This window comes from Enterobacter sp. CP102 (assembly GCF_025152625.1).
Taxonomy (GTDB): domain Bacteria; phylum Pseudomonadota; class Gammaproteobacteria; order Enterobacterales; family Enterobacteriaceae; genus Enterobacter; species Enterobacter soli.
In genome coordinates, this window is sequence record NZ_CP104014.1 from 1,552,052 (window position 1) to 1,667,394 (window position 115,343).

Annotated in this window: 90 protein-coding genes, 2 tRNA genes and 1 pseudogene (1 of these 93 cut by a window edge); 54 read left to right on the plus strand and 39 right to left on the minus strand. The window is 53.8% G+C overall.

The features are described 5' to 3' along the window. Positions 1-128, plus strand: partial view of a macrolide transporter subunit MacA gene (gene macA, locus N1249_RS07265; RefSeq protein ID WP_259836151.1) — the 3' end only. Its footprint begins 988 nt before the window's first position; only the last 128 of its 1,116 coding nucleotides appear in the window; its start codon lies beyond the left edge, outside the window; the stop codon is at positions 126-128. Continuing rightward, entirely contained in the window at positions 125-2,065 is a 1,941-nt protein-coding gene (gene macB, locus N1249_RS07270; RefSeq protein ID WP_259836154.1) for a macrolide ABC transporter ATP-binding protein/permease MacB, read from the plus strand. Before macA ends, macB begins: the two co-directional genes overlap by 4 nt. A 70-nt stretch (positions 2,066-2,135) precedes the next feature. On the opposite strand, the gene cspD is transcribed toward macB, so the two are convergent. Continuing rightward, on the minus strand, positions 2,136-2,357 hold the full coding sequence (gene cspD / locus N1249_RS07275) for a cold shock-like protein CspD (RefSeq protein WP_014069558.1): 222 nt from the start codon (positions 2,355-2,357) through the stop codon (positions 2,136-2,138). A gap of 267 nt (positions 2,358-2,624) precedes the next feature. Here cspD and clpS point away from each other — a divergent pair, with 267 nt between their 5' ends. The 3 genes from clpS (at position 2,625) to N1249_RS07290 (ending at position 6,116) form a co-directional block, all read left to right on the plus strand. Then, positions 2,625-2,945, plus strand: a complete 321-nt coding sequence (gene clpS, locus N1249_RS07280; protein WP_006174393.1) for an ATP-dependent Clp protease adapter ClpS — start codon at positions 2,625-2,627, stop codon at positions 2,943-2,945. Between the two features lie 27 nt (positions 2,946-2,972). Beyond that, positions 2,973-5,252, plus strand: a complete 2,280-nt coding sequence (gene clpA / locus N1249_RS07285; protein WP_014069560.1) for an ATP-dependent Clp protease ATP-binding subunit ClpA — start codon at positions 2,973-2,975, stop codon at positions 5,250-5,252. Between the two features lie 417 nt (positions 5,253-5,669). After that, entirely contained in the window at positions 5,670-6,116 is a 447-nt protein-coding gene (locus N1249_RS07290) for a hypothetical protein (RefSeq protein WP_259836158.1), read from the plus strand. A gap of 581 nt (positions 6,117-6,697) precedes the next feature. Here the strand turns inward: N1249_RS07290 and infA are convergent. From infA to trxB, 6 genes and pseudogenes are all read right to left on the minus strand, one after another. Beyond that, positions 6,698-6,916, minus strand: a complete 219-nt coding sequence (gene infA, locus N1249_RS07295; RefSeq protein WP_002211347.1) for a translation initiation factor IF-1 — start codon at positions 6,914-6,916, stop codon at positions 6,698-6,700. After that, positions 6,844-7,017, minus strand: a pseudogene (locus tag N1249_RS23245) (hypothetical protein); the annotation flags it as partial. The gene infA and the pseudogene N1249_RS23245, both read right to left, overlap by 73 nt. 183 nt (positions 7,018-7,200) lie before the next feature. Next, positions 7,201-7,905 (minus strand): leucyl/phenylalanyl-tRNA--protein transferase, encoded by a 705-nt coding sequence (gene aat / locus N1249_RS07300; protein WP_259836161.1) that lies wholly within the window; start codon positions 7,903-7,905, stop codon positions 7,201-7,203. A gap of 46 nt (positions 7,906-7,951) precedes the next feature. After that, on the minus strand, positions 7,952-9,673 hold the full coding sequence (cydC, locus tag N1249_RS07305; protein ID WP_259836164.1) for a heme ABC transporter ATP-binding protein/permease CydC: 1,722 nt from the start codon (positions 9,671-9,673) through the stop codon (positions 7,952-7,954). Further along, a complete protein-coding gene (gene cydD, locus N1249_RS07310; protein ID WP_259836167.1) occupies positions 9,673-11,439 on the minus strand; it encodes a heme ABC transporter permease/ATP-binding protein CydD in 1,767 nt (588 codons plus the stop codon). Before cydD ends, cydC begins: the two co-directional genes overlap by 1 nt. A 114-nt stretch (positions 11,440-11,553) precedes the next feature. Beyond that, positions 11,554-12,522 carry a thioredoxin-disulfide reductase gene (trxB, locus tag N1249_RS07315; RefSeq protein ID WP_257272515.1) on the minus strand — a complete coding sequence of 323 codons (969 nt, stop codon included), beginning with the start codon at positions 12,520-12,522 and terminating at the stop codon, positions 11,554-11,556. Between the two features lie 544 nt (positions 12,523-13,066). Between trxB and lrp the strand changes: the two genes are divergently transcribed. From lrp to N1249_RS07365, 10 genes are all read left to right on the plus strand, one after another. Then, on the plus strand, positions 13,067-13,561 hold the full coding sequence (gene lrp, locus N1249_RS07320; RefSeq protein ID WP_000228469.1) for a leucine-responsive transcriptional regulator Lrp: 495 nt from the start codon (positions 13,067-13,069) through the stop codon (positions 13,559-13,561). Positions 13,562-13,696: 135 nt separating this feature from the next. Then, entirely contained in the window at positions 13,697-17,398 is a 3,702-nt protein-coding gene (locus N1249_RS07325; RefSeq protein ID WP_259836174.1) for a DNA translocase FtsK 4TM domain-containing protein, read from the plus strand. Positions 17,399-17,526: 128 nt separating this feature from the next. After that, positions 17,527-18,141: an outer membrane lipoprotein chaperone LolA gene (gene lolA, locus N1249_RS07330; RefSeq protein ID WP_014069567.1), complete on the plus strand. Its 615-nt coding sequence runs from the start codon at positions 17,527-17,529 to the stop codon at positions 18,139-18,141. A gap of 9 nt (positions 18,142-18,150) precedes the next feature. Beyond that, positions 18,151-19,494 carry a replication-associated recombination protein RarA gene (rarA, locus tag N1249_RS07335; RefSeq protein ID WP_257272512.1) on the plus strand — a complete coding sequence of 448 codons (1,344 nt, stop codon included), beginning with the start codon at positions 18,151-18,153 and terminating at the stop codon, positions 19,492-19,494. A 92-nt stretch (positions 19,495-19,586) separates the two neighbouring features. Further along, a complete protein-coding gene (serS, locus tag N1249_RS07340; protein WP_259836181.1) occupies positions 19,587-20,879 on the plus strand; it encodes a serine--tRNA ligase in 1,293 nt (430 codons plus the stop codon). Positions 20,880-21,087: 208 nt separating this feature from the next. After that, complete coding sequence (gene dmsA, locus N1249_RS07345) at positions 21,088-23,532, plus strand: dimethylsulfoxide reductase subunit A (protein WP_259836183.1); 2,445 nt, start codon at positions 21,088-21,090, stop codon at positions 23,530-23,532. A 10-nt stretch (positions 23,533-23,542) separates the two neighbouring features. Next, positions 23,543-24,160 (plus strand): DMSO/selenate family reductase complex B subunit, encoded by a 618-nt coding sequence (locus tag N1249_RS07350; RefSeq protein ID WP_259836186.1) that lies wholly within the window; start codon positions 23,543-23,545, stop codon positions 24,158-24,160. A gap of 1 nt (position 24,161) precedes the next feature. Further along, positions 24,162-25,025, plus strand: a complete 864-nt coding sequence (locus N1249_RS07355) for a dimethyl sulfoxide reductase anchor subunit family protein (RefSeq protein WP_259836187.1) — start codon at positions 24,162-24,164, stop codon at positions 25,023-25,025. A gap of 274 nt (positions 25,026-25,299) precedes the next feature. Next, on the plus strand, positions 25,300-26,448 hold the full coding sequence (locus N1249_RS07360; protein ID WP_259836191.1) for an MFS transporter: 1,149 nt from the start codon (positions 25,300-25,302) through the stop codon (positions 26,446-26,448). Positions 26,449-26,571: 123 nt separating this feature from the next. Then, positions 26,572-27,075 carry an anti-virulence regulator CigR family protein gene (locus N1249_RS07365; RefSeq protein ID WP_259838023.1) on the plus strand — a complete coding sequence of 168 codons (504 nt, stop codon included), beginning with the start codon at positions 26,572-26,574 and terminating at the stop codon, positions 27,073-27,075. Between the two features lie 33 nt (positions 27,076-27,108). Here the strand turns inward: N1249_RS07365 and pflA are convergent, their stop codons facing one another. The 4 genes from pflA to ycaO all read right to left on the minus strand — a co-directional run bounded on the left by pflA (position 27,109) and on the right by ycaO (position 33,412). Beyond that, the gene (gene pflA / locus N1249_RS07370; protein ID WP_014069574.1) at positions 27,109-27,849 is read right to left on the minus strand and encodes a pyruvate formate lyase 1-activating protein; all 741 of its coding nucleotides are present in this window, start codon (positions 27,847-27,849) and stop codon (positions 27,109-27,111) included. Positions 27,850-28,053: 204 nt separating this feature from the next. Further along, entirely contained in the window at positions 28,054-30,336 is a 2,283-nt protein-coding gene (gene pflB / locus N1249_RS07375; protein ID WP_259836196.1) for a formate C-acetyltransferase, read from the minus strand. A gap of 51 nt (positions 30,337-30,387) precedes the next feature. Then, a complete protein-coding gene (gene focA / locus N1249_RS07380; protein WP_259836199.1) occupies positions 30,388-31,245 on the minus strand; it encodes a formate transporter FocA in 858 nt (285 codons plus the stop codon). Between the two features lie 406 nt (positions 31,246-31,651). Next, the gene (gene ycaO, locus N1249_RS07385) at positions 31,652-33,412 is read right to left on the minus strand and encodes a 30S ribosomal protein S12 methylthiotransferase accessory factor YcaO (protein ID WP_259836202.1); all 1,761 of its coding nucleotides are present in this window, start codon (positions 33,410-33,412) and stop codon (positions 31,652-31,654) included. Between the two features lie 127 nt (positions 33,413-33,539). Between ycaO and N1249_RS07390 the strand changes: the two genes are divergently transcribed. The 13 genes from N1249_RS07390 (at position 33,540) to N1249_RS07450 (ending at position 48,467) form a co-directional block, all read left to right on the plus strand. After that, a complete protein-coding gene (locus N1249_RS07390; protein ID WP_259836227.1) occupies positions 33,540-34,232 on the plus strand; it encodes a DUF421 domain-containing protein in 693 nt (230 codons plus the stop codon). Between the two features lie 161 nt (positions 34,233-34,393). Further along, complete coding sequence (gene serC, locus N1249_RS07395) at positions 34,394-35,482, plus strand: 3-phosphoserine/phosphohydroxythreonine transaminase (protein ID WP_259836229.1); 1,089 nt, start codon at positions 34,394-34,396, stop codon at positions 35,480-35,482. A gap of 69 nt (positions 35,483-35,551) precedes the next feature. Next, positions 35,552-36,835, plus strand: a complete 1,284-nt coding sequence (gene aroA / locus N1249_RS07400) for a 3-phosphoshikimate 1-carboxyvinyltransferase (RefSeq protein WP_259836232.1) — start codon at positions 35,552-35,554, stop codon at positions 36,833-36,835. Between the two features lie 185 nt (positions 36,836-37,020). After that, entirely contained in the window at positions 37,021-37,704 is a 684-nt protein-coding gene (gene cmk / locus N1249_RS07405) for a (d)CMP kinase (RefSeq protein ID WP_259836235.1), read from the plus strand. Between the two features lie 111 nt (positions 37,705-37,815). Beyond that, a complete protein-coding gene (gene rpsA / locus N1249_RS07410; protein WP_010429251.1) occupies positions 37,816-39,489 on the plus strand; it encodes a 30S ribosomal protein S1 in 1,674 nt (557 codons plus the stop codon). A gap of 170 nt (positions 39,490-39,659) precedes the next feature. Continuing rightward, complete coding sequence (gene ihfB, locus N1249_RS07415) at positions 39,660-39,947, plus strand: integration host factor subunit beta (RefSeq protein WP_014069584.1); 288 nt, start codon at positions 39,660-39,662, stop codon at positions 39,945-39,947. 213 nt (positions 39,948-40,160) lie between these two features. After that, on the plus strand, positions 40,161-42,425 hold the full coding sequence (locus tag N1249_RS07420; protein WP_259836240.1) for a ComEC family protein: 2,265 nt from the start codon (positions 40,161-40,163) through the stop codon (positions 42,423-42,425). 36 nt (positions 42,426-42,461) lie between these two features. Next, entirely contained in the window at positions 42,462-44,210 is a 1,749-nt protein-coding gene (gene msbA / locus N1249_RS07425; protein WP_259836243.1) for a lipid A ABC transporter ATP-binding protein/permease MsbA, read from the plus strand. Next, positions 44,207-45,184 (plus strand): tetraacyldisaccharide 4'-kinase, encoded by a 978-nt coding sequence (lpxK, locus tag N1249_RS07430; protein ID WP_259836247.1) that lies wholly within the window; start codon positions 44,207-44,209, stop codon positions 45,182-45,184. Before msbA ends, lpxK begins: the two co-directional genes overlap by 4 nt. Before the next feature lie 44 nt (positions 45,185-45,228). Next, positions 45,229-46,458 (plus strand): winged helix-turn-helix domain-containing protein, encoded by a 1,230-nt coding sequence (locus N1249_RS07435; RefSeq protein ID WP_259836250.1) that lies wholly within the window; start codon positions 45,229-45,231, stop codon positions 46,456-46,458. A gap of 45 nt (positions 46,459-46,503) precedes the next feature. Further along, the gene (ycaR, locus tag N1249_RS07440) at positions 46,504-46,686 is read left to right on the plus strand and encodes a protein YcaR (RefSeq protein ID WP_006174474.1); all 183 of its coding nucleotides are present in this window, start codon (positions 46,504-46,506) and stop codon (positions 46,684-46,686) included. Beyond that, positions 46,683-47,429, plus strand: a complete 747-nt coding sequence (gene kdsB / locus N1249_RS07445) for a 3-deoxy-manno-octulosonate cytidylyltransferase (RefSeq protein ID WP_259836255.1) — start codon at positions 46,683-46,685, stop codon at positions 47,427-47,429. The genes ycaR and kdsB overlap by 4 nt, the downstream gene beginning before the upstream one ends. Before the next feature lie 144 nt (positions 47,430-47,573). Further along, positions 47,574-48,467 (plus strand): YcbJ family phosphotransferase, encoded by an 894-nt coding sequence (locus tag N1249_RS07450; RefSeq protein ID WP_259836258.1) that lies wholly within the window; start codon positions 47,574-47,576, stop codon positions 48,465-48,467. Here the strand turns inward: N1249_RS07450 and elyC are convergent. Beyond that, the gene (gene elyC, locus N1249_RS07455) at positions 48,444-49,223 is read right to left on the minus strand and encodes an envelope biogenesis factor ElyC (RefSeq protein WP_259836260.1); all 780 of its coding nucleotides are present in this window, start codon (positions 49,221-49,223) and stop codon (positions 48,444-48,446) included. The two genes, N1249_RS07450 and elyC, sit on opposite strands and share 24 nt — an antisense overlap. A 124-nt stretch (positions 49,224-49,347) precedes the next feature. Here elyC and cmoM point away from each other — a divergent pair, with 124 nt between their 5' ends. The 8 genes from cmoM (at position 49,348) to N1249_RS07495 (ending at position 65,745) form a co-directional block, all read left to right on the plus strand. After that, on the plus strand, positions 49,348-50,133 hold the full coding sequence (gene cmoM, locus N1249_RS07460; RefSeq protein ID WP_259836279.1) for a tRNA uridine 5-oxyacetic acid(34) methyltransferase CmoM: 786 nt from the start codon (positions 49,348-49,350) through the stop codon (positions 50,131-50,133). Then, positions 50,130-51,452 carry a chromosome partition protein MukF gene (gene mukF, locus N1249_RS07465; RefSeq protein WP_014069594.1) on the plus strand — a complete coding sequence of 441 codons (1,323 nt, stop codon included), beginning with the start codon at positions 50,130-50,132 and terminating at the stop codon, positions 51,450-51,452. Before cmoM ends, mukF begins: the two co-directional genes overlap by 4 nt. Beyond that, positions 51,433-52,137, plus strand: coding sequence for a chromosome partition protein MukE (mukE, locus tag N1249_RS07470; RefSeq protein ID WP_259836283.1), 705 nt, complete (start codon positions 51,433-51,435; stop codon positions 52,135-52,137). Before mukF ends, mukE begins: the two co-directional genes overlap by 20 nt. After that, on the plus strand, positions 52,137-56,585 hold the full coding sequence (gene mukB / locus N1249_RS07475; protein WP_259836286.1) for a chromosome partition protein MukB: 4,449 nt from the start codon (positions 52,137-52,139) through the stop codon (positions 56,583-56,585). The genes mukE and mukB overlap by 1 nt, the downstream gene beginning before the upstream one ends. 320 nt (positions 56,586-56,905) lie before the next feature. Next, entirely contained in the window at positions 56,906-62,347 is a 5,442-nt protein-coding gene (locus N1249_RS07480) for an Ig-like domain-containing protein (protein WP_259836288.1), read from the plus strand. Between the two features lie 178 nt (positions 62,348-62,525). After that, positions 62,526-64,349 (plus strand): L,D-transpeptidase, encoded by a 1,824-nt coding sequence (gene ldtD, locus N1249_RS07485; RefSeq protein ID WP_259836291.1) that lies wholly within the window; start codon positions 62,526-62,528, stop codon positions 64,347-64,349. Positions 64,350-64,525: 176 nt separating this feature from the next. Next, positions 64,526-65,077 carry a YcbK family protein gene (locus N1249_RS07490; protein ID WP_014069598.1) on the plus strand — a complete coding sequence of 184 codons (552 nt, stop codon included), beginning with the start codon at positions 64,526-64,528 and terminating at the stop codon, positions 65,075-65,077. A 20-nt stretch (positions 65,078-65,097) separates the two neighbouring features. Continuing rightward, on the plus strand, positions 65,098-65,745 hold the full coding sequence (locus tag N1249_RS07495; protein ID WP_259836294.1) for an MBL fold metallo-hydrolase: 648 nt from the start codon (positions 65,098-65,100) through the stop codon (positions 65,743-65,745). Between the two features lie 76 nt (positions 65,746-65,821). Here the strand turns inward: N1249_RS07495 and N1249_RS07500 are convergent, their stop codons facing one another. The 4 genes from N1249_RS07500 to pncB all read right to left on the minus strand — a co-directional run bounded on the left by N1249_RS07500 (position 65,822) and on the right by pncB (position 71,662). Next, entirely contained in the window at positions 65,822-67,012 is a 1,191-nt protein-coding gene (locus N1249_RS07500; RefSeq protein WP_166717070.1) for an amino acid aminotransferase, read from the minus strand. Between the two features lie 184 nt (positions 67,013-67,196). Next, positions 67,197-68,285 carry a porin gene (locus N1249_RS07505; protein WP_311202543.1) on the minus strand — a complete coding sequence of 363 codons (1,089 nt, stop codon included), beginning with the start codon at positions 68,283-68,285 and terminating at the stop codon, positions 67,197-67,199. A 607-nt stretch (positions 68,286-68,892) separates the two neighbouring features. Continuing rightward, positions 68,893-70,293, minus strand: a complete 1,401-nt coding sequence (asnS, locus tag N1249_RS07510; protein WP_182060251.1) for an asparagine--tRNA ligase — start codon at positions 70,291-70,293, stop codon at positions 68,893-68,895. Positions 70,294-70,459: 166 nt separating this feature from the next. Then, positions 70,460-71,662 carry a nicotinate phosphoribosyltransferase gene (pncB, locus tag N1249_RS07515; protein ID WP_259836301.1) on the minus strand — a complete coding sequence of 401 codons (1,203 nt, stop codon included), beginning with the start codon at positions 71,660-71,662 and terminating at the stop codon, positions 70,460-70,462. Between the two features lie 264 nt (positions 71,663-71,926). On the opposite strand from pncB, the gene pepN reads away from it, so the two are divergent. Then, a complete protein-coding gene (gene pepN / locus N1249_RS07520) occupies positions 71,927-74,539 on the plus strand; it encodes an aminopeptidase N (RefSeq protein ID WP_259836304.1) in 2,613 nt (870 codons plus the stop codon). Positions 74,540-74,590: 51 nt separating this feature from the next. Here the strand turns inward: pepN and ssuB are convergent, their stop codons facing one another. The 5 genes from ssuB to ssuE are packed head-to-tail and all read right to left on the minus strand — an operon-like array spanning position 74,591 to position 78,828. Beyond that, the gene (gene ssuB, locus N1249_RS07525) at positions 74,591-75,361 is read right to left on the minus strand and encodes an aliphatic sulfonates ABC transporter ATP-binding protein (protein ID WP_259836307.1); all 771 of its coding nucleotides are present in this window, start codon (positions 75,359-75,361) and stop codon (positions 74,591-74,593) included. After that, positions 75,358-76,149, minus strand: coding sequence for an aliphatic sulfonate ABC transporter permease SsuC (gene ssuC, locus N1249_RS07530; RefSeq protein WP_259836310.1), 792 nt, complete (start codon positions 76,147-76,149; stop codon positions 75,358-75,360). Before ssuC ends, ssuB begins: the two co-directional genes overlap by 4 nt. 9 nt (positions 76,150-76,158) lie before the next feature. Next, the gene (gene ssuD, locus N1249_RS07535; protein WP_259836314.1) at positions 76,159-77,304 is read right to left on the minus strand and encodes an FMNH2-dependent alkanesulfonate monooxygenase; all 1,146 of its coding nucleotides are present in this window, start codon (positions 77,302-77,304) and stop codon (positions 76,159-76,161) included. Next, positions 77,301-78,260: a sulfonate ABC transporter substrate-binding protein gene (locus N1249_RS07540; protein WP_409193163.1), complete on the minus strand. Its 960-nt coding sequence runs from the start codon at positions 78,258-78,260 to the stop codon at positions 77,301-77,303. The genes ssuD and N1249_RS07540 overlap by 4 nt, the downstream gene beginning before the upstream one ends. Continuing rightward, positions 78,253-78,828 carry an NADPH-dependent FMN reductase gene (ssuE, locus tag N1249_RS07545; protein WP_014069614.1) on the minus strand — a complete coding sequence of 192 codons (576 nt, stop codon included), beginning with the start codon at positions 78,826-78,828 and terminating at the stop codon, positions 78,253-78,255. Before ssuE ends, N1249_RS07540 begins: the two co-directional genes overlap by 8 nt. 248 nt (positions 78,829-79,076) lie before the next feature. Here ssuE and pyrD point away from each other — a divergent pair, with 248 nt between their 5' ends. Next, on the plus strand, positions 79,077-80,087 hold the full coding sequence (pyrD, locus tag N1249_RS07550) for a quinone-dependent dihydroorotate dehydrogenase (RefSeq protein ID WP_014069615.1): 1,011 nt from the start codon (positions 79,077-79,079) through the stop codon (positions 80,085-80,087). Positions 80,088-80,253: 166 nt separating this feature from the next. After that, the gene (zapC, locus tag N1249_RS07555) at positions 80,254-80,796 is read left to right on the plus strand and encodes a cell division protein ZapC (protein WP_259836318.1); all 543 of its coding nucleotides are present in this window, start codon (positions 80,254-80,256) and stop codon (positions 80,794-80,796) included. Here zapC and N1249_RS07560 read toward each other — a convergent pair. Further along, on the minus strand, positions 80,793-81,902 hold the full coding sequence (locus tag N1249_RS07560; RefSeq protein ID WP_259836321.1) for a YcbX family protein: 1,110 nt from the start codon (positions 81,900-81,902) through the stop codon (positions 80,793-80,795). The genes zapC and N1249_RS07560 overlap by 4 nt on opposite strands. Before the next feature lie 98 nt (positions 81,903-82,000). Here N1249_RS07560 and rlmKL point away from each other — a divergent pair, with 98 nt between their 5' ends. The 6 genes from rlmKL (at position 82,001) to rmf (ending at position 89,925) form a co-directional block, all read left to right on the plus strand. Continuing rightward, on the plus strand, positions 82,001-84,109 hold the full coding sequence (gene rlmKL, locus N1249_RS07565; RefSeq protein ID WP_259838027.1) for a bifunctional 23S rRNA (guanine(2069)-N(7))-methyltransferase RlmK/23S rRNA (guanine(2445)-N(2))-methyltransferase RlmL: 2,109 nt from the start codon (positions 82,001-82,003) through the stop codon (positions 84,107-84,109). 11 nt (positions 84,110-84,120) lie between these two features. Continuing rightward, the gene (locus tag N1249_RS07570; RefSeq protein ID WP_259836324.1) at positions 84,121-86,028 is read left to right on the plus strand and encodes an ABC transporter ATP-binding protein; all 1,908 of its coding nucleotides are present in this window, start codon (positions 84,121-84,123) and stop codon (positions 86,026-86,028) included. Between the two features lie 13 nt (positions 86,029-86,041). After that, positions 86,042-87,295, plus strand: a complete 1,254-nt coding sequence (gene pqiA, locus N1249_RS07575; protein ID WP_259836327.1) for a membrane integrity-associated transporter subunit PqiA — start codon at positions 86,042-86,044, stop codon at positions 87,293-87,295. Positions 87,296-87,299: 4 nt separating this feature from the next. Further along, positions 87,300-88,940: an intermembrane transport protein PqiB gene (pqiB, locus tag N1249_RS07580; RefSeq protein WP_259836329.1), complete on the plus strand. Its 1,641-nt coding sequence runs from the start codon at positions 87,300-87,302 to the stop codon at positions 88,938-88,940. Further along, positions 88,937-89,503 (plus strand): membrane integrity-associated transporter subunit PqiC, encoded by a 567-nt coding sequence (gene pqiC, locus N1249_RS07585; RefSeq protein ID WP_259836331.1) that lies wholly within the window; start codon positions 88,937-88,939, stop codon positions 89,501-89,503. The genes pqiB and pqiC overlap by 4 nt, the downstream gene beginning before the upstream one ends. Before the next feature lie 254 nt (positions 89,504-89,757). Continuing rightward, entirely contained in the window at positions 89,758-89,925 is a 168-nt protein-coding gene (gene rmf / locus N1249_RS07590) for a ribosome modulation factor (protein WP_014069623.1), read from the plus strand. Between the two features lie 72 nt (positions 89,926-89,997). Here the strand turns inward: rmf and fabA are convergent, their stop codons facing one another. Both fabA and N1249_RS07600 read right to left on the minus strand, forming a co-directional pair. Next, positions 89,998-90,516, minus strand: a complete 519-nt coding sequence (gene fabA / locus N1249_RS07595) for a bifunctional 3-hydroxydecanoyl-ACP dehydratase/trans-2-decenoyl-ACP isomerase (RefSeq protein WP_013097260.1) — start codon at positions 90,514-90,516, stop codon at positions 89,998-90,000. 68 nt (positions 90,517-90,584) lie between these two features. After that, the gene (locus tag N1249_RS07600; protein WP_259836333.1) at positions 90,585-92,345 is read right to left on the minus strand and encodes a Lon protease family protein; all 1,761 of its coding nucleotides are present in this window, start codon (positions 92,343-92,345) and stop codon (positions 90,585-90,587) included. A 186-nt stretch (positions 92,346-92,531) separates the two neighbouring features. Here N1249_RS07600 and matP point away from each other — a divergent pair, with 186 nt between their 5' ends. Next, positions 92,532-92,984 (plus strand): macrodomain Ter protein MatP, encoded by a 453-nt coding sequence (gene matP, locus N1249_RS07605; protein WP_259836336.1) that lies wholly within the window; start codon positions 92,532-92,534, stop codon positions 92,982-92,984. Between the two features lie 65 nt (positions 92,985-93,049). On the opposite strand, the gene ompA is transcribed toward matP, so the two are convergent. Both ompA and sulA read right to left on the minus strand, forming a co-directional pair. After that, positions 93,050-94,105 (minus strand): porin OmpA, encoded by a 1,056-nt coding sequence (gene ompA, locus N1249_RS07610; RefSeq protein ID WP_259836338.1) that lies wholly within the window; start codon positions 94,103-94,105, stop codon positions 93,050-93,052. A 355-nt stretch (positions 94,106-94,460) separates the two neighbouring features. Then, a complete protein-coding gene (gene sulA, locus N1249_RS07615) occupies positions 94,461-94,970 on the minus strand; it encodes an SOS-induced cell division inhibitor SulA (protein WP_259836340.1) in 510 nt (169 codons plus the stop codon). Positions 94,971-95,187: 217 nt separating this feature from the next. On the opposite strand from sulA, the gene N1249_RS07620 reads away from it, so the two are divergent. After that, positions 95,188-95,814, plus strand: coding sequence for a TfoX/Sxy family DNA transformation protein (locus N1249_RS07620; RefSeq protein ID WP_259836342.1), 627 nt, complete (start codon positions 95,188-95,190; stop codon positions 95,812-95,814). Here the strand turns inward: N1249_RS07620 and yccS are convergent. Beyond that, positions 95,771-97,933: a YccS family putative transporter gene (gene yccS / locus N1249_RS07625; RefSeq protein ID WP_259836344.1), complete on the minus strand. Its 2,163-nt coding sequence runs from the start codon at positions 97,931-97,933 to the stop codon at positions 95,771-95,773. The two genes, N1249_RS07620 and yccS, sit on opposite strands and share 44 nt — an antisense overlap. Before the next feature lie 19 nt (positions 97,934-97,952). Next, on the minus strand, positions 97,953-98,399 hold the full coding sequence (locus N1249_RS07630) for a YccF domain-containing protein (protein ID WP_259836347.1): 447 nt from the start codon (positions 98,397-98,399) through the stop codon (positions 97,953-97,955). Between the two features lie 123 nt (positions 98,400-98,522). Between N1249_RS07630 and helD the strand changes: the two genes are divergently transcribed. After that, positions 98,523-100,577, plus strand: coding sequence for a DNA helicase IV (helD, locus tag N1249_RS07635; protein WP_259836350.1), 2,055 nt, complete (start codon positions 98,523-98,525; stop codon positions 100,575-100,577). Between the two features lie 53 nt (positions 100,578-100,630). On the opposite strand, the gene mgsA is transcribed toward helD, so the two are convergent. Beyond that, positions 100,631-101,089, minus strand: coding sequence for a methylglyoxal synthase (mgsA, locus tag N1249_RS07640; protein ID WP_259836362.1), 459 nt, complete (start codon positions 101,087-101,089; stop codon positions 100,631-100,633). A gap of 81 nt (positions 101,090-101,170) precedes the next feature. Beyond that, complete coding sequence (gene csgI, locus N1249_RS07645) at positions 101,171-101,833, minus strand: curli synthesis inhibitor (RefSeq protein WP_259836365.1); 663 nt, start codon at positions 101,831-101,833, stop codon at positions 101,171-101,173. A 172-nt stretch (positions 101,834-102,005) separates the two neighbouring features. On the opposite strand from csgI, the gene N1249_RS07650 reads away from it, so the two are divergent. After that, a complete protein-coding gene (locus N1249_RS07650) occupies positions 102,006-102,419 on the plus strand; it encodes a CoA-binding protein (RefSeq protein ID WP_014069634.1) in 414 nt (137 codons plus the stop codon). Between the two features lie 34 nt (positions 102,420-102,453). Here the strand turns inward: N1249_RS07650 and hspQ are convergent, their stop codons facing one another. Beyond that, a complete protein-coding gene (gene hspQ / locus N1249_RS07655; RefSeq protein WP_259836369.1) occupies positions 102,454-102,771 on the minus strand; it encodes a heat shock protein HspQ in 318 nt (105 codons plus the stop codon). 60 nt (positions 102,772-102,831) lie between these two features. Further along, a complete protein-coding gene (rlmI, locus tag N1249_RS07660) occupies positions 102,832-104,022 on the minus strand; it encodes a 23S rRNA (cytosine(1962)-C(5))-methyltransferase RlmI (protein WP_259836372.1) in 1,191 nt (396 codons plus the stop codon). Positions 104,023-104,115: 93 nt separating this feature from the next. Between rlmI and yccX the strand changes: the two genes are divergently transcribed. Beyond that, a complete protein-coding gene (gene yccX / locus N1249_RS07665; protein ID WP_259836375.1) occupies positions 104,116-104,397 on the plus strand; it encodes an acylphosphatase in 282 nt (93 codons plus the stop codon). On the opposite strand, the gene tusE is transcribed toward yccX, so the two are convergent. Further along, complete coding sequence (tusE, locus tag N1249_RS07670) at positions 104,394-104,723, minus strand: sulfurtransferase TusE (RefSeq protein ID WP_041162029.1); 330 nt, start codon at positions 104,721-104,723, stop codon at positions 104,394-104,396. The genes yccX and tusE overlap by 4 nt on opposite strands. Positions 104,724-104,811: 88 nt before the next feature. After that, on the minus strand, positions 104,812-105,471 hold the full coding sequence (yccA, locus tag N1249_RS07675; RefSeq protein ID WP_182060349.1) for an FtsH protease modulator YccA: 660 nt from the start codon (positions 105,469-105,471) through the stop codon (positions 104,812-104,814). Positions 105,472-105,740: 269 nt separating this feature from the next. Here yccA and N1249_RS07680 point away from each other — a divergent pair, with 269 nt between their 5' ends. Both N1249_RS07680 and N1249_RS07685 read left to right on the plus strand, forming a co-directional pair. Then, the gene (locus tag N1249_RS07680) at positions 105,741-107,369 is read left to right on the plus strand and encodes an ABC transporter substrate-binding protein (protein ID WP_259836381.1); all 1,629 of its coding nucleotides are present in this window, start codon (positions 105,741-105,743) and stop codon (positions 107,367-107,369) included. A 143-nt stretch (positions 107,370-107,512) separates the two neighbouring features. Then, positions 107,513-107,600: transfer RNA gene (locus N1249_RS07685), tRNA-Ser, on the plus strand. An 82-nt stretch (positions 107,601-107,682) separates the two neighbouring features. On the opposite strand, the gene N1249_RS07690 is transcribed toward N1249_RS07685, so the two are convergent. The 5 genes from N1249_RS07690 to N1249_RS07710 are packed head-to-tail and all read right to left on the minus strand — an operon-like array spanning position 107,683 to position 114,197. Further along, positions 107,683-108,705 carry a substrate-binding domain-containing protein gene (locus tag N1249_RS07690; RefSeq protein ID WP_259836384.1) on the minus strand — a complete coding sequence of 341 codons (1,023 nt, stop codon included), beginning with the start codon at positions 108,703-108,705 and terminating at the stop codon, positions 107,683-107,685. Further along, positions 108,695-110,119 carry an inositol monophosphatase family protein gene (locus N1249_RS07695; protein ID WP_259836387.1) on the minus strand — a complete coding sequence of 475 codons (1,425 nt, stop codon included), beginning with the start codon at positions 110,117-110,119 and terminating at the stop codon, positions 108,695-108,697. The genes N1249_RS07690 and N1249_RS07695 overlap by 11 nt, the downstream gene beginning before the upstream one ends. Before the next feature lie 43 nt (positions 110,120-110,162). Next, positions 110,163-111,266 carry an ABC transporter substrate-binding protein gene (locus tag N1249_RS07700; protein ID WP_259836390.1) on the minus strand — a complete coding sequence of 368 codons (1,104 nt, stop codon included), beginning with the start codon at positions 111,264-111,266 and terminating at the stop codon, positions 110,163-110,165. A gap of 26 nt (positions 111,267-111,292) precedes the next feature. Then, on the minus strand, positions 111,293-112,372 hold the full coding sequence (locus N1249_RS07705) for an ABC transporter ATP-binding protein (protein ID WP_259836392.1): 1,080 nt from the start codon (positions 112,370-112,372) through the stop codon (positions 111,293-111,295). Position 112,373: 1 nt separating this feature from the next. Then, complete coding sequence (locus tag N1249_RS07710; protein ID WP_259836395.1) at positions 112,374-114,197, minus strand: iron ABC transporter permease; 1,824 nt, start codon at positions 114,195-114,197, stop codon at positions 112,374-112,376. Positions 114,198-114,374: 177 nt separating this feature from the next. Here N1249_RS07710 and N1249_RS07715 point away from each other — a divergent pair. Beyond that, positions 114,375-114,462: transfer RNA gene (locus tag N1249_RS07715), tRNA-Ser, on the plus strand. 242 nt (positions 114,463-114,704) lie between these two features. After that, complete coding sequence (locus N1249_RS07720) at positions 114,705-115,148, plus strand: hypothetical protein (protein WP_259836398.1); 444 nt, start codon at positions 114,705-114,707, stop codon at positions 115,146-115,148. Positions 115,149-115,343 lie beyond the last annotated feature (195 nt).

Here is a 115,343-nt window from a genome sequence, read left to right on the forward strand (position 1 = left end):
CCGGTGAAACCCGTGAACGTGAAGTCACGATTGGTGCACGCAATGACACCGATGTGGTGGTTGTTAAGGGGCTGGAAGAGGGCGAAGAAGTGGTTATCAGCGAAAGCCATCCCGGAGCCGCTAAATGACGGCATTGCTGGAGCTGAATAACATTCACCGTAGCTATCCATCAGGTGACGGGGCGGTTGACGTGTTAAAGGGGATCTCCCTGCGCGTGGAAGCGGGTGAAATGGTGGCGATTGTCGGGGCGTCTGGCTCCGGTAAATCCACGCTTATGAACATCCTCGGCTGTCTGGATAAACCTACCCGCGGCACCTATCGCGTGGCGGGGACGGATGTCTCCACGCTGGATGGCGATGCGCTGGCGAAACTTCGCCGCGAACATTTTGGGTTTATCTTCCAGCGCTATCATCTGCTTTCTCACCTGAGTGCAGCGCAGAACGTTGAAGTGCCTGCGGTGTATGCCGGCGTTGAGCGGAAAAAACGGCTGGAACGCGCGCAGGCGTTGCTGACGCGTCTTGGGCTGGCAGAACGTGTGGATTATCAGCCGTCGCAGCTTTCAGGCGGCCAGCAGCAGCGTGTGAGTATTGCACGCGCGCTGATGAACGGCGGGCAGGTGATTCTTGCGGATGAACCGACCGGTGCGCTCGACAGCCATTCCGGCGAAGAGGTGATGGTTATCCTCCATCAGCTGCGTGACCAGGGACATACGGTGATTATCGTCACCCACGATCCGCTGGTGGCGGCACAGGCAGAACGGATCATTGAGATCCACGATGGCGAGCTGGTCAGCAACCCGCCTCCGCACCCGTCAAAGGCGGCAGCACCGAAAGAGGTCTTGCCTGCGTCAGGCGGCTGGGGGCAGTTCGCCAGCGGTTTTCGCGAAGCCCTGACGATGGCCTGGCTGGCGATGGCGGCCAACAAGATGCGCACCTTGCTCACTATGCTCGGCATCATCATCGGGATCGCCTCGGTGGTGTCGATTGTGGTGGTGGGCGATGCGGCAAAACAGATGGTGCTGGCGGATATCCGGGCGATAGGCACCAATACCATTGATGTCTATCCCGGCAAAGATTTTGGCGATGACGAGCCTCAGTATCAGCAGGCGCTGAAATACGATGACTTAATGGCTATCCAAAAACAGCCGTGGGTTAACTCCGCTACGCCTGCGGTATCGCAAAATTTACGCCTGCGCTACGGCAATATCGATGTGGCGGCCAGTGCTAACGGCGTTAACGGTGACTATTTTAACGTGTACGGGATGACCTTCAGCGAAGGGGCAACCTTTAACGCGGAACAGCTGGCCGGCCGGGCGCAGGTGGTTGTGCTGGACGCCAACTCGCGCAGGCAACTCTTCCCGGATAAAACGAATGTGGTGGGCGAAGTTATCCTGGTGGGAAACATGCCTGCTACTGTCATCGGTGTGGCGGAAGAGAAACAGTCGATGTTTGGCAGCAGCAAGATTTTGCGCGTCTGGCTGCCTTATACCACGATTTCCGGGCGGATCATGGGGCAGTCATGGCTGAACTCGATCACCGTGCGCGTGAAAGAGGGCTACGACAGCGCGCTTGCCGAACAGCAGCTTGAGCGTCTGCTGACGTTGCGCCATGGGAAGAAGGATTTCTTTACCTGGAACATGGACGGCCTGTTGAAAACGGCTGAAAAGACCACACATACTCTTCAGCTGTTCCTGACGCTGGTCGCGGTGATTTCGCTTGTTGTGGGTGGCATCGGGGTGATGAATATCATGCTGGTGTCGGTGACAGAGCGCACCCGCGAGATTGGTATTCGCATGGCGGTTGGGGCCAGGGCAAGCGATGTACTGCAACAGTTTTTGATTGAAGCGGTGCTGGTGTGCCTGGTAGGAGGCGCGATGGGGATTGCCTTATCGATGATTATCGCCTTCACCTTAAAGCTCTTTTTACCCGGCTGGGAGATCGGCTTCTCGCCTGTGGCGATCCTCACTGCATTTTTGTGTTCGACCTTCACCGGTATTCTGTTTGGCTGGCTGCCGGCACGCAATGCCGCGCGTTTAGACCCGGTGGATGCGCTGGCTCGGGAATAGCCCGAAAATAAAAATGCCAGCCGATCGGGCTGGCATTTTGCCTGCGGGATGTACACAATGAAACAGAGGGCTAAGCAACAACTTCTGCTTCGATGGGCACGATGACGCTGGCATGATTGCCCTTCGGCCCCTGGTGTACATCGAACCGAACCGATTGTCCGGCTTTGAGCGTTCTGTAACCATCCATCTGAATGGTGGAATAGTGAGCGAAGATATCCTCGCCGCCGCCTTCGGGGCAGATAAACCCAAACCCTTTGGCGTTGTTGAACCACTTAACAGTACCCATTTCCATGCTTCGACATCCTTCGTAAATCTTATAAATTAAGATGGAATGAACCGGTGGTGGAGTGGGGGCTGTTCAAAACCTCGCCATCTCACGCCTGTACAATTTAGATAAACGAAACAGGGCGTCAAGAGTTTGGCGCTGGAGTTGGGACAATAATCAACCAAAATTTGAAGCAGTTAACGCTATTGCAACAGTTTGTGACAGACATCGCGGATGACAGTAATAGATGATTGTTATCTAACATCTGAGGTAGATTCAAAGTGATTATGCAAAATGGGTAAGACGAACGACTGGCTGGATTTTGACCAGCTGGCGGAAGACAAAGTGCGTGACGCGCTAAAACCGCCATCCATGTATAAAGTAATGTTAATGAACGATGATTACACGCCGATGGAATTTGTTATTGACGTGCTACAAAAGTTCTTTTCTTATGATGTAGAACGTGCAACGCAACTGATGCTTACCGTTCATTATCGTGGCAAAGCTATCTGCGGCATCTTTACTGCCGAAGTGGCGGAAACCAAAGTGGCGATGGTGAACGACTACGCAAGGGAGAACGAGCATCCGTTGCTGTGTACGCTGGAAAAGGCCTGATAAGGCATAAAATTGGGGGAGGTGCCTATGCTCAATCAAGAACTGGAACTCAGTTTAAACATGGCTTTCGCCAGAGCGCGTGAGCACCGACATGAGTTTATGACCGTCGAGCATTTACTGCTCGCACTGCTTAGCAACCCATCCGCCCGCGAAGCGCTGGAAGCCTGCTCCGTGGATCTGGTGGCGCTACGTCAGGAACTCGAAGCCTTCATCGAACAAACCACACCGGTGCTGCCAGCCAGTGAAGAAGAGCGCGACACGCAGCCGACGCTCAGCTTCCAGCGGGTATTGCAGCGCGCGGTCTTTCACGTCCAGTCTTCCGGACGTAGCGAAGTGACTGGCGCAAATGTGCTGGTTGCCATCTTTAGCGAGCAGGAGTCACAGGCGGCCTATCTGCTGCGCAAACACGAAGTCAGCCGACTCGACGTGGTTAACTTTATCTCTCACGGAACGCGAAAAGACGAGCCTAACCAGGCATCGGATTCCAGCAATCAGGTCAATAACAATGAAGAGCAAGCAGGCGGGGAGGATCGTATGGAAAACTTCACCACCAACCTTAACCAGCTTGCTCGCGTTGGCGGTATCGACCCGCTGATTGGCCGCGATAAAGAGCTGGAGCGCGCGATTCAGGTGCTGTGCCGTCGCCGCAAGAACAACCCGCTGCTGGTGGGTGAGTCAGGCGTGGGTAAAACCGCGATTGCCGAAGGGCTGGCCTGGCGTATTGTGCAGGGCGACGTGCCGGAAGTGATTGCCGATTGCACGATCTATTCGCTGGATATCGGTTCGCTGCTGGCGGGTACCAAATACCGTGGCGATTTCGAAAAACGCTTCAAGGCGCTGTTAAAACAGCTGGAACAAGACACCAACAGCATTCTGTTTATCGATGAAATTCATACCATCATCGGTGCAGGTGCGGCTTCTGGTGGCCAGGTGGATGCCGCTAACCTGATCAAACCGCTGCTCTCCAGCGGCAAGATCCGCGTGATTGGCTCCACGACCTACCAGGAGTTCAGCAACATCTTTGAGAAAGACCGTGCGCTGGCGCGTCGCTTCCAGAAAATCGACGTGACTGAACCGTCCGTCGAGGAAACGGTACAGATCATCAACGGCCTGAAACCGAAGTACGAAGCGCACCACGACGTGCGTTATACCGCGAAAGCGGTGCGTGCGGCGGTAGAGCTGGCGGTGAAATACATCAACGACCGTCATCTGCCTGATAAGGCAATTGACGTGATTGATGAGGCGGGGGCGCGTGCGCGCCTGATGCCAGCCAGCAAGCGTAAGAAAACCGTTAACGTGGCGGATATTGAGTCTGTCGTCGCCCGTATCGCGCGCATCCCTGAGAAGAGTGTTTCTCAGAGCGACCGCGACACGCTGCGTACGCTTGGCAATCGCCTGAAAATGCTGGTCTTTGGTCAGGATAAAGCCATTGAGGCTTTAACCGAGGCGATCAAGATGGCCCGTGCCGGACTGGGGCATGACCACAAGCCTGTCGGTTCCTTCCTGTTCGCCGGCCCGACCGGTGTGGGGAAAACCGAGGTCACGGTTCAGCTCTCTAAAGCGCTGGGTATTGAGCTGCTGCGTTTTGACATGTCCGAGTACATGGAGCGCCACACCGTCAGTCGTCTGATTGGTGCGCCTCCGGGATATGTGGGCTTTGACCAGGGCGGCCTGCTGACCGACGCGGTCATTAAGCATCCGCACGCGGTACTGCTGCTTGATGAAATCGAGAAAGCGCACCCGGACGTGTTCAACATCCTGTTGCAGGTGATGGACAACGGGACGCTGACCGACAACAACGGGCGCAAGGCGGACTTCCGCAACGTGGTGCTGGTGATGACCACCAACGCCGGGGTACGTGAAACCGAGCGTAAATCCATTGGGCTTATCCACCAGGATAACAGCACCGATGCGATGGAAGAGATCAAAAAGATCTTTACGCCGGAATTCCGTAACCGTCTGGACAACATTATCTGGTTCGATCACCTGTCGACTGAGGTTATCCATCAGGTCGTGGATAAGTTTATTGTCGAGTTGCAGGTTCAGCTGGATCAGAAAGGCGTGTCGCTGGAAGTGAGCCAGGAGGCCCGCAACTGGCTGGCTGAGAAAGGCTACGACCGTGCGATGGGTGCCCGTCCGATGGCGCGCGTGATTCAGGACAACCTGAAGAAACCGCTGGCGAACGAGCTGCTGTTTGGCTCGCTGGTGGACGGCGGCCAGGTGACGGTGGCGCTGGATCAGGCGAAGAATGAGCTGACGTACGATTTTCAGAGTGCGCAGAAGCATAAGCCTGAAGCGGCTCACTGAGTTAAACGTTGAGCTTAAAAACCGGGCATTTGCCCGGTTTTTTTATGCCTGTTTTTCTCCCTCTCCCTGTGGGAGAGGGGCGGGGTGAGGGCATCAGGACGCAGAGGAATTTTGCGAGGCGCTTTCCAGTTTCTCCCGAAGATGATTGCTGGATAAATTCACAGTAATAAAATGGCGACGCACCTGCAAAATCAGGTGTCAGGATTGGCGTCCTGAAAGTGTGTGAGCAGTATTATTGCTGCGGGCTTCGTTCGCCCAATGGAAAAGGGTATCATTCTGCATCTGGCGGGCGAATCGGAAGCTTCTTTTGAAGCGCCAGTAGCACACACACTGGTACGCCAATTCCTTTTCGTCCGCCGCCAGCGAATCTGGCGTTTCCTGCGGTGGTAAATTCAATGTGTGTGAAGGAATTACCCAATGAATACAGAAAATAATTTCTCCCAGCTCTACACCGAACTCTCCCTCAATCCCGATCTCCCAACGCTTGCTGAGCGATGCAAACTGCTCACTGAAATCCTTCTGGACTGCAAATCACTTCCGCAGACTCAGCCTGTTTGTCGTTGTCTGGGGGCGTACCTCGAAGAAGTAAAAATCGGGCTCGCAGAATCAATGCGTGATTTTCAGGTAGTGGAATTTGAGGTGGAAGAAGAACTGCCGGGCAAAAAAGAGTGGCTACTGGAAGATACGGAAACGAAGTGCGATTACTGCCGGGCTCTGAACCATGTGCTGCTGATTTCGCATTTTGACCGCGATATGCTGCCGCACCTCTCAGGATTGCTTCATGACATAACGCATTCAATGGCGATAGATTTGGTGGCATCTGGTGGTGAAAACAAAAACACCGTGATTCATATTATTTCCTGAGTGCGGATTTGAGCGTCGGGGAACAACCCGGCGCTTTGTGGATGAACCCTTTTTTTGGGTTGCTTTATAACTCATTGATTTATAAAGTCGCGATAAGCTCACTTGAAAAAAGGGTTTACTGTCTAAAAGTTGATTATTTTCTTTACGAACAATAAGATGGCGGTGATTCGTTTCAGTTCACTGCCGTACAGGCAGCTTAGAAAAAAACCAGCAATGCTCTTGCCAGTGTCGATGGGTTCACTGCCGTACAGGCAGCTTAGAAATTTGCAAATTTATTAAAGGGGATGTCAACGGAGTTCACTGCCGTACAGGCAGCTTAGAAATAACGCGCCAACATTACAGGCGGGTATTGCCCGTTCACTGCCGTACAGGCAGCTTAGAAAAGGAAAGAGTCAGTCTCAGGGGTCTCATTCACGTTCACTGCCGTACAGGCCGCCCCCAAACATCTGATTAAATCATCCACTGCGTTCTTATAGCCTGGTAAACGCAACTCCAGCGGAAGAACAAACGACACAAAAAAATAAGGCCGGGAATATCCCGGCCTTAATTTAATATTCATCTGCCATTACAGGCGAAAACAATTAGCGACTACGGAAGACAATGCGGCCTTTGCTCAGGTCGTACGGGGTCAGTTCAACAGTCACTTTGTCGCCCGTTAAAATGCGGATGTAGTTTTTGCGCATTTTACCGGAGATGTGCGCAGTTACCACGTGACCGTTTTCCAGCTCTACGCGAAACATGGTATTAGGCAACGTATCAAGTACGGTACCCTGCATTTCAATATTGTCTTCTTTGGCCATCTAATCCTCTGGGGTATCACTACCAAGTTTTGAACCGGCAAGATAATGCCGAAATTCATCAATTAAGTAAAGAATTGCGCGTTTAAAACGCAGCAAAACAGTTTCGGCGCATTGCCCAAGCGTCACGGTACAACCGAACGAGAAACGCATTCGTAAAGGGGAGACAACAGGATAAACGTCAGGACGTTATCTGAAGCGAGGGTCCCAAACGGCGGCGGGGCAACAGGCAGAAGCTACTCTGCGGCGTAATTATAACACCCTCATAAAAAATGTGCGGAAAACATTTAGGCATTGGGTAGAAAGAGCGTTCTTGGTACCCAGAAGTCGCGCGGGAGCTTCTCCTGACGGCAAATATCCAGATGCTCAATGTAGTCGCGACGGGCGATTTCAACGGCGCCAAGTGAGGCTGTGTGCTCATTAAGCACCTGGCAGTCCATTAACTGTCCACCGCGGTTTGCAAACTCCTGGCAGAAAACCAGCAGCGCGGTTTTCGAGGCATTTACCGCCCGGGAGAACATCGACTCCCCACAGAACAGCGTTCCTTGCGCCACACCGTACATACCGCCTACCAGTTCACTTTTATCCCAGACTTCAATGGAATGCGCATAACCCAGCTCATGCAAACGGTGGTAAGCGGTAATGATATCCTGGGTGATCCATGTCCCTTCGTGACGATCGCTGGCGCATCCTTCAATGACCTGGCCAAAAGCGTGGTTGAGGGTCACGCGGTAAGGTGATTTTGCGTGAAACCGCTTCATACTGCGGCTAAGGTGAAAATGCGCGGGCCAGAGCACGGCACGCGGATCGGGCGACCACCACAAAATGGGGTCGCCTGGGGAAAACCAGGGGAAGATCCCGCGCTGGTATGCCATCAACAGTCGGGCAGGGCTGAGATCGCCGCCTAGTGCCAGCAACCCGTTGGGCTCACGTAATGCGCCCTCCGGGGAAGGGAACGCGATATTATGACGAGAAAGCTGGACCAGGCGCATGACAGCAGAACTCCAATACGCGAGTTAGGATCGGTTCAAATATAGTCTACAGACGCTGTTTAAACTGGTAGTAGCGACCCTGTTTCGCTAACAGTTCTGTGTGACTACCTTGCTCAATAATGTGCCCGTTGTCCATCACAATTATCTGATCAAAACTCGCCAGTCCACGCAGACGGTGTGTCACCATAATCACCGTTTTACCGGCCATAGCATTAGCCAGTAAATCAAGGATTTGGCTCTCGGTCGTGGCATCCAGCCCTTCAGTTGGTTCATCCAGCAGCATCAGCGGCGCATCGTGCAGTAACGCACGTGCAATTGCCAGTCGGCGTAACTCGCCACCAGAGAGCTGGCGACCACCTTCACCCAGCCAGCTGTTCAGGCCGTCATCTTCGAGCAGCTTGTGCAGCCCAACGCGTTCAAGCATTGCACTCAGCACGTCGTCGCTGGCTTCGGGGGCTGCCAGACGCAAGTTCTCGCGCAACGTGGCACTGAACAGGTGCACGCGCTGTGGTACAACGCTGACGGTCTTACGCAGGGCGTGCTCGCTAAATTCGCGTAGCGGTACATCGTTAAACAGAACGTTCCCGTGCTGCGGATCCCATGCGCGGGTTAACAGCTGTAAGAGTGTTGATTTACCACAGCCTGTCCGCCCGAGCAGTGCGATACGTGCACCTGCAGAGACCGACAGATTAACGCCTTCCAGCGCGTTCTGCGTTTGCCCGGCATAGGCGAAGGTGATGTCCTGGAGCTGAAGCGCAACCTGAGCCGGAACCGCCGTTTGTTGTGCCTGGAACTGCACTTCGGGCTCTTGCTCGGTGATTTGCGTGATACGTACCGCGGACGCAATAACTTGCCCAAGATGCTGGAAGGCACCCGTGACAGGGGCCAGTGCTTCAAATGCTGCCAGCGCGCAGAAGACAAACAGTGCGATGAGCGCGCCAGGCTGCGTATTGCCGCCCACACCGCCGGATGCCATCCACAGCATCGCCACGACGGCAAAACCACCAATGAGCATCATCAGGGCCTGCGAAAAGGCCGTCAGTTCAGATTGCCTGCGCTGGGCTTCATGCCAGTTCAGCTCTGTGCTCTCCATCCGGGCGCGGTAGCGCTGGCTGGCGCCAAAGATAGTAAGTTCAGCTTGTCCCTGTAACCATGATGTCAGCTGCTGACGGTATTCGCCGCGCAGACGCGTCAGGTTTTCTCCGGTTGGCTTGCCTGCACGATAAAACAGAGGCGGCAGGAGGAACAGCGTCAGCAGCATAATGCCTCCCAGCGTCAGAGCAATAGGGACATCGAGCGTACAAAGCCCAAGAGTGACCACCACAATCACCACAAACGCCCCCACCAGCGGGGAAATCACGCGCAGGTAGAGGTGATCCAGGGTATCGACGTCTGCGACTACGCGGTTGAGCAATTCACCCTGGCGGAAACGCGCCAGCCCGGCAGGGGAGAGGGGCAGTAATTTGCTGAAGGTGTAAATACGCAGATGCTGGAGCACACGGAATGTCGCATCGTGGCTGACCAGACGCTCAAAATAACGTCCGGCGGTACGGGTAATCGCCGCACCGCGAACGCCCGCAGCGGGCAGCATATAGTTAAAGCTGTACAGCCCGGCAACACCCACTACAGCAGAGGCCGACAGGAACCAGCCAGAAAGCGTGAGCAGCCCGATGCTGGCAAGCAGAGTCACAATCGCCAGAACAATGCCGAGCGTCAGCATCCATTTGTGACGTTTATACAGGGCAAGATAGGGGAGCAGGGCGCGCATCAGATATCCTCCTGACGGTTAGCCAGCAGGGTGGCAAATGGCCCCTGCGCAGCAACGAGAGAGGCGTAATCGCCTTGCTCGACAATATGACCATTCTCCATGACCCAAATCTGATCCCAGTCGGTGATACCTTCCAGCTGGTGCGTGACCATGAGTGTGGTTTGTTGCAATGATGCCGCGTTCAGGGCGTGCATCACCCGTTGTTCGCTGTGCGCATCCAGGCTGGCTGCGGGTTCATCCAGCAGCATTAACTGACATGGATTAAGCAATGCGCGGGCAAGGGCAACACGCTGCGCCTGACCGACGGATAAACCTGCCGCCTGGTCACCCACCACAGTATCCACACCTTGCGGAAGCAAAGGCAGAAACTCACTGACCCAGGCACGGTCAAGAACCGATTGCAGCTCATCTTCACGCGCGTCAGGGCGTGCAAGCAGCACGTTCTCACGCAGCGTGGCGGCAGGTAATTGCGGATTCTGCCCCACCCAGCTGAGTTGTTTGCGCCATGCGTCAGGATCAAGCTCGCGCAGTTCGGCATGATTAATACGCAGCGAACCGGTATAGGCCATAAAACCTGATAACGCATTGAGCAGTGAGCTTTTACCTGAACCGCTGGTTCCAACCAGAACAACGCGTTGACCCGCCGAAAGCGTAAAGTTCAGCGGTCCGGCCAGCACTTTGCCTTCCGGCGAGAGAACCGAGAAATCAACAGCTTCAACGGTAACCGGCTCTTTGCTGTTCAGCATAATTTCACCGCGCTCCGGATGAGCAAGCGGTGTTTCAAGGAAGGTTTTCAGGCTGTCAGCGGCACCCACGGCCTGTGCTTTGGCATGGTAAAAGGTACCAAGATCGCGAAGCGGCTGGAAAAACTCAGGCGCCAGGATCAGGGCAAGAAAACCGGCTGAAAGCGTAACGCCGGTGCCGTAATGGCCAAAATCGAGTTCGCCAAGATAAGAGAAACCAAAGTACACCGCCACCACCGCAATCGACAGGGAGGTGAAGAATTCCAGTACGCCAGATGACAGAAACGCCAGACGCAATACTTCCATTGTCCGCTGACGGAAATCCTGTGACGCCACGCGGATATTTTCGGTTTCGGCTTCACCGCGGCCAAAAATTCGTAAGGTTTCCATCCCGCGCAGGCGGTCCAGGAAATGGCCGCTTAAACGGCCAAGCGCCAGGAAGTTACGGCGGTTGGCATCTGCCGCGCCCATCCCCACCATCGCCATAAACAGCGGAATCAGCGGAGCGGTACAGAGCAGAATAAGGGCGGCTACCCAGTTAGATGGGAAAATGGTGGCCACAATCAGCAGCGGCACGCATACGGCCAGCGCCATCTGTGGAATATAGCGCGCGTAATAGTCGTGCATATCGTCAATCTGCTCAAGGATAAGCGTCGCCCAGCTTCCGGCAGGCTTGCCCTGTATCCAGGCGGGACCCGCTTGCTGGAGCCTGTCGAGTACCTTGCGGCGAATTTCGAAGCGTATATGCTGTCCGGCATGGAACCCGACACGTTCACGCAACCAGACCACCCAGGTGCGCAGAACAAAGATCAGGACTAATACGATAAAGGGCATCAGAAGCGCTTCGCGCGGGATGTTCTCCATGATCATATGATTGAGAATGCGGGCCAGCAGCCATGCCTGGGCAACAATCAACAGACCGCTGATAAGTCCCAGCAGACGGGAAATATTCAGCCAGCGGCGGGAAATAACGCTTTGCTTTTTAAGCCAGCGAGTTAACTCTTGTTGACGGGTTTTTTCCATTGCGTACTTTGCAGGTGACGTTATTAGAAATTGGGCACGGCAATGTTACAACGGAGAGACAATAAAGGCGACTTATCGCCGCCTTTATTTACGTTTGTTACTGACTTGTAAAGATTATTTACCTGTTTCAGCCAGCCCATCAAGGTAACGTTCAGCGTCCAGCGCGGCCATACAGCCGGTGCCGGCAGAGGTGATCGCCTGACGGTAAATATGGTCCATCACGTCACCCGCAGCGAAGACTCCCGGGATACTGGTCTGGGTCGCGTTGCCGTGAATACCGGACTGCACTTTAATGTAGCCGTTTTCCAGCTCAAGCTGACCGTCAAAGATAGCGGTATTCGGGCTATGGCCGATAGCCACAAACAGACCTGCCACTTCCAGTGATTCCTCGTGGTCGGTGTTCTGCGTATCGCGGATGCGCAGGCCAGCAACGCCCATCTGATCGCCTGTCACTTCTTCCAGAGTACGGTTGGTGTGCAGCACGATATTGCCGCTCGCCACTTTATCCATCAGACGTTTGATCAGGATCTTCTCTGCGCGGAAGGTGTCGCGGCGATGGATCAGATGCACTTCAGAGGCGATGTTCGCCAGATACAGCGCTTCTTCTACTGCGGTGTTACCGCCACCGATAACCGCGACTTTCTGGTTACGGTAGAAGAAACCGTCACAGGTTGCACAGGCAGAAACGCCACGGCCTTTGAACGCTTCTTCAGACGGCAGTCCGAGGTAACGCGCAGAAGCACCCGTCGCGATAATCAGCGCATCACAGGTGTACTCACCGCTGTCGCCTGTCAGGCGGAAAGGTCGGTTTTGCAGGTCGACCTTGTTGATGTGATCGAACAGAATTTCGGTTTCGAATTTGGTCGCATGTTCGTGCATACGCTCCATCAGCAGCGGCCCGGTCAGGTCGTTCGGGTCGCCTGGCCAGTTTTCTACTTCAGTCGTGGTGGTCAACTGACCGCCTTTTTCCATACCGGTAATCAAAACCGGTTGCAGGTTAGCGCGTGCAGCATAGACCGCCGCGGTATATCCCGCAGGTCCAGAACCAAGAATTAGCAGCTTACTGTGTTTGGCCGTGCCCATGAGATCCCCATTGTTGTTGGCAGACATTTGGCAGGATTGTAGGGAATTTGTTGCCGTAAAAAAAGAGCACAGCAATTTTGATATCGATATGTGCAATAGACACTGGCGATGGATTGAGCGCTATAACATAACGCTTTCTACTGAAAACCGGTCGATTATAAGGCAATAAAATGAGGATTAATGGCCAGTCGTTATGAATATCCGGCATGTTGTACTAAAAATCGATGTTTTGCTTTGACAATCCCCTGCGCTTTTGCGAAAACATTGAAGGAAGAAAAAAACCGCGTTAACAGTGTGTCGCATAGACATGCACGTAAATGCCATTTTTACCGGGTCAGTGAAATCTACGCATGGTGTGGACAGACGCCATACGTGATGTCGGTGGCGGCCATTTCAGGCACCGGTCTTCTTACCGTAGAACCCGAATCCGCATCGCGCATATTACATAATCAGGCGATGTGATGAATAACGGGTACAGGCTCTGAACAGTGATGTGCACAGGGTCCAGGCAGGAGTAGGGAAGGAATACAGAGAGACAATAATAATGGTAGATAGCAAGAAGCGCCCTGGCAAAGATCTCGACCGTATCGATCGTAACATTCTTAATGAATTGCAAAAGGATGGGCGTATTTCCAACGTCGAGCTTTCAAAACGTGTGGGACTTTCCCCGACGCCGTGCCTTGAGCGTGTGCGCCGACTGGAAAGACAGGGTTTTATTCAGGGCTATACGGCTCTGCTGAACCCGCATTATCTGGATGCCTCACTTCTGGTATTTGTTGAGATTACTCTGAATCGTGGTGCGCCGGATGTGTTTGAGCAATTTAACGCCGCTGTACAAAAACTTGAAGAAATTCAAGAGTGTCATCTGGTTTCCGGTGATTTCGACTACCTGTTGAAAACCCGTGTGCCTGATATGTCCGCCTACCGTAAGCTGCTGGGTGAAACCCTGCTGCGTCTGCCAGGCGTGAACGACACCCGTACTTATGTGGTGATGGAAGAGGTCAAACAGAGCAATCGTCTGGTTATTAAGACGCGCTAACACGGAACAGGTGCAAAATCAGCGTAGTTTGATTACACTCCTGTTAATCCATACAGCAACAGTGCCGGGGATACCCGGCGCTGTTGTCCGTTTTAGCAAACAGGCAGGACATGCCTGATACCTGGAGAGCCTTTCTTGAGCCAGGAATATACTGAAGACAAAGAAGTCACACTATCGAAGCTAAGCAGCGGACGTCGACTCCTTGAGGCGTTGCTGATTGTTATTGCCCTTTTTGCCGTCTGGCTGATGGCAGCCTTACTCAGTTTTAATCCCTCAGATCCGAGCTGGTCGCAAACCGCATGGCATGAGCCTATCCATAATTTAGGTGGCACGCCCGGCGCCTGGCTTGCGGACACCCTGTTTTTCATCTTCGGTGTCATGGCCTATACCATCCCGGTGATCATCATCGGTGGCTGCTGGTTTGCCTGGCGTCATCGTCAGAATGATGAATACATCGATTATTTCGCGGTTTCGCTGCGCCTGATTGGCGCCCTGGCGCTGATCCTGACCTCCTGCGGGTTGGCGGCAATTAACGCCGACGATATCTGGTATTTCGCGTCCGGTGGGGTGATTGGCAGCCTGCTGAGCACCGCGCTGCAACCGATGCTGCACAGCAGCGGCGGCACCATTACGCTGCTCTGTATCTGGGCAGCGGGACTAACGCTGTTTACCGGCTGGTCATGGGTGAGCATTGCCGAAAAACTCGGCAGTCTGATCCTGAATATTCTGACGTTTGCCAGCAACCGTACCCGTCGTGATGATACCTGGGTAGATGAAGACGAATATGAAGATGAGGACGAAGAAGATACCGCTTCAGCTCCGCATCGAGAATCTCGCCGCGCGCGTATTCTGCGTGGCGCACTGGCGCGCCGTAAACGCGTGGCCGAAAAATTTGCTAATCCGTTAGGACGTAAAACCGATGCCGCGCTCTTCTCCGGCAAACGCATGGATGATGACGAACAGGTTGAATACCGTGCTGCGGGGACTCCTGTTGACCCTGATGATGTGCTCTTCTCTGGCAGTCGTGCCATGCCGGGTGATTACGACGAATATGACCCGTTATTAAATGGTCATTCGGTTACCGAACCTGTCGCAGCTGCTGCTGCGGCAACCACAGCCGCTCAGGCTTATGCTGCGCCTGTTGAGGCAGTCATGCCTTCCGCGCCGGTGTATGAGCCAGAGCCTGTTGTCCAGCAACCTGCGGTTGAGTGGCAAGAAGCGCCAGTCATTCCTGCGCATCAGCCGGTTATTGCCCCTGAACCGCAAAGCTATGCGCCAGCACAGCCGCAGGAACAGGAACAGTGGCAGCAGCCGTACCAGCCAGAACCGCAATACGCGCCGCAGCCATACGCAGAGTATGAAGCGCCGGTGTCTCAGCCTTATCAGGAATATGCGCCAGTTGAGCCTGCTCAGCCGTACGTTGAGCCGCAAGCTGAACCACAGGTTGAAGTGGAAGAGGTCAAACCGACTCGCCCACCAATGTACTATTTTGAAGAAGTTGAAGAACGCCGCGCGCGTGAGCGCGAACAGCTGGCCGCCTGGTATCAGCCCGTACCGGAACCGGTACAAGAACCCGCCACCAGGGCTCCTTCCGTTTCGGTACCGCCAGTCGATCCTACACCGGTTGTGGCGCCGGTTGCGGAAAGCGTGAAGCACGCGACCGCGGCAGCAGCAGTGGCTGCGCCTGTCTTTAGCCTGGCATCCGGTGGCGCGCCGCGTCCACAGGTGAAAGAGGGTATTGGCCCGCAGCTTCCTCGTCCTAATCGCGTGCGTGTTCCTACCCGCCGTGAGCTGGCGTCCTATGGCATCAAATTACCTTCTCAGCGTATGGCTGAGGAGAAAGCGCGTGAATCTGAGTACGAAGATGACGCCGATGAGATGCAGCAGGATGAGCTGGCACGTCAGTTTGCTGCACAACAGCAGCAGCGTTATGGCGAAGAGTATCAACACGAAGCCCGGCCGACTCATGTTCATGAAGACGATGAAGACGACGCGGCCGAAGCTGAGTTAGCGCGCCAGTTTGCTGCCACTCAGCAGCAACGCTATTCCGGTGAGCAGCCTGCGGGAGCAAATCCGTTCTCGTTATCTGATTTCGAATTCTCGCCAATGAAAGATTTGGTTGATGATGGCCCGAGCGAACCGTTATTCACCCCAGGCGTGATGCCTGAAACGCAAACTGCGTACCAGCAGCCTGCACCTGCGCCGCATGTGCAGCAGCCAGCGCCACAGGCTTATGCGCAGCCGCAACAGCCTCAGCACGCGCCGCAGTTCCAGCAGCCACCGGCACAGCCGAAGGAAAGCCTGATTCACCCGCTTCTGATGCGTAACGGGGACAGCCGTCCGCTGCAACGCCCAAGCACGCCGCTGCCGTCGCTGGATCTGTTAACGCCGCCTCCGTCAGAAGTTGAACCGGTAGATACCTTTGCGTTGGAACAGATGGCGCGTCTTGTGGAAGCGCGTCTGGCTGATTTCCGCATTAAAGCGGACGTAGTGAACTATTCCCCTGGTCCGGTTATCACCCGTTTCGAACTGAATCTGGCACCTGGAGTTAAAGCCGCGCGAATTTCTAACCTCTCCCGTGACCTGGCGCGCTCGTTGTCGACCGTTGCGGTGCGTGTGGTGGAAGTTATCCCGGGCAAACCTTATGTCGGCCTGGAGCTGCCAAATAAGAAACGCCAGACCGTTTATCTGCGTGAAGTGCTGGATAACGCCAAATTCCGTGAGAATCCATCGCCGTTGAGCGTGGTGTTGGGCAAAGATATCGCAGGCGAGCCTGTGGTAGCCGACCTCGCGAAAATGCCGCACCTGCTGGTGGCGGGTACGACGGGCTCGGGTAAGTCAGTCGGTGTGAACGCCATGATCCTGAGTATGCTCTACAAAGCGCAGCCGGAAGATGTGCGTTTCATCATGATCGACCCGAAAATGCTGGAACTCTCTGTTTATGAAGGTATCCCGCATCTGCTGACGGAAGTGGTCACCGACATGAAGGACGCTGCTAACGCCCTGCGCTGGAGCGTTAATGAGATGGAGCGTCGCTATAAGTTAATGTCGGCTCTCGGCGTACGTAACCTGGCCGGTTATAACGAGAAGATCGCTGAAGCAGTACGTATGGGGCGCCCGATTCCGGATCCTTACTGGAAGCCGGGTGACAGCATGGATGCCCAGCATCCGGTGCTGGAAAAACTGCCTTATATCGTCGTGCTGGTAGACGAATTCGCTGACCTGATGATGACTGTCGGTAAGAAAGTCGAAGAGTTGATTGCCCGTCTGGCGCAGAAAGCGCGTGCTGCCGGTATTCACCTTGTACTGGCGACGCAGCGTCCATCCGTGGACGTCATCACGGGTCTGATTAAAGCGAACATCCCAACGCGTATCGCGTTTACCGTTTCGAGTAAAATTGACTCGCGTACCATCCTCGACCAGGGCGGCGCAGAGTCGCTGTTGGGTATGGGTGATATGCTTTACTCCGGCCCGAACTCCACCTCGCCAGTGCGTGTCCACGGTGCATTCGTCCGCGATGAGGAAGTTCACGCGGTGGTGCAGGACTGGAAAGCGCGTGGTCGTCCGCAGTACGTGGATGGCATTACCTCTGACACTGAAAGTGAAGGCGGTGGCGGTGGCTTTGACGGTGGTGAAGAGCTGGATCCGTTATTCGATCAGGCGGTTAACTTCGTGACTGAAAAACGTAAAGCATCTATTTCCGGGGTGCAGCGTCAGTTCCGTATCGGCTACAACCGCGCGGCCCGCATCATCGAGCAGATGGAAGCGCAGGGCATCGTGAGCGAGCAGGGGCATAATGGTAACCGTGAGGTGCTGGCTCCGCCGCCGTTTGATTGACCCTTCAGCGATTGCAAAGAAGGGTAAATCAGCCAAAATTAAGCATTTTCTTCTGTCGCCTGCCTGCGGGCAGGTTCACAATAGACGACAGAACCCCATATCGGGATGACGTATTTTAAGGAATAACAATGAAAAAATTCGCAATCGCCTGTGCATTACTGACCAGTTTTGTTGCCAGCAGCGTCTGGGCTGATGCAGCCAGCGACCTTAAAAGCCGACTGGATAAAGTAAGTAGCTTCCACGCCAGCTTCACCCAAAAAGTGACTGACGGCAGCGGTAACGCGGTGCAGGAAGGTCAGGGGGACTTGTGGGTAAAACGCCCGAATCTGTTTAACTGGCACATGACACAGCCGGATGAAAGTATTCTGGTGTCAGATGGTAAAACCTTGTGGTTCTTCAACCCGTTTGTTGAGCAGGCAACTGCCACCTGGCTGAAAGATGCCACCAGTAATACCCCGTTTATGCTGATTGCCCGTAACCAGTCCAGCGACTGGCAGCAGTACAACATCAAACAAAATGGTGATGAGTTTGTTCTGACGCCGAAAGGCAGCAACGGTAACCTGAAACAGTTCACCATTAACGTGAGCACCAACGGAACCATTAATCAGTTTGGTGCGGTTGAGCAGGACGATCAGCGTAGCAGTTACCAGCTCAAATCCCAGCAAAACGGCGCTGTCGATGCATCAAAATTCACCTTTACCCCGCCGCAGGGCGTAACGGTGGACGACCAACGCAATAAGTAAGAGGCGTGAGTGAGCAACCTGTCGCTCGATTTTTCAGATAATGCGTTTCAACCTCTGGCCGCTCGTATGCGGCCAGAAAATTTAGCGCAGTACATTGGTCAGCAGCATCTGCTGGCTGCGGGTAAGCCGTTGCCGCGTGCTATCGAAGCCGGGCATCTGCACTCCATGATTTTGTGGGGCCCACCGGGCACGGGAAAAACGACGCTCGCAGAAGTGATCGCCCGCTATGCGAACGCCGATGTTGAACGCATTTCCGCAGTGACCTCCGGTGTGAAGGAGATCCGCGAAGCTATCGAGCGAGCAAGGCAGAACCGCAATGCCGGACGCCGTACTATCCTCTTCGTCGATGAAGTCCACCGTTTCAATAAGAGCCAGCAGGATGCATTCCTGCCGCACATTGAAGATGGCACCATTTTCTTTATTGGCGCGACGACCGAAAATCCCTCCTTTGAACTGAACTCGGCACTGCTTTCCCGTGCACGTGTTTATCTGCTCAAATCGCTGACAACCGACGATATCGAAAAGGTTCTCACTCAGGCGATGGAAGACAAGGCCCGGGGTTATGGCGGGCAGGATATCGTTCTGCCGGACGAAACGCGGCTTGCGATTGCGGAGCTGGTCAATGGGGATGCGCGCCGTGCGTTAAACACGCTGGAAATGATGGCTGATATGGCCGAAGTGGATGATTCCGGTAAGCGTGTACTGAAACCTGAACTGCTTACTGAAATTGCCGGTGAACGCAGCGCGCGTTTCGATAACAAAGGCGATCGTTTTTACGATCTGATCTCGGCCCTGCACAAGTCGGTGCGAGGCAGTGCACCTGATGCAGCACTGTACTGGTATGCACGGATCATTAGTGCCGGTGGCGATCCGCTGTACGTCGCTCGCCGCTGTCTGGCCATTGCATCGGAAGATGTCGGTAATGCCGATCCCCGCGCGATGCAGGTTGCGATTTCAGCCTGGGATTGCTTTACCCGCGTGGGGCCAGCAGAAGGGGAGCGGGCAATCGCGCAGGCGATAGTTTATCTGGCCTGTGCGCCGAAAAGTAATGCTGTCTATACCGCGTTTAAAGCGGCGATGGCGGATGCGCGTGAACGCCCGGACTATGACGTGCCGGTTCATCTGCGTAATGCACCGACCAAACTGATGAAAGAGATGGGTTACGGGCAGGAGTACCGATACGCCCACGACGAACCCAATGCCTACGCCGCCGGAGAGGAATATTTTCCGCAGGAGATGGCACAAACCCGCTATTATCACCCCACAAACAGAGGTCTTGAAGGCAAGATTGGCGAAAAGCTCGCCTGGCTCGCCGGACAGGATCAAAATAGCCCTATAAAACGCTACCGTTAGCGCGATCGTTGCGGTAATGTTGGCAATGTATCCTTGTGACCGCAGGCTGTGGTCACATTTTCCTATTTTAATTCGATAAGCACAGGATAAGCATGCTCGATCCCAATCTGCTGCGTAATGAGCCAGACGCAGTCGCTGAAAAACTGGCACGCCGGGGCTTTAAGCTGGATGTAGATAAGCTGCGCGCTCTTGAAGAGCGTCGTAAAGTTCTGCAGGTACAAACTGAAAATCTGCAGGCAGAGCGTAACTCTCGATCGAAATCCATCGGCCAGGCGAAAGCACGCGGGGAAGACATTGAGCCATTACGCCTGGAAGTGAACAAACTGGGTGAAGAGCTGGATCAGGCGAAAGCTGAGCTGGACGTTCTTCAGACCGAGATCCGTGATATCGCGCTGGCGATCCCGAACATTCCTGACGACAGCGTTCCTGTCGGCAAAGACGAAAACGACAACGTTGAAGTGAAACGCTGGGGCACGCCTCGCGAGTTCGACTTCGAGGTTCGCGATCACGTAACGCTGGGCGAAATGCACGCGGGCCTGGACTTTGCAGCCGCAGTTAAGCTGACCGGTTCTCGCTTTGTGGTGATGAAAGGGCAGATTGCTCACCTGCACCGTGCGCTGGCGCAGTTCATGCTGGATCTGCACACTGAGCAGCACGGCTACAGCGAAACCTACGTACCGTATCTGGTTAACCACGATACGTTGTACGGTACTGGCCAGCTGCCGAAATTTGCCGGCGATCTGTTCCACACGCGTCCTCTGGACGAAGAAGCAGACAGCAGCAACTACGCGCTGATCCCAACCGCTGAAGTGCCGCTGACCAACCTCGTGCGTGATGAGATCATCGACGAAGACGACCTGCCAATTAAACTGACTGCACATTCTCCGTGCTTCCGTTCTGAAGCAGGTTCCTACGGTCGTGATACCCGTGGTCTGATCCGTATGCACCAGTTCGACAAAGTTGAGATGGTGCAGATCGTCCGTCCTGAAGAGTCCATGGACGCGCTGGAAGAGATGACCGGCCACGCTGAGAAAGTGCTGGAGCTGCTGGGTCTGCCGTACCGCCGTATGGCACTGTGTACGGGTGACATGGGCTTTGGTGCCTGCAAAACCTTCGACCTGGAAGTCTGGGTTCCTGCACAGAACACCTACCGTGAGATCTCTTCCTGCTCTAACGTCTGGGATTTCCAGGCTCGCCGGATGCAGGCGCGCTGCCGCAGCAAATCAGACAAGAAAACCCGTCTGGTTCATACCCTGAACGGCTCTGGGCTGGCTGTGGGTCGTACACTGGTTGCTGTGCTGGAAAACTACCAGCAGGCTGATGGTCGTATTGAGATCCCGGAAGTGCTGCGTCCGTACATGAAAGGCCTGCAGTACATCGGCTAATTTGTCTTAAATTAAAAAAGCGCCTCAGGGCGCTTTTTTTATGCCCCTGCTTTGACACGAAACAATAACGTCTCCCTCTAAAGTAGTAATACTCCTCCGAATGAAAGCCAGCATAAAAAACTAATAACGGAGAAATTCGTTATATATAAATCTATATAGCGGTTTCTGCCGTATCTCTTTTATTTGTGAGCAACCAAAGTGAGTCTTTATGAAAATCAAAGCGCCTGATGCTTTACTGGCTGCCGAGGTCACTCGCCGTGGGTTGATGAAAACCACGGCAATAGGCGGTCTGGCTGTTGCCAGCAGTGCGTTAACTCTGCCTTTTTCTCGTATGGTGTCGGCGGCGGATGCGCTGTCCCCGGCGTCAGCCCCGGAAAAAGTGGTGTGGAGCGCCTGTACCGTTAACTGCGGTAGCCGTTGTCCGCTGCGGATGCACGTGGTGGATGGCGAAATCAAATATGTCGAAACGGATAACACCGGCGACGATAACTATGACGGGTTACATCAGGTTCGCGCCTGTTTGCGCGGCCGCTCAATGCGCCGCCGTGTCTATAACCCGGATCGCCTCAAGTACCCGATGAAACGCGTTGGAAAACGCGGGGAAGGAAAGTTCGAGCGCATTAGCTGGGACGAAGCTTACGACATCATCGCGACCAATATGCAGCGTTTGATTAAAGAGTTCGGCAACGAATCCATCTACCTGAATTACGGTACAGGTACGCTTGGCGGCACCATGACCCGCTCCTGGCCACCAGGAAAAACGCTGGTAGCACGCCTGATGAACTGCTGCGGCGGTTATCTCAATCACTATGGCGACTACTCTTCCGCGCAGATTGCGGCAGGGCTGAATTACACTTACGGCGGCTGGGCAGATGGCAACAGCCCGTCTGATATCGAAAACAGTAAACTGGTGGTGCTGTTCGGTAACAACCCGGGTGAAACCCGCATGAGCGGCGGCGGGGTGACATACTATCTCGAACAGGCTCGTGCTAAATCTAATGCTCGCATGATCATCGTCGATCCGCGTTACACCGATACCGGTGCCGGGCGTGAAGATGAGTGGATCCCTATCCGTCCGGGTACCGATGCCGCGCTGGTCAGTGCGCTGGCGTGGGTGATGATCACTGAAAATCTCGTTGATCAGCCTTTCCTTGATAAATACTGCGTTGGTTACGACGAGAAAACTCTGCCAGCCAGTGCGCCTGCTAACGGGCATTACAAAGCATACATTCTTGGCCAGGGCAGTGACGGTGTAGCAAAAACGCCTCAGTGGGCATCCACGATCACCGGTATTCCGGTAGAACGCATTGTTCAGCTGGCACGTGAAATTGGTTCGGCGAAACCGGCCTATATCAGCCAGGGCTGGGGGCCGCAGCGTCATGCGAACGGTGAAATCGCCACCCGTGCCATTTCAATGCTCTCTATTCTGACGGGCAACGTGGGTATCAATGGGGGCAATACGGGCGCGCGCGAAGGCTCTTATGAAGTGCCATTTGAACGTATGCCGACCCTGGACAACCCGGTGCAAACCAGTATTTCCATGTTTATGTGGACCGACGCGATTGAACGCGGCCCGGAAATGACGGCATTGCGCGATGGTGTTCGCGGCAAAGATAAACTGGATGTTCCGATTAAGATGATCTGGAACTATGCTGGTAACTGCCTGATTAACCAGCATTCCGAGATCAACCGTACTCATGAAATCCTTCAGGATGATAAGAAGTGCGAGATGATTGTGGTCATCGACTGCCACATGACCTCGTCGGCGAAATATGCCGATATCATTCTGCCGGATTGCACCGCATCAGAGCAGATGGACTTCGCGCTGGATGCCTCCTGCGGCAACATGTCTTATGTGATCTTCACCGATCAGGCGATTAAACCGCGTTTTGAATGCAAAACCATCTATCAGATGACGTCTGAGCTGGCGAAGCGTCTTGGCGTTGAGCAGCAGTTCACCGAAGGGCGTACTCAGGAAGGATGGATGCGTCATCTGCATGAGCTTTCTCGTAAAGCGATCCCTGACCTGCCTGATTTCGATACCTTCCGTCAGCAGGGCATGTACAAGCAGCGCGACCCGGAAGGTCACCATGTTGCTTATAAGGCATTCCGCGACGATCCTCATGCCAATCCGCTGACCACCCCGTCGGGCAAAATCGAAATCTACTCTGAAGAACTGGCAAAAATTGCATCCAGCTGGGAGCTGCCGGAAGGGGATGTGATTGATCCGCTGCCAATTTATACGCCTGGTTTCGAAAACTACAACGATCCGCTGACCGCGAAATTCCCGTTGCAGCTGACGGGCTTCCATTACAAAGCGCGGGTTCACTCAACTTACGGCAACGTTGATGTACTGAAAGCGTCCTGCCGTCAGGAAATGTGGATCAACCCGATGGATGCGAAGGCGCGCGGCATTTCAAATGGCGATCGCGTGCGTATCTTTAACGGTCGTGGCGAAGTGCATATCGAAGCCAAAGTTACACCGCGTATGATGCCTGGCGTTGTCGCGTTGGGGGAAGGGGCCTGGTACAACCCGGATGCAAATCGCATCGACCAGGCTGGCAGTATTAACGTACTGACCACGCAGCGCCCATCGCCGCTGGCGAAGGGGAATCCATCCCACACAAACCTTGTTCAGGTTGAAAAGGTGTAAGGAGTAACCGATGACAACCCAGTATGGATTTTTTATTGATTCCAGCCGCTGCACCGGTTGCAAAACCTGCGAACTGGCCTGTAAGGACTACAAAGACTTAACTCCGGATGTCAGCTTCCGCCGTATTTACGAATACGCCGGCGGCGACTGGCAGGAGGATAACGGCGTCTGGCACCAGAACGTGTTTGCCTACTACCTGTCGATTGCCTGCAACCACTGCGAAGATCCGGCCTGCACTAAAGTGTGCCCGAGCGGGGCGATGCACAAGCGTGACGACGGTTTTGTGGTGGTGGATGAAGATGTCTGCATCGGCTGCCGCTACTGCCACATGGCTTGTCCGTATGGTGCGCCTCAGTACAACGCCGCCAAAGGCCATATGACCAAGTGCGACGGCTGCCACACCCGCGTGGCGGACGGCAAAAAGCCGATTTGCGTGGAGTCCTGCCCGCTGCGTGCGCTGGACTTTGGCCCAATTGCAGAGCTGCGCCAAAAGCACGGCCAGCTTGCGGCAGTGGCGCCTCTGCCGTCTGCGCACTTCACGAAGCCGAGCATTGTGATTAAACCTAACGCCAACAGCCGTCCGACGGGTGACACCACCGGCTACCTGGCAAATCCGAAGGAGGTGTGAGATGGGAAGTGGATGGCATGAATGGCCGCTGATGATCTTCACGGTCTTCGGGCAGTGCGTTGCGGGTGGTTTTATCGTCCTCGCCCTGGCGCTGCTCAAGGGAAATCTCAATGCGGAACAGCAGCAACGTCTGGTTCTGAGTATGTTTGGCCTGTGGGTGTTGATGGGCATTGGCTTTATCGCCTCAACCCTGCACCTCGGTTCACCGATGCGGGCGTTTAATTCCCTGAACCGCGTGGGTGCATCATCACTCAGTAACGAAATTGCCAGCGGTGCTATTTTCTTTGCTGTGGGGGGGCTGGGCTGGCTGCTGGCTGCACTGAAAAAACTACCTTCAGGATTACGTAGCCTGTGGCTAATCGTCACTATGGTTCTGGGTGTGGTATTCGTGTGGATGATGGTGCGGGTTTATAACACGATCGACACCGTGCCAACATGGTACAGCGTCTGGACGCCAATGAGCTTCTTCCTGACGATGTTCATCGGCGGGCCGTTGTTGGGCTTCCTGTTGTTGCGCGTGGCAGGTGTAGACGGCTGGGCGATGCGTTTGCTGCCGGCGGTTTCACTCCTGGCACTGGTGGTGAGTGCCATCGTAGCCCTGATGCAGGGGGCAGAGCTTGCAACGATCCACAGCTCTGTTCAGCAGGCGTCTGCGCTGGTGCCTGATTACGGCTCGCTGATGGCCTGGCGCGTGGTGTTGCTGGTAGCGGCGCTGGTGTGCTGGATTGTGCCTCAGCTTAAGGGTTATCAGCCTGCGGTACCGCTGTTGTCCCTGTCCTTTGTGCTGGTGCTGGCGGGTGAGTTGATTGGCCGTGGTGTGTTCTATGGCCTGCATATGACGGTTGGTATGGCCATCGCCAGTTAACGTTGTTTTTTGTTATATAACGCCGGGACATAGCGCCCGGCTTTTCTGTTTTCAATCATGAAATTTTTCGACTGTCGTTTGGTTTTAATTCTGATTATTGGCAAAGAAAAACAATCAGATAGTTTATATCGATAGCAAGCGTTGCATTAGCAGGATTAGTTTTTTAAATCGACAGAGAGCATATCGTGCGTGCGCCCTGAATTGGTGGATTGACTTTGTTTTTGCCAGTGGCATGATGCGCACGAAATCTGAACTTCCTCACGGTTTTTAATCCATGTCCACCTATACCCGCCCAGTGCTCCTGTTGCTCTGTGGCCTGCTTTTGCTGACGCTGGCGATTGCGGTGTTAAACACCCTCGTCCCGCTTTGGCTCGCCCATGAAAAGTTACCGACCTGGCAGGTGGGTATGGTTAGCTCGTCCTTTTTTACAGGTAACCTTCTGGGAACGCTGGTCACGGGGAGCCTGATTAAGCGCGTCGGTTTTAACCGTAGTTATTATCTGGCCTCGCTGATTTTTGCCGCCGGGTGTGCCGGATTAGGCCTGATGGTGGGATTCTGGAGCTGGATGGTCTGGCGTTTTATCGCGGGTGTGGGCTGCGCGATGATCTGGGTGGTGGTTGAAAGCGCCCTGATGTGTAGCGGCACGTCGCGCAACCGCGGTCGCCTGCTGGCGGCATATATGATGGTTTACTACGTTGGAACCGTGCTTGGGCAACTGATGGTCAGTAAACTGCCAACCGACCTGATGAGCGTTCTGCCGTGGGTGACGGGCATGATCCTGGCCGCTATTCTGCCGTTGCTCTTTACCCGCATTGTTAACCAGCAAAGCGAACACCAGGAAGTGACCCATGTCTGGCCGATGCTGAGGCTGCGTCAGGCGCGTCTGGGGGTTAATGGCTGTATCATTTCCGGGATAGTGCTGGGTTCGCTTTACGGCCTGATGCCGCTGTATTTGAACCATCAGGGCGTTAGTGATTCAGGGATCGGTTTCTGGATGGCGGTTATGGTCAGCGCGGGGATTGTCGGGCAATGGCCGATTGGTCGTCTTGCCGATCGCTTTGGCCGCCTGTTAGTGCTGCGCGTTCAGGTGTTTGTGGTGATCATGGGTTGCCTCGCGATGCTCAGCAGCGCTGCAATGGCTCCGGCGCTGTTTATTCTGGGGGCGGCGGGCTTCACTCTCTATCCGGTAGCCATGGCCTGGGCCTGTGAGAAAGTTGAACATCATCAGCTGGTGGCAATGAACCAGGCGCTGCTCCTGAGTTATACCATTGGCAGCTTACTGGGGCCGACGCTGACGGCCATGCTGATGCAGAACTATTCTGACAATCTGCTGTTTATCATGATTGCCAGCGTGTCGTTTATTTATCTCCTGATGCTGCTGCGCAAAGTGGGCGAGCATCCAACTCCCGTGGCCCATGCCTGATTAAATAAAAGCCTGTCGATGACAGGCTTTTTTGACCCCATCACAACTAAGACTTTTACTTATTGTTTGTTAATTGCGCCAGGCGATAATTCAATTGAGTTCTATCACCACAAGGCAGCAATCATGTCTATACGTCGTTTTTCCACGACTGCGCTGGCAGTCGTGTTGTCTTTAACGTTCGCAACCGCGCCAGCCCTGGCAAATCCAGGAAATGGAAATGGTCATGGCAATGGAAACGGTGGTGGGCAAGGCAACAGCGGCAACCATGGGAACGGGAATTCCACTAATCATGGCAATAAACAAAATAATGGTAATCAGAGTCCCGGCAAATCAAATAAAAGCGTCGGTGATGATGTTGATGCGCGCGTGAGTTTCGATCACGCCCGTCATCTGGCATTGAATTACGGTTTAACCGGTTATGATTCATTGCCGCCGGGCATTGCGAAAAATCTCGCGCGCGGAAAACCACTGCCTCCGGGTATTGCGAAAAAGACCGTACCGGCGTCTATGCTGGGCCAGCTTCCTTCCTATCCTGGGTATGAATGGCGGGTAGTGGGTGATGACCTGGTCTTAATTGCGCTGAGTACGGCCATTGTGACCACGATCATTAACGGCGTGTTCAGATAGCATAAAAAAAGCCCGGTTAAACCGGGCTTTTTCTTAATACATAACTTTGTGTCCGTACTGCTCAAGAATGCCTTTCACGCGTTCCATGGTTTCTTTTTTCGGTGGTTTAACGCCATCGAGCTTATATTCTTCACCCATCGCCACCCATTTATGTTTACCCAGTTCGTGATAGGGCAGCAGCTCAATTTTTTCTACGTTGCCCATGTCGCGGGTAAATTCACCCAGTCGATGTGCAGAGTCATCATCATCTGACCAGCCAGGTACAACCACATAGCGGATCCAGGTGTTGATACCCTTACCTGAAATGTATTTGGCGAACTCCAGGGTACGGTGGTTGGAAACACCAACCAGATTCTGGTGGATCTCATCGTTCATCTGTTTGAGATCGAGCATCACCAGATCGGTCACTTCGAGCAGTTCATCGATGACCGGATCGTAACGACGCACAAAACCGTTAGTATCAAGGCAGGTGTGAATACCTTCTTTACGGCAGGCGCGGAACCAGTCGCGCACAAACTCTGCCTGGAGAATGGCTTCACCACCAGAAGCGGTAACACCACCACCCGATGCGTTCATAAAGTGGCGATAGGTCACAACCTCTTTCATTAAATCATCAACGGTGACTTCTTTGCCGCCGTGCGTATCCCATGTATCACGGTTATGGCAGTAAAGGCAGCGCATAAGGCAGCCCTGGAAGAAGGTAATAAAGCGGATCCCTGGGCCATCGACAGTGCCACAGGATTCGAAGGAGTGAATGCGACCAATAGTTGACATTGCGGTGATATCTCCAGCATCGACCCGTCCGGGGCCTGAGTATGCACAGCTCAAAACCGGCTGTGTTTAAATCTGTTTTGGCTGATATCCATAAAGTATAGATAGCGGACAAAAGAGACTGGGGTGGAGAAGGTGTTAAAAAGGCCCCACTTGCGTGGAGCCTTTATTGTACGCTTTTTAACGCGTGATTTCAGTCAATTCCAGTTAGATGGACTGAGTGAAAGTACGGGTGATAACGTCCTGCTGCTGTTCTTTAGTCAGGGAGTTAAAACGTACTGCGTAGCCAGATACACGGATGGTCAGCTGAGGATATTTCTCAGGATTTTCCATCGCGTCGAGCAGCATTTCACGGTTCATCACGTTCACGTTCAGGTGCTGACCACCTTCGATGGACGCTTCGTGGTGGAAGTAACCATCCATCAGACCCGCGAGGTTAGTTTTACGTACTTCGTCGTCTTTACCCAGTGCGTTTGGAACGATAGAGAAGGTATAAGAGATACCATCTTTAGCGTAAGCAAACGGCAGTTTAGCAACGGAGGTCAGAGAGGCAACAGCACCTTTCTGGTCACGACCGTGCATTGGGTTAGCACCTGGGCCGAATGGCGCGCCAGCACGACGACCGTCTGGGGTGTTACCGGTTTTCTTACCATACACAACGTTAGAAGTGATGGTCAGAACAGACTGAGTCGGGATAGCGTTACGGTAAGTAGTCAGTTTCTGAATTTTCTTCATGAAACGTTCTACCAGGTCAACCGCCATGTCATCAACGCGAGAATCGTTGTTACCAAACTGCGGGTATTCACCTTCGATTTCGAAGTCAACAGCCAGGCCGTCTTCGTCACGAATTGGTTTAACTTTCGCATACTTGATTGCAGACAGGGAGTCAGCAGCAACGGACAGGCCTGCGATACCACATGCCATGGTGCGAACAACGTCACGGTCGTGCAGCGCCATCAGAGAGGCTTCGTAGCTGTACTTGTCGTGCATGTAGTGGATAACGTTCAGTGCAGTGACGTACTGTTTAGCCAGCCAGTCCATGAAGTGATCCATACGATCCATCACTTCGTCGAAGTTCAGAACGTCGCCTTTGATTGGTTCTGATTTAGGACCAACCTGCATTTTCAGTTTTTCATCAACGCCGCCGTTGATTGCGTACAGCATGGTTTTCGCCAGGTTTGCACGCGCACCGAAGAACTGCATTTGTTTACCAACGACCATTGGGCTTACGCAGCACGCGATAGCGTAGTCATCGTTGTTGAAGTCCGGACGCATCAGGTCATCGTTCTCGTATTGCAGAGAAGAGGTGTCGATGGACACTTTAGCGGCGAATTTCTTGAAGTTCAGAGGCAGTTTTTCAGACCACAGAACAGTGATGTTCGGCTCCGGAGAAGGACCCATGGTGTACAGGGTGTTCAGGAAGCGGAAGCTGTTTTTGGTAACCAGAGTACGGCCATCAACGCCCATACCACCGATAGACTCAGTTGCCCAGATTGGGTCACCAGAGAACAGTTCATCATATTCAGGAGTACGCAGGAAACGAACCATACGCAGTTTCATGACCAGGTGGTCAATCATTTCCTGAGCGTCTTGTTCAGTGATTTTGCCTGCTTTGATATCACGTTCGATGTACGCATCCAGGAAGGTGGATACGCGGCCGAAGGACATTGCTGCGCCGTTCTGAGACTTAACAGCGGCCAGGTAGCCGAAGTAGGTCCACTGGATAGCTTCCTGAGCGTTGGTCGCAGGACCAGAGATATCGCAACCGTATTTAGCAGCCATCTCTTTGATCTGGCCCAGAGCACGGTGCTGTTCAGCGATTTCTTCACGCAGACGGATAGTCGCTTCCAGGTTTACGCCGTTTTCCAGATCGGACTGGAGAGAAACGAACTGCGCGTATTTGTCTTTCAGCAGGAAGTCGATACCGTACAGTGCAACACGACGGTAGTCACCGATGATACGGCCACGGCCATACGCATCTGGCAGACCAGTCAGAACGCCAGATTTACGGCAGTTCAGAATGTCTTTGGTGTAAACATCGAATACGCCCTGGTTGTGGGTTTTGCGGTATTCGGTGAAGATTTTTTTCAGCATTGGGTCCAGCTCGCGGTTGTACGCTTTGCAGGAACCTTCAACCATTTTGATACCACCGAACGGGATAATCGCACGTTTCAGTGGTGCTTCAGTTTGCAGACCAACGATTTTCTCAAGGGCTTTGTTGATGTAGCCAGCATCGTGAGAAGTAATGGTGGAAGCAACGGAGGTGTCAAAATCAACTGGCGCGTGAGTGCGGTTTTCCAGTTTAACGCCTTCCATTACGTTGTCCCACAGCTTGGTGGTCGCGTCAGTTGCGCCAGCCAGGAAGGATTCGTCACCTTCATACGGGGTGTAGTTTTTCTGAATGAAGTCACGGACGTTTACTTCATTCTGCCAGTCACCTTTAGTAAAACCTTCCCAGGCTGTGGCTAACTTCTCATTAAGTTCGGACATGTAACACCTACCTTCTTAAGTGGATTTTTTATTTACTGCCTGAGAAAACCATTAGTGATGGTCGTCGCCACGCAGGTAAATGACCCAGTATGTCAACCCAACTAACAGACCCCCACCGATAATGTTCCCGATAGTGACGGGGATCAGGTTATCAGTAATTAAGTTCATAATAGTCAGGTGAGAGAAACTTTCCGGGGTTGAACCAACTGCAGTCCAGAACTCCGGGCTCGCAAAGTTGCGGATTACAATACCCATAGGGATCATAAACATGTTTGCGATACTGTGCTCAAAGCCGCTGGCAACAAACATCGCAACCGGCAGAACCATAATCATGGCTTTGTCCATCAGGCTACGACCAGAGTAGCTCATCCAGACAGCCAGGCAGACCATCAGGTTTGCGAGAATGCCAAGAGCGACAGCTTCGATAAATGTATGGTGCATTTTGTGGTCTGCGGTTTGCAGGACGTTAAGCCCCCAGCCGCCGTTGGCTGTCATGTATTCGCCAGACAACCACATCAACAAAACAAAGAGCAGACACCCAATCAGGTTACCAACATAGACGTTTAACCAGTTACGTGCCAGTTGGCCCCAGGTAATTCTTCCGCTCGCTTTTGCGACGACAATCAGCACCGTTGAGGTGAAGAGGTCAGCGCCGCAGATGACGCAGAGGATAAGTCCCAGTGAGAAACAGATACCGCCAATCAGTTTAGCCATGCCAAATGGCATTGTGGCAGTACCTGTTGTGGCAGTGATGTAAAAGACAAAAGCAATGGAGATGAACACGCCCGCAGTGATCGCCAGATAGAAGGTCTTCATCGGGTGTTTCGTTGCTTTATAGACACCCGCTTCTTCGGCAACTTTGGCCATCGCAGCTGGGAGTAAAAGATCAAAAGGGTTGTCAGCTTTCACACTAACTCTCTCTTTATTAAGTCGGCGACGAGATACTAACAAAGCATTATAGAAGAGAAATTGATATAGATCATATCTCGCCTGGCTTATAGGCCCGCAATGCGTATGGTTTTACAACAAATGCGGAGTAAGTGTTTGATTATCCGTATAAAAATAAATTTTAAAAGTTATGAAAAGAGTTGAATTTTTTCGTTCGCGCTCCCTTAAAACAGTTAATTAAAATGGAGTATTTACCATAAAAAGTAACAGTCAAGCTCGGGTAAGTATTATTATATTTACCCGTATTTAACTTTATTATTACAATCAAAAATCATTGCGAAAGAAATAAAAAAACGGGGCAATGAAATTGCCCCGTAATATAGCCCAGACGATTGAATCCGCCTACAGTTGGTAATGTTATATGCGCTTATTTTGACCAGTAAGCGGCTTTTGCCTTCTGTAACTTCTCATACGCTTTCAGCAGTGACTGATGCGCCGGGAAGGCTTTCAGATCGCTATCTACCGCTTGCAGGCCATAGAATGGCTCTTCACCGCTCAGGGCCGCGCTGGCCGCTTCTACAGCATCTGCGCCATACATACGCACGAAGGCATTCAGATATTGCAGCGGTTGACGTTCTTCTTCCTGCGCGAGCAGCAGCAGGGTTTGCAGGCAACGGTAGTAGTTAGCACGCTCTGCGGAGAAGACGGACTGGTTGAACTCCATCGTCCATTCTGTCCATGCCAGCGCCTGATCCAGATCGCCACCCGCGAGGGCCAGCATTGCTTTCAGCTCGCCAATGCGCAGGGTGTACCAGCCATTGTCTTTACCGGTTGCCAGACCAAGCAGCTCACGCACGCGGGTAAAGTCATCGTGACCTTCGTCGTCCAGTTGTGCGATCAGGTTCAGATAGTCTTCTTTTTCCCACTCGCTACCTGGCAGTGACAGCAGCGTTTCACGAAGATGCGCACCCATGCTGTTATTTGCCAGCCACAGATCTTCTGCCGGATAAATGTCAGACATGCCAGGCACCAGAATACGGCAAGCGTATACGCTCAGGTGTTCGTAGTCGGCAATGTAGACTTCTTTATCTTCTGCTTTGAAGATAGCCATCAGGGTGGCGAACTCTTCTTCGGTGGTGCCTGCAAAGCTCCAGTCCACGAACGGGTAGTCTGCATCCTGTTTAAACATATCCCAGGAGATCAAACCGCTTGAATCGATGAAGTGGGTTTCGAGGTTCGCGTGTTCAGCCACTTCTTCGTCGTCGAAGGTTGGTGGGGTAAACACGTCGAGATCTTTCAGGCTACGGCCCTGAAGCAGCTCGGTGACCGTACGTTCCAGCGCGACGCCGAAATCAGGATGCGCACCAAAGGAAGCAAAGCAGGTCCCGTTCGCCGGGTTGAACAGCACAACGCAGATAACTGGGTATTTCCCCCCCAGAGAGCCGTCATAGGCAAAGATTGGGAACCCTTCGGCTTCCAGCTTCGCGATAGACTCCACAACGCCCGGGTAACGCGCCAGAACATCGGCCGGAATTTCAGGCAGGCTGATGGATTCTGCGATAATGCGGTTTTTAATGTGGCGTTCGAACACTTCAGACAGACCCTGAACACGCGCTTCGTTGCGGGTGTTACCGGCTGACATGCCGTTCGACACATACAGGTTACCGACGATATTCATCGGGATGTATACGGTCTGCTCGTCAGACTGACGGGTAAACGGCAGGGCGCAAATACCGCGATCTTCATTACCGGACTGCAAATCAATAAGCATACTGGCGGTCAGTTCGTTATCGGCGTCGTAAAACGCGCGCAGTCGGGCATCGAGAATGCCTTCTGGCAGTTCGTCATCTTCGGTCAGCGGGAACCATTTTTCATTCGGGTAGTGAACGAATGGACCATTAGCGATGGTGTCACCCAGCCAGAAGTCGGCGAAGAAATAGTTGGTAGACAGACGCTCAAAATACTCACCCAGCGCAGAGGCCAGTGCGGCTTTTTTGGTGGCGCCTTTACCGTTGGTAAAGCACAGCGCGCAGTCTTTGTCGCGAATATGCACGGACCAGACGTGAGGAACCGGATTCAGCCAGGAGGCTTCTTCAATATTAAAGCCCAGGTCGGTCAGTTTCTGCTGGAAGCGAGCGATGGAATCTTCCAGAGCGGCGTCTTTGCCGGGGATAAACGTTTGAGTCATGGCGTTCACTTTTATCGTACGTAAAGCGCGCAATGATACGGGTTTTGCGTGACGGGTGCTATCTTCGGCGAAAATAAATGACTGGGCTATGCTTAGTAACAGTAACCTTCTGTTAAGGCATAGAAAAATGAAAGCATTCGATCTTCATCGGATGGCATTTGACAAAGTTCCACCCGATTTTTTATGGGAGGTGGCGCTGCGTAGTCTTTATACCTTCATCCTGGTCTTTCTTTTCCTCAAAATTACCGGGCGTCGCGGCGTTCGCCAGATGTCGCTTTTTGAAGTGCTGATCATCCTGACGCTGGGGTCCGCGGCCGGGGATGTTGCCTTTTATGACGATGTGCCGATGGTGCCGGTCTTCGTGGTTTTTGTCTCGCTGGCCTTGCTGTACCGGCTGGTGATGTGGCTGATGTCGAAAAGCGAAAAGCTGGAAGATCTGCTTGAAGGAAAGCCGGTCGTTATCATCGAGGACGGACAGTTGGCCTGGGAAAATGTACAGAGCGCCAATATGACCGAGTTTGAGTTCTTTATGGAGCTGCGTCTGAATAGCGTTGAACAGCTCGGGCAGGTGCGTCTGGCAATAATGGAAACTAACGGTCAAATCAGCGTCTATTACTATTCTGACGACGAGGTGAAGCCGGGACTTTGTATCCTGCCGGATATGCTTATTGAGCGTTTCAGAACCGTACCCGAGGCGGGCGAATATGCTTGCGTGAGATGTAGCCACGTGATTGCGATGCAGCCGGGGGATCGCCAATTATGCCCTCGCTGTGCAAATCCGGAATGGACGAAGGTTAGCTGGGCCAAACGCATTACCTGACAGCCATTTTGTCGGTTTTGTCTTAGCGAGGCGGCAGATTGTATTGTGTGACGACGGGCACATTTCGCCGGTCATAAGTTTTAGACATTGCGGCGCGTGTCACTGAATGATAAAACCGATATCCACAGTAATAACTTATTGCTTTTAGCGTGGTGAGGGAAATGGCTCAAGTCTTTAATTTCAGTTCAGGTCCGGCAATGTTACCGGCGGATGTGCTCAAACAGGCTCAACAGGAACTTTGTGACTGGCAGGGGCTGGGCACGTCGGTGATGGAAATCAGTCACCGTGGCAAAGAATTTATTCAGGTGGCTGAAGAAGCAGAAAAGGATTTTCGCGATCTGCTGAATATTCCCTCGAACTACAAAGTATTGTTCTGCCACGGCGGTGGTCGCGGTCAGTTTGCTGGCGTACCGCTGAACATCCTGGGCGACAAAACCACAGCTGACTATGTTGATGCGGGCTACTGGGCAGCAAGCGCCGTTAAAGAAGCCAAAAAATACTGCTCACCAAATGTGATCGACGGCAAAATCACCGTTGATGGCCTGCGCGCTGTTAAGCCGATGAGCGAGTGGCAGCTTTCTGACAACGCTGCATACCTGCACTATTGCCCGAACGAAACCATCGACGGTATTGCCATCGATGAGACTCCGAACTTCGGCAAAGATGTGGTGGTTGCTGCCGACTTCTCCTCCACGATCCTTTCCGCGCCAATTGATGTCAGCCGTTTCGGCGTAATCTATGCGGGCGCGCAGAAAAATATCGGCCCGGCCGGGCTGACGCTGGTCATCGTGCGTGAAGATCTGCTGGGTAAAGCCCATACGTCATGCCCGTCTATCCTTGATTACACCGTGCTGAACGACAACGACTCTATGTTCAACACCCCGCCAACGTTTGCCTGGTACCTGGCAGGCCTGGTCTTCAAATGGCTGAAGCAGAATGGCGGCGTGGCGCAGATGGACAAGATCAATCAGCAAAAAGCCGATCTTCTGTACGGGGTGATTGATAAGAGCGATTTTTACCGTAACGACGTGGCGCAATCTAACCGTTCCCGCATGAACGTGCCGTTCCAGCTCGCTGACAGCAGCCTGGATAAACTCTTCCTTGAAGAGTCCTTCGCGGCGGGTCTGCAGGCGCTGAAAGGCCACCGCGTAGTGGGTGGGATGCGTGCTTCTATTTATAACGCCATGCCGCTGGAAGGTGTAAAAGCGTTAACCGATTTTATGGTCGACTTCGAACGTCGCCGCGGTTAATCACGCTGTTTTTCACCCCCGCAGTTATGCTGCGGGGTTTTTATTATGTTGAGTTGAGAGTTAAGTTTCATGGAATCCCTGACGTTACAACCTATCGCGCGGGTAGATGGCACCATTAATCTGCCTGGTTCAAAAAGTGTCTCGAACCGCGCTCTGCTGCTGGCAGCTCTGGCAAACGGCACCACCGTCCTTACAAACCTGTTGGACAGCGATGATGTTCGCCATATGCTCAATGCGCTGAAAGCGTTGGGAGTTCATTACACGCTGTCTGACGACCGTACGCGTTGCGAAGTGACCGGCAACGGCGGTGCACTGCACGCTGGCGAAGAGCTGGAACTGTTCCTCGGGAACGCCGGTACCGCGATGCGCCCGCTGGCGGCAGCACTGTGTCTGGGCAGCAACAACATTGTGCTGACCGGCGAGCCGCGCATGAAAGAGCGTCCGATCGGTCATCTGGTGGATGCCCTTCGTCAGGGTGGCGCGCAGATTGATTATCTGGAGCAGGAAAATTATCCGCCACTGCGTCTGCGCGGTGGTTTTACCGGTGGTTCCGTTGAGGTTGACGGTAGCGTATCAAGCCAGTTCCTGACCGCGTTGCTGATGACCGCGCCACTGGCACCGCAGGATACGGTTATCACCATTAAAGGTGACCTGGTTTCTAAACCTTACATCGATATCACGCTGCACCTGATGAAAACCTTCGGCGTTGACGTTGAAAACCAGGCGTACCAGCGCTTTGTGGTGCGTGGCGCGCAGCAGTACCAGTCCCCTGGCAACTACCTGGTTGAAGGCGATGCATCATCGGCGTCTTACTTCCTGGCAGCCGGTGCGATTAAAGGCGGTACGGTGAAAGTGACCGGCATTGGCCGTAACAGCGTGCAGGGCGATATCCGTTTTGCTGACGTACTGGAAAAAATGGGTGCTGTTGTGACCTGGGGTGACGATTTCATCTCCTGTACGCATGGCGAGCTGAACGCCATTGATATGGACATGAACCATATCCCGGATGCCGCGATGACTATCGCGACAGCCGCGCTGTTTGCCAAAGGTACCACCACGCTGCGTAATATCTATAACTGGCGTGTGAAAGAAACTGACCGTCTGTTTGCGATGGCGACCGAACTGCGTAAAGTGGGGGCAGAGGTAGAAGAGGGCGAAGACTACATTCGCGTAACGCCTCCGGCCAAATTGCAGGTCGCGGAAATTGGCACCTACAACGATCACCGTATGGCGATGTGTTTCTCGCTGGTGGCGTTGTCCGATACGCCTGTCACTATTCTCGACCCGAAATGTACGGCGAAAACCTTCCCGGACTACTTCGAACAGCTGGCGCGTATTAGCACGCTGGCCTGATGACAACATGCCGCATCCTGTGATGCGGCATTTCCTTACGCTTCCTGACGTTCATTCCTGCCCATTTATTCTACACTCTGCTTCATTAAATCCGTAATTTGCACGCAAAGGTAACAGTTGCGCACGTTGGCGCGTATAATGCGCGGCGTTCATGTTAACGGTATGCCTTTATTAAGGAGAAAAAGATGACGGCAGTTGCCCCGGTAATCACCATTGATGGGCCTAGTGGCGCAGGGAAAGGTACTCTGTGCAAGGCGATGGCGGAAGCATTGCAATGGCATCTTTTAGATTCGGGAGCAATCTATCGCGTGCTGGCCCTGGCTGCGCTGCATCACCATGTGGATGTCGCATCTGAAGAAGCGCTGGTACCGCTGGCTGCGCACCTGGATGTGCGTTTTGTGTCGACCGACGGCAACCTTGAAGTGATCCTGGAAGGGGAAGATGTGAGCGGTGAAATCCGCACTCAGGAAGTGGCTAATGCCGCCTCTCAGGTTGCTGCGTTCCCGCGCGTTCGAGAGGCGCTGTTGCGTCGTCAGCGTGGCTTCCGTGAAGCCCCAGGCCTGATAGCCGATGGGCGTGACATGGGAACCGTGGTGTTCCCTGATGCACCTGTTAAAATTTTCCTTGATGCTTCCTCTGAAGAACGTGCGCATCGCCGTATGCTTCAGTTGCAGGAGAAGGGCTTTAGTGTTAACTTTGATCGCCTTTTATCCGAGATAAAAGAGCGCGACGACCGCGATCGAAACCGCGCCGTTGCCCCACTTGTTCCGGCAGACGATGCATTAGTTCTGGATTCCACCAGTTTAACTATTGAGCAAGTGATTGAAAAAGCGCTACAATATGCGCGCCAAAAACTGGCACTCGCGTAATCGCGACCGATTTAGCAGTACCCCCGCTGCAATGGATTGACGGCGGGTATGTGAAACAACCCCATCCGGCACGGAGCCAGGTGGACGTTAATATTAACCTGAAGATTAAACATGACTGAATCTTTTGCTCAACTATTTGAAGAATCCTTAAAAACAATCGAAACCCGTCCGGGTTCCATCGTTCGTGGTGTTGTTGTTGCTATCGACAAAGACGTAGTACTGGTTGACGCCGGTCTGAAATCTGAGTCCGCCATTCCGGCAGAGCAGTTCAAAAACGCCCAGGGCGAGCTGGAAATCCAGGTTGGTGACGAAGTTGACGTTGCTCTGGATGCAGTAGAAGACGGCTTCGGTGAAACCCTGCTGTCCCGTGAGAAAGCTAAACGTCACGAAGCTTGGATCACGCTGGAAAAAGCTTACGAAGAAGCTGAAACTGTGGTCGGTGTTATCAACGGCAAAGTTAAAGGCGGCTTCACTGTTGAGCTGAATGGTATTCGTGCGTTCCTGCCAGGTTCACTGGTAGACGTTCGTCCAGTTCGTGACACCCTGCACCTGGAAGGCAAAGAGCTTGAGTTCAAAGTAATCAAGCTGGACCAGAAGCGTAACAACGTTGTTGTATCCCGTCGTGCCGTTATCGAATCCGAAAACAGCGCAGAACGCGATCAGCTGCTGGAAAACCTGCAGGAAGGCATGGAAGTCAAAGGTATCGTTAAGAACCTCACTGACTACGGCGCATTCGTTGACCTGGGCGGCGTTGATGGCCTGCTGCACATCACCGACATGGCGTGGAAACGCGTTAAGCACCCAAGCGAAATCGTGAACGTTGGCGACGAAATCACTGTTAAAGTGCTGAAGTTCGACCGCGAACGTACTCGTGTATCCCTCGGCCTGAAACAGCTGGGCGAAGATCCATGGGTTGCTATCGCTAAACGTTACCCAGAAGGTACTAAACTGACTGGTCGCGTTACCAACCTGACTGACTACGGCTGCTTCGTTGAAATCGAAGAAGGCGTTGAAGGTCTGGTGCACGTTTCCGAAATGGACTGGACCAACAAAAACATCCACCCATCCAAAGTTGTTAACGTTGGTGATGTAGTGGAAGTTATGGTTCTGGATATCGACGAAGAACGTCGTCGTATCTCCCTGGGCCTGAAACAGTGCAAAAACAACCCATGGCAGCAGTTCGCGGAAACCCACAACAAGGGTGACCGTGTTGAAGGTAAAATCAAGTCTATCACTGACTTCGGTATCTTCATCGGCCTGGACGGCGGCATCGATGGCCTGGTTCACCTGTCTGACATCTCCTGGAACGTTGCAGGCGAAGAAGCAGTTCGTGAATACAAAAAAGGCGACGAAATCGCAGCAGTTGTTCTGCAGGTTGACGCAGAGCGTGAGCGTATCTCCCTGGGCGTTAAACAGCTGGCAGAAGATCCGTTCAACAACTGGGTTGCACTGAACAAGAAAGGCGCAATCGTAAACGGTAAAGTGACTGCAGTTGACGCTAAAGGCGCAACCGTAGAACTGGCTGACGGCGTTGAAGGTTACCTGCGCGCTTCCGAAGCTTCACGTGACCGCGTTGAAGATGCAACTCTGGTTCTGAGCGTTGGTGACGACGTTGAAGCTAAGTTCACCGGTGTTGACCGTAAGAACCGCGCTATCAGCCTGTCCGTACGTGCTAAAGACGAAGCTGACGAGAAAGATGCAATCGCAACTGTTAACAAACAGGAAGATGCAAACTTCTCTAACAACGCAATGGCTGAAGCTTTCAAAGCAGCTAAAGGCGAGTAATATCAAGTTCTCTGCATCATTTTGAGCTGTAACGCAATTACAGTGAGAAGGATGAGGAGCAGACTTGACAGATTGCAGGATTCGTCCTGTAATCAATAACAAAGGGCGGCTACGGCCGCCCTTGTTTAATAAGCTGTTCAGCTAATTGGTTTGAAGGAACCGGAGGAATCATGACCAAGTCAGAATTGATTGAGAGACTTGCCAGTCAGCAACCGCATGTCCCGGCGAAGGCTGTGGAAGATGCTGTTAAAGAGATGCTGGAGCATATGGCCACCACTCTTGCCCAGGGCGAGCGCATTGAAATCCGCGGTTTCGGAAGTTTTTCTCTGCACTACCGTGCTCCACGTACCGGGCGTAACCCGAAGACAGGCGATAAAGTAGAGCTGGAAGGTAAATACGTTCCGCACTTTAAGCCAGGTAAAGAACTGCGCGATCGCGCCAATATTTATGGCAACTGAGTTTAGCCTTCAGGGTTAAACTGGGTTAAAAAGAAAGCACCTTAGGGTGCTTTTTTTGTTTGTTTTTTTTGCACATCTGAAGACGCCCCGCAATTCTGTTCCTGTTTTTCTGCAAACTGAAAAAATCATTTCAGCGCCCGCTGTAGTTCTCTCTTTCTCTTCCTGACTCTCACTCTTAACAGCCACATACTCCTGCAAAAAAGGGAGGTTGTGATGGGTATACCGACGATCGGTGCGTGCGTCATTCTGGCAGTAATACCATTGCTCTGGTTGCCCGTGTTGCCGGGTATACATGGAGTATGGGGGATGATCGCGGCAGGGATTTTATTCTCATTGCACCGGTTAATGGCATTGCGCTTTACAGGCCTGTGGATGCTCTTTTTTTCCTGGGCTGTACTGTCGGCAATGGAGCAGGTCTGGCCGATGCAGCATTTAACCCGCGGAGCACAACAGGCAGAGGTGGTGATCACTGAAACGGATAGCGCAACGACCCATAAAGGAACGATTGTTTCCCTGAATGGAAAGCGCTGGTGGCCCGTAACGGGCGTGGTGTTATACGGCAATTATTTACCGCAGGCAGCCTGTGCAGGGCAACGCTGGGCAATGACGTTGCGCCTCAGGGCCGTACATGGTGAGTTAAATGATGGCGGCTTTGATTCACAGCTAAATGCATTTGCCCGGCATCAAACGCTGACCGGCAGATTTACAGCGGCAGAAATTATCGATGGATCCTGCAGTGTGCGCTCGCGCTATCTGGCTTCTTTGCAAACCACACTTTCGCCTTATCACTGGGGGCCGGTGATCCTGGGCCTGGGGATGGGAGAGCGTCTGGCCGTGTCCCGGGAAATCAATAACCTGATGCGCGAGACCGGCACGATTCATCTGATGGCCATATCCGGGCTGCACATTGCGCTTGCCGCATCAGTAGTGTGGCTACTGGCCCGGGGTGTGCAGTTGTTTTTACCCAGACACTTCATTAACTGGCGAATGCCTTTACTGGCGGGGCTGTTTTTTGCCGCTTTCTACGGATGGCTGACCGGCCTGCAACCGCCCGCGTTACGCACGGTTATCTCGCTCGCAACTTTTGCGGCATTACGGCTCAGCGGGCGACGATGGTCAGCCTGGCAGGTTTGGTTGTGCTGTGTGGCCGCTATTCTGGTTGTCGACCCGATGGCAGTGCTTTCGCAGAGCCTCGTATTGTCCGCTTTTGCCGTAGCGGCACTGATATTCTGGTATCAGTGGTTACCGCTGCCGTCCTGGCGGCTGAATCGCTGGCTAAAGCCAATTGTAGAGCTGCTGTATCTACAGGTGGGCATGTTGCTGCTGCTGTTGCCATTGCAGGTACTGATTTTCCATGGTGTGAGTTTCTCTTCGTTAGTGGCAAATCTGTTTGCCGTCCCTCTCGTGACGTTTATCTCTGTTCCGTTGATCCTGTTTGGCATGTTGCTGCATTTGCTGCCGTTAGCTGTGCTGGAAACGGTTATCTGGCTTATGGCGGATAAATCCCTGGCGCTGCTGTTCTGGTTGTTGATGCATTTACCTGCTGGCTGGCAGGACATTGATGAACGCTGGCAATATTTAACGCTGCTTCCCTGGTTCGCCGTCATTGGCTGGCGCTTGCAACTCTGGAAAACAGCGCCGGCGGTGTGCCTGGCTGGCACTGTTTTACTGACATTCCCGCTCTGGAGAACGGTGAAAAATGATAGCTGGACGCTGCATATGCTCGATGTAGGGCAGGGGCTGGCTATGGTTGTTGAGCGTGCCGGCAGGGCGATTCTTTACGATACCGGGCTTGCCTGGCCGGGTGGTGACAGTGCCCAGCTGGTTATTATTCCCTGGCTACGCTGGCATCACCTGGTGCCCGAGGGGGTTATCCTGAGTCATGAACATCTTGATCATGCCGGAGGACTGCCCTCATTACAGAAAGTCTGGCCAGCCATGTGGATAAGAAGTCCGCTGCGCTGGGCAGGCCATCTTCCGTGTTTTCGTGGGCAACAATGGCGATGGCGGGGGTTAACCTTCACCGTTCACTGGCCGCCTGAAGCGTTGTCTGAGGCAGGGAATAATCGCTCATGCGTGGTAAAAATCGATGATGGCGAGCAGAGCATTCTGTTGACGGGGGACATCGAAGCGAAGGCTGAGCAGGCGATGGTAAGCCATCACTGGCGTTATCTTACGTCTACACTCATTCAGGTGCCTCATCATGGCAGTAACACCTCTTCCTCGCTTCCACTTGTTCAGCGCACGGAAGGGAAGGTCGCGTTGGCCTCTGCGGCACGCTATAACGCATGGCGATTTCCGTCGACCAAAGTGGTCCGACGTTACAGAAAAGAGGGCTATTTTTGGCTGGATACCCCTCAATCTGGACAAATCTCTGTGACTTTTTCGCAACATGGCTGGCAAATCCGCCGCTTACGCGATCAATATTTACAGCGTTGGTATCATCAGTGGTTTGGCGAGCCAGTAGATAACGGGTAGAATATGCGGCTATTTCAACAAGTGCTGGTTTTTTGAATGCATAACGACAAAGATCTCTCCACGTGGCAAACGTTCCGCCGACTCTGGCCGATGATTGCACCTTTTAAAACAGGCTTGATCGTGGCGGGTGTAGCGTTAATCCTCAACGCAGCCAGCGATACTTTTATGCTATCGCTTCTCAAACCGTTACTGGATGACGGTTTTGGTAAAACGGATCGCTCAGTGCTGCTATGGATGCCTCTGGTGGTTATCGGACTGATGATCTTACGCGGTATCACCAGCTATATTTCCAGCTACTGCATTTCATGGGTGTCGGGAAAAGTGGTTATGACCATGCGTCGTCGACTGTTCAGTCATATGATGGGGATGCCAGTCTCTTTCTTTGATAAGCAGTCTACCGGGACGTTGTTGTCACGTATCACTTACGACTCAGAGCAGGTGGCATCGTCCTCCTCCAGCGCACTGATTACCGTTGTGCGTGAAGGTGCGTCGATCATTGGCCTGTTTATCATGATGTTCTATTACAGCTGGCAGCTGTCAATCATCCTCATTGTTCTGGCACCGATTGTCTCTATTGCGATCCGCATGGTCTCTAAGCGTTTTCGTAATATCAGTAAGAACATGCAGAACACCATGGGCCAGGTGACGACCAGCGCGGAGCAGATGCTGAAAGGGCATAAAGAAGTGTTAATTTTCGGCGGTCAGGAAGTCGAAACAAAACGCTTTGATAAGGTCAGCAATAAGATGCGTCTCCAGGGGATGAAAATGGTGTCGGCCTCCTCAATTTCCGACCCGGTCATTCAGCTGATTGCGTCTCTGGCGCTGGCGTTTGTTCTGTATGCTGCAAGCTTCCCAAGCGTGATGGAAACCCTGACTGCCGGTACCATCACTGTGGTCTTCTCCTCGATGATTGCGCTGATGCGTCCGCTGAAATCTCTGACCAACGTGAACGCGCAGTTCCAGCGCGGTATGGCGGCTTGTCAGACACTGTTCAGCATCCTGGATTCCGAACAGGAAAAAGATGAAGGCAAACGCGTTATTGAGCGCGCCCAGGGTGACGTTGAGTTCCGTAACGTCACCTTCACCTACCCGGGTCGCGAAACCCCTGCGCTGCGCAACATCAGCCTGAATATTCCGGCGGGTAAAACCGTTGCGCTGGTGGGGCGTTCTGGTTCAGGGAAGTCCACTATTGCCAGCCTGATCACGCGTTTCTACGACATTAACGAAGGTGAGATCCTGTTAGACGGTCACGACCTCAGGGAATACACACTGCAATCGCTGCGTAATCAGGTTGCGCTGGTGTCCCAGAACGTCCACCTGTTTAACGATACGGTTGCCAACAACATCGCTTATGCACGTACCGAAGAGTACAGCCGCGAGCAGATTGAAAACGCTGCACGCATGGCCTACGCGATGGACTTTATCAACAAGATGGATAATGGCCTTGATACGATAATCGGTGAGAACGGCGTCCTGCTCTCTGGCGGCCAGCGTCAGCGTATCGCCATTGCGCGTGCACTGCTGCGTGATAGCCCAATCCTGATCCTCGATGAAGCGACCTCGGCACTGGATACGGAATCTGAGCGAGCCATTCAGTCTGCACTGGATGAACTGCAAAAGAACCGCACGTCACTGGTAATTGCGCACCGTCTGTCGACTATCGAGCAGGCGGATGAAATCGTTGTTGTTGAAGATGGCCTGATTGTCGAACGTGGCAGCCATGCCGATCTGCTGGCACATCGTGGCGTTTACGCCCAGCTTCATAAGATGCAGTTTGGCGAATGATCGCACGCATCTGGTCAGGTGAATCCCCACTGTGGCTGTTGCTTCTGCCGCTCTCCTGGCTTTACGGCCTGGTGAGCGGTGTCATCAGCCTGCTTTATCGTCTGGGGATAAAACGAGCCTGGCGTGCACCGGTTCCTGTTGTGGTGGTCGGTAACCTGACTGCCGGTGGAAATGGCAAAACGCCAGTCGTAATCTGGCTGGTGGAACAGCTTAAAGCGCACGGTATTAGTGTTGGGGTGGTGTCGCGCGGTTACGGCGGCAAAGCGGCTAAGTATCCGTTGTTGCTGACGCCCGACACGCTGACGAGCGAAGCAGGTGATGAGCCTGTTTTAATCTACCAGCGAACAGGCGCACCGGTTGCGGTGTCGCCTGTGCGTAGCGAAGCGGTTCAGGCTCTTCTCGCTGAACATGACGTACAAATCATCATCACTGACGACGGTCTGCAACATTACGCGCTGGCGCGTGACAAAGAGATTGTGGTCATTGATGGCGTTCGCCGTTTTGGTAATGGCTGGTGGTTACCCGCCGGGCCGATGCGCGAACGTGCTTCACGACTGAAGTCAGTCGATGCGGTCATTGTGAATGGTGGCGTGGCGCAGCAGGGAGAAATTCCTATGCATCTCCATCCTGGTCTGGCCGTGAATTTGCTGACCGGGGAACGCAAGGTTGTTGCACAACTTCCCGCTCTGGTGGCGATGGCGGGGATTGGGCATCCACCTCGTTTCTTCGCTACTCTGGAGCAATGCGGGGCAAAGCTTGAGAAGCGTGTTCCGCTGGCCGACCATCAGGCATTGGTGCCGGAACAGGTTGCAGCCTTCACCGTTCCCGGGCAGACGCTGATCATGACAGAAAAAGACGCAGTGAAATGCCGCGCCTTCGCAAAAGAGAACTGGTGGTATCTGCCGGTTGACGCTGAACTCAGCGGTGAGCAACCGGAACAATTGCTAAAGGGCCTGATTGCGTTGGTGCATTAATCGCAAACGCGGTTCTGATGGCGCTTTGACTGACAGGAAAACGCATGTCTTTACCGCAACTCTCACTCTCAGCCGCACGTAATCTACATCTTGCTGCACAGGGGCTGCTGAAAAAGCCCCGTCGCCGCGCACAACCTTCCGATATTCTTTCCACCGTGCAGCGTATGTCGCTGCTGCAAATCGACACCATTAACATCGTGGCTCGTAGCCCCTATCTGGTGCTGTTTAGCCGCCTGGGAGCGTATCAGCCTCAGTGGCTGGACAACGCGCTCAGCCAGGGCGAGTTAATGGAGTACTGGGCGCATGAAGCCTGCTTCCTGCCACGTAGCGATTTTTCGCTGGTGCGTCACCGGATGCTCTCCCCGGATAAAATGGGCTGGAAATACCGTCAGGAGTGGATGCGAGAGCACGCCGCGGAAATCGAACAACTGATTGCCCATATTCAGGAAAACGGCCCGGTTCGTTCGGCGGATTTTGAGCATCCACGAAAAGGGGCGAGCGGCTGGTGGGAGTGGAAACCGCACAAGCGCCATCTTGAAGGGTTGTTTACCTCAGGAAAGCTAATGGTGATAGAGCGCCGCAACTTTCAGCGGGTGTATGACCTCACGCACCGTGTAATGCCGCACTGGGATGACCAGCGTGACCTGCTCTCGCAGGAGGATGCCGAAGCCATCATGCTGGCAAACAGCGCCCGCAGCCTGGGGATCTTTCGCCCGCAGTGGCTGGCGGATTATTACCGGCTTCGCCAGCCAGCGCTAAAACCGCTGCTGGACATGTGGCAACAGGCGCAGCGTGTTATTCCGGTTGAAGTCGAAATGCTCGGTGAGATGTGGCTGGATGCCGATTTACTGCCCCTGTTGCCGCAGGCTCAGGAGGGTAAACTCCAGGCGACGCACAGCACGGTGCTTTCACCTTTTGATCCGGTGGTCTGGGACAGAAAACGTGCCGAGCAGCTGTTTAACTTCAGCTACCGGCTGGAGTGCTACACTCCGGCGCCAAAACGTCAGTACGGTTATTTTGTTTTACCGCTGCTGCATAAAGGGCAACTGGTCGGGCGTATGGATGCCAAGATGCACCGTAAAACGGGCGTACTTGAGGTTATCGCTCTCTATCTTGAAGAGGGGATAAGAGTGACCGCGACGCTGGATAAAGGGTTAGCAACCGCAATTACGGATTTTGCCGCCTGGCAGGGCGCCCGGGAAGTGACGCTGGGGCGTTTACCTGACGGGCTGTTTACAGCCTGTCGAAGTGGCTGGGAAACAGGCACTCCCTGAAAAGGGATTGTGTTAAGCTTTAGGGATTACCCATACGGAGGAACTATGGATCACCGTTTACTTGAAATTATTGCCTGCCCGGTGTGCAACGGCAAACTGTACTACAGCCAGGATAAACAAGAACTGATTTGCAAACTGGACAGTCTGGCTTTCCCTCTGCGTGACGGTATTCCGGTTCTGCTGGAAAACGAAGCCCGTTCACTGGTGGCAGAAGAGAGCAAACCATGAGTTTTGTTGTCATTATTCCTGCGCGCTATGCTTCTACGCGCCTGCCAGGTAAACCGCTGGTGGATATCAACGGCAAGCCAATGATTGTACATGTCCTCGATCGCGCCCGCGAATCGGGCGCCGATCGCGTCATCGTGGCAACCGATCACCCTGATGTCGCCCGTGCGGTAGAAGCAGCGGGTGGTGAAGTGTGCATGACCCGTGTCGATCACCAGTCTGGTACCGAGCGTCTGGCTGAAGTGGTCGAAAAATGCGGTTTCAGTGACGATACCGTCATTGTAAACGTGCAGGGCGATGAGCCGATGATCCCGGCGGTGATTATCCGCCAGGTTGCGGAAAACCTGGCCCAGCGTAAGGTGGGAATGGCCACGCTTGCGGTGCCGATTCACCACGCGGAAGAAGCGTTCAACCCGAATGCGGTGAAAGTGGTGATGGACGCAGAAGGCTATGCGCTCTATTTCTCCCGTGCGACGATCCCGTGGGATCGCGATCGCTTTGCGGCGTCGAAAGAGAGCATTGGCGATACCTTCCTGCGCCATCTGGGTATTTACGGCTACCGCGCAGGCTTTATCCGCCGCTATGTAACCTGGGCGCCAGGCCCGCTGGAACATATCGAAATGCTCGAGCAGCTTCGTGTGCTGTGGTACGGCGAGAAGATCCACGTTGCCGTCGCACAGGAAGTCCCTGGCACAGGGGTTGATACCCCAGAAGATCTCGAACGCGTTCGCGCAGAGCTGCGTTAATCTCTCAGCATCCCCTCGCCTGGGGGGATGTTTCACCGCCTGGGCTTTTCTCTTTTTTCTTTCCCATAATTGATCTCATTCGGGTGACAACCGTCGCCAGCACGCTCATTATAAAAGCAGTAGTCTTAATGGGGGTAATCTCATATGGAACAGCTGCGTGCCGAACTTAGCCATCTGCTTGGCGAAAAATTAAGCCGGGTTGAGTGCGTGAATGAGAAGGCAGACACCGCACTATGGTCGTTGTATGACAGTCAGGGAAACCCAATGCCGCTGATGGCCAGAAGTTTTACCTCGCCGGGTGTCGCCAGACAGTTGGCCTGGAAAATGTCGATGCTGGCCAGGGAAGGAACGGTGCGAATGCCAACGGTATACGGCGTGATGACGCACGAAGAGCACCCCGGCCCGGATGTGCTGCTGATTGAACGGTTACGTGGGGTGTCCGTAGAAGCCCCGGCACGTACGCCGGAACGCTGGGAACAGCTGAAAGATCAGATTGTTGAAGCGCTGCTTGCATGGCATCGGCAGGACAGCCGCGGCCTGGTGGGGGCCGTCGATAGCACACAGGAAAACCTGTGGCCTCTCTGGTATCGCCAGCGGGTTGAAGTGTTATGGGGAACGCTCAACCAGTTCAGCAATACCGGCCTGACCATGCAGGATAAACGCATCCTGTTTCGCACCCGCGAATGCTTACCGGCTTTGTTTGAAGGGTTTAACGACAACTGCGTGCTGATCCATGGTAATTTTACCCTGCGCAGTATGCTAAAAGACTCCCGCAGCGATCAGCTGCTGGCGATGGTCGGGCCGGGGGTCATGCTCTGGGCGCCGCGTGAGTTCGAGCTCTTCAGGCTAAGCGACAGCGCGTTCGCAGAAGGGTTGCTGTGGCATTATCTGCAACGCGCGCCAGTTGCTGAGGCATTTATCTGGCGGCGCTGGCTCTATCTGTTATGGGATGAAGTGGCGCAACTGGTTAATACCGGGCGGTTTAATCGCGCCAACTTCGATCTCGCGACAAAATCACTCCTGCCCTGGCTCGCCTGATGAGCCTTTCAGCCACTGCCAAATGCGCCCGAGCGTCTCGTAGCCCACGCGATCGCTGTGCATCAACCATACCGGGGACGGGATCGCCCGTTCCCACGGGTTAAGAGGCGCAGAGATAGCCATCTGGTTAGCGGGGGCTGGCAGCGGGTGTAATCCCTGTTTCTCGAAGAAAATCATCGCCCTGGGCAAGTGCGACGCCGATGTCACCAGTAAGAACGGCGCATCGCCAATGGCCTGCTTCACGGCAGCCGCTTCTTCTTCCGTGTCTTTTGGGCTGTCCAGCGTGATGATAGATGTACGCGGTACGCCCAGTGACTCAGCTACTCTGGCGCCAGCTTCTGCCGTGCTGACCGGATTCGTTTTTGCCGCCGCCCCCGTGAAAATCATCTTAGCTCCCGGATTCGCCAGCCACAGGCGGATGCCTTCGTTTAGCCGGGGAAGACTGTTATTGATCAGGTTCGAGCTGGGCGCCCACTGTGGATCCCAGGTGTAACCGCCACCCAGCACCACGATATATCCGATTTTCTGATTTCCCTGCCAGGTCGGGTACTTATTTTCAATCGGGCGCAATAAGCTATCCGCGACGGGTTGCAGGCTTAACAGCAGCAACGCCAGCCAGCCGAGCGTAATGAGCGATTTACCACTTTTCTGAAAGCGGCTAAACCACACCAGCGCCAGGCCCAGAGCGATAAGCATCAGCAGCAGGGGAAGGGGAAGCATCATGCCCCCAATGTATTTTTTCAGGGTAAAAAGCATCCTTTTTGGTTCCTTTTTTGACCATACAGCAGGCGATTACCTGTGATCTTACACCAGAGAGGTTCATTCTCCGCCCGGGTATGACAAAATAGCGGTTTTGCTGTTAGCGAGTGGAACTCTCCCAATGCGGGATCGCAATTTTGATGACATCGCGGAAAAGTTTTCGCGCAACATTTATGGCACCACCAAAGGTCAGCTGCGGCAGACGATCCTCTGGCAGGATCTGGACAAGCTGCTTGCTGATTTCGGTGACCGCAAGTTGCACGTGCTGGATGCCGGTGGCGGGGAAGGTCAGACTGCCATTCTGATGGCGCAGCGGGGTCATCACGTCACGCTTTGCGATTTGTCTGCTGAGATGGTTGCACGCGCGCAACGTGCGGCAGAAGAGAAAGGTGTGAGCGACAACATGCATTTTATACATTGCGCCGCTCAGGACATCCCGCAGCATTTGGAAACTCAGGTTGATCTGATATTGTTTCATGCTGTGCTCGAATGGGTGGCCGAACCGCAAGCGGTCTTAAAAACGCTGTGGTCGATGCTGTGCCCTGGCGGTGCGTTATCGCTGATGTTCTACAATGCAAATGGCCTGCTGATGCGTAACGTCCTGGTGGGCAATTTTGGCTACGTGCAGCAGGGTATGTATAAAAAGAAACGGCGCACGCTTTCACCGGATTTCCCGCGCGAACCGCAGCAGGTTTACGGCTGGCTGGAGGAGATCGGCTGGGAGATCACCGGTAAAACAGGCGTGAGGGTGTTTCATGATTATCTGCGTGATAAACAAAAACAGCATGACTGTTTAGACGCCTTAACAGAAATAGAAACGCGGTATTGCCGCCAGGAGCCTTACCTGAGCCTTGGCCGCTACATTCACGTCACCGCGCGTAAGCCGCAGAGCAAGGATAATCTATGAGTGAATTTTCCCAGACAGTCCCCGAACTGGTTGCCTGGGCCAGGAAAAATGATTTCTCCATTACGCTGCCGGTAGACCGTCTCTCTTTCCTGCTGGCGGTTGCTACCCTGAACGGCGAGCGTCTGGATGGAGAAATGAGCGAGGGTGAACTGGTGGATGCGTTCCGCCATGTCAGTGATGCGTTTGAGCAAACCAGCGAAACCATTAGCGTGCGTGCCAACAACGCGATCAACGATATGGTGCGTCAACGTCTGCTGAACCGCTTTACCAGCGAGCAGGCGGAAGGAAACGCCATTTATCGTCTGACGCCACTGGGCATCGGTATCACCGATTACTACATCCGCCAGCGCGAATTCTCGACGCTGCGCCTTTCTATGCAGCTGTCCATCGTGGCAGGCGAGCTTAAGCGCGCGGCAGATGCGGCGGATGAAAACGGTGATGAATTCCACTGGCACCGCAACGTCTATGCGCCGCTGAAATATTCGGTGGCGGAAATTTTCGACAGTATCGACCTGACCCAGCGTCTGATGGATGAACAGCAGCAACAGGTGAAAGACGATATTGCCCAGTTGCTGAATAAAGACTGGCGAGCAGCGATTTCCAGCTGTGAACTTTTGCTGTCAGAAACCTCCGGTACGCTGCGTGAATTGCAGGATACGCTGGAAGCGGCAGGCGATAAGCTTCAGGCCAACCTGCTGCGCATTCAGGATGCGACACTGGCGCACGACGATCTGCATTTTGTCGATCGTCTGGTCTTTGATCTGCAAAGCAAACTCGACCGTATTATCAGCTGGGGTCAGCAATCTATCGACTTGTGGATTGGCTACGATCGTCACGTGCATAAATTTATCCGTACCGCGATCGATATGGATAAAAACCGCGTCTTTGCCCAGCGTCTGCGTCAGTCGGTGCAAACCTATTTTGATGCGCCATGGGCATTGACCTACGCCAACGCTGACCGTCTGCTCGATATGCGTGACGAAGAGATGGCGCTGCGCGATGAAGAGGTGACAGGGGAACTGCCACCGGATCTCGAATACGAAGAATTCAACGAAATTCGCGAACAACTTGCAGCGATGATCGAAGAACAGCTCGCCGTCTACAAAACCAGACAAGTGCCGCTGGATCTCGGGCTCGTGGTGCGCGACTATCTGGCGCAATATCCACGGGCGCGCCATTTCGATATTGCACGTATTGTTGTCGATCAGGCGGTTCGCCTGGGCGTAGCACAAGCAGATTTCACCGGCCTGCCGCCGAAATGGCAGCCGATTAACGATTACGGAGCCAAGGTACAGGCGCATGTCATTGACAAATATTGAACAAGTGATGCCAGTTAAGCTGGCACAGGCGCTGGCGAATCCGTTGTTTCCGGCGCTGGACAGCCAGCTGCGTGCCGGTCGTCACATTGGCCTTGACGAGCTGGATAATCACGCCTTTTTGATGGATTTCCAGGAGTACCTGGAAGAGTTTTACGCGCGTTATAACGTTGAGCTTATCCGTGCGCCGGAAGGTTTTTTCTACCTGCGTCCGCGTTCCACCACGATTATCCCTCGCTCAGTGCTTTCTGAGCTGGATATGATGGTCGGTAAAATTCTTTGCTATCTCTATCTCAGCCCGGAACGTCTGGCAAATGAAGGGATTTTCACCCAGCAAGAGCTTTACGACGAGCTGCTGTCGTTGGCAGATGAAAGCAAACTGCTCAAGCTGGTGAATAACCGCTCTACGGGGTCGGATCTCGATCGTCAGAAATTACAGGAAAAAGTGCGTTCTTCCCTGAACCGCTTGCGTCGTCTGGGTATGGTCTGGTTCATGGGCCATGACAGCAGCAAGTTCCGCATCACCGAATCCGTCTTCCGCTTTGGCGCTGATGTGCGCGCGGGCGATGATGCCCGTGAAGCGCAGCTGCGCATGATCCGTGATGGTGAAGCGATGCCGGTGGAAAACCAATTGCAGCTCAATGAAGAGCATGAAGAGAACCAGGCGGATAGCGGGGAGGAAGAGTAATGATTGAACGCGGTAAATTTCGCTCACTAACGCTGATTAACTGGAACGGCTTCTTTGCCCGAACCTTCGATCTGGATGAGCTGGTTACGACGCTCTCCGGAGGTAACGGTGCGGGTAAATCCACAACCATGGCGGCGTTTGTCACAGCGCTTATCCCGGATTTAACGCTGCTGCACTTCCGTAATACCACCGAAGCAGGGGCAACCAGCGGCTCACGTGATAAAGGCCTGCACGGTAAGCTGAAAGCCGGCGTCTGTTATTCTGTGCTGGACGTGATCAACTCCCGACACCAGCGTGTTGTCGTGGGTGTGCGTTTACAGCAGGTCGCCGGGCGCGACCGTAAAGTGGATATCAAACCTTTTGCGATTCAGGGGCTGCCAACGTCCGTGCAGCCGACTGCGTTGTTGACGGAAACACTGAACGAACGCCAGGCGCGCGTGCTGACCCTGCAAGAGCTTAAAGATAAGCTCGAAACTATCGAAGGCGTACAGTTCAAGCAGTTCAACTCCATTACCGATTACCACTCGCTGATGTTCGATCTGGGCGTGGTGGCTCGTCGTCTGCGCACGGCGTCTGACCGTAGTAAATACTACCGTCTGATTGAAGCCTCGCTGTACGGCGGTATTTCCAGCGCCATTACCCGCTCCCTGCGCGACTACCTGTTGCCGGAAAACAGCGGCGTGCGTAAAGCCTTCCAGGATATGGAAGCGGCGCTGCGTGAAAACCGCATGACGCTGGAAGCCATTCGCGTGACTCAGTCCGATCGTGATCTGTTTAAACATCTGATCAGCGAAGCCACCAACTACGTGGCCGCAGATTACATGCGTCATGCCAACGAGCGCCGCGTGCATCTCGATCAGGCGCTTGAGTATCGTCGCGAGCTGTTCACCTCCCGCAAACAGCTGGTGGCCGAACAGTACAAACACGTTGAGATGGCGCGTGAGCTGGGTGAGCACAACGGTGCAGAAGGGGATCTGGAGGCCGATTATCAGGCCGCCAGCGATCACCTGAACCTGGTGCAGACTGCATTGCGTCAGCAGGAAAAAATCGAGCGCTACGAAGCCGATCTTGATGAGCTGCAAATTCGTCTCGAAGAGCAAAATGAAGTGGTGGCCGAAGCCGCCGACATGCAGGAAGAGAACGAAGCCCGCGCCGAAGCCGCCGAACTCGAAGTGGATGAGCTGAAAAGCCAGCTTGCTGATTACCAGCAGGCGCTGGACGTTCAGCAGACGCGTGCCATTCAGTACAACCAGGCATTGCAGGCATTACAGCGCGCGAAAGAGCTGTGCCATCTGCCGGACTTAACGCCGGACAGCGCTGACGAATGGCTGGATACCTTCCAGGCGAAAGAGCAGGAAGCGACCGAAAAACTGCTGTCGCTCGATCAGAAAATGAGCGTGGCTCAGACGGCACACAGTCAGTTTGAGCAGGCGTATCAACTGGTTGTGGCAATTAACGGCCCGCTGGCGCGTAACGAAGCCTGGGATGTTGCCCGTGAATTGCTGCGCGATGGCGTAAACCAGCGCCATCTGGCCGAGCAGGTTCAGCCGCTGCGTATGCGCCTGAACGAACTGGAACAGCGCCTGCGCGAACAGCAGGAAGCCGAGCGTCTGCTGGCCGATTTCTGTAAGCGTCAGGGCAAAAATTACGATATCGACTCTCTCGAGACGCTGCATCAGGAGCTGGAAGCACGTATTGCCGCGCTTTCCGACACCGTATCCAGCGCCAGCGAGCAGCGTATGACGCTGCGCCAGGAGATGGAACAACTTCAGTCGCGTTCTCAGACGCTGTTGCAGCGTGCGCCAGTCTGGCTTGCCGCGCAAAGCAGCCTGAGCCAGCTCAGCGAGCAGTGCGGTGAAGAGTTTGAGTCCAGCCAGCAAGTTACCGAATACCTGCAACAGCTGCTGGAGCGCGAGCGCGAGGCAATTGTTGAGCGTGATGAAGTTGGCGCGCGTAAGCGTGATGTTGACGACGAAATCGAACGTTTAAGTCAGCCGGGTGGTGCGGAAGATGCGCGCCTGAATACCCTGGCAGAACGTTTTGGTGGCGTGTTGCTGTCCGAGATTTACGACGACGTGGGTCTGGATGACGCGCCTTACTTCTCCGCGCTGTATGGCCCGTCCCGTAACGCGATTGTCGTCCCGGATTTGTCGCTGATTTCCGAGCAGCTTGCCGGTCTGGAAGATTGCCCGGAAGACCTCTATCTAATCGAAGGGGATCCACAGTCGTTCGATGACAGCGTGTTCAGCGTGGATGAGCTGGAAAAAGCGGTAGTGGTGAAAATCGCTGACCGTCAGTGGCGTTATTCCCGCTTCCCTGAACTGCCATTGTTTGGCCGCGCAGCGCGTGAAAACCGCATCGAAAGCCTGCACGCCGAGCGTGAAACGCTCTCTGAACGTTTTGCGACCTTGTCGTTTGATGTACAGAAAACCCAGCGTCTGCACCAGGCGTTCAGCCGCTTTATCGGTAGCCATCTGGCCGTTGCTTTTGAAGCCGATCCGGAAGCTGAAATTCGCAAGCTCAGCACACGTCGTGGCGAGCTGGAGCGCGCCATTGCCAATCATGAAAGTGATAACCAGCAGAGCCGTGCGCAATTTGAGCAGGCGAAAGAGGGCGTTGCCGCGCTGAACCGCATTCTGCCGCGCCTGAACCTGCTGGCAGATGACACCCTTGCTGACCGTGTGGATGAAATTCAGGAACGTCTGGACGAAGCACAGGAAGCTGCGCGCTTTGTGCAGCAGCATGGCAATCAGCTGGCGAAGCTGGAGCCTGTTGTCTCGGTATTGCAGAGCGATCCTGAACAGTTTGAGCAGTTAAAAGAAGATTACGCCTGGTCTCAGCAGGTACAACGCGAAGCTCGTCAGCAGGCATTTGCGCTGACCGAAGTCGTTCAGCGTCGTGCTCACTTTGGCTACTCTGACTCAGCAGAAATGCTGAGCGGCAACAGCGATCTTAACGAGAAGCTGCGCCAGCGCCTTGAGCACGCCGAAGCAGAGCGTACCCGTGCCCGTGAAGCGATGCGTAGTCACGCCGCACAGCTCAGCCAGTACAGCCAGGTCATGGCCTCGCTGAAAAGTTCGTACGACACCAAGAAAGAACTGTTAAACGACCTGCATAAAGAGCTTCAGGACATTGGCGTGCGTGCCGACAGCGGTGCCGAAGAGCGTGCGCGTATTCGTCGTGACGAGCTGCATAGCCAGCTCAGCAACAACCGTGCGCGTCGTAATCAGCTGGAAAAAGCGCTGACCTTCTGCGAAGCGGAGATGGATAACCTGACCCGTCGTCTGCGCAAGCTGGAACGTGATTACTTTGAGATGCGTGAGCAGGTGGTGACCGCGAAGGCGGGCTGGTGCGCGGTGATGCGTATGGTGAAAGACAATAACGTTGAACGTCGTCTGCACCGTCGTGAGCTGGCCTACCTGTCTGCGGACGAACTGCGCTCTATGTCGGATAAGGCATTGGGTGCCCTGCGTCTGGCGGTGGCGGATAACGAACACCTGCGCGATGTGCTGCGTATGTCAGAAGATCCAAAACGTCCTGAGCGTAAAATTCAGTTCTTCGTGGCCGTTTACCAGCACCTGCGCGAGCGTATTCGTCAGGATATCATCCGTACCGACGATCCGGTTGAAGCCATCGAACAGATGGAAATTGAGCTGGGCCGTCTGACGGAAGAGCTGACCTCACGTGAGCAGAAGCTGGCGATCAGCTCCCGCAGCGTGGCCAACATTATTCGTAAGACTATCCAGCGCGAGCAGAACCGTATTCGTCAGCTGAACCAGGGGCTGCAAAGCGTATCCTTTGGCCAGGTGAACAGCGTGCGCCTGAACGTGAACGTGCGTGAAGCCCACTCCACGCTGCTGGATGTGTTGTCTGAACAGCACGAGCAGCATCAGGACCTGTTCAACAGCAACCGCCTGACCTTCTCGGAAGCACTGGCGAAGCTGTATCAGCGCCTGAATCCGCAGATCGATATGGGGCAACGTACGCCGCAAACCATTGGTGAAGAGCTGCTGGATTACCGTAACTACCTGGAAATGGAAGTTGAGGTCAACCGTGGTTCCGACGGCTGGCTGCGTGCGGAATCTGGCGCACTCTCTACCGGTGAAGCTATCGGTACGGGGATGTCGATTCTGGTGATGGTTGTTCAAAGCTGGGAAGATGAAGCGCGCCGTCTGCGCGGTAAAGATATCTCGCCATGCCGTCTGCTGTTCCTTGATGAAGCGGCACGTCTTGATGCCCGCTCCATTGCCACGCTGTTTGAGCTGTGCGATCGCCTGGATATGCAGCTCATCATCGCTGCGCCTGAGAACATCAGCCCGGAAAAAGGCACAACCTATAAACTGGTGCGTAAAGTGTTCCAGAACAGCGAGCACGTACACGTGGTCGGGTTGCGCGGTTTTGCGCCGCAGCCGCCGGAGTCGTTGCCTGGAACGGCCGACGCTTCCTGAGTAAAGTCTATCCCCATAAACGCAACCTTTCGAGGTTGCGTTTTTTTTGCTCATACTGAATTATTCTAAATACTAAATTAAGGAAAAATGGGTTTCAATCTGGCTATTATTCCATAGTATTCATCGGGTCGATTGTTTTCTGGTGCCCGGACGTATTTCAACGGATTTGTTTAATTGTTTTATATTTCCCGTGAATTAATTAAAAGTGTACTGGGAGGATTGCTGTTTTTTAATATATTCTGATGCGGTTGAGTCGTGATTTAATGGGGAATAATATTCATGGAAATAAGATGAATTTTATTATTCATGGGACCCGTAATATGAAATTGAAAACCAGGAAAATATTTGCCTGCATACAAATTGTGTTGCAGTTGCTTCCTCCCTCCACGTTGCTCTATCTGTCACCCGCATTCAATGCCAGCGCGGAAAACGTAAAATCCACTCAGGAACAACAGCCCGCAAACAATTCAGATCAAAACGAAAGCAGCGTTGCGCAGGCCGCCGTGCAGGCAGGTTCCCTTCTCAGCAGCGACAATGCCACTGCTGCACTTGGCAGTGCGGTAGTTTCTGCCGCGACCGGCAAGGCAGCCTCCAGCGTGCAGGAGTGGTTGAGCCAGTTTGGTACTGCCCGGGTCAACATCAGTACAGATGAACACTTCACGCTTAGTGATTCCGATCTGGACCTGCTGGTGCCACTGTATAACGGAAAAGAGAATCTGTTTTTTACTCAATTAGGCGGTCGTCGTCATGATGACCGCAATATTATTAATGGTGGTTTGGGTTATCGTCATTTTAATGACGGCTGGATGTGGGGCACTAACGTATTTTATGACAGGCAGGTTTCTGGTAATCAACATCAACGTCTTGGATTAGGTACTGAACTGGGGTGGGATTATCTGAAAGTTTCCGCTAACGGTTATTTGCGCCTGAGTAACTGGATGTCATCTTCTCGCTATGAAGATTATGACGAACGCGCGGCGAATGGTTTTGATATTCGCGCGACAGGCTATTTACCTGCATATCCTCAACTCGGCGCGAATGTCATTTATGAACAGTATTATGGTGACAGTGTCGGTCTGTTTGGCGATGACGAAGACGATCGGCAGAAAGACCCGTATGCCGTCACGCTTGGGCTGAACTACACACCGGTTCCGCTGGTGACGATGGGTCTCAACCAGAAAATGGGTAAGAGCGGTGAAAATGATACCCAGATTAACCTTGCGCTGACCTGGACACCGGGTGTCCCGCTAAGTGCTCAGCTCGATCCATCTCAGGTGGCACTGCGGCGTACGCTTCAGGGCGGCCGTATGGATCTGGTCGATCGTAACAATAATATTGTGCTGGAGTACCGTAAGCAGGAGCTGATCTCACTGTCAGTTCCGTCGCAGCTGGAAGGCGCGGAGCAATCTAAGCAGACGGTTACCGCGAAGGTGAAGGCAAAGCATGGCCTTGACCGCATTGAGTGGCAGGGCGACAGCTTCTTTAGTCACGGGGGCAAAATTAGCGCAGGCGGCAGCCCTGAACAGTTCGTGATGACGCTACCGGTCTGGCAGGGCAGTAGTAGCAACAGCTACACGCTCAGTGCAACCGCATGGGATAAAAACGGTAATGCCTCAAAGCCGGACCAGATGCAGGTCACGGTGAACGGGTTTGATGTGAGCACCCTCCAGTCGACGACATCAGTTTCGCCAACAACGGTGCCAGCGGATGGCGCTTCCACTGCCACCGTAAGCGTGACGCTCAAAACCAGCACCGGTGAAGCCGCGACGGGGCTGGCGACGCGACTGACAGCAACGCTGACGTCTTCTGCAAAAACCGCAAATTCGTCATCTGCGACTGACAAAGCGCCAAAAATAGCCAGCTTTAGCGAAAGCGGTAGCGGCGTTTATACCGCCATCCTGACCAGCGGCACCACGCCGGACACGCTGACGATCCAGCCGTTAATCGACGGAACCACAAAACTTGCCACGGCGAAGCTGACGGAAGAGGCCACCGTGCTTATTTCTCAGCTGACCACGCTTGAACAGTCTGCAACCAGCGCGCTGGCGAGCGGCAGTGCGCCGATCACGCTGACAGCGCATGTGACGGATCAGTACGGTCAGCCGTTCCAGGGAGCCACCATTACCTGGTCTGCGGATAATGCTCAGGCGGTGCTGTCAGAGACGCAAAGCAGCACCGATGAGAGCGGCACCGCGAAGATCCAGGTAAGCAGTAAGGATATCATCACCACGGTGGTGACGGCGCAGCTGGAGGGAGGCAACGCCCTGAAGACACCGTCGCTGACCTTTACTGCGGATGCGTCGACGGCAAAAGTGACCACGATTAGCAGCGAAAAGCAGCAGGTCGTGGCGAACAATAATGACACGGATACGGTGACGGCCCAGGTCACGGATAATTACAGCCATCCGCTCTCCGGGGTAACGGTAAACTGGACGGTGGAAAAAACCGATGACACGCCAGTGGCAACCAAAACGTCGACCACTGACAGCAGCGGGAATGCGGTGCTGGCGCTGAAATCGTCGAAAACAGGAACCATCACGGTGAGTGCAGAAGTCAAAGGTACCTCACCGCAGGAAACAGATCCGATCGCCTTCGTGGCTGATGCCAGCACGCAGACGGTGAGTGAGATAACGCTCAGCAAGCAGAAGGCTGTGGCAAATGGCTCGGACAGCATTACCTATGAAGCGACCGTGACCGATGCCCAGGGAAATACGGTTGAGGGCGCGACGGTAAACTGGTCGGCAGATAACAGCGATGTGAAACTCAGCGCAGCGCAGACGACCAGCGACAGCCGCGGGGTGTCGCAAATTACGGTGACCTCACTGAAAGCGGGAACTGTGATCGTGAGCGCGGGTACCAGCAGCACGGCGATGAAGCAGGCTGGTAGCGCGGCCTTTACCGCGGACAGCAGCAGCGCGACGGTTACCACGCTGACCAGCGATCGCCAGTCGGCGCTGGCCAATGGCACGGACGGTATTGTGTTGAGCGCGACCGTAATCGATGCCAACGGTAACCCGCTGCAAAATGCGGATGTCAGCTGGCGAAGCGATCCGGCAACGGGCCAACTCTCCGCCAGCACAACGGCAACGAATGCCAGCGGGGTCGCTACGGTCACGCTGATGTCGCAGGACGTGAGCACTTACAGCGTGACGGCAGGCATTAATTCCACCACGAAAACTCTCTCTGGTCTGGGCTTTATTGCCGACACCAGTACGGCGCACCTGGAAAAACTCTCCTCTTCATCCAACAGCGTACTGGCGGATGGCAAAACGGCCATCACCCTGACGGCGAACGTTGTCGATCAGTCCGGGCATCCGGTGAAAGGCGAGCAAATTAACTGGAGCGCGGATAACGATAAAGCGCAGCTTTCAGTGACGCAGTCGGTCACGGACGAGCAGGGCCAGGTCCAGATTCAGGTGACCAGCAGCGATATCATTACCACGGTAGTGACGGCCCAGCATAACCAGGCAGAAGCGCTGAAAACCGATACCCTCAGTTTCACCGGTGATACCGCGTCGGCGAAGGTCGCCAGTATCAACAGTGAAAAAACTCAGGTGGTTGCAAATAACATTGATACCGATACGGTGACTGCACAGGTACTCGACAGCTACAACCATCCGTTAAGCGGCGTGACGGTGAACTGGAGTGCAGCAAACCCGGATGGCTCCTCAGTGAAAAGCAGCACCTCGGTAACCGACAGTCAGGGGAATGCGACCTGGACGCTGAAGTCAGCGAAAACCGGTGTCGTTACCGTGTCGGCCGCGGTATCCGGGACGCAGCCGAAAGAGACCGGGCAGATAACCTTTGTGGCGGATAGCAGTACGCAGAGTGTGAGTGTATTGACAGCTGATAAGACGCAGGCCACTGCCAGCGGGACGGACAACATCACCTACACAGCGACGGTAACGGACGCGCAGGGGAACAGGGTGCCGGGAGGGACGGTGAACTGGTCATCCGATAATGCCGATGCGAAACTGAGCGCCACTCAGACAACCAGCGCCGCTGACGGGACGTCGCAAATCAGCGTAACCTCCGTTAAGGCAGGCGATGTGGTGGTGACGGCGCAGACCAGTGAGGCGACGGCGAAGCAGGCGGATAAGGTGACGTTCGTGGCGGATGCCTCCACGGCGACAGTATCATCCATCACCAGCGATAACCCGACGGCGCTGGCCAACGGGTCAGATGCCATTACCGTAAAAGCCACCGTTGTGGATGCGCATGATAACCCGCTTACCGGTTCGGACGTGAGCTGGTCCCAGACCGTGCAGGACGGCGCATCAGCAAGCGGCAAACTGTCGTCAGACAGCAGTAAAACCGACGCCAGCGGCGTGGCACAGGTGCAGTTGACCTCCTCTGACGTGGCGAAATTTACCGTCACCGCCAGCGATAACGGCTCAACGCAGTCGCTAAAAGACCTCAGCTTTACGGCAGACAGCAGTACGGCGCAGGTCTTCTCGATGACGGCGGATAAAACCACGGATATCGTGGCGGATAAAGACACGGTCACCCTCACCGCGCTTGTGGTGGACGCGCAGAACCATCCGGTACCCCGTGCGACCGTAAACTGGAGCAGCAGCGAGCCGGACAGCAGCGTTACGCCGAACTCGTCGATAACGGGCGATGACGGTACAGCAACAGTGACCTTCTCCAGCCTGAAGGCGGGCAGTATCGACGTGACTGCGACGACCGGCAACAGCAGTAAGGTGCAGACCCTGCAGGTAATTGGTAACCAGGCAACGGCGAAGGTGACCGGCATCACGGCGGATAAACAGCAGGAGGTGGCTGACGGGACTGCCGAAATCACCTGGACTGCTGCGGTAACGGATGCCAACGGTAACGTGCTGAGCGGCACGACCCTGAACTGGAGCGCCAGTCTGGACGGCGTGACATTAACACCGTCCAGCAGCGACACGGATGCTAACGGCAACGCGACCACCAAAGGGACGTCGCTGAAATCCGGTGACGTGAAGGTGACGGCTACGCCGGCGACCAATACCAGCGGAGCGAAAACGGATGGGGCCGCGAAGTTCGTTGGTGATGTGAAAACAGCGAGGCTGATTTCCCTGACACCAAATATGATAAATCCCGTTATTAACAGTACGGGAGTAACCTACACCGCAGTTGTGAATGATGCCAATGACAACCCTGTTGAAGGGCAGAGTGTCGCCTGGACAACCAACCTGAACACGCTGACAGCAGAGGAAACGACGACGGACAGCTCAGGTAACACAACAGTGACATTGAAAGGGAGTTCAGTTGGGATTGCCACTGTTACCGCGACGGCTAATGGCACAAGCATCAAGAATAATCAGGTTTCCTTTGTTGATACGTTAAATGTTGACTGGAATATAACGGGAAGCAGTTCAAGTTATACCGGCGATGATGCCGTGTCGACGACAACGGGGACTGTTGGCTTTGAAGTGACTGGTGATACTCAGGGGCCTACTTCGTTAGTATGGAACGGTGATATTGGTGTGTCTTCAACATTGACGGTACCAATGACAAACGAACAGGGTGAAACGGTTAATGTCATATTCAAGGGGCAGCGAGGAACTGGAGGATGTGGCAACGTCGCATTTAACAACGCCGTAGCCTGTTATAACATTGCCTGGAGTACACCGGTTATTAAATACAGTGCGGATGATAACCCCACTCTCTCTCCAGGACGTTATACTGGCCACATCACGTTCAAAGGAGTGGAGTGGCATAATGAGAACAATTTACTGGCCTACAACATCGCCACTTCACTGACCGTTGAGTAATCTCTCCCCCCGCAGCCATCATACTGCGGGGGCTTTTCTCTTATCGCTTAACATATTCCCTCCGCTGCGTTATCTTTAAACTTCTTTACATAAGGTAAGGCAACACTGTTTTAGCCTTTCTATAATGAAGAAAAGCCCCAGTGTGATGGGCATGTCGTAAGAAAACAGGGGGCAAGGGATGTTGCTAAAGAAAATTCGTGGTCGTCAGCTGTCTGCACTGAGTTTGTGCCTGGCAGTGATGTTTGCTCCACTGTTAACTGCACAGGCCGATGAGCCTGAAATTGTGCCGACTGACAGCTCTGCAACAACAGGCGCACAGCCAACGTCGTTGTCACAGCCGCTGGAGCAATCTCCGGCGACGGCTATCATGGCCGGTATTAAGCCACTGCCGGAAGGCATAAACATTGAGTCACTCCAGCAACAGCTTCTGACGGGGCTGCCTTCAGGTTACAAACCTGCGTATCTCAACCAACTGACGCTGCTCTACGCTGCACGTGACATGAAGCCCATGTGGGACAATCGCGATGCGGTCCGTGCTTTCCAGCAACAGCTGGCAGAGGTGGCCATCGCCGGTTTTCAGCCGCAATTTACCGCCTGGGTTGAACTGCTGACCGACCCGTCAGTGACCGGCCTGGCGCGTGACATCGTGCTGTCAGATGCCATGATGGGCTACCTTCAGTTTGTCGCCGGAATTCCGGTCAATGGTAATCGCTGGCTCTACAGCGACAAGCCTTACAAGCTGGCAACCCCTGCGTTATCGGTGATCAACCAGTGGCAATTGTCGCTGGATAACGGCAATTTGCCGGGCTTTATTGCAAGCCTGGCTCCGGCGCATCCGCAGTATGGTCCTATGCATCAGTCATTGCTTACGCTGGTGTCTGACACGCGTCCGTGGCCGCAGCTACGTGGCGCGGGCTCGTTACGTCCGGGGCAGTGGAGCAGCGATGTGCCGGCCTTGCGCGAAATTCTCCGGCGTTCCGGTATTCTGGATGGCGGGCCAAAAATCGCTTTACCCGGTGACGACCCGCAGAGCGTAGTCGTTAGCCCGTCAGCACCTGCAAAAGCGAAAAACGCACAGGTCATCAGCGATAAACCGGCTGCCTACGATCGCGAGCTGGTGGCTGCCGTTAAGCAATTCCAGGCCGCACAAGGGCTGGGCGCCGACGGTGTGATAGGGCAATCCACGCGCGACTGGCTGAACGTGACTCCTGCGCAGCGGGCAGGTGTGCTGGCGCTGAATATTCAGCGTCTGCGCCTGCTGCCAGGCACGTTATCGACCGGCATTATGGTGAATATTCCGGCGTACTCGCTGGTGTATTACCAGAACGGCAGTGAAGTTCTGGCCTCCCGCGTGATTGTGGGCCGCCCGGACCGTAAAACGCCAATGATGAGCAGCGCCCTGAATAACGTCGTGGTTAACCCGCCGTGGAATGTACCCCCAACGCTTGCCCGCAAGGATATCCTGCCAAAAGTATGGAATGATCCGGGCTATCTTGAACGTCATGGCTATACCGTAATGCGCGGCTGGAACAGCAAGGAAGCGATAGACCCTTACATGGTTGACTGGTCAACTATTACTGCGTCTAACCTGCCGTTCCGTTTCCAGCAGGCGCCTGGCGCGCATAACTCGCTCGGGCGTTACAAATTCAACATGCCGAGTTCGGAAGCGATTTATCTGCACGACACGCCAAACCACAACCTGTTTCAGAAAGATACCCGTGCGCTGAGCTCTGGTTGCGTTCGCGTCAATAAAGCCTCTGAGCTTGCGAATATGCTGTTGCAGGATGCGGGCTGGAACGACACGCGGATATCTGATGCGCTGAAACAAGGCGATACACGCTACGTTAATATTCGACACAATATTCCGGTTAATCTTTACTATCTGACTGCGTTTGTTGGCGAAGATGGGCGTACCCAGTATCGTACAGATATTTACAATTACGATCTCACCGCGCGATCGGGCGCACAAATTTTGCCAAAAGCTGAACAATTAATCAGGTAAATGAAGTAGTTCGGGAAAATCGATTGTCGTAAGTTATGGTGGATGCGTGGCAATATGGCTGTAGGCCGCGTGTTTACTGGGGTTGGGCGCCTTGACGTAGGTTGTTTTGCCAGTTAAGGTGCCCTTCGTGCGCTAAGCATATATACGATAAACATTGACCTGTAGACCTGATTATCATGGACAAATTTGACGCTAATCGCCGCAAACTGCTGGCGTTAGGTGGTGTTGCGCTTGGCGCAGCGGCCATCTTGCCTACGCCAGCATTTGCCACCCTCTCGACACCTCGTCCGCGTATTTTAACGCTCAACAATCTGCATACTGGTGAGTCGCTTAAAGCGGAATTTTTCGATGGCAGAGGCTATATTCAGGATGAATTAGCAAAACTAAACCATTTTTTCCGTGATTTCCGCGCGAATAAAATAAAAGCCATCGATCCTGGATTATTTGATCAGCTTTTCCGCCTCCAGGGCCTGCTCGGAACCAGCAAGCCAGTGCAACTCGTTTCCGGTTATCGCTCTCTTGATACCAATAACGAGCTGCGCGCCCATAGCCGTGGGGTAGCTAAAAAAAGCTATCACACTAAAGGACAGGCGATGGATTTTCATATTGAAGGCGTTTCGTTAGCCAATATTCGCAAAGCTGCGTTATCTATGCGTGCAGGTGGTGTAGGATATTACCCCAGCAGCAACTTTGTGCATATTGATACCGGGCCCGTTCGGCACTGGTAATAACGAAATACAGGAGCAGTATGAACTATCGTATTATTCCGGTTACCGCGTTCTCCCAGAACTGTTCATTAATCTGGTGTGAGCAAACCAAACTGGCCGCGCTTGTCGATCCCGGTGGTGACGCCGGGAAAATCAAGCAAGAAGTCGCAGCGTCGGGTGTGACGCTGATGCAGATTTTGCTGACCCATGGTCATCTTGATCATGTGGGGGCTGCGGCGGAGCTGGCGCAACACTACGGTGTGCCGGTGATTGGCCCGGAAAAAGAAGATGAGTTCTGGCTGCAAGGGTTACCTGCCCAAAGCCGCATGTTTGGTCTTGATGAGTGTCAACCTCTGACACCCGATCGTTGGCTGAACGAAGGGGAGAGCGTTACCGTAGGGAATGTGACTTTACAGGTGTTGCATTGTCCTGGGCATACGCCAGGTCATATCGTCTTCTTTGATGATAAATCGCGTCTGCTGATTTCCGGTGATGTGATTTTCAAAGGTGGCGTAGGACGCAGCGACTTCCCGCGCGGCGACCACGGCCAGCTGATTCAGTCGATTAAACAGAAATTATTGCCGCTGGGTGATGACGTGACGTTTATTCCTGGGCATGGCCCGATGTCGACGCTGGGTTATGAGCGTTTACACAACCCGTTCCTTCAGGATGAAATGCCTGTCTGGTAAACCCGATTAAATAAAAAAAGCCTGCATGATGCAGGCTTTTTTATTTGCCGGGTGAGTGAAAACACCCGACGGATGGTTACAGCACAGCGACAATCGCTTCGCACAGCGGCGCCATGTTGTCTGGCGTCATGCCGGCAACGTTCACACGGCCTGAAGCCACCGCATACACGCCAAACTCTTCACGCAGACGCAGAACCTGTTCTTTGGTCAGGCCGCTGAAAGAGAACATGCCGTTCTGTTTAATGATGAAGCTGAAGTCGCGGTCAGCGCCTTTCTCAGCCAGAGTGTTCACAAACAGCAGACGCATACGCTGGATGCGCTGACGCATATCGTTCAGCTCTTGTTCCCAGATTGCACGCAGGGCGTCGTTGCTCAGGATGGTGGCAACCACAGATGCGCCGTGTGCTGGTGGGTTAGAGTAGTTCGCGCGGATCACGGACTTCATCTGGCTGAATGCGCGATCAACAGTTTGTTCATCAGCAGCCACCAGAGTACATGCACCGACACGCTCGTTGTACAGGCCAAAGTTCTTGGAGTAGGAGCTGGCAACAATCAGTTCCTGATGCACAGCAGCGAAGGCGCGCAGGCCTTCAGCATCTTCTTCCAGACCACGGGCAAAGCCCTGGTAGGCGAAGTCGAACAGCGGCAGCCAGCCTTTTTCAACGGACAGTTTAGCCAGCTGTTCCCACTGCTCAAGCGTAGGATCGATACCCGTTGGGTTATGGCAGCAGCCGTGGAACAGTACCACATCACCAGCCTGCGCTTCGCTCAGGCTGGCCAGCAGGCCGTCGAAGTCGAGAGAGTGGTTTGCCGCGTCATAATAGGCGTATTCACGCACTTCCAGACCCGCAGAGTTAAACACGCTTTTGTGGTTCGGCCAGCTTGGATTGCTGACCCACACGCGCTTAACGGAGGTATTTTTTGCCAGGAAATCCGCCGCAACGCGCAGCGCGCCAGTACCGCCAGGGGTCTGTGCAGTGCGGGCACGCTTATCGGTCACGATCGCGTTGCCTTTTCCGAACAGTAGTTCCTGAGTGCAACGACCAAATTCAGGGATACCATCAATACCGAGGTAGTTTTTGGTGGTTTCGTTTTCCAGCAGATACTGCTCAGCTTTTTTAACGCTGGTCAGTACCGGAGTCTTGCCGGTTTCATCTTTATATACACCAATACCCAGGTTGATTTTGCCAGGGCGGTCGTCGGCACGAAACAGATCGGCCAGGCCCAGAATTGGGTCGGCAGGAGCGGCGGTAATGTTCTCAAACATGACGAAGTTCCATTGTGATTACAGAAGTGAAATCCGCTATCAGGTTAACGGTAGATTTACAAAATGCCAACCGTTTGCGACGAAAAGCGTGCGGCTTTTCAAAAGTCGCCATTTTTTACTATCAGACATAAAAAAACAGGGCCGAAGCCCTGTTCATTAAGCATATAACAAAGTGGTGTACTGATTAGAACTGGTAGGTCACAGCCATTGCAACCTGGTCGTCTTTACCGTTCACGATACCAACGTTACGAGAGTAAGAGGTGTCGTCGATCAGGTTCAGCTGGTAGTCAACATAGATGTTGAAGTTTTTGTTGAAGTAGTAAGTTGCGCCCAGTTCAACGAATTTCTGCAGGTCAGCATCGCCGCCATTGAAGGTGCCACGCTGAGCCAGGTTTTTACCTTTGGACTGAACGTAAGACACGGAAGGACGCAGACCGAAGTCGAACTGGTACTGAGCGATCACTTCGAAGTTCTGAGTTTTGTTCGCGAATGTACCGTCAGCTTCACGGGTCATGTTGCGGGTTTCAGCATAGGTGGTTGCCAGGTAGATGTTGTTCGCATCATATTTAGCACCAACAGCCCATGCTTCAGCTTTGTCGCCTTTGCCATCAGCAGTCTGAAGGTTGGTACGGTCAGAGTTGCTGTATGCACCGATCAGGCCGAAACCTTCACCGAATTCGTAACCAACGGAAGTACCGAAACCGTCACCGTTAGCGGTTTTAACGTCAGTACGTTCGTTTTTACCCTGATACTGCAGGCCCAGGCTCAGACCATCAACCAGACCGAAGAAGTCGGTGTTGCGGTAGGTCAGAACGCCAGTAGTACGGCCAGTCATGAAGTTATCAGAGTAGTTAGCCCAGGTCATACCGGAGAAAGAAGGTGCCATATCGGTCAGACCTTCTACATCGTATACGATACCGTAGTTACGGCCGTAGTCGATGGAACCAGCATCACCGGCTTTCAGACCAGCGAACGCCAGACGGGTACGCTGAGACTGGTTGCTTTCTGCCTGGCTTGCCAGGGCACGGTATTCCCACTGACCGTAACCAGTCAGTTGGTCATTGATCTGAGTTTCGCCTTTGAAACCGATCTGTGCATAGGTGTTGTCGCTGCTGTCGGTGTTGTCACCAGAGGTAACGAAGTCGTGCTCACCAACTACTTTCCCGTACAGATCCAGTTTGTTGCCGTTTTTGTTATAGATTTCTGCAGCGTTAGCTGCACCGGCTACCAGCAGAGCAGGGATAACCACTGCCAGAATATTGCGCTTCATCATTATTTATTACCCTCATTGGTTTTTTTATGACACTCGCCACTGCCGTCAATAAATTCTGTCAATAAATATTTCCGGAACTATTGATGAGAGTTTGGTGTCTTTATGTATCTGACAGGCATCTTTCCATTCATAGAACCGTTTCGCTAGCCTGAAAATGCTACAATTCTCAAGATTGAGTAACAAAAAGAAATAATGTGTAAGAATTTGTGTATTTTAAGGAACTTTGTGAACCACCTCAAATTTCAGAACTGATTGGCTAATTAAAAGTCTGATTCATTCCTATGTATATGAATTGCTTATGCTTAATTTGGATAAAGGCAATTCATATAAACAGAAGTTAAACGACTCGTTTTTTCTTATGACTGCTGACAGCCTTCTGGATGGCTGTAAATGTGGTTGAAATTTGTGCTAATGCGTAAGATATGTATTAAGCGCAATAAGAGTGCGGTTTATTTTTTGTTCATAGATATTTCGTGGAAACAAAACGTAACAGGTAGAGGTTATGACGGGGTTGTAGTTTAAAGATGCTGACTTTCAACTGACGAAAACTGACAAAGCAGGATAAAATAATGGCCAGCAATTGCTGGCCATTTTAATTAACGCGGAATTAGAAGCTTGCGTTACGTGGAGTACGTGGGAATGGAATCACGTCACGCACGTTCTGAACGCCGGTCACGTAAGCGATCAGACGCTCGAAGCCCAGACCGAAACCGGAGTGAGGCACGGTGCCGTAACGACGCAGGTCGCGATACCAGCTGTAATCAGCCGGGTTCAGGCCCATCTCTTCCATACGGGCATCCAGCACGTCCAGACGCTCTTCACGCTGAGAGCCACCGATAATTTCACCGATGCCCGGTGCCAGCACGTCCATCGCCGCAACAGTTTTACCGTCTTCGTTAAGGCGCATGTAGAAGGCCTTAATGTCTTTCGGATAGTTTTTCACCACCACTGGTGCTTTGAAGTGCTTCTCTGCCAGGTAACGCTCATGCTCGGAAGAGAGATCGACGCCCCAGTAAACCGGGTTCTCGAACGTCTCACCGCATTTTTCGAGGATCGCAACCGCATCGGTGTAATCCACCTGCGCGAAGTCAGCCGAAACAAAACGCTCCAGACGGGCAATCGCGTCGTTATCCACACGCTCGGCGAAGAATTTCATGTCGTCAGCGCGTTCTTCCAGAACCGCTTTGAACACGTACTTAAGCATCGCTTCTGCCAGGCCCGCAACATCATTCAGGTCAGCAAACGCCACTTCTGGCTCCAGCATCCAGAATTCCGCCAGGTGGCGGCTGGTGTTGGAGTTTTCCGCACGGAAGGTTGGGCCGAAGGTGTAGATCTTAGACAACGCACAGGCGTAAGTTTCGCCGTTGAGCTGGCCGGACACCGTCAGGAAGGCCTCTTTACCGAAGAAGTCTTTGTCGTAATCGATTTTGCCTTCCGGCGTGCGCGGCAGGTTTTCCATATCCAGCGTGGATACGCGGAACATTTCACCTGCGCCTTCGGTATCGGAGGCCGTAATCAGCGGGGTAGAAACCCAGAAGTAACCCTGCTCGTCAAAGAAACGATGCAGCGCTTGCGCCAGCGTATGACGAACGCGAGCAACCGCACCAATCAGGTTGGTGCGCGGACGCAGGTGCGCCACTTCACGCAGATACTCGATGCTGTGGCGTTTTGCCGCCATCGGGTAAGTATCAGGATCTTCAACCCAGCCGGTCACTTCAATGGCAGACGCCTGAATTTCGAAGCTCTGGCCCTGGCCCGGAGAGGCAACCACTACGCCTGTTACGATAACGGAACAACCCGTGGTCAGGTGCAGGACGTCATCATTGTAATTGGGCAGAGAATTATTAATGACGGCCTGTACAGGATCAAAGCAGGAACCGTCATAGACGGCAAGGAAGGAGATGCCAGCTTTAGAATCTCGGCGAGTACGCACCCATCCGCGCACGGTGACTTCTTGGTCAACGGCGACACGGCCCTGGAGTACGTCGGCTACAGGCACAACGCTCATAATATTCTCTCTGTTAATAGTCGGAAAAAATAGACACTTGTCCACCCTTATGGGGGGATATCTATGTTACCTGGCATCTGCCATCAGACAAGCAGATTTCGCAGTCAAAAGAGAAGAAATCGGAAATAAATAAGAAGAAGGGAGCCAGAAGGCTCCCTGAGATGACTTAGCTTGCTTTTTTAACCTGAGGCAGGTCGAAGGCTTCACGCAACGCACGCACAAATGCCTTGTCGTGACAGATGGTTTTTCCCGGGCTGTCGGAGAGTTTCGCTACCGGCTTGCCGTTACATTCCACCAGTTTAATGACAATGTTCAGAGGTTTCACCTGAGGAATATCACAGGTTAAGCGGGTGCCAATACCAAAGCTCAGGTTAACCCTGGCGGAAAAATGACGATAAAGATCGACCGCTTTGGCTAAATCCAGGTTATCGGAAAAGACCAATACCTTGCTCATCGGGTCGATACCCAGTTTTTCGTAATGGGCAATGGCCTTCTCACCCCATTCCACCGGATCCCCGGAATCATGGCGTAAGCCCTGGTAGCGCGTAGCAAATTCTGGCCCAAAATCGCGCAGGAAGGCATCCATTGTAATGCAGTCGGTCAACGCGATCCCTAACTGGTCTGGATACTCTTCCAGCCATGCCGCCAGTGCAGCACGCTGGCTGGTAGCGAGGTCCGGGCTAATTTGTTGATGCGCCTGGAACCATTCGTGCGCCTGGGTGCCCATCGGCGTCAGATTCAGGCGGCGTGCCAGATCGTAATTACTGGTGCCAACGAACCAGGACTCCTGTTGCAGGCGCTTAACAATAGCCTGCTGCACTTCGCGGGAGAAACGACGGCGCGTACCAAAATCCATCAGGCGGAAGCGCGACATATCCAGCCCTTCGGTCAGCTGCGAGAACTCAACAAGTTTGTTTTCCAGCGACGCAACGGCCTGTTCAACGCCTGTTTCGGGCGAGCGATAGCGATGTGCAAGCTCGCTGATCACTGCCAGCAGCGGCACTTCCCACATAATCACTTCGCGCCACGGGCCTTCCAGGCGGATGTTCAGCTTGCCGTTATCGTTGGTGACGGTCACCTGCGTCGGGTTATAGCGGAAATCACGCAGCCAGTTCAGATAGTCGGTTTTGAAGAAGGGAAGGCCAGCAAGCCACTGGTATTCATCGTCCCGCAGAGCCAGATGCTGCATAGCATCGACCTGTTCACGAATGGAATCTGCGTAGATACCCAGCAAGTCGTCGCCCCGGCAGCGAAATTCCGCCGCAACATGGACATCATAATAATGGTGGAAAACGGCTTGCTGCATATGCAGTTTATACGCATCGGTATCCAGCAACGTATGCAGAACAGGAGAAGCGAATTGAGTCATAGGTGCGCAGTAGCATCCTCTCACAGGAGCGTTTAGTACAATAAACAACTACAGAAACCGCTGGAGTATACCTTGTTTAGCGATTTATTGAACCCCGATCACAACATAAGCTGTAGTTATGGTCGAGGGCATTTCGTGCCCCGTGTTATAAAAATGTAGCAAAAAGGGGCTTTGCACCTGAAAAGATGAACATTCTGCATAGCGCGTTTTACACAACAGGAATATATTGAATCGTTACTCGACAAACGATGCATAAGGTTTTCTATGACACAACAGCCACAAGCCAAATACCGCCACGACTACCGTGCGCCGGATTACCTGATTAGCGATATCGATCTGACTTTTGACCTGGATGCCAATAAAACCGTGGTAACGGCGGTAAGCCAGGTGACGCGCCAAAGCGCGACCGCAGTACCGCTGCGTCTTGATGGTGAAGACCTGACGCTGGTATCCCTGCATATTAATGACGAAGCCTGGACTGACTATAAAGAAGAAGGCAACCAGCTGGTCATTAACAGCCTGCCGGACCATTTTACCCTGCGCATCGTGAATGAGATCAGCCCTGCGGCCAATACCGCGCTGGAAGGGCTTTACCAGTCGGGCGTGGCGCTGTGTACGCAGTGCGAAGCGGAAGGTTTCCGCCACATCACCTGGTATCTGGACCGCCCGGACGTGCTGGCGCGCTTCACGACCAAAATTATTGCCGATAAAACCCTTTATCCGTTCCTGCTCTCTAACGGTAACCGCGTGGGTGAAGGCGAGCTGGAAAATGGTCGCCACTGGGTGCAGTGGCAGGATCCGTTCCCGAAACCATGCTACCTGTTTGCGCTGGTGGCGGGGGATTTCGACGTCCTGCGCGATACCTTCAAAACCCGTTCCGGACGCGATGTGGCGCTGGAGCTGTTTGTTGACCGCGGTAACCTCGACCGCGCGCCGTGGGCAATGACTTCGCTTATCAACTCCATGAAGTGGGACGAAGAGCGCTTTGGCCTCGAATACGATCTCGACATCTATATGATCGTTGCCGTCGACTTCTTTAATATGGGCGCGATGGAGAATAAAGGTCTGAACATCTTTAACTCCAAATACGTGCTGGCGCGTACCGATACCGCAACCGATAAAGATTATCTCGATATCGAACGCGTGATTGGCCACGAGTACTTCCACAACTGGACCGGTAACCGCGTCACCTGTCGCGACTGGTTCCAGCTGAGCCTGAAAGAGGGCTTAACCGTCTTCCGTGACCAGGAGTTCAGCTCTGACCTGGGTTCACGCGCGGTTAACCGTATCAACAACGTGCGCACCATGCGCGGCCTGCAATTTGCCGAAGATGCCAGCCCAATGGCGCACCCGATTCGCCCGGATAAAGTTATTGAAATGAATAATTTCTACACCCTGACGGTGTATGAAAAAGGTTCTGAAATCATCCGTATGATCCACACCCTGCTGGGTGAAGAGAACTTCCAGAAAGGGATGCAGCTCTACTTCGAACGCCACGACGGCAGCGCCGCCACCTGTGACGATTTTGTCCAGGCGATGGAAGATGCCTCGAACGTTGATCTGTCCCATTTCCGCCGCTGGTACAGCCAGGCCGGTACGCCGATTGTGACCGTCAAAGATGATTACAACCCGGAAACCGAACAGTACACGCTGACCATCAGCCAGCGCACGCCGCCAACGGCTGAGCAGGAAGAGAAACATCCGCTGCATATCCCGTTCAGCATTGAACTGTATGATAACGAAGGCAAAGTGATCCCATTGCAGAAGGGCGGTCATCCGGTACATTCCGTACTGAATGTAACGCAGCCTGAGCAAACCTTTATCTTCGATAACGTCTACTTCCAGCCAGTTCCGGCGCTGCTGTGTGAGTTTTCCGCACCGGTGAAGCTGGAGTACAAATGGAGCGATCAGCAGCTGACGTTCCTGATGCGTCACGCGCGCAACGACTTCTCCCGCTGGGATGCGGCGCAAAGCCTGCTGGCAACTTACATCAAGCTGAACGTTAACCGCCATCAGCAGGGCCAGCCGTTGTCGCTGCCGGTGCATGTGGCCGACGCCTTCCGCGCGGTTCTGCTGGATGAGAAGATTGACCCGGCGCTGGCTGCGGAAATTCTGACCTTACCGTCGGCAGGTGAAATCGCCGAGCTGTTCGAGATTATCGATCCGATTGCGATCGTGGCCGTTCGTGAAGCGCTGACCCGCACTCTGGCCGCTGAGCTGGCTGACGAATTCCTGGCTATCTATAACGCGAATAAACTGGCTGAATACCGTGTGGAACATGCCGACATTGGCAAGCGTTCGCTGCGTAATACCTGCCTGCGTTATCTGGCCTTCGGTGAAGTCGAACTGGCGAACACCCTGGTGAGCAAACAGTATCATGACGCCGACAACATGACTGATGCCCTGGCTGCCCTGGCGGCAAGCGTTGCGGCCGAACTGCCGTGCCGTGATGCGCTGATGCAGGAATACGACGACAAGTGGCATCAGGATGGCCTGGTGATGGACAAATGGTTCATCCTTCAGTCCACAAGCCCGGCGGCAGATGCCCTGAACACCGTTCGCAGCCTGCTGAAACACCGCTCTTTCACCATGAGCAACCCGAACCGTGTCCGTTCGCTGATTGGTGCATTTGCCAGCAGCAACCCGGCAGCGTTCCACGCTGAAGACGGCAGCGGTTATCAGTTCATGGTTGAGATGTTGACCGAGCTGAACAGCCGTAACCCGCAGGTGGCGTCACGTCTGATTGAGCCGCTGATCCGCCTGAAACGCTACGATGCGAAGCGTCAGGCGAAGATGCGCGCCGCGCTCGAGCAGCTGAAAGGGCTGGAAAATCTGTCTGGCGATCTGTACGAGAAGATTGCTAAGGCATTGGCCTGATATATAAGTTAACCCGCCCTCTCCCTGTGGGAGAGGGCCGGGGTGAGGGCATCAGGCATTAGCCTTTCTTCGCTGTAGCTCAGTTTCCCCACGCTTCATTACCCGTTCCAGCACTTCCGCTTCCAGCTCTGCCAGTCTTGCTGACCCCACGCGACGTGGGCGCGGAATATCCACCGTCAGATCCAGCCCAATTTTTCCCTCTTCTATCAGCAGCACACGGTCAGCCATTGCCACGGCTTCGCTGACGTCATGCGTCACCAGCAATACCGTAAATCCGTGCTCCTGCCATAAAGAGACAATCAAATCCTGCATTTCGATACGCGTCAGGGCATCCAGTGCGCCGAGCGGTTCATCAAGCAGCAACAGACCGGGGCGGTGAATCAGTGCCCTGGCCAGCGCCACGCGCTGTTTCTGCCCACCGGACAATGCCGCCGGCCACTCACCCGCGCGATTTTCCAGCCCAACAGCGGCCAGCGCCTGCCGGGCTTCGTCTCGCCAGTTGCCTTTCAGACCCAGCCCGACGTTGTCGATAACCGTTTTCCACGGCAGCAGACGCGCATCCTGGAACATCATGCGGGTATCATCCTGAATATCGGCAAGCGGGGTATTTCCGGCCAACAGCTCGCCGCCGTTTGGCGCTTCCAGCCCGGCCAACAGCCGCAGCAGCGTACTTTTCCCGCCGCCGCTGCGCCCCACAACCGCCACAAATTGCCCGGCGGGAATATGCAGATCCAGTGCGTTAAGAATGGTGTTCTCGCCGTAGCGTTTTGTCACACCGCTGAGCAACAGCGGTGTTCCCTGGTTCAGTCGGGCGGTATTCATGCGTTTGCCTCCTGAGTGGTATAGGCCGGATTCCAGCGCAGCCAGCTACGTTCAAGCCACTGGGCGCTGACGTCGGCAAGTTTGCCGAGCAGGGCATAAAGGATGATGGCGACTACCACCACGTCGGTTTGCAGAAATTCACGGGCGTTCATCGCCAGATAGCCGATGCCGGAGTTGGCCGAGATGGTTTCCGCCACAATCAACGTCAGCCACATCAGCCCAAGCGCAAAGCGCACACCCACCATAATGGAGGGCAGGGCGCCCGGCAGGATCACATGGATAAACAGGGCAAAGCCGGATAATCCGTAGCTGCGCGCCATCTCTACCAGCCCGCGATCGATATTGCGGATCCCGTGCCAGGTATTGATGTAAATCGGGAACAGCGTTCCCAGCGCGACAAGGAAAATCTTGGCGCTTTCATCAATGCCAAACCACAAAATAACCAGCGGGATCAACGCCAGATGCGGCACGTTACGCAGCATCTGGATTGAGGTGTCCAGCAAACGCTCACCCCAGCGAGACAGCCCGCTGATAAGCCCAAGCGTCAGACCTATGCCTCCGCCAATCGAAAAACCAATCACCGCACGCCAGGAGCTGATAGCCAGGTGTTGCCACAGTTCGCCGCTCACGCTGAGTGACCAGAACGCTTCCACGACGCCCTCCGGGGAGGGCAAAATGCGGCTCGATAACCAGCCGGTTGACGAGGCCAGTTGCCAGATGGCCACAATGCCAACGGGCAAAAACCAGGGGGCGGCACGCAGCAGCCATTTTTGTGCGGTGACAGACATAGGCGCTCCTTAGCTTTGCGCGGCTTTTCGCGGAATAAACTCATTGGCGATCGCTTCGCCCTGAAGCTGGAGCGGACGAGGCTGCGGGATTTCCGGGATGGCGACATCCAGATGCGGGAATAACAGCTCACCCACTTTGTACGCCTCTTCCAGATGTGGATAACCGGAGAGAATAAAGCTGTCGATACCCAGCTCAGCATATTCATTGATGCGTGCCGCGACGGTCGGGCCATCGCCCACCAGCGCAGTACCTGCGCCACCGCGAACCAGACCCACACCGGCCCACAGATTGGGGCTAATCTCCAGATTCTCGCGCTTGCCGTTATGCAAAGACGCCATTCGCTGCTGACCCACGGAATCCGTTCTGGCAAAGGCTGCCTGCGCTCTGGCAATGGTGTCCTCATCCAGATGCGAGATCAGCCGGTCGGCCGCCTGCCAGGCTTCGGCATTCGTTTCGCGCACAATCACATGAAGGCGAATACCAAAACGCACTTTGCGACCATGAGCCGCCGCTTTGGCACGCACCTGGGCGATTTTTTCTTTCACCAGCTCAGGTGGCTCGCCCCAGGTCAGATAGAGATCAACCTGCTCAGCGGCCAGCTCCTGCGCCACATCGGATGAACCGCCAAAATAGAGCGGCGGGCGCGGCTGCTGCACCGGCGGGAAGTAGAGTTTCGCATCCCGAACGTGGACATGTTTGCCTTCATAGGTGACGGTATCCCCTTCCAGCAGGCGTCGCCATACGTGGGTAAATTCCGCCGAGGCTTCATAACGTTCAGTGTGATCCAGAAAAACGCCATCACCTGCCAGCTCCTGCGGATCGCTTCCGGTCACCAGGTTAAACAGAGCGCGTCCGTTAGAAAGCCTGTCCAGCGTGGCGGCCTGACGTGCTGCCACGGTAGGGGAGACCACGCTCGGACGCAGCGCGACCAGGAATTTCAAACGCTGAGTGACAGGGATCATCGACGCGGCCACCAGCCAGGCATCTTCACAGGAGCGTCCGGTAGGGATCAGTACGCCGGTAAAACCGATGCGGTCAGCTGCCTGGGCTATCTGCTGTAAATAGCCGTGATCGACCGGGCGGGAACCCTCTTCTGTACCAAGATAGTGTCCATCACCGTGGGTCGGTAAAAACCAGAAAAGATTCAGACTCATGATTTCGTTCCTTGTGCAGTAGGTTGCCAGATGCGTTCGCGGATATTCACCTGTTTTGGAACAAGGCGGTTTTGATAAAAGAGATCGGCGGTTTGTTGCTGGAGCGCCGCCACGTGTGCGTCGACAGGCTTAATGGTGGTGGGTGGACGGTGATCCAGATAGCTGGCAATCACCGGTTCAGGCAATCCCATGGTCTTGGCCAGCAATGTGATACTTTCCTGGCGCTGACTTTGGGTCAGAGCATCCGCCTGGGTAAAGGTGTCGAGAACACCCTGAATAAAGGCACCGTTCTTTTCCGCATACGGACGTGCGGCAAGATAGAACGATCCGGTCTGTTTCAGCGTGCTGCCATCTTTCAGCACCCGTACGCCGCCCTGAAGTAATGCCGCGGAGTAATAGGGATCCCAGATAGCCCATGCATCAACGTTGCCCTGCTGGAACGCTGCGCGGGCATCGGCAGGAGTCAGATAAACCGGTTGAATATCGGTGAATTTAAGCCCGGCCTCCTGCAATGCGCGCAGCAGCAGGTTGTGCGAGCTGGAACCTTTCTGGAACGCCACTTTATGACCTTTAAGTTCAGCAACGTTTTTAATGGCGCTATTTTCTGGTACCAGAATCACTTCCGCTTTTGGCTTGGGCGGCTCTACACCGACATACACCAGGTCCGCACCGGCAGCCTGCGCGAAAATAGGCGGAATATCTCCGGTACTGCCCAGATCGATACTGCCCACGTTAAGGGCTTCCAGCATCTGTGGCCCGGCCGGGAATTCCACCCAGGAGAAGGCTGTGTTCGGGAAACGTTTTTCCAGTAGCTGATGACTTTTCGCTAAAACCATACTGACGCTGCCTTTCTGATAACCAATACGCAGGCTCTCCGGTGCGGTTTCCGCAGAGTGCGCCAGTGCAGAGAGGCTCAGTAATCCAGCCAGCCCGATGCGGGTTAAGTGTTTAAACATGAGCAACTCCTTGCGGCTGGTTAAATGCAGGTACCTGAACGTCGCGGCGGTGCAGGGCCTGCCAGAAAGTTTCCAGCGCACTGTCCAGGCGGGTTTGCAGATTCGGCGTGAAGTGTGGTTTGTGTTGATAGTCGATAACCTGCGAATCATCAGCAAAGACGCCGTGCAGGATCTCCTGTGCTTTTAACGCACTTAGTACCGGTTTCAGGGCGTAATCCACCGCCAGCAAATGTGCAACCGTACCGCCCGTCGCCAGGGGCAGCACCACTTTGCCGTCCAGCGCGCGTTCAGGCAGCAGGTCGAGTAACGTTTTCAGGGCACCAGAAAAAGAGGCTTTATAAACAGGGGTTGCCACAATTAAGCCGTCTGCGCCTTTGAGCTGTTCGGTCAGGGTTTTGAGCGCCGGGCTGTCAAAGCGGGCGTAAAGCAGGTCTTCCGGGGCGAAGTTGTGCAGATTCCAGTGGCAGACTTCGATATCCAGGCTATTCAGCTTTTCGCGGGCATATTCCAGTAACGCGCTGGAACGAGAAGGGAAACGTGGACTTCCTGCCAGGGTAATGACGCGCATGTTTGCTCCTTATAACTAATTGTTTGCTTTTATCTAACATTCATAACAATTTTCAGGAGTGTGACACCGAGGGGTTATTCCACTAAATGATTTATCCGCAATTTAAATGCCGTAAACTGCATAAGAAGTGTGCTGTGAGGGAAACGATTGCGTTTTGCGCGATTTTTTTGCCGCAGGTCAATTCCCTTTCCGGGCAGGATCGCACATAATCCCCTCCCGGTTTGCACACCGGGAATCCAGGAGAGTTCATGTACTACCCCTTCGTTCGTAAAGCCCTTTTCCAGCTCGATCCTGAGCGCGCTCATGAATTTACATTCCAGCAATTACGCCGTATTACCGGTACGCCACTGGAAGCACTGGTGCGTCAGAACGTGCCGGAAAAACCTGTGCAGTGCATGGGACTGACCTTCAAGAACCCACTGGGCCTGGCGGCCGGGCTGGACAAAAATGGCGAGTGTATTGATGCCCTCGGTGCGATGGGATTTGGCTCCATCGAAATCGGGACGGTGACGCCGCGCCCGCAGCCGGGTAATGATAAGCCGCGCCTGTTCCGCCTGGTCGATGCCGAGGGGCTGATCAACCGTATGGGCTTTAACAACCTGGGTGTTGATCATCTGGTTGAGAACGTCAAAAAATCGCATTTTGACGGTGTATTAGGCATCAATATTGGCAAAAATAAAGATACGCCAGTTGAACAAGGTAAAGATGACTATCTGATTTGTATGGAAAAAGTCTATGCCTACGCCGGTTATATCGCGGTGAACATTTCTTCACCAAATACACCGGGGCTGCGTTCTTTACAATATGGCGAAGCGCTTGATGATCTGCTCAGCGCCATTAAAAATAAGCAAAATGCGTTGCAGGCGATCCACCATAAATATGTTCCGGTCGCGGTTAAGATCGCTCCGGATCTTTCCGCCGAAGAATTGATCCAGGTGGCTGACAGTTTAGTTCGCCATAATATTGATGGTGTTATTGCAACCAATACCACGCTCGATCGTTCTCTGGTTCAGGGAATGAAAAACTGTGACGAAGCGGGTGGTTTAAGTGGCCGTCCGGTACAATTAAAAAGCACCGAAATTATTCGTGCCTTGTCAGCCGAATTAAATGGGCGTCTACCGATTATCGGTGTGGGCGGTATCGACTCTGTCATCGCCGCACGCGAGAAGATAGCGGCGGGTGCGACCATCGTACAAATTTATTCCGGCTTTATTTTTAAAGGCCCGCCGTTGATTAAAGAAATCGTTACTCACATCTAATCTTTTCTCCCTTATCAGACAACCAGGGCTTTATTTCCAGCCCTGGTTGTTTTATATTCCGTCATTGTTGCTTATTTAAACATTATGGTCTTTTATTATTGATGTTATAAACGAAGCCGCAATCAGGACATTTTTAGAACAGGGCGTTTGGGGACGGGAGAGAAAAATGCGAATTAAACCTGACGATAACTGGCGCTGGTATTTTTGCGATGAGCATGACCGCATGATGCTCGATTTAGCCAATGGTATGTTGTTTCGTTCGCGTTTTGCCCGCCGAATGCTGACCCCTGATGCTTTCGCGCCGTCAGGCTTTTGCGTTGACGATGCCGCACTTTATTTCTCGTTTGAAGAGAAATGCCGCGACCTGGAACTCTCTAAAGAGCAGCGTGCTGAGCTGGTATTAAACGCGCTGGTCGCAATCCGTTTTCTCAAACCGCAGATGCCAAAAAGCTGGCATTTTCAGGCTCATGGTATGAGCTGGGAGCCGGTCACCGGGGACGCCGCCAGCGTCAATCTGAGTGATACCGCCGAAGAGGTGAGTTTGCTGGTGGTCGAGCCTGGCGAAAATGCCGCGCTCTGTTTACTGGCACAACCCGGCGTGACTATCGCCGGGCGGGTGATGCAATTGGGTGACGCAATTAAAGTGATGAACGACAGGCTGAAACCGCAACTGCGTGTTGATACCTTCAGCCTCGAGCAGGCCGTTTAAGCTTCCAGCTGTATTGATGTTTTCGGAATACAGCTGCAACACAAGATAGTGCCGTCATCCCCAATCGCTGTTTTCTTCAGTGCACTCACTTCGCCTTCTACCAGCCTGATACGGCAGCATCCGCAAATCCCGGCGCGGCACGAGTAAGGTACACGTATCCCGGCTTGTTCCAGCTGTTCAAGTAATACCTGCTGGTTGTTGCCCCGGATGACTTGCCCTTGCCACTGGATCTCCACCACTGAAGTGGGTTCCATCTCGACATCTACAAACTCTTCTTCCTGGCCCGAGCCATACACTTTGGCCGGCCCGCGCGCGAGAATTTCTACCTCATCGCCCACGCGGATCACACCGCTGGAGCGCGGGATTAAGTTCTGCCCGAAATCGACATCGCCGTTGTCCTGCGCGGTGCGGAACGACTGAAGGGTTTTCAGCGGCTCGCCGGACGGGTGTTTTTGTCCTTTTTCCGGGCTAACGGTGGTAAAGATGCAGCGGCTACAGGGTTTCACCACATCAAAAATCACGCTGCCGATGCGGATCACTTTCCAGGTGTCTTCTTCCCAGGCTTCTGTCCCGGTAACAACCAGATTCGGGCGGAACTGCTCCATCTGGACGCTGGCTGTACAGCTGCTCTGCAAATCCCGAAGCGAAGCTTCGTTGGTCAGCAAAAACGGGAAACCATCGGCGAAGGAAAGCGGGACGGCATCGTGGCGCTTGACCCGGCGCGTCAGCTCAGGCCCGACCCAGCGCAGCTGCACATCACGCGAGAAGAAACCACTCAGCCAGCGGTTTATTTCATCCGGGGCGATACGCGCGGTAAAATGATTCCCCCACACTTCCGTTGGGGCATCAACAGGCGCAAAATCACTGAACCGGATGACGACGCTTGAGCCGTCTGGCGCGGTCAGGTGTAAACCGTCATGCAGAGGTGAAGGGGTAAAACGAACCATTTGCGGGAACTGGCGTGCAGTAATAAATGTACCGTCAGGCTCGGTGACCATAAAAATACGATCGAAGGCAAATCCGCTCATGTCGGCCAGCGCGTGAGAAACGCCAATGCCGCGCATCGATTTCACCGGATGGATAAAAAGCCTGGATAAGGTCGCCACTGCACACTCCCTGAAATGAAAATAAGCCTTCAACTTTATGACATACACGCCATATTAGCTATAATGCGCGACAATTTTCTATGAGTAAAAGTGACGATATGAATTCTCTGTTTGCCAGTACGGCCCGTGGGCTGGAAGAGCTGTTAAAAACTGAACTGGAAGCCCTCGGCGCACAGGAGTGCCAGGTAGTTCAGGGTGGTGTCCATTTTGAGGGCGACACACGGCTTATTTACCAGAGCCTGATGTGGAGCCGTCTGGCGTCGCGCATCATGCTGCCGATGAAAGAGTGCAAGGTCTACAGCGACCTTGACCTCTATACCGGCGTACAGATGATCGACTGGACAGAGATCTTCACCCCTGATGCGACCTTTGCGGTGCACTTCAACGGCGTGAACGATGAGATCCGCAACAGCCAGTACGGCGCGCTGCGCGTGAAAGACGCCATCGTGGACTGCTTCACGCGTAAAAATAAGGAACGCCCGAACGTCGATCGTGAAAATCCCGACCTGCGTATCAACGTGTGGCTCAATGGCGACACCGCCAGCATTTCTCTTGATCTGAGCGGGGCGGGTCTGCACCTGCGCGGCTATCGCGATCGCACCGGTATGGCGCCGATCAAAGAAACGCTGGCCGCCGCGATTGTGATGCGCTCCGGCTGGCAGCCAGACACACCGCTGCTCGACCCGATGTGTGGTTCCGGTACACTGCTGATTGAAGCCGCAATGCTGGCAACCGACCGCGCGCCGGGGCTGCACCGCGGCCATTGGGGATTCAAAGGTTGGGCTCAGCACGATGAAGAAATCTGGAAAGAGGTGAAGGCCGAAGCCCAGACGCGTGCGCGTAAAGGCCTGGCTGACTACACTTCCCATTTCTACGGCTCGGACAGCGACGCCCGCGTCATTGAGCGCGCGCGCAGCAACGCCCGTCGCGCGGGTATCGGTGACCTGGTGACCTTTGAAGTGAAAGACGTTGCTAACCTGACCAATCCGCTGCCGAAAGGCCCGTACGGTACGGTTATCAGCAACCCGCCATACGGTGAGCGTCTTGACAGCGAACCCGCACTGATTGCGCTGCACAGCCTGTTGGGTCGCAATATGAAAGACCATTTCGGTGGCTGGAACCTGTCGCTGTTCAGCGCCTCGCCAGAGCTGCTGAGCTGCCTGCAATTGCGTGCCGACCGCCAGTTTAAAGCGAAAAACGGCCCGCTGGACTGCGTGCAGAAAAACTACCATCTGGCCGAGAAAGCCGCAGACAGCAAGCCTTCTGGTGTGGCGGAAGATTACGCCAACCGTCTGCGCAAGAACCTGAAGAAATATGAAAAATGGGCGAAACAGGAAGGTATCGAATGCTATCGCCTGTATGACGCTGACCTGCCTGAATATAACGTGGCCGTCGACCGCTATGCGGACTGGGTCGTGATTCAGGAATATGCACCACCGAAAACCATCGATGCACAAAAAGCGCGTCAGCGTATGCTGGATGTGATCGCGGCAACCATCGCCGTGCTGGGTATCACGCCGAACAAACTGGTGCTGAAAACCCGTGAACGTCAGAAAGGTAAAAACCAGTACCAGAAGATGAATGAGAAGGGTGACTTTATTGAAGTGGGCGAATATAACGCTCGCCTGTGGGTCAACCTGACTGACTACCTTGATACCGGCCTGTTCCTTGACCACCGTATTGCCCGTCGCATGTTAGGGCAGATGAGCAAGGGCAAAGACTTCCTGAACCTGTTCTCCTACACCGGCAGCGCCAGCGTGCACGCAGGGCTTGGCGGTGCGCGTAGCACCACCACGGTAGATATGTCCCGTACCTATCTGGAGTGGGCGGAACGTAACCTGCGTCTTAACGGGCTGACCGGACGCCAGCATCGCCTGATGCAGGCCGATGTGCTGGGCTGGCTGCGTGATACGGATGAACAGTTTGACCTGATCTTTATCGATCCACCGACTTTCTCCAACTCCAAGCGCATGGAGGATAGCTTTGATGTTCAACGCGATCACCTGCGCCTGATGACCGACCTGAAACGTCTGCTGCGTAAAGGCGGTACCATTATGTTCTCGAACAACAAACGCGGATTCCGCATGGATCACGACGGCCTGACCGCTCTGGGACTGAAAGCACAAGAAATCAGCCAAAAAACGCTGTCTCAGGACTTTGCCCGTAACCGTCAAATTCATAACTGCTGGCTGATCACCGCGGTCTAAAGGAAATATAAATGTCACTTATTAGCATGCACGGCGCCTGGCTGTCCTTCAGCGATGCGCCACTTCTCGATGATACTGAACTGCATATCGAGGACAACGAACGCGTTTGTCTGGTAGGCCGTAACGGCGCGGGCAAATCGACGCTGATGAAGATCCTCAACCGTGAACAGGGCCTGGATGACGGGCGTATTGTCTACGAACAGGATCTGATTGTTTCTCGTTTGCAACAGGATCCCCCGCGTAATGTGGCGGGTACCGTTTATGATTTCGTTGCGGAAGGGATCTCTGAGCAGGCTGAATACCTGAAGGGTTATCACGAGATTTCTCATCTGGTGATGACTGACCCAAGTGAAAAAAATCTTAATGAGATGGCTCGCCTGCAGGAGCTGCTGGATCATCACGGCCTGTGGCAGCTTGAAAGCCGTATCACTGAAGTGCTCGATCAATTAGGTCTGGATGCGGATATGGAGCTGGCGTCACTTTCCGGTGGCTGGCTGCGTAAAGCGGCGCTGGGGCGTGCGCTGGTCAGTGGCCCAAAAGTGCTGCTGCTGGACGAACCAACTAACCACCTGGATATCGAAGCTATCGACTGGCTGGAAGGGTTCCTGAAAACCTTTAACGGCACCATTATCTTCATCTCGCACGACCGTTCGTTTATCCGCAATATGGCAACCCGTATTGTCGATCTCGACCGCGGCAAGCTGGTGACTTACCCTGGCGATTACGATACTTATCTGCTGGAAAAAGAAGAAAATCTGCGCGTCGAAGAGCTGCAAAATGCCGAGTTCGATCGCAAGCTTGCGCAGGAAGAGGTCTGGATCCGTCAGGGCATCAAGGCGCGTCGTACCCGTAACGAGGGCCGCGTGCGCGCCCTGAAAGCGATGCGTAACGAGCGCAGCGCCCGTCGTGAAGTGATGGGCAGCGCGAAGATGCAGGTCGAAGAGGCCGCCCGCTCGGGTAAAATCGTCTTTGAAATGGAAGACGTTAATTACCAGGTTGACGGCAAAGTGCTGGTGAAAGACTTTTCTGCCCAGGTACAACGTGGCGACAAAATTGCCCTGATTGGCCCGAACGGTTGCGGTAAAACCACGCTGCTTAAGCTGATGCTGGGTCAGTTACAGGCCGACAGCGGTCGCGTTCACTGCGGAACTAAGCTCGAAGTGGCCTACTTCGACCAGCACCGTGCGGAGCTGGATCCAGACAGAACGGTGATGGATAACCTGGCGGAAGGCAAGCAAGAGGTGATGGTTAACGGCAAGCCGCGCCACGTCCTGGGGTATTTGCAGGACTTCCTGTTCCATCCTAAACGCGCGATGACGCCAGTGCGCGCGCTGTCCGGCGGTGAGCGAAATCGCCTGCTGCTGGCGCGTCTGTTCCTGAAGCCAAGTAACCTGTTGATTCTCGATGAACCGACGAACGATCTGGATGTCGAAACGCTGGAATTACTGGAAGAGCTGATTGATGGTTATCAGGGCACGGTGATGCTGGTGAGCCACGATCGTCAGTTCGTCGATAACACCGTGACCGAGTGCTGGATCTTCGAAGGTGAAGGACGTATTGGGCAATATGTGGGCGGTTATCACGACGCGCGCGGGCAGCAAACGCAATCGCTGGCGCAAAAACAGGCAAAGTCCAAAAATGGCCCGGAACCTACTGTAACAAAAGCAGAAACAGCTAAGAAAACATCAGCTAAACTAAGCTATAACCTGCAACGTGAGCTGGAAGGGCTGCCTAAGCGTCTTGAGGAGCTTGAAGCTGCACTTGAGGCACTGCAAATTCAGGTTGCTGATGCTTCATTCTTTACGCAGTCTCACGACTATACTCAGAAAATATTGGCTGACCTTTCCAGTGCTGAACAGGAACTGGAAGAAGCATTTGAGCGCTGGGAGTACCTTGAGTCTCTGAAAAACGGCGCATAAACAGGGATAAAATATGTGTGACCAGCACCATGCCGACAGGCATATATTATGCTCACAATGCGATATGCTCGTTGCGCTGCCTGTGCTGGGTCACGGACATAAGGCAACCTGTCCGCGTTGCGGTACAACGTTAACGACAGAGTGGGACGCACCCAGGCAGCGTCCTACTGCCTATGCCATAGCTGCTCTTTTTATGCTCCTGCTGTCTAATCTCTTCCCCTTCATTTATATGAAGGTGGGAGGGATAACCAGCCAGGTTGACCTCCTTGAAATCCCCGGCGTGATGTTCTCGGAAGATTACGCCAGTCTTGGAACCTTTTTTCTTTTGTTTGTGCAGATTGTCCCGGCCTCTTGTCTGGTCGTGATCCTGCTGCTGGTCAACCGTGTCCGGATGCCCACGCCCCTTAAAATTAAACTTGCCCGTATCTTTTTTCAGCTTAAAAGCTGGGGAATGGCCGAGATTTTCCTGGCCGGTATTCTGGTGAGTTTCGTGAAGCTGATGGCCTATGGCGATGTGGGCATCGGCAGCAGTTTTATTCCGTGGTGTCTTTACTGTGTGCTGCAATTACGCGCGTTTCAGTGCGTAGACCGGCGCTGGGCGTGGGACGACATTGCCCCTGCACCTACGCTTGCGCAGACGGTAAAAGTGGGTGTGCCGGGTATTCGCCAGGGACTGCGCTCCTGCTCATGCTGTACCGCGGTGCTGCCTGCCGATCTCGACACATGCCCGCGCTGTGAAACAAAAGGATATGTACGGCGTAAAAACAGCCTTCAGTGGACGATGGCGCTGCTGGTTACGTCGATCATGCTTTATCTGCCTGCCAATATTTTGCCCATCATGATCACCGATTTGCTCGGCGATAAAATGCCTTCCACCATTATGGCGGGGGTCGTATTGCTGTGGGGTGAGGGGTCTTATCCCGTGGCGCTGGTTATTTTTATCGCCAGCATCATGGTGCCGACGTTAAAAATGATTGCGATTGCCTGGCTCTGTTGGGATGCAAAAGGGCACGGCAGGCGTGACAGTGAGCGAATGCACTTGATTTATGAAGTTGTCGAGTTTGTCGGACGCTGGTCAATGATTGACGTGTTTGTCATCGCCGTTCTTTCCGCGTTAGTGCGGATGGGGGGGCTGATGAATATTTATCCCGCTATGGGAGCGCTGATGTTTGCGTTGGTCGTTATTATGACAATGTTTGCGGCCATGACCTTCGACCCTCGTTTATCGTGGGATCGTGAGCCCGAGTCAAGCCATGAGGAAGAGTAAGAGCATGGAAAATAAGAGTGGAGAGGCTAAAGTGCAGAAGGTCAAAAACTGGTCGCCGGTGTGGATTTTCCCCATCGTGACTGCGCTGATCGGTGCATGGATACTGTTTTACCATTACAGCCATCAGGGACCGGAAGTGACGCTCATCACCACCAATGCTGAGGGTATTGAGGGGGGAAAGACCACCATCAAGAGCCGTAGCGTGGATGTGGGTGTCGTTGAAAGTGCGACCCTGACCGATGACCTGACCCATGTGGAGATCAAAGCGCGTCTGAATTCCGGAATGGAAAAGCTGATGCACAGTGATTCCGTCTTCTGGGTCGTTAAACCGCAGGTGGGACGTGAAGGGATCAGCGGTTTAGGCACATTGTTGTCGGGCGCCTATATTGAATTGCAGCCAGGCACGAAAGGGAGCCCGCCTGCGCAGTATCAACTGCTTGATTCACCTCCACTCGCGCCACCTGATGCAAAAGGGATCCGCGTCATCCTCGACAGCAAAAAAGCGGGCCAGTTAACGGCGGGCGATCCGGTGCTGTTCCGTGGCTATCGCGTTGGTTCCGTTGAAACGAGCACCTTTGATCCGCAAAAAAGGACGATCAGCTATCAGCTGTTTATCAATGCGCCTAACGATCGCTTAGTCACCAGCAACGTCCGTTTCTGGAAAGACAGTGGGATCGCAGTTGATCTCACCTCGGCGGGGATGCGTGTTGAAATGGGCTCGCTGACCACCTTGTTTGGCGGTGGGGTGAGCTTCGATGTGCCGGAAGGGCTGGATCTTGGTCAGCCGGTCGTGGAGAAAACAGCTTTCCGCCTCTTTGACGACCAGAAAAGCATTCAGGATGCGCTCTATACCGACCATATCGACTTCCTGATGTTCTTTAAAGATTCAGTGCGTGGCCTCCAGCCAGGCGCGCCTGTTGAGTTCCGCGGCATTCGTCTGGGAACCGTGGGTCAGGTGCCATTCTTTGTCCCTGGGCTGCGTCAGGTTCTGGATGACGACTACCGCATCCCGGTGCTGATCCGTATTGAACCTGAGCGTCTGATCAATCAGATGGGTGAGAATCAGGACATTGGCGCGCATATCAACTCGTTGATGGAACGCGGTCTGCGTGGCTCGCTGAAAACCGGTAACCTGGTGACGGGGGCGCTGTATGTTGACATGGACTTCTATCCTAAAGCGCCTGCGATGACGGGTATCCGTGAATTTGGTGGTTATAAGATCATCCCAACGGTGAGTAGCGGTCTGGCTCAGATCCAGCAACGACTGATGGAAACACTGGATAAGATTAATAATCTGCCGCTGAATCCAATGATTGAAGCTGCAACAAACTCGCTCAGCGAAAGTCAGGCGACGATGCGCCGACTGCAAACCACGCTGGATAACATCAACAAGATCACCGCAAGCCAGTCCATGCAGCAGCTGCCGCAGGATATGCAGAAAACGCTGCGCGAACTTAACCGCAGTATGCAGGGCTTCCAGCCGGGCTCTGCGGCTTACAACAAGATGGTGGCAGATATGCAACGTCTTGATCAGGTATTGCGTGAACTCCAGCCGGTTCTGAAAACGCTCAACGAGAAGAGCAACGCGCTGGTGTTTGAAGCAAAAGATAAAAAGGATCCTGAGCCGAAGAGGGCAAAAGAATGAATAAGTGGCTATTGATGGTTGGCGCTCTGCTTTTAACGGCGTGCAGTTCCGGTGTAGAGAACAAGAGTTACTATCAGCTACCTGTTGCGGCTCAGGCAGGCGGACAAAGCACGGCAAGCCAGGGAAACCGCCTGTTGTGGGTTGAACAGGTTAACGTGCCTGATTATCTTGCCGGTAACGGCGTGGTCTACCAGACGAGCGATGTGAAGTATGTCATCGCCACAAACAATCTGTGGGCCAGCCCGCTGGATCAGCAGCTGCGAAATACGCTGGTGGCTAACCTCGGAAGCCAGCTTCCAGGGTGGGTTGTTGCCTCACAACCTCTCGGTACTGACCAGGATACCCTTAACGTGACTGTGACGGGCTTCCACGGCCGTTACGACGGTTCGGTAGTGATCAGCGGCGAATGGCTGCTGAACCATCAGGGGCAGCTGATTAAGCGTCCTTTTCATCTTGAAATGAAGCAGCAAAAAGATGGATACGATGAAATGGTGAAAGTCCTGGGACAGGGTTGGGCGCAGGAGTCGGCCAGCATCGCCAGGGAGATTTCCCGGCTACCATAAGTAAAATTCATAGTAAAAAGCCGCCATCAGTCTGGTTCTGATTGCGGCTTTTTTTTCGTTTTGACATCAGGTTGTTACTTGTGCCGGGTCACACTTTTTGTACAAATGATCTTCCGCATAGCTCACAAATATGACACCCGTATGAATTTCGAACATTGACGCTGAGGCTTATTCGGGGTATTCGTTATCTGTGCTTGCACACTTTGCAATCACTGTTTTCTTTCCACCAGACAAAAGAATGAGGGAAACGAGGCATGAAGAGACAGAAACGAGATCGCCTGGAACGGGCTCATCAACGTGGATATCAGGCTGGAATCGCTGGACGCTCAAAAGAAATGTGTCCTTATCAGACGATAAATCAAAGGTCACAATGGCTGGGAGGCTGGCGAGAAGCCATCGGCGACAGGGTACTTATAGCTTGATACCGTCTCTTTAAATAAAGAAACCTCCGCATTGCGGAGGTTTCGCCTTTCCGGGGTTGCTTAAATCAGCAATCAGAACGCTGAAGTGTCCTGGAACAGACCCACTTTCAGATCGTTTGCGGTATAGATCAGACGGCCGTCTACCAGCACTTCGCCATCCGCCAGGCCCATAATCAGACGACGGTTAACAATGCGCTTGAAGTGAATGCGATAGGTCACTTTCTTCGCAGAAGGCAGAACCTGACCGGTGAATTTCACTTCGCCAACGCCCAGCGCACGGCCTTTACCTTCGCCGCCGAGCCAGCCCAGGTAGAACCCAACCAGCTGCCACATAGCATCAAGGCCCAGGCAGCCAGGCATTACCGGATCGCCAATAAAGTGGCAACCGAAGAACCACAGATCTGGGTTGATATCGAGTTCTGCTTCTACGTAACCCTTATCGAAGTTGCCGCCGGTTTCGGTCATTTTCACGACACGGTCCATCATCAGCATGTTCGGGGCCGGTAACTGTGGGCCTTTAGCGCCAAACAGTTCACCGCGACCAGAGGCAAGAAGGTCTTCTTTTGTATAGGATTCGCGTTTATCTACCATGTTCTCAGTAAGCCTTATTTTAGTGAAGCACGCAGGATAGCTAACACGTGTACGCTGAACAAGTCCGATCAGTTCGGACTAAACCAACTCAGCCAGCGTAACGGCCACGGGTAACGGTGACGAGCATCCTGCTGTGTCGCCTGAGCAATACGTTCCTGGATAGTTTGCATCAGGGTTGTTTGACCTTCGCCATCCCAGACCAGATTTGTCAGTAAGGGTAGCGCATCCTCAATTCCTTCGATGGCCCAGAGCGTAAATTGTTCCTGTTCCACCGCATCCAGAAGCGCCTGACTCAGGCTCAGATGGCGTGCGTTAGGTGCCGGGATAATAACACCCTGTTTGCCGTTCAAACCGCGCTGCTGGCAAATAGAGAAGAAGCCTTCGATTTTCTCGTTCAGCCCGCCAACAGGCTGAGCGCGCCCAAACTGATCAACGGAACCGGTGATGGCGATGTTCTGATTAATCGGAACTTCTGCCAGGGCGCTGATGAGGGCACACAGCTCTGCCATAGAGGCGCTATCGCCATCGACTTCGCTGTAGGATTGCTCAAACGTGAGTGAGGCGGAGAAGGGGATTTGCTGCTCCAGCTGCAACTCAGACATCAAAAATGCCTGCATAATCATCATGCCTTTCGCATGGATGTTGCCGCCGAGTTCAGCTTTACGCTCAATGTCGGTAAATTCCCCGTCGCCAATGTGCACGACGCAGCTGATACGCGAAGGTTCGCCAAATGCACGTGGATGCCCCGGGAACTCGATTACGGACAAGGCGTTGATTTGCCCAATACGCTCGCCCTCGGTTTCCACCAGGATCTGTTCCAGCAGAATTTCATCCTGCATCCGGTCAGCGAGATAGCCTTCACGCCATTCGCGCTGCACAAGCATCTGGGTGAGCTGTTCACCGGTAAACGTGCCGTCACCGCTAATCACGCCCACTTCACGCAGCTGTTTGCTGATCCAGAGTGGGCAGAGCGGCAAGGTTTCCTGATCGCCGGTATAGCGCACCGCCTCGCGGATCAGACCAGGCCAGGCGTCAGCCGCCGGAACAGGCAATTCATAGCGCTCAGCAACCGCCATTACCCACTGACACCACTGTGCCATATCATCGGCATTAGCAATCTGGATATTGTCTTCGTACTCGCTGTAAACGGCCAGGCTCGCCAGCTCTGGCTCCATCTCCTGGAAGTCTGCCAGCGATTCACGATCGCCGGTCAACACCACGGTCAACGACAATGGCATTGACGGCACTGCGACAGGGAGAGGACGGGATTCGTCGTAGCTTACCCAGTCAAAGCGCTGCTGGCTCACAATCGTTTTCAGGCGCATCCACAGCAGCGGCTGGGAGAGCAGGGTTCTCAGGGCGATGATCAGGACACCGCCATTAGCGCGATGGACAAGCCCCGGTTGCAGCGACAGCTCACCATTAAACTGACGAAGGCAGCCAAAAAGCTGTTCCGCTTCGACCCAGTTGGCGGTGATCACTTCACCTTTTGCAGCAAAACGATCGTCAGCCTGCTGTGCCGGTTCAAAAGTAATGTTATGACCCGCGATACGGTACTGGCCGCCAAAAACAGTATCTGTTTCTGGCTGCAACTGGCGCATGGCATCACCCAGAAGCGTCAAATACTCGGCTTCTTCCGGGGCTTTGAGCAGCATGAAAGGAGATGTTGCCCACGGGCTTAACACCTGCTCCAGCGCATAATGCAAACGCGGTTGTGTATCGCTAAGTATGAATTCGTGTTCTTTTGTGAGTTCTGGCTGTGTAAAGAGCTCCTGATAGCTTTCTGTATCAGGAACAAGGTCACGCCATGCAAGTTTCGTAATGGTCAAAGTTGATGTTTTTTAGTCAGATGTAAAACCGTGGAGTATACCGTAAGCAGAAGGCTCTGCCCAAGCAGGATTGGGGATTTCCGCGGGGGAATCTCCCGTAATGATGCACAGGATATGATTTCTTTTCAGCAGATTGCCAAAAAACTGATATTCTGAACAGAGTTACGTGGTAACACTGAGATCGCAATGAAATATCAACAACTGGAAAATCTCGAAAGCGGCTGGAAATGGAAGTACCTGGTCAAAAAACATCGTGAAGGCGAGTTGATCACCTGCTACATCGAAGCCAGCGCGGCGCAAGAAGCCGTAGATATGTTGCTGACCCTCGAAAACGAACCGGTACAGGTTAATAACTGGATAGCGAAACACATCAATCCAGCGCTGTTGAACCGGATGAAGCAAACTATTCGTGCGCGTCGCAAGCGGCATTTTAATGCCGAGCATCAGCATACCCGCAAGAAATCTATCGATCTGGAATTTATCGTCTGGCAGCGCCTTGCAGGCCTTGCACAACGGCGTGGAAAGACGTTATCGGAAACGGTAGTGCAGCTGATTGAAGATGCTGAACACAAAGAGAAGTACGCGAACCAGATGTCGACGCTGAAAAACGATTTACAGGCGCTTCTGGGTAAAAAATAAGATTTTGTATTTCTTCAGACAATAAAAAAACCCCGCATTGCGGGGTTTTTTCTTAAGACGATAACTTATGCCGCTGGCTGAGTTACAACGTCTTTGATGCCTTTAACTTCGATCTCAACGCGACGATCTGGAGCCAGGCAGTCGATCAGTGCAGCGCGAGCTTTCACGTTGTCACAGGTAGAACCGGTAACTGGGTTAGATTCGCCCATACCACGTGGAGAGATCTTGTTAGCTGGGATACCTTTAGATACCAGGTAATCAACAACAGACTGAGCACGTTTTTCAGACAGCTGCTGGTTGTAAGCGTCAGAACCGATACGGTCGGTGAAGCCCAGAACCACTACTGAACCGTCTTTAGGATCCAGGTTGCTCAGCTGAGAGTACAGCTGATCCAGTGCCTGCTGACCTTCTGGTTTCAGGGTAGCTTTGTTGAAGTTGAACAGAACGTCAGACTTCAGAGTGAAGTGTTTGGTCTGTACTTCTGGAGCTGGAGCCGGAGCTGGAGCTACGATTGGCGCAGCTTCTTCCTGCTGGCCGAAACGGTAGGAAACACCTACGCTCAGCATCCCGTTGTCTGGACGAACACCTACGGTGTTGCCGTCGCCGATGTTGTTAACCCACTGGTATTCCAGACGGGTAGCGATGTCACGGGTCATAGCCCACTCAACACCACCTGCGAATACTGGAGATACGCCAGTGTCGTGATCGCTGCCAATCTGGTTGTTGCTGGAATCAGCACGCCATACCATGCCGCCCAGACGGGTGTACACGTCCAGATCGTCAGTTACTGGGTAACCCAGTTTAGCGGTCAGCTGTACGCCCTGAGCTTTGAAAGCGCCATTTACGGTGTCGCCTTTGTATGGCATACGACCTAACCAGTCGTAACCCATTTCAAAACCAACATACGGGTTAACCTGATAGCCACCGAACGCACCTGCACCAAGCTGGCTCTCATGAGTAGGGCCATCGTTGTTCAGTTTGCTGTTGTACCAGCCGGTGTCATGGAACTGAGACCAGCCCAGTTTACCACCTGCATACCAGGTATTATCTTTCGGAGCGGCCTGCGCTACGGTAGCGAAGCCAGCCAGTGCCACTGCAATCGCGATAGCTGTCTTTTTCATTTTTTGCGCCTCGTTATCATCCAAAATTTGCCATGAAGATCTCTGACGAGAAATCACGGTTAAATCCTTCACCGGGGGGCGTGGTCAAATATAAATCTACCGATATCTTCGGCTTAGGCCGAGCACCCCTGGCGATGTAAAGTCTACAACGTAGCTAGAAACTTACAAGTGTGAACTCCGTCAGGCATATGAAAAAAAAAGTTCCGTATACCTAATATTTAACATTTTTTGTACGGAATTTGTGCAGTAAAATTAACGGGAACCGCACCAGACAAGCCTTGCCGCAGATTTGGCCCATGGAACTATTTCCACATCTTGTGGTCGAAAAAAATTCCAGGAAAACTCTTAAATTTACTCAATGATACAAATTTGAGTGAATTTTTAGCCCGGATAGTTGTCCTCTGCGATAAGAATCTGGACGAACCGGACGCATAATAAAACCGATAGCGTTGCCTTCTTCGGCTGCTTCAGTCAGTCGAAAATGTTCTTCTTCCGTCAGTTCGTCTGGCAACCATCCGATCACGACGCTGTAATTTCCGGTACGTAATGCACGGATCATCGACTCGACCGTGTCGCATGGCGACAGCTGGTTAATCTGCATAACCTTGGTCAGCGGCAATCCTGCTGACTGAACCCATTCACGGCTCAGTTTTTGTTGCGGCGTCAGCCAGAGTTGCCAGCGAGACTGCTGGCCAAGCTGCTGTAATAAAGGCAGTAATAAGAGTTGCGTCAATAGGGGCTGGTCTTCACGATAAACCACTTCACTGATGAGACCTGTCGACACGCTCCCGACGGATTTCTGCGCGACATTGCCTGCGGTAGAAGAGAAAGATGTTGAGCGATTTGCGTAGCCTGAAGTGTACATATTCATTCCAGCCCTGTAGTCACTGTATGAATATACAGTAACCCCTGTATGCATAAAGATCAACCTCATTTTCGGAAAGCGACTCGCAAATTTTGCTCATGATCGGCCCCTAAAGAAAATTCATCTTGCTCACCGGCAATAAGTTGCCTATTTTCCTGCTAACGGATCCGTTAGTAAGAAATAGCCTCTTTAGATTATGATTTTTAAGGGAAATATCATGAAAAAGATATCTTATGAACGGATTTATAAATCCCAGGAATACCTTTCAGAACTGGGTGATATTCATCACCGCGCACTCTTTGGTGGTTATACCCTGGCGGTTGATAACGCTGTTTTTGCCATGGTGTCTGATGGGGAACTTTATCTGCGTGCCTGTGAGCAAAGCGCGACCTACTATGTGAAACACGCCTCCTCTTTTTTGACCCTTCTGAAGCGTGGTCGGCCCGTGCTGCTTAACTACTTCCGGGTTGATGAGGGGCTGTGGCAGGACAGGGGGACACTACTCCAGCTTTCTTCTTTTGCGCTTGAGGATGCCAGGCGGGAGCGATATCAACGCTATCAGCGCAACCGGCTTAAAGACCTGCCCAATCTCACCTTCCAGATTGAGGTTCTGCTTTTTGAAGTCGGGATCACTAACGAAGAAATGTTACGGGAGCTGGGGGCAAAAGCGAGCTGGCTGAAAATCAGAGCGCAAAACAAACAACTCGGGATTAAAGTGCTCTTTGCGCTTGAGGGGGCAATAGAAGGGTTGCATGAAGCGGCGCTCCCGGCGGAAATTCGCCAGGAGCTTACGGAGTGGTTTAACGCGTTGCCAGAGCCTGCGGAGAATCGTTCCGCCATGTAGCAATCAGTTGTTGCAGGCGACAAATTTCCGGCAGCAGGGCGATAAGCAGGCCAACTTGCTGAAGAACCAGCGGTGCTTTGCTGTCGGTACCAGGATCAAGATGGGCGATACGCTGAGCGAGTTCATCCAGAGCCTGTCGAACACGGGGTTCATCGGCTGGACGGTGGTGAAGTGCATCGTCGACATAGCAAACAGCATCATCCAGCAACGCCAGAATACCCGGGTTGGTTAGCCTTTCGCGGTGAGCGCCCAGCGTAGAAATGTAGCTGGTGAACGTATGGTTCAGGCACAGCAGACGAAAGGCAGTTTCACGGATTTCTGCCGTAGCGCCCGGTTCCGTTGACATGTTTGATACCACCGACGCCAGCTCTGCATCGCTGTTATGCGCATCGCGGCGGGCGATGCGATAGGCCAGACGGTTATCACGACCCTGGTGATATTGCTCAAGAATGGCATCCAGGTATCGGCAGTTGGCATTCATTGCCCTGTCCAGCACGCGCGGCAGATTGCGAAAACGCCAGTCCGGCCAGATAAAACTGACCGCAGCCCAGGCAATGGCGCAGCCGATAAGCGTATCAATAACGCGGGGAAGGGCGACTTCAAACCCTTCGCCAAGCAGGTTAAAGCACAGCAATACCAGCAAGGTGATAAACATCGTGGCGTGCGCATACTGCACATTACGAAATGCAAAGAACAACACGCCGGTGATCACGATAAGGACCAGCTGCCCTTCAATAGACGGGACAAAGTAAAGTACCGGAAGGCCGATGGCGACACCCACCAGCGTACCGATAATACGCAGCGCGAGCCGGTGGCGGGTGGCGTTATAGTTCGGCTGGCAAACGAACAGGCTGGTCAGCAGGATCCAATAGCCATGATGCAACCCGGTTATCTGGATAAACGCGTATCCAACGCACAACACCAGCGACATCCTCACGGCGTGGCGGAACAGAGCTGATTCAGGCGTAAAGTTGCGGCTCAGCCGTAACCACATATCGCTAAAGCCGTGAACACTGTCATCGGCAAGCTGGTTATCAGCGTCATTGTTCGGCATCGCCATGGCTTGCTCAGACTCAATAGTCGCCAGTTGCGCGTCTATCGCCCGCAGATTATTGAGTAAGAAACCCAGCGCTTTTATCTGCTCTGGGGATGTCCCACTGGCCTGAACGCGATCAAGCGCTGCATCAAGATGGCTGAATGCGCGCTCAAAGCGGGGATCGTGCTGATACGGCGTGCGCAGTAAAATGGAGCGGGACAGCTGCTGACACGCCTGGGATTGCATCGAAAGCAGCCGCTGAAAACGGAACATCACATCGCTGTAGCGGAACTTTTCCCGCAGGGCGGCATACTGCACGTGCGACGAACTGGCGCGCTCGTGGATATCCTGGGCGGCAAAATAGTAGTGCAAGGTCCGGCGGGTTCCGCGCTGGCCGCGGTCGCCGCGTAACCGGGTAAGAAGGCTGGCTTTGGTCTGGTTTAAGGTCGCGACCAACTGGCCATTTGCCAGCGCCAGATCGTAAAGCGGTGCCTGGCTTTCTTCTTCTATATCCGGGTCAAATAAACGGGATTTCAGCTCCAGATAATGCGCCAGCTGTTCATAGCTGCGGGCGAGGTTATCCTGCAAGGCGCGAACCGGAAAAATGAGGTGCCCGGTTAGCGTCAGCAGGTTATACCAGATAGCGCCAAGCAACAGCAGGACGGGCTGCTGATACCATTGATCGTAAAGCGACACGCCCAGCATGGTATAGATAGCAATCAGCAATGCGCCGAACGCAATAGTGGCATAACGCTGACCAAGCCCGCCCAGGAGAATAAATCCGCTGGTTGAAAGCGTCAGGCCTAACGCAAATAGCCATGGCCACGGGAACAGCAGTTCAACGGATGCGGAGGCAATGAAAAAACAGATAAGGGTGATAACCAGATTACGCAGTCGCCCGGCCAGGCGATCGTCGAGGTCGGCCAGCGCCCCGGCAACCACGCCCAGGGTGAGCGGGATAGTGAGCTTAACGTCGTTCAGCCACCACGGCAGCGCAACCGTGCCGCAAAGTGCGATAAAAATCCTGACGTTATAAAGCCAGGTACTGTTCCATGTGTAGCGGCGAATCAATGGGCTTAGCATGAGCGCGGCCTGTCCTTAATTACTGAAAACGACGACGGGCATTTGCTTCACGCGCGGCTTGCGCCACTTCAACCGGAACAACCCTGCGACCGACTGGCCACAAAGCGATGGCGGCGATTTTGAAATTCGCGATCCCGACAGGAATGCCAATAATCGTGAGGCACTGAGCAATACCGGCAAAGATATGCATCACACAAAGCCACCAGCCAAAGAAAATCAGCCACAGGATGTTAAGCACCGTACCGCCTGTGTTCATCAGTACGTTTTTGCTTTCCGGGTTCAGCTCGTCGACGTGTATAGCCTCGTTACCATAAGGAAAGAGCGACAGCCGGGTGATTTCCCAACAGGAGCGCGTCAGCGGAAGGGTAAAGATGAGCACGATGCTCACCAGCGTGGCAAGAAGCCAGGAAAGAGTGGTGGCAAAACCGCCAAGGACAAAATTAAGAATATTCAGAACGGTACGCATAAACCCTCAGTTCCTTTCGATATGATTAACGCTTAGTGATTGTAACGTTTTTTTAGGCTGGAGCACCTTAAAACTGGCAGTTAAACTGTCAGGTAAATTATCTCTTCGTGGATCAGGCAGGACATGGAACTGAAAGCAACTTCACTGGGCAAGCGCCTGGCTCAACATCCTTACGATAAGGTTGTCCTTCTGAATGCAGGGGTAAAAGTCTCTGGCGAACGCCACGAATATCTCATTCCGTTTAATCAGCTTTTAGCTATCCACTGCAAACGCGGGCTGGTATGGGGCGAGCTGGAGTTTGTGTTGCCTGCCGAAAAGGTGGTTCGCCTCCACGGTACTGAATGGGCGGAAACGCAACGTTTTCACCATCATCTGAGTAGCCTGTGGCGCCAGTGGAGCGACGAGATGAGCACAGTTGCAGCGCAGGTGTTGCAGCAGGTTCTTGATGATATTGCGCAAAGCAATGCGCAACAAAAATGGCTGACGCGCCAGCAAACCGCCGGTTTGCAGCAAAAAATCAAAGTGGCGCTTTCGGCACTACCGTTGCCGGTTTCCCGTCTGGATGAGTTTGAGAATTGCCGCGATGCCTGGCGGCAGTGTCAGGCATGGCTGACCGATATCGATAAAAGTCGCCTTGCCCATAACCAGGCATGGACGGATACCATGCTCTCGCAGTACGCCGATTTCTTCAGCAATATTGAATCCTCACCGCTGAATCCGGCCCAGGCGCGTGCGGTGGTCAATGGTGAACACTCCCTGCTGGTGCTTGCGGGGGCTGGGAGCGGTAAAACGTCGGTGCTGGTGGCGCGAGCGGGCTGGCTCCTGACCACAGGCGAAGCGGTGGCCGACCAGATTTTGCTGCTGGCGTTTGGTCGCAAAGCAGCGCAGGAGATGGACGAGCGCATTCAGGAACGCCTGCACACGCAGGATATTACCGCCAGAACCTTCCACTCCCTCGCGTTACACATTATCCAGCAGGGGAGCAAAAAGGTTCCTTCAATCAGCAAACTTGAGAACGACACGCAGGCCCGCCAGTCGCTGTTTATAAAGACCTGGCAGCAGCAGTGCAGCGAGAAAAAAGCTCAGGCAAAAGGCTGGCGCCAGTGGCTGGAAGAAGAACTTAACTGGGACGTGCCGGAGGGTAGTTTCTGGCAGGATGAAAAACTGGCGCGTCGCCTGGGGTCGCGCCTCGACCGTTGGGTAAGCCTTTTGCGAATGCACGGCGGCTCTCAGGCGGAAATGATTGAAAGTGCCCCGGAAGAGATCCGCGCGATCTTTACCAAACGGGTCAAGCTGATGGCTCCGTTGCTGAAAGCCTGGAAAACGGCACTGAAAGACGAAAATGCGGTCGATTTTTCAGGGCTTATCCATCAGGCCATTATCATTCTGGAAAAAGGCCGCTTTGTGAGCCCGTGGAAACATATTCTTGTGGATGAGTTCCAGGACATCTCACCCCAGCGCGCCGCGCTTCTTTCAGCGCTTCGGGCGCAAAATAAACACACGTCACTGTTTGCCGTCGGCGATGACTGGCAGGCAATCTATCGCTTCAGCGGTGCACAGCTGTCACTGACAACCGCGTTCCATCATTATTTTGGCGAGGGCGATCGCAGCGATCTGGACACCACCTATCGTTTCAACTCACGCATCGGCGAAATCGCCAATCGGTTCATCCAGCAAAACCCGCATCAGCTGGCCAAACCGCTTAACAGCCTGACGCCGGGAGATAAAAAAGCCGTCACCTTGCTGGCGGACGATCAGCTGGAGCCTCTGCTGGATAAACTGAGCGGCTATGCGAAACCCGACGAGCGCATTCTGGTGCTGGCGCGCTATCACCACCTCAAACCGACTGCGCTGGAAAAAGCGGCTACCCGCTGGCCTAAGCTCCAGCTCGATTTCATGACCATTCATGCCAGTAAAGGGCAGCAGGCCGATTACGTGATTGTGGTGGGTTTAAAAGAGGGCAACGATGGTTTCCCGGCTCCGGCTCGCGAATCAGTGATGGAGCAAGCCCTGTTGCCAGTACCGGAAGATTTCCCGGATGCTGAAGAGCGCCGTCTGCTGTATGTCGCGTTAACCCGCGCCCGCCACCGTGTATGGTTGCTGTTCAATAAAGATGAACCCTCAACGTTTGTCGATATTCTGAAGAGTATTGATGTACCGGTGGCGAGGAAGCCGTAACAAGGGCAGGGTTTGCAGGCCGGGTAAGGCGCAGTCGCCACCCGGCTTAGTACTTATTTCAGTCTTTCGGCAAGATAACGCTGATAATCCGGGATCAGAATATCGACAGGGGCGCTGAACTGCGGTGATTCAATAATAAAGTCTGCGGTAGACAGGTTAGTCGCCACCGGGATATTCCATACCGTTGCCAGACGCAGCAGCGCTTTCACATCCGGGTCGTGCGGGACGGCATTCAGCGGATCCCAGAAGAAAATCAGCACATCAATTTTACCTTCCGAAATTTGCGCCCCAACCTGCTGGTCGCCGCCCATTGGGCCGCTCAGCATGGCATGAACCTCTAACCCGGTTTCACGGTGGATAAGGTTGCCGGTCGTACCCGTTGCTGAGAGGGTATGGTTTTCCAGCAACGGCTGATGGCGGCGTACCCAGTTAAGCAGCATTTGTTTGCAGTGATCGTGCGCCACCAGTGCAATGTGTTTGCGGGCAGGAAGCGTGCGTGTTGTCAGTTCCATAATCTTTTCCGTCAGGGTTAACTGGCTACAAGATGACGGGAAGCGCCTGACGCTGCAAGAGAAAGGGCAAAAAAATGTGGGTTACGACGAAGGTTGCTGTTTCGCCCATTGCAGAAACTTGGCCCGCGTATCGGGGTCGGCCTGCTGGAACCAGAATTTCAGGCGTTGTTCGGTAAGGGTCTGAGACTGCGGCGGGATCACATCCAGTTCGGATACACCCGACAAAAGTGTGCTGTCGTCCGCCATCATGGTGGCAAACTGAGGCAGCGATGCGCGTTTGCCTGCTTTGTTATAGATTTCCGTATCCGCCTCATAATCAATACCTTTCGGCGTTTTGGTGAGCGCCAGAATATCCAGCTTCACGGGGATCGGCATCGCATCGCCATCCAGCAGCTCAATGCGTGGCCCGGACTCAAAAGCCTGGGCCTCTTTTTCGGTCTCCAGGCGGGGTATGTTAAAGTTGACCTGGCTAATCCGCTGGGTGTTAAAACTGACAATCAACGGCGGCGAGATATACATACGCTGTTCATGATTCGCCACGCGGATGGTCTTTTCTACCCGAAACACCACCTGGTGTTGCCCGTTATCCAGTTCAATACTGTCCGCACCGCGAAGCAGCGAGCTGGAGACTTTTTTGCCGTCCAGCACCAGCAGGTCAATGTCGGTGGAGAGCCGTAGCGTTGTCGCAAAGACGCAAACCGGCATAACTAATGCAATCACAGCAGAGGCAATGCCGGTTTTCATAGGGTGCTCCTGTGGAAAATGCTATTTCTTAATAATGTATCTAAATTTTTCGAGAATCATGTTTACTAACATATAGACATATTCCGCGGTTTTGCCCTCATACATCTGTATGGGATAGATGGTTGCGATGTCCGCTTTGACGTACACTTTGAAAAAAGCCAGGAGGAAGACCATGAAAGAGAACGATATTGCTGACATTCTGACATCGACTCGAACCATTGCGCTGGTGGGGGCGAGTGATAAACCCGACCGCCCAAGCTATCGGGTGATGAAGTATCTCCTGGACCAGGGCTACCACGTTATTCCGGTATCGCCAAAAGTCGCGGGAAAATCACTGCTGGGGCAGCAGGGGTACGCCACCCTGGCCGATGTGCCGGAAAAAGTGGATATGGTGGATGTTTTCCGCAACTCAGAAGCGGCATGGGGCGTTGCTCAGGAAGCCATTGCTATCGGCGCGAAAACGCTCTGGATGCAGCTTGGCGTCATCAATGAACAGGCGGCGGTGCTGGCGCGTGAAGCGGGTCTGGCGGTGGTCATGGACAGATGTCCGGCAATCGAAATTCCCCGCCTGGGGCTGGCGAAGTAATAAAAAAGCCCAGTATCGGGCTTTTTTTTCACGCTTAGTTGCGCAGGCGAGGGGCCTGTAGCTGTTTGCGAATGGTCCGGGCAAGCTCATCCATCGTGGGTTGCTCGGGATGCTCATCCTGAAGTTCGCCGCTAAGCTGCGCTTCGGCAAGATAGGTATGGACGGGCTGCCCATCATCATCTTCCATCACCACATGATACCAGGGTGCGGCGCGAAGCTCCGTGTCGACCGCCAGCTCATCTGCTGACGGTTCATCAAGGGAATACTCCGGGTCGATATCCACGACTACACCCAAATAGCCCAGTAAGGTGTGGCGGACCTGCTGGCCGATACCGAATTTGCTGGCAATCATAGTCACCTCCCGGGAAACATTACATACACTCAAGGTGTGGGCAATATTTCTCTTTTCAAGTTACATGACGCGACAGGCAAACCCTTTCAGATACAGCCCTTCCGGGTAGGTAGCGATCACCGGATGATCGGCCGCCTGACGGAACTGCTCTATAAATTGTACATCACGGCCAGCATCTATAGCGGCATCGGCGATGATTTTCTGAAATAAATCTGTCGTCATCAGGCCAGAACAGGAGAATGTCAGCAGAACGCCACCCGGATTCAGCAGCTGGATAGCCAGCATGTTGATGTCTTTATAGCCGCGGCAGGCACCCATCAGCTGGCTTTTATTCTCGACGAATTTCGGTGGGTCCATCACGATAACGTCAAACTTCTCACCCTGGTCGCGATATTTACGCAGCAGTTTGAACACATCATCGCGCACAAACTCCGCTTTGCTCAGATCCAGCTTATTCAGCTCGACGTTCTGTCTTGCCACATCCAGCGCTTCCTGAGAGGTATCCACGCTCACCACCTGAGCACAGCCGCCCATCAGCGCAGAAACCGCGAAACCACCGGTGTAGGAGAAGCAGTTCAGTACGCGTTTGTTCTCAACGTACTGGCGTGTGGCCAGGCGACTATCGCGCTGGTCGAGGTAATACCCGGTTTTGTGCCCACCCTGGATATCAACCAGCAGCTTCATACCGTGTTCTTCAATAGGCAGCAGGGCCGGTGGCAGTTCACCCGTCACCGGGCCTTGTGTCAGCTCCAGACCTTCTTTCTTACGTACGGCAACATCGCTGCGGTCGTAAATAGCGCATTCAGGGAACAGGTTTTGCAGCGCGCTAATTAAGGCTGCACGCTGATATTCAGCGCCTGCGCTCAGCAATTGCAGCACCAGGAAATCACCAAAACGGTCGATAGTGATGCCCGGCAGTCCGTCAGATTCCCCGGCGATCAGACGATAGCTGTCCAGCCCGTCGCGTTTTGCCAGCCACTCGCGCCACTGCTGCGCCTGTTGCAGGCGGCGGGTGAAGAACGCAATGTCGATGGTTTCATCTTTATCAAAGGTCCAGACGCGCGCGCGGATCTGTGATGCAGGCGAGTATGCGCCACGCGCTAACCATTTCCCCTGATGATCAACGATATCGATGGTTTCACCGAGGCTGGCTTTGCCTTCCAGGCGAGTAACTGCGCCAGAAAAGACCCAGGGATGGCGGCGCAGTAATGACTTCTCGCGCCCTTTGGCTAACACTAAACGTACACTCATAATTTGCTATTCTGTCGATTCCAGTAAAATGGCCGCCATTTTCCCGAGTTCAGTGAGGAAATGCAACGCGCCAGACGGATAAGGGGAAGGAAGATGTCAAAAGTCTGCACTATTGCCTGGGTTCACGGCATCGTTCAGGGCGTGGGTTTCCGCTACAGCACCCAGCGGGAGGCCGTCCAGTTAGGGCTTACCGGGTACGCACGTAATATGGATGACGGCAGCGTCGAGGTGGTGGCCTGCGGTGAAGCGGAACAGGTAGAGCGGCTGGTGGCGTGGTTAAAAGCGGGCGGCCCGCGCAGTGCACGGGTTGATAAGGTGTTGGCTGAACCGCATCAACCCGGCCGGGAATACGTTAACTTTGGTATTCGCTATTAAATACACTTCACGGGCTTGGGCAGACCGGCGATTTTTGTCGCCTGTTTTGCCGGGCCTTTCGGGAAAAGACGATACAGGTAACGGCTGTTGCCTTTCTCTTCGCCGAATTTGTTGGCCATCGCCTTAACCAGCATCCGGATAGCCGGAGAGGTGTTGAATTCCAGGTAGAATTCACGCACAAAACGCACCACTTCCCAGTGCTCTGGCGACAGGGTGATGGCTTCTTTTTCCGCAATCACTTCTGCCAGCGCTTCGCTCCACTGGCTGCTCTCTTTCAGATAACCGTCGGCGTCGGTTTCTATCTCTTTACCTTCAAAGCTCAACATAGTCATTCACACGTCAGTCAAAAACCTGCGCAGTGTACCAAAAAAACAAAGCCCCGCATAAGCGGGGCCCGGTTCAACGCACTGTTGGTTAATCGCGGCTGGCGAAGCCCAGGATGCTCAACAGGCTGACGAAGATGTTGTACAGCGACACATACAGGCTCACGGTTGCGCGAATGTAGTTTGTCTCACCGCCGCGAATGATGTTGCTGGTTTCCATCAGGATCGCGCCAGAGGAAATCAGGATAAACACAGCGCTGATTGCCAGGTGCAGGGCAGGCAGTTGCAGGAAGATGTTTGCCACCATACCTACCAGTACAACCACAATACCCGCCATCAGCATTCCGCCGAGGAAGGACATGTCCTTGCGCGTGGTCAGAACGTAAGCCGAGCAGCAGAAGAACACCAGCGCAGTACCGCCCAGCGCCAGACCGATAAGGTCACCCATGCCCGCAGACAGGTAGGCATTCAGCATTGGCCCCAGGATGTAGCCCAGGAAGCCGGTAAAAGCGAACGCAGACAGAATACCTACTGGTTTATCCGCGGTTTTGTAGGTCAGGAACATCAGACCATACATCCCGACCAGCGTCAGGATCAGGCCCGGGGACGGCAGCATCAGAAGCGTGCTGGCGGTTGCGGTGATCGCAGAAAACGCCAGCGTCAGGCTGAGCATGAAATAGGTATTGCGCAGCACCTTGTGGGTGCTGAGTAGCGATGTGCGGTCGCGTGAAGAACTAATAATACGATCCATGAGTCACTCTCTTATGACAGATGTAATTAACGGCAAGAATAGGAAACAGGACGCCAGTTACAAAGTGGTTTTACCCATCTTTACTCAACGCGTTAGCGCCAGTGCTGGTTGTTTATACCGCAAAAATTCGTTTCTTTAGCATGAAGAACGGTATGGCGAATTTATTCAGATCAACCTCTTATAGGTTACTGAAAAATATTGCGTTATTACAGTCTGAGCGCTAAGAGTTATTCCCGGATCGTCATAAAACAGACAATAAGGCGAAGGACATGAAATCACAATCACGCACTAACTTTACACTTTCTTTGTTAACCGCAGGCATCCTGTGCGCAAGTGCAGCGAGCCATGCGGCTAACGTGCCAGCAGGAACCCAACTGGCAGAGAAACAGGAACTGGTCAGGAATAATGGTAACGAACCGGCATCACTCGATCCGCACAAAGTCGAAAGCGATGTCGAATTCAATATTCTCAGCGATTTATTCGAAGGGCTGGTGAATGTCTCCCCGACGGGTGAAATCCAGCCGCGGCTGGCAGAAAAGTGGGAAAACAAAGACAATACCGTCTGGACATTCCACCTGCGCCCGGGCATTACGTGGAGCGACGGCACCGCCATTACCGCGCAGGATGTCGTATGGAGCTGGCAGCGCCTGGTTGATCCCAAAACCGCCTCACCGTACGCCAGCTACCCGGGCAATATGCATATCGTGAATGCTGCCGACATCGCCCAGGGCAAACAGGCGCCCGACACGCTCGGGGTGAAAGCCGTTAACGATACCACCCTGGAAGTGACGCTCACCCAGCCGAATGCCGCCTTCCTTGCCATGCTGGCGCACCCGTCGATGGTACCGGTTGATAAGGTGCTGATTAATCGCTTTGGTGAGAAGTGGACCAAGCCAGAGCACCTCGTTACCAGCGGTGCCTACAAGCTGTCTCAGTGGGTGGTCAATGAGCGAATTGTGGCTGAGCGTAACCCGCGCTACTGGGATAACGCGCATACCGTTATCAATAAGGTTACCTATCTGCCAATCACCTCTGAAGCCGCCGATGTGAACCGCTATAAAGCCGGTGAGATCGACATCGTTTATACGGTGCCAATCAACCAGTTTGCCCAGTTGAAAAAAACCATGGGCACGCAGCTGGATGTCTCCCCGCAGCTGGCAACCTATTATTACGAATTCAACACCACCCGGCCGCCGTTTAACGATGTGCGCGTGCGTAAAGCGCTGAATATGGCGCTGGATAAAGACATCATTGCCGACAAAGTATTAGGGCAGGGGCAACGCCCGGCGTGGCTTATCAGCCAGCCAGATATCGGTGGTGTTACGCTGAAAACCCCGGATTACGCCAGCTGGCCAATGGACAAACGTATTGCCGAAGCGAAAAAACTGCTGGAGGAGGCCGGGTTCAACGCCAGCCACCCGCTGAGTTTTAACCTGCTTTACAACACCTCTGAATCGCACCAGCGTATTGCGATTGCTGCCAGCTCCATGTGGAAGAAAAATCTCGGCGTGGAAGCGAAGCTGCAAAACCAGGAGTGGAAAACCATGCTGGACACCATGCACACCCACAACTTTGATGCGGTGCGCTATGCGTGGATTGCCGATTACGACGATGCCGCAACCTTCCTGAACAACTTCCGCACCGGCGACAGCGAAAACACCAGTCAGTACAGCAACCCGGATTACGATCAGGCGCTGGTGAACGCGGCGAAAGCGAAAACCACGCAAGAGCGCGGGCAGTTTTACCAGCAGGCGGAAGATCTGTTAGGGCGTGATGTGCCGGCGATCCCGGTTTATCACTATGTCCGCACGCACCTGGTCAAGCCGTGGGTAGGTGGATTCACGCCAGACAAGCTGGGCTACTACTACACCAAAGATATGTACATCAAAAAACACTAAGCGTGAGCGGGTACGTTGTGCCGATAAAATGGTCAATGCGTTGTCAATTCAACCGATTAAACTCATTTTGGCTATTTTTAAAGCGAACGGAAGCAATCACACTTTACAGAGCGCAGTGAGGTGTTTATAGTTCGCCTCACTTAGGAAGCGTGGCCGAGCGGTTGAAGGCACCGGTCTTGAAAACCGGCGACCCGAAAGGGTTCTAGAGTTCGAATCTCTACGCTTCCGCCAAATTCGAAAACCCTGCGATAGCAATATCGCAGGGTTTTTTCGTTTCTGACGCAAAACCACTGCCCGCAGTGGGCAGGGCTGGCTAATCCGCCGAACCGAGTGTCTTCCGCTTCACCAGACGCGCAGTAAACAATCGGCTGGCCGGTTTACTGTCCTCCGGGGCCAGCAGCAATTCACAAACCGCCTGCGCCATCTCTGCCAGCGGCTGTGAGAACGTCGTCAGCTGATAGCCCAGCCAGCTGGCCTGCTCGATATCATCAAAACCTATAACGCTGATGTCTTCAGGAACACGCAGGCCAAACTCGTGGCGCGCGGCATCAATAAATCCGCAGGCGATAAGATCCGTCACGCAGAACACCCCATCCGGGCGCGCTGCCTGGCCGAGCAATTCACGTGCAGCAAGGACGCCCGTCTGATAACAGGTGCTGCCTGGCCGGGTGATCGCCACGTCGGTTCCGCTTTCAGCCGCCGCCTCCAGAAAGCGCGTCTCACGGGTCACCATGCTTGGGGAGCGGGACGAAGACGAAACAATCGCCAGTCGCTGACATTTTGCAGCAATCAGGTGGTCAAATGCCTCTTTCATCGTCGAACTGTAATCGATGTCTATATTGTCTGCGCTGGGAAACTGGCCCATGCGGTTGATCAAAATCACCTGCTGCCCGCTTTGCAGACACAGTTCAATCAGCGAACCTGGCGGCTTGCCTGACAACACAATGGTGGCCGTTGAACGGTAATTCAGCGTTTGCTGCACGGCTTCTCTGGCGCTCGCCTCGTCGTCGTCGGTGTTAATCACCATCACTGCGCGACCGGCCTGATGCAGGCGGCGGGTCAGATGTTCAAGCAGGCTGGACTGCCAGGGGAACGCAAGGTTACCGCCCAAAATACAGACCGGGCGGCTCTCCTCCCGGGAAAGCCCCCGCGCCAGATGGTTGACGTGATAATTCAGCGCTCCGGCGGCGGCCAGCACTTTACGCCGGGTATCGTCAGACACGCTGCGGCCAGGCGTAAAAGTACGGGACACCGCAGAGCGGGAGACACCGGCAAGACGCGCCACCTCGGTAGCGCTGGCAAAACCGGGATTTTTTTTCTGGCTGTTACTGCTCATGACAGGTTTCCACTGCGGCAATTGCCCGTTCACGAATAATGGCATGTTCAGCCAGGCGGATCAGCGACGGCTTCGGCGTTTCAAACCACTCATCCGGGTGAAGCTCACGCCGGTCGCGGATCAGGGCGATTGCGTCATCGAGAGTGGGGAAGCGCTCAGGGCATTCCAGATGCATAAACAACGCCACCAGCGCCACAGAGCGGCTGCGCCCGCCGCGGCAGTTGACGAGGATGTTGCCGCGTTTGCGGTTGCGGTAAGACGCTTTATCCGGGATCTGCTGTAACAGTGCCGAACGCATCAGCTGATACCCGGCGTGCAACATCTCCGGGGCGTTACCTTCACCGTCGATCAGCCCCAGTTTGTAATAGCGCACCGGGCCAGCGCCATGAGACAGCAGATGCGGCGCAGCGCCCGTTTCAGGCGCGGATACCCAGTCGATATCCAGGTTGACCGCGCAATTGATGACCACGCCGATATCATGTTCCGCCAGCAGGGCAACGTCGCTCACCCCGCCAGAACCGCCGATGTAAATATCCATTCCCCAGCCGGGGAAATCTTCCACAATCAGGCTCATCGGCGGGCGCGGATAGCGCACTGTATCTGGTGTCACCGGCAGTGACGCCGCCAGCGGAATACCGGTGGCGCGGGCAAGCTCATCCGCAATACCGGGCGCAACGGCCAGCACCGGCAGGCCATTGAAGATCCCTTCGGCACTGTCTGGAATGCTCCCCGTCTTGCCGCCTGCTTCACGTACCAGCAGCAGTCCTGCCAGGCAGTCCCAGGCATTCATATGGATTTCGATATACCCGTCGGTTCGGCCTTCCGCCACCCAGGCCAGCGCCAGCGCGCCGGAGCCGCCCCGGCGCACGCTGGCACCCAGACTGAGCAGGGACGCCATCACCTGTAGATAGTGGTTCTGGCTGTGACGTGAAGACCAGCCCAGCTCCACGGCCGCCCGCCGGGTATCGGTAATGGCGGTACAGCGCAGGGGCTGGTCGTTTTTCAGCGCATAATGGCCACGTCGCGCCAGATAAAGCTCCTGGCTGACCGGGTTATAAATCGCCCCCAGTTCGGTGATGCCGTGGCAAACCCAGGCCATGCACACACAAAAATGGGGAATACCGCGGGCGAAATTGGCGGTGCCATCAATCGGATCCACTACCCACAGGCTCTGCGCACTGGCGGGCTGACTGGCGGTTTCCTCACCGAGGATCAGATCCTCAGGGAAGGCGGCAGAAATAGCCTCTGACACCAGCTTCTCGACGAAGGTATCGGCCTCGGTCAGGATATCCTGATGCCCCTTGAGTTCATATTCGCCTGCTTTACGCGAGCGGAAGAAGCGCAGGGCGGTATCGCCCGCGTCGACGATAATGCGCCTGAGCGCCGCTTCACGTTGTTCAATATCGTGAGTCATCAAAGTGTGCTGCCTGTTCAGATTAAACAATTTTCGCTGAAAACTACTTTTTGTAGTTCAGGCTCCAGATATCCTGCCAGTCCTGGCGGCTTGCCCAGTCGCCCTGTACGGTGGCGGTCAGGTATTCCATCAGCTCGCTGCGGTGCGGTTCAATGCCGGATGCTTCATCGGCAGGCAGTTTCACCGTCTGGTTGGTGGACATTTTGCCGTCCACACCCTGCGGTGCAATACCTTCGGCGCTCAGCAGATAGTGAATAAACAGCTTCGCGGTGTTAGGGCTTTTGCTCCCCGTAGCCACCACGCCCAGGCTCGGGTAATTCCAGCCAATAAACGGCTTCAGGCCGCTGCACAGGCCCAGCTTCATCCCCTGTTTGTTGTCGCGGAATTTTGCGGTAGACACCAGCCCCACAAAGTCAGTTTTGCTGTCCGGCGCGCCGATGGCGGATGCAGCATCATTATCGGAATGGGTGAGCAGCACGCCGTTGCCCGCCAGCGCCTTCACAAAGGCTGCGGTGGCGGATTTCTCGTCAGTTTGCAGCGGCTTGCCAAATTCCTGCTGATAGGCATCCCGCACCTGCTGGTCGTAGTGCGTTTCCATCTGACTGAACCAGTCGGTATAGGCCGGTTTGCTGGTGGGATCCTGCATCGCGACGCGGCCACGCCATTTTGGCTCGGTCAGCTGCCAGAGATTCGTCACCGGGCAGGTGGTGTGATGATCGGTATTGTAGGCAAATACGTTCGGCGCCAGCACGACGGTTAACGGGGTCTGATAGCGGGCGGCAATATTGCCTTTCAGATCGTCAGGGACCCAGCTCTGCACATAACCTTTATCCAGCAGCTGCGTCATTCCGGCAGGGGCATCCTCAACAATCGCCACATCGGCGCGCACATTTTTGGCCTGAGCTTCACGGCTCATGATTTCAATAATCTGCGGTGCATCGGCCTTCACGCCCACCGCCTGCAAGCCGTACTGCTCGCTGAACGCTTTCGCCTGCTGCACGATTTTCCCGGTAGAGGCGTAAACGGTGATCGGCTGCTCCTGCTTTGCTGCCGCAATCAATTTTTGCAGGTCGAACGTCTCAGCCTGCACGGCGGTGCTGCTCAGCAGGGCACTGGCGATAAGTACGGCGGACAAATTGCGCTTCATTGTGGTTCCTTAAGAGTCAATGGGAGTTAATTCGCGGTAACGTCGTGACGCAGTCCGTTGCTGTTGAAAAAGTGCAGGGAGGCTGTCGGAAGCTGACAATGCACCTGCTGGCGCGCCTGCCAGCGCGGCCTTAACTGTGTGGAGTGGAACAGCCTGTCTTCTCCGGCAACCAGTTCAATCACCCAGCTTCCACCGGTGGGCATAATGTTATCGATGGTCATCGGAATGGCGTTGAGACTCGACTCGTCACTCAGCACGATCTCCTCCGGGCGGATACCGCAGAGCCGTGTCTGGTCGTGAAGGGTGAAGCGTTGTTGCAGATGTTGTGCAAGGCGGCTCAAAGGCTGATGCAGCGTGATCATGTTCAGGCGCGGCGCGCCAATAAATTCCGCCACAAAGCGATTGGCCGGAGTCGCGTAAATTTCATCTGGCGTGCCCACTTGTTGCATATGTCCGGCACTCATCACGGCTATGGTGGTGGCTAAGGTCATGGCTTCCCACTGATCGTGGCTGACGAAAACAATCGTGGTGCCAAAGGTTTCATGCAGGCGGCGCAGTTCGGCGCGCATCTCCAGACGCAGCGTGGCGTCGAGGTTAGAAAGCGGTTCATCCAGCAGCAGTACGCCGGGATTCACCGCCAGCATTCGCGCCAGGGCCACGCGCTGCTGCTGGCCACCGGAAAGCTGCGCAGGATAGCGACTGGCGTAATCAGCAATGCGCAGTTTTTCCATCACGTCCTGGCAGCGGGCGATGCGCTCTTTGGTCGGTACTTTCTGTAAACGCAGGCCAAAATCCACGTTCTGCTCCACGGTCATGTGCGGCCACAGCGCGTAGCTCTGGAACACCAGGCCAATCCCGCGTTTTTCCGGGGGAACGTACGTGCCCCGGGCCACGGAATCGACCACCTTTTCGCCGATACGGATCTCGCCGCCGCTGGCGTGCTCGATGCCGGCAATCATCCGCAGGATCGTGGTTTTCCCGCAGCCGGACGGCCCCAGCAGGCACATAAACTCACCGTCTTTCACCGTCAGGTTGATACTGTTTACCGCCGGGGTATCGCTGCCGGGGTAGGTTTTGGTGAGATTCGTTAATTGGATATCAGGCATCTTATTTCTCCAGGCCATCAGCCAGACCGGTGCCGGTGATTTTCTGAATAATCACCGTGCCAGCCCATGAAATCAGCGCAATCATCAGCACCACGGCGTTGGCCGCTTGCTGGTAGTTGTAGTCAATCAGTCGCAGGGACCAGGTGGTCATCACATCCGTTGCCGGGGTAGCAAGGATCACAAACAGGCTGACCCCTTTAATTCCTGAGATAAACGGCAGCAGGATCCCGGTGGCCAGCGGCGCCGCCTGAATCGGGATAACAATGCGGCGGATACGGGCGAACCAGCCCGCTCCGGCGATCCGCGCCGCTTCTTCGGCTTCTTTTCCGAGCTGGGTCATCGCCGCGATCCCCGAGCGGCTGGCGTAGGGCATTTTTTCGGCAATCAGCGCCAGGATCAGGATAAGCGGTGTACCGTACAGCGCCGGAACCGGCCCACGGGCCACGGCAAACAGCGAAAGAAAGGCGGTGGCAAAGGCAATGCCGGGCACCAGATACGGCAGGAAGGTCAGCTGACGCAGGAAGGCCGCAACCCAGCGGAAGTGACAGCGCATTACCGCGTAACCCACCAGCAGGCCCAGCACGCCACAGGCGATGGAGGCCGAGCCGACAATCACCAGCGTGTTCCACACCGTGTGCCAGAATTCCGGCGTCAGCAGAATGCCGTTGTGCAGGGCCACGGTATCGAGGTTGTGGCCAATCCAGTAATCGAAGGTAAAGTTTTCGGCAGTAAAGCGGCCTGGCAGGATCATCACCGTCGACAGGAACAGGGTCAGCAGGGGGATTGCCACACCCAGCAGTACGAACAGCAGCGGCAGCGCGGCAGCGGCGGTGCGCCAGCGGCCCAGAGTGCGGCGGCGTTCCATTACGCCTTTACCGCCCAGGGTCACAAAGCGTTTCGCTTCGCGCAGCATTTTCATGTCCAGCATCAGGGTCAGCATCCCCATCAGCATAATGACCGTTGCAATCACCGCCGCCACGCCTGACTGGCGCGTACTTATCGCCCGGTACAGCCCGGTGGAGAGGGTATCGAAATGCACCGGCAGGCCAAGAATGTAGGGCAGGGCGAATTCGCCGATGCAGTCGGCGAAAATCAGCAGCGCGCTTGAAAGCAGAGCGGGGCGCACCAGCGGGATAATAATTTTAAAGGCAATTACCCCGCGAGAGGCACCAAGTACCCGGGCGCACTCTTCCATCTGGCTGTCCATGCGCTTCAGGGCGTTCCCGACAATCAGGATCACCAGCGGCGCGTAGTGCAGCACCATAATGGTGACAATCGGAAAATAGCCGTAGGCCATCCAGTTCGGGGTCTGGATGCCCATGGCCTCCAGCCAGCCCGGCTGGCCGCCGATGGCGTGGTTTTTGAAAATGGTGCTCCACGCCAGCGCAAAGGTCCACGAAGGCAGCATAAACGGCACGATAAGCAGGGTGGCAAACCATTTTCGGCCTGCGATATCGGTACGATTAATCAGCCACGCCAGCGCGACACCGACGATTAACGCCATGGCGACAGTGCTCAGCGCCACCGCCAGGGTATTGAGCAGCGGCGTCCAGAGCAGCAGCTCTGACATGCGTGATGTTAACGTACGCAGCAGGTACCAGGCGGTAAATGTTCCTTCTGTTGCCCCGGTGCGGCCTTCATCACCGCTCTGAACCAGAACGGCATTCAGCAACACCGACATCACCGGTGCGAGGATTATCCAGCTGAACAGCATCAGCAGCAGCGCACCCAGAAGATTGGCGGGCTCATGGCTGACAATTGACAGCGTATGGCGGACCTTGCGCCACGTGCTGTAGCGTGGGTCGATATCGGATTGGTAAGACACGCGTTTACCCCTGACTGTGAAAGACAGTCGGGAATATATCGGGACAATGTTACAGTTTTGCTAATTTTTTGCACATATGTGCAAAAATGTCCGGGACAGGAAAAACAGGAACACTTTCAAAATCTTCAATTCCTGCTTTACATAGCGCGCAGAGATGTTTATAGTGCGCCTCACTTTGGAAGCGTGGCCGAGCGGTTGAAGGCACCGGTCTTGAAAACCGGCGACCCGAAAGGGTTCTAGAGTTCGAATCTCTACGCTTCCGCCAAATTCGAAAACCCTGCGATAGCAATATCGCAGGGTTTTTTCGTTTCTGACGCTTAAACTGTAAGCTGACCTGGTCTGCGCCTTGTCGCAAAGCGATAACAAGGTGGTGAATTGACGTTTCTATGCACAGAGTCATCTTTATAATAATAGCGCTCGCATCCGCTAAATAGATGCGTAAGACCTCTGAAATGTATATGCTCTTATAAGGGATAAGTGTTCATTTAAAAGAGAAGAGGAAGAATAATGTCAAGGTCTATACGGAAGGCTTTTTTCTCTGGTTGGAAAACAGAAAAGCTTTCCCGCTTTAGTGCTCTTTGTTATCAGTTTCTGATTGTTTTATTTCAGTTGGTTGTTACGGCTTTAACGGTGAAAATAATTAGTGCCCCTGTTACAGAGGTAATACCAGCCTGGTTGCTATTAAGTATGCTTCTGCTGCTGGCTGTATTGCTTCTGATATCGGTATACTGTTGCATGTTGATCATGACGAAAAGAATGAGAGACCTGGGGATAAAATACCCGATATGCCTGACAATCCTCACTTATTTTGCTAACGTTGGTGCATTCAGGATGATGAGCATCCTGCCAGAACCGTTCAAACAAAGTAATCAGCTCAATGCTCTGCTTTATATTGCAGGTGCAGTTATCGTTCTCTGGAATTTGTATATAATTTCAGGTAAGTCTAGATAAAATATCTTAATTACACATGAGTCAGTGTCTCATACACTGACTCAGTTTAACTTAGTGTCTGTGAGGTGTAACTAACTGATTACATCTGCATTGCATGTCATACCCATTTAGAAATCATCATTACTATACTGCCATTGTTCTGATTAGCCTTGAGACTACTGAGTTTAGGCTCTGTTGACTCCCCGAAATATGACC

Coding starts and splice junctions, on each gene's coding strand:
- macB (WP_259836154.1), top strand. CDS start 125: ATGACGGCATTGCTGGAGCTGAATAACATTCACCGTAGCTATCCATCA.
- cspD (WP_014069558.1), bottom strand. CDS start 2,357: ATGGAAATGGGTACTGTTAAGTGGTTCAACAACGCCAAAGGGTTTGGG.
- clpS (WP_006174393.1), top strand. CDS start 2,625: ATGGGTAAGACGAACGACTGGCTGGATTTTGACCAGCTGGCGGAAGAC.
- clpA (WP_014069560.1), top strand. CDS start 2,973: ATGCTCAATCAAGAACTGGAACTCAGTTTAAACATGGCTTTCGCCAGA.
- N1249_RS07290 (WP_259836158.1), top strand. CDS start 5,670: ATGAATACAGAAAATAATTTCTCCCAGCTCTACACCGAACTCTCCCTC.
- infA (WP_002211347.1), bottom strand. CDS start 6,916: ATGGCCAAAGAAGACAATATTGAAATGCAGGGTACCGTACTTGATACG.
- aat (WP_259836161.1), bottom strand. CDS start 7,905: ATGCGCCTGGTCCAGCTTTCTCGTCATAATATCGCGTTCCCTTCCCCG.
- cydC (WP_259836164.1), bottom strand. CDS start 9,673: ATGCGCGCCCTGCTCCCCTATCTTGCCCTGTATAAACGTCACAAATGG.
- cydD (WP_259836167.1), bottom strand. CDS start 11,439: ATGGAAAAAACCCGTCAACAAGAGTTAACTCGCTGGCTTAAAAAGCAA.
- trxB (WP_257272515.1), bottom strand. CDS start 12,522: ATGGGCACGGCCAAACACAGTAAGCTGCTAATTCTTGGTTCTGGACCT.
- lrp (WP_000228469.1), top strand. CDS start 13,067: ATGGTAGATAGCAAGAAGCGCCCTGGCAAAGATCTCGACCGTATCGAT.
- lolA (WP_014069567.1), top strand. CDS start 17,527: ATGAAAAAATTCGCAATCGCCTGTGCATTACTGACCAGTTTTGTTGCC.
- serS (WP_259836181.1), top strand. CDS start 19,587: ATGCTCGATCCCAATCTGCTGCGTAATGAGCCAGACGCAGTCGCTGAA.
- dmsA (WP_259836183.1), top strand. CDS start 21,088: ATGAAAATCAAAGCGCCTGATGCTTTACTGGCTGCCGAGGTCACTCGC.
- N1249_RS07350 (WP_259836186.1), top strand. CDS start 23,543: ATGACAACCCAGTATGGATTTTTTATTGATTCCAGCCGCTGCACCGGT.
- N1249_RS07355 (WP_259836187.1), top strand. CDS start 24,162: ATGGGAAGTGGATGGCATGAATGGCCGCTGATGATCTTCACGGTCTTC.
- N1249_RS07360 (WP_259836191.1), top strand. CDS start 25,300: ATGTCCACCTATACCCGCCCAGTGCTCCTGTTGCTCTGTGGCCTGCTT.
- N1249_RS07365 (WP_259838023.1), top strand. CDS start 26,572: ATGTCTATACGTCGTTTTTCCACGACTGCGCTGGCAGTCGTGTTGTCT.
- pflA (WP_014069574.1), bottom strand. CDS start 27,849: ATGTCAACTATTGGTCGCATTCACTCCTTCGAATCCTGTGGCACTGTC.
- pflB (WP_259836196.1), bottom strand. CDS start 30,336: ATGTCCGAACTTAATGAGAAGTTAGCCACAGCCTGGGAAGGTTTTACT.
- ycaO (WP_259836202.1), bottom strand. CDS start 33,412: ATGACTCAAACGTTTATCCCCGGCAAAGACGCCGCTCTGGAAGATTCC.
- N1249_RS07390 (WP_259836227.1), top strand. CDS start 33,540: ATGAAAGCATTCGATCTTCATCGGATGGCATTTGACAAAGTTCCACCC.
- serC (WP_259836229.1), top strand. CDS start 34,394: ATGGCTCAAGTCTTTAATTTCAGTTCAGGTCCGGCAATGTTACCGGCG.
- aroA (WP_259836232.1), top strand. CDS start 35,552: ATGGAATCCCTGACGTTACAACCTATCGCGCGGGTAGATGGCACCATT.
- cmk (WP_259836235.1), top strand. CDS start 37,021: ATGACGGCAGTTGCCCCGGTAATCACCATTGATGGGCCTAGTGGCGCA.
- rpsA (WP_010429251.1), top strand. CDS start 37,816: ATGACTGAATCTTTTGCTCAACTATTTGAAGAATCCTTAAAAACAATC.
- ihfB (WP_014069584.1), top strand. CDS start 39,660: ATGACCAAGTCAGAATTGATTGAGAGACTTGCCAGTCAGCAACCGCAT.
- N1249_RS07420 (WP_259836240.1), top strand. CDS start 40,161: ATGGGTATACCGACGATCGGTGCGTGCGTCATTCTGGCAGTAATACCA.
- msbA (WP_259836243.1), top strand. CDS start 42,462: ATGCATAACGACAAAGATCTCTCCACGTGGCAAACGTTCCGCCGACTC.
- lpxK (WP_259836247.1), top strand. CDS start 44,207: ATGATCGCACGCATCTGGTCAGGTGAATCCCCACTGTGGCTGTTGCTT.
- N1249_RS07435 (WP_259836250.1), top strand. CDS start 45,229: ATGTCTTTACCGCAACTCTCACTCTCAGCCGCACGTAATCTACATCTT.
- ycaR (WP_006174474.1), top strand. CDS start 46,504: ATGGATCACCGTTTACTTGAAATTATTGCCTGCCCGGTGTGCAACGGC.
- kdsB (WP_259836255.1), top strand. CDS start 46,683: ATGAGTTTTGTTGTCATTATTCCTGCGCGCTATGCTTCTACGCGCCTG.
- N1249_RS07450 (WP_259836258.1), top strand. CDS start 47,574: ATGGAACAGCTGCGTGCCGAACTTAGCCATCTGCTTGGCGAAAAATTA.
- elyC (WP_259836260.1), bottom strand. CDS start 49,223: ATGCTTTTTACCCTGAAAAAATACATTGGGGGCATGATGCTTCCCCTT.
- cmoM (WP_259836279.1), top strand. CDS start 49,348: ATGCGGGATCGCAATTTTGATGACATCGCGGAAAAGTTTTCGCGCAAC.
- mukF (WP_014069594.1), top strand. CDS start 50,130: ATGAGTGAATTTTCCCAGACAGTCCCCGAACTGGTTGCCTGGGCCAGG.
- mukE (WP_259836283.1), top strand. CDS start 51,433: ATGTCATTGACAAATATTGAACAAGTGATGCCAGTTAAGCTGGCACAG.
- mukB (WP_259836286.1), top strand. CDS start 52,137: ATGATTGAACGCGGTAAATTTCGCTCACTAACGCTGATTAACTGGAAC.
- N1249_RS07480 (WP_259836288.1), top strand. CDS start 56,906: ATGAAATTGAAAACCAGGAAAATATTTGCCTGCATACAAATTGTGTTG.
- ldtD (WP_259836291.1), top strand. CDS start 62,526: ATGTTGCTAAAGAAAATTCGTGGTCGTCAGCTGTCTGCACTGAGTTTG.
- N1249_RS07490 (WP_014069598.1), top strand. CDS start 64,526: ATGGACAAATTTGACGCTAATCGCCGCAAACTGCTGGCGTTAGGTGGT.
- N1249_RS07495 (WP_259836294.1), top strand. CDS start 65,098: ATGAACTATCGTATTATTCCGGTTACCGCGTTCTCCCAGAACTGTTCA.
- N1249_RS07500 (WP_166717070.1), bottom strand. CDS start 67,012: ATGTTTGAGAACATTACCGCCGCTCCTGCCGACCCAATTCTGGGCCTG.
- N1249_RS07505 (WP_311202543.1), bottom strand. CDS start 68,285: ATGATGAAGCGCAATATTCTGGCAGTGGTTATCCCTGCTCTGCTGGTA.
- asnS (WP_182060251.1), bottom strand. CDS start 70,293: ATGAGCGTTGTGCCTGTAGCCGACGTACTCCAGGGCCGTGTCGCCGTT.
- pncB (WP_259836301.1), bottom strand. CDS start 71,662: ATGACTCAATTCGCTTCTCCTGTTCTGCATACGTTGCTGGATACCGAT.
- pepN (WP_259836304.1), top strand. CDS start 71,927: ATGACACAACAGCCACAAGCCAAATACCGCCACGACTACCGTGCGCCG.
- ssuB (WP_259836307.1), bottom strand. CDS start 75,361: ATGAATACCGCCCGACTGAACCAGGGAACACCGCTGTTGCTCAGCGGT.
- ssuC (WP_259836310.1), bottom strand. CDS start 76,149: ATGTCTGTCACCGCACAAAAATGGCTGCTGCGTGCCGCCCCCTGGTTT.
- ssuD (WP_259836314.1), bottom strand. CDS start 77,304: ATGAGTCTGAATCTTTTCTGGTTTTTACCGACCCACGGTGATGGACAC.
- N1249_RS07540 (WP_409193163.1), bottom strand. CDS start 78,260: ATGTTTAAACACTTAACCCGCATCGGGCTGGCTGGATTACTGAGCCTC.
- ssuE (WP_014069614.1), bottom strand. CDS start 78,828: ATGCGCGTCATTACCCTGGCAGGAAGTCCACGTTTCCCTTCTCGTTCC.
- pyrD (WP_014069615.1), top strand. CDS start 79,077: ATGTACTACCCCTTCGTTCGTAAAGCCCTTTTCCAGCTCGATCCTGAG.
- zapC (WP_259836318.1), top strand. CDS start 80,254: ATGCGAATTAAACCTGACGATAACTGGCGCTGGTATTTTTGCGATGAG.
- rlmKL (WP_259838027.1), top strand. CDS start 82,001: ATGAATTCTCTGTTTGCCAGTACGGCCCGTGGGCTGGAAGAGCTGTTA.
- N1249_RS07570 (WP_259836324.1), top strand. CDS start 84,121: ATGTCACTTATTAGCATGCACGGCGCCTGGCTGTCCTTCAGCGATGCG.
- pqiA (WP_259836327.1), top strand. CDS start 86,042: ATGTGTGACCAGCACCATGCCGACAGGCATATATTATGCTCACAATGC.
- pqiB (WP_259836329.1), top strand. CDS start 87,300: ATGGAAAATAAGAGTGGAGAGGCTAAAGTGCAGAAGGTCAAAAACTGG.
- pqiC (WP_259836331.1), top strand. CDS start 88,937: ATGAATAAGTGGCTATTGATGGTTGGCGCTCTGCTTTTAACGGCGTGC.
- rmf (WP_014069623.1), top strand. CDS start 89,758: ATGAAGAGACAGAAACGAGATCGCCTGGAACGGGCTCATCAACGTGGA.
- fabA (WP_013097260.1), bottom strand. CDS start 90,516: ATGGTAGATAAACGCGAATCCTATACAAAAGAAGACCTTCTTGCCTCT.
- matP (WP_259836336.1), top strand. CDS start 92,532: ATGAAATATCAACAACTGGAAAATCTCGAAAGCGGCTGGAAATGGAAG.
- ompA (WP_259836338.1), bottom strand. CDS start 94,105: ATGAAAAAGACAGCTATCGCGATTGCAGTGGCACTGGCTGGCTTCGCT.
- sulA (WP_259836340.1), bottom strand. CDS start 94,970: ATGTACACTTCAGGCTACGCAAATCGCTCAACATCTTTCTCTTCTACC.
- N1249_RS07620 (WP_259836342.1), top strand. CDS start 95,188: ATGAAAAAGATATCTTATGAACGGATTTATAAATCCCAGGAATACCTT.
- yccS (WP_259836344.1), bottom strand. CDS start 97,933: ATGCTAAGCCCATTGATTCGCCGCTACACATGGAACAGTACCTGGCTT.
- N1249_RS07630 (WP_259836347.1), bottom strand. CDS start 98,399: ATGCGTACCGTTCTGAATATTCTTAATTTTGTCCTTGGCGGTTTTGCC.
- helD (WP_259836350.1), top strand. CDS start 98,523: ATGGAACTGAAAGCAACTTCACTGGGCAAGCGCCTGGCTCAACATCCT.
- mgsA (WP_259836362.1), bottom strand. CDS start 101,089: ATGGAACTGACAACACGCACGCTTCCTGCCCGCAAACACATTGCACTG.
- csgI (WP_259836365.1), bottom strand. CDS start 101,833: ATGAAAACCGGCATTGCCTCTGCTGTGATTGCATTAGTTATGCCGGTT.
- N1249_RS07650 (WP_014069634.1), top strand. CDS start 102,006: ATGAAAGAGAACGATATTGCTGACATTCTGACATCGACTCGAACCATT.
- hspQ (WP_259836369.1), bottom strand. CDS start 102,771: ATGATTGCCAGCAAATTCGGTATCGGCCAGCAGGTCCGCCACACCTTA.
- rlmI (WP_259836372.1), bottom strand. CDS start 104,022: ATGAGTGTACGTTTAGTGTTAGCCAAAGGGCGCGAGAAGTCATTACTG.
- yccX (WP_259836375.1), top strand. CDS start 104,116: ATGTCAAAAGTCTGCACTATTGCCTGGGTTCACGGCATCGTTCAGGGC.
- tusE (WP_041162029.1), bottom strand. CDS start 104,723: ATGTTGAGCTTTGAAGGTAAAGAGATAGAAACCGACGCCGACGGTTAT.
- yccA (WP_182060349.1), bottom strand. CDS start 105,471: ATGGATCGTATTATTAGTTCTTCACGCGACCGCACATCGCTACTCAGC.
- N1249_RS07680 (WP_259836381.1), top strand. CDS start 105,741: ATGAAATCACAATCACGCACTAACTTTACACTTTCTTTGTTAACCGCA.
- N1249_RS07690 (WP_259836384.1), bottom strand. CDS start 108,705: ATGAGCAGTAACAGCCAGAAAAAAAATCCCGGTTTTGCCAGCGCTACC.
- N1249_RS07695 (WP_259836387.1), bottom strand. CDS start 110,119: ATGACTCACGATATTGAACAACGTGAAGCGGCGCTCAGGCGCATTATC.
- N1249_RS07700 (WP_259836390.1), bottom strand. CDS start 111,266: ATGAAGCGCAATTTGTCCGCCGTACTTATCGCCAGTGCCCTGCTGAGC.
- N1249_RS07705 (WP_259836392.1), bottom strand. CDS start 112,372: ATGCCTGATATCCAATTAACGAATCTCACCAAAACCTACCCCGGCAGC.
- N1249_RS07720 (WP_259836398.1), top strand. CDS start 114,705: ATGTCAAGGTCTATACGGAAGGCTTTTTTCTCTGGTTGGAAAACAGAA.